The organism is Candidatus Blochmannia sp. SNP (assembly GCF_036549215.1).
Taxonomy (GTDB): domain Bacteria; phylum Pseudomonadota; class Gammaproteobacteria; order Enterobacterales; family Enterobacteriaceae; genus Blochmanniella.
The window spans coordinates 1-115,343 of record NZ_CP144371.1 but is presented as its reverse complement, the minus strand read 5'-3'; the positions used below and the strand labels follow the sequence as shown (position 1 = coordinate 115,343).

The following is a 115,343-nucleotide window of genomic DNA, read 5'->3' as shown; positions in this document are numbered from 1 at the left end:
AAAAGATTTAATATAATCTAACCGACGATTTTGATATTTTAAATAGTAAGCATGTTCCCAAACATCTAATCCAAGAATTGGGTATCCATCTGATCCAGAAATATCTGTTCCCATTAATGGGTTATCTTGATTAGCGGTAGATACTATAGATAAAGTATCATTTTGTTTTGTTAACCATACCCAACCAGATCCGAAATGACTGATAGCAGTTTTTTCAAAACGGTCTTTAAAAGAAGAGATACTTGAAAAATTGTATTCTATTGCATCTTTCAATGATCCTTTAAGCGTAGTATTCTTTTTAAGAGATTTCCAAAAAAGGCAATGATTGATATGGCCTCCAGCATTATTACGTAATATAGTTTTTTTTTGGTCAGGCAAGTTATTTAATTTTTTTATTAATTCTATAATAGGTAAATTAGAAAATTCAGGTAAATCAATTAGTGCTGCATTAGTATTATCAATATATGCTTGGTGATGTTTTGTATGATGAATCTTCATAGTTTGTTCATCAAAAAATGGTTCTAAAGCATCATATGGATAAGTTAAAGAAGGTAATGTAAAACTCATAATGTAATTCTCCATGATTATGTGAATATTACAATAATAATTTAAAAACCAGTAATATCAAAAATATATAATAAATAGTAATATTGTTTTTTAGATAATTTACTGACAAATATAACTTATACAACATTTTCATATTACTCAGCAATAAAAATATACAATATATTTTTATTTTAGATGTATTATTATCGAAAGAATGCGTTAATATAATTTTATTATTTAAATGATGTTATTTGTTTTTTGTTTATAGTTTAAATATTTGATTAATGCTGTTATTATTTATTCAGATTATATTAATAATACTTAAATTTTATCTGTTATACCATATGCCCATGTTTGGTAAAAGCAAGAAATATTTTATATTATAGAACGGTGAGTGGCGTAGTTTGGTAGCGCAATACGTTCGGGTCGTATAGGTCGGAGGTTCAAATCCTTCCTCACCGAGAAGATATATTTAATATTTTTGTATCTAACAATAGAGTAATTGTGAATGATATTTTTATTAAAATTATTTAACAGATAATGATATATATCATATTAGATATATACGTTATATATCTATATATAGCGTAAGATTTTTAAAATTAGAAAATGTAGTTATAAAATAAAGGTTTTCTGTATGAACAATAATTCATTATTTCATTCTTTTATGTTTCCTTTATTTTCTTCTATTGATCCAAAATATATAAAAGAATCTATAAAACAGGTTTTGACTAATTGCTATAATACGGTAGATCAAGTTGTATCAGAAGAAGATATAACTTGGGATACATTATATTATCCATTAATGATTGCAGAAAATGAATTGCAACGTACTTGGTCTCCGATAGCGCATTTAAATTCTGTAAAACATAATTTAGAATTACGTAAGGTTTATGAAGAAAGCTTATTATTTATATCTGAATATAAAAATTGGATTAATCAGCATGATGGTTTATATAAATCTTATCAGTTATTACAGAATGGAGACTCTTATCAGCAATTAAGTATAGTACAAAAAAAAGTTATAAATAATATTTTGTGTAATTTTAGATTATCGGGAGTTGATCTATCTCTGAAACAGAAAAAAAAATATATCTATATAACTTCTCGGTTGTCACAGTTGAGTTTAAATTATGCTAATAATGTATTTGATGCAACATCAGGTTGGAATAAATTAGTTACTGAAAAGAAGGTACTATCTGGTATACCGGAGGATAGATTGGAAAGTGCTCGCTTGGAAGCGAAAGCTCACGGGAAAAATGGATGGTTATTTACATTGCAATATCCTAGTTATTCTTCAGTTCTTTTATATTGTGACACTCAAGAACTTAGAGAAGAATTATATTGGGCTTTTAATACTCGAGCTTCTGATCAAGGACCTAATAGCGGGAAGTGGGATAATACTGTAATAATGGATGAAATTTTAGCATTACGTCATGAATCAGCACAAATATTAGGATTTAATAATTATCTTGAAAAATCTTTAATGAAAAGAATGATACAAAGTCCAAAACAAGTATTTAATTTTCTTACAAGTTTATCTACTCAAATATCTCATAATGAATATAAGGAATTTTTAGAAACGCAAAATTTTGCTAAAATACAATATTCCTGTACATCTTTAAATCCGTGGGATCTTGCGTATTATAGAGAGAAACGAAAAAAATATCTTTTTTCTATTACGAATGAAGAGTTACGTTACTATTTTCCTGAAAGAACAGTACTGCATGGCATGTTTTCAGTAGTGAATCGTATTTATGGAATTTTTATTAAAGAACGTTATAATATAGAAACATGGCATACTGATGTACGATTTTTTGATATTTTTGATGATGAAAATAAATGGATGGGAGGATTTTATTTAGATCTCTATCTTAGAGAAGATAAACGAGAAGGTGCTTGGATGGATGAATTCGTAGGTATGATGTACCGAAAAGGTGCTATTAGCCAAAAACCTATTGCATACCTAACTTGTAATTTTAGTTGTTCAGAAAATAAAAAATCGTCATGTTTGTTGACACATAATGATGTAATTACTTTATTTCATGAATTTGGACATGTATTGCATCATGTTATGACCCATATTGATGTTCCAGAAATATCCGGAATTAATGGAGTACCTTGGGATTCAGTAGAATTACCTAGTCAACTTATGGAAAAATTTTGTTGGGAACCTGATGTATTACGACTAATTTCTGCGCATCATCAAACAAAGGAACCATTATCTGATTGTATAATAAACAATTTACTAAAAACAAAAACATATCAATCATCATCTTATCTTTTACGTCAGGTAATATACGGATTGTTTGATTTACGAATACACTATGAGTATATTCCAGGAGAACAGGGAAATATATTAAAAGTATTTAATGAAGTAGTAAAACAAATATCGACACATCATTTTCCAAAAAATTGGGAACGGTTCCCTCATTCTTTTATTCATATTTTTTCTGATGGCTATGGGGCAGGATATTATAGTTATTTATGGGCAGATATGCTAGCATCTAACGTTTGGTGTCGTTTTAAAAAATCCGGTATTCTTAATGCAAAAATAGGAAAATTATTTTTTAATAATATTATTGCATTAGGAGGAATTATTGATTTGAGACAATGTCTTATAGAATTTTGTGAACACGCAGTGACATTAGAATCTATGTTACGATACTATGAAGTTCCTGTATCTACAGATAATCATTTGTGGACACAGCTATAATTTATTATTAATGTGCATGGTTTCAATTTACTGTATAGTAAATTAAGTATAATAAATTGTTTATAAATTACATGATTATTAATAATCATAATATATGAGAATCTTTTCAAGACGATGTAGATATTTGTTTTAAATTGTTTGTGATAAAGGTCAGCGAAGTATAAATTATATATATGTTGTATTTACTTTAGTTTTATAAAAAGTTTCTAATGATTAGCTTAATATATCAGGTTAGAATATCGTATATGAATAAGAATATCAATTAAATTTAAAATAATAATATTTTATATAAAACAATTATAAAAATTTTTCTAATTTTAAAAACATATTATTAAAATTAAAAAAATTTTTGTTTTCTAATACAATAGAACTAGATAAAAGATTATTGTTAAAAAATTTTATCATATCTATATGATTTATATTTGAATGTATTTATGTAATAATTTTAATGTAACCCAATAGAAACTTCCACTTAATATAATAGATACAGGTAAGGTTAATGACCAAGTTATTAATATGTTTTTTATTGTTTTCTTTTGTACTCCCCAGCCACGCATTAGCATGCTTCCTGTGATAGACGAAGACAATACATGAGTAGTAGAAACTGGCATTCCAGCATAACTAGCTGTTCCTATAGATATAGCAGTAGTCAGTTGCGCTGATAGACCTTGCGCATAAGTCATTTCCTTTTTTCCTATTTTTTCACCAATAGTGATGGCAACTCGTTTCCAGCCAATTATTGTACCTAAAGATAATGATAGTGCAACAGCTAAAATGATCCAAGTAGGGGCATATTCAACTGTATTTAGTAAATGTTCTTTTAAATGATTAAGAAAATTTTTATTATTATGAGAGGTTTCTGGAAGCGCTACTATTTGATCTAAAATATCTACTATATAGATCAGTAATTGCCTCATTTGAGAACGTTGTTCTATATTTAGTTGTGCATAATTGTCTAAATTTTCAAGTAATAATGCAGCGTTATGAATAATAGTAAGGGTTAATGATAAATCATATAAAAATTTTTTTACTTGCATCTCTGTGTCTGGAGAAGATAGGCATTGATTAAAATATGTTATGTTATTGTTTTTTATAAAAATTTGTGTAGAATTTGTGATGGAAGGAACAATAACTTTTAATTGATTTAATGCTATCGACATGGGTATGGATGTTATTTCTGATGGGATGATAGTTTTAAAATTGTTGTAGTGTTGACTATAATATTCGTAAAAATTGTTGACTGCATTTCGAGTACGTGAAATATCATGACTACTAGCATTCATATTAAGCATAAAACTTGCTGGAGCTACTCCTATTAGAAGTAGCATAATCAGACCAATCCCTTTCTGTCCATCATTTGCTCCATGAGAAAAACTGACTCCAGCTGCAGATAAAATTAGTACAACGCGAGTCCATAATGAGGGTTGAGGTCTTCCATATTCTTGTGTTTGTTGAGTTGGGGTTATATGAATATCTTTGTGTTTTTTTTCATTATTCCAATATCGACATAGTATCAGCATCATTATTCTAGCTAATGTTAAACCTATTATCGGTGATATTATTAATGATAAAAAAATGTTAATTAGTTGCGGAATATTCAATCCTTGCATCATTGGGCAATGTGTAATGATTGCATGAACTACTCCAATTCCGATTAACGTACCAATCAAAGTGTGAGAACTGGAAGTAGGTAATCTGAAGTACCATGTTCCAAGATTCCATAGTATTGCCGCAAATAACATAGAAAAAATCATAGCTAGAATATGGTTGGGATTAGTATTTGTAAAGAAATATGTAGGAAGTAAATGAATAATTGTATATGCAACACTTAAACCACTTAATATTACTCCTAAAAAATTAAATATTCCTGACATTAATACCGCGCTATGAGAACGTAATGCGCAAGTATAAATTACGGTGACTACAGAATTAGCAGTATCATGAAAACCATTAATAGCTTCATAAATAAATACAAGAATTAATGCAAGAATCAACATAATTCTGATATGTATTTCTAAGTTGAAGAGAAAATGTGACATAAGAAAATACGCCATTATTAAAATGATAAAATTCGTATTATCTATGAGAATCTATGTAGAAAAAAAAAATATATTTTTTATAGTGATCATATATTCAATGATATATTGTGTTGTCATATGATCATTCTTTTATAAAAAGTTTCATATCAGTTTCCTATTGTATGTAACATGATATTTATTGGTGTAATAAATTACAATGGATATACATAGTAGTATGTAATTATCCATTAAATATAAGAAAAATGAGTGTCTTTCATATCATTTACGCACACTGTTGTAAAGATACCAGTTCTTGATAGTGTTATAGGTACAGATAATAATTATATTATTTACTAATTTTATGTCAAATAGGCTATTTTTTATTAAAAAGTGCTACAATTTAGCACAGTTGATGCGTATTAATCAACCTATTGGATTTTTTCTATTGCTTTGGCCTACTTTATGGGGGTTATGGTTATCGAATAGAGGTATGCCTGACGACCATGTTATTTTGATAGTATTTGTTACTGGTGTATTATGTATGCGTTCTGCAGGTTGTATAATCAATGATTATGTTGATTATGATATCGACAGGCGTGTCCGACGTACTAGAACGCGTCCTTTGTCATCTGGAGCAATTACAAAAAAGGAAGCATTAACGGTATTATTAATATTACTCATTATTGCATTAGCACTGGTTTTAATCCTTAATTTAATCACTATATTTTTATCTGTAGTAGCGCTCATATTATCTGGAGTATATCCTTATCTTAAGAGATATACTTATTTCCCCCAACTAATGTTAGGATTATTATTTAGTTGGCCTATTTTAATGGCTTTTACTGCAATTAATCATCCTATAAGTAGTACCGCGTGGTTATTATTTGTAATGAATACTATATGGACAATAGTATATGATACGCAATATGCTATGATAGACAGAGAAGATGATAAATATATTGGTGTAAAATCGTCCGCTGTATTATTTGGAAACATGGATAAATTTATCATAGGAATATTTCAGTTTATTGTTGTATTTATATTGAGCATTATCGGGTGGAAGGAACAATTTACTATATTATTTTATTTTTTTTCACTATTTGGAGTCATCATAATATTTGCATGGCAACAAATTTTAATTAATAAAAAAAGACGAACGAAATATTTTAAAGCTTTTTTAAGTAATAATTATATAGGCGCATTAATATTTATGGGAATTGCTTTAAATTTGTACTAATTTAAAGGAATATTCATCATTACTGTTGATAACATATGGAATGTGTTTATTTATTTATAGCCTTTAGTTAACTTTTATAATCTAATCACAAAATGTGATTAGATTATAAATTCAAAGTCAGATCAATTTTTGTTATTGCTTATATTTATATGTATCTCCGTATATTTTATAAAAAAATATTTTATTATATGAATCGTGTGTTAACAATTAGGATCTAAGATATGAATGTAATTGAATATTAATACACTTTGTACATAGTCCATGTGCTTCAATAACGTTGTTAAACATAGTGAATCCTGTAATTTTGGCCATGTTTTGCAAAATTTCTTCAATACCCTTTGTTGTTTGTTCGGTAACTTGTTTACAGCTATTGCAAATAAAAAAAGCAAAATTATGTGATAGCTCAAAAAAATAATGACATAGCATAAAACTGTTAGTAGATTCAATACGATGAATAAATCCTTGTTCTAACAAAAAGTTTAGAGCTCGATAAATAGTGGAAGGTTTTGCATGGGGGAGCGACGATTGTCGCAGTAAATGTAGTAAATTATAAGCACTGATAGCTCCGTTGTATTGAGATATTAATCGTAATACTGCTAATCGTTGCGGTGTTAAACGTACACATCGTTGTTCGCATAATTTTTTAATTTGAGTTAAAGTTTTTTGGACATTAGTATTCATACTGTTCCTTGGTTATTAATTATATGGAGCATATTTCTATTAGAATAGGAGGTACAAATAAGATATATTTAAAAAATAAAATGGTGTTTTGCAGTAATTATATAGCATATTAAATTAAGATTTATCTAATTGATTAGATTCTTGCATAGTAATTATGTATACAATATTTAACAAATGAATATTGAAAATAATTGAAGAATAATCATATATAAACAACTTTATTTTATTTTTCTACCTATAATAGAATGCTCTATATATTTTTAATATTAGTAATCAATTACTGATACTGTACAGTATTTGATAGTTGTGTTAGTAAAAATACTAAAATGGATTAATATGAAAGCATGTTTTTATAATTTTATTTACAATAGCTCAAGTAACTTAATGTATGTGTGTATTATGATATCTTCATATATAGTGTGATTATGATGTCAATTAGTATAATTACTGTGGTCATTTTAAATAATATTATAATAAAAGTATGATGCTTGATATTTAAGTATTTCGAATATTTATTCTTGAGGAAGATGGTAAGTTTATACGGGAAAAAATATTAATACAATGCATATTGCTCATGATCAACAAGTAAATAATATAAAAATACCACCATATTCGTTGGAAGCTGAACAATCAGTATTAGGTGGTCTAATGTTAGACAACACTCAATGGGAGCATATATCAATACAAGTAGATACTGATGATTTTTTTAATTATGCTCATCGAATTATTTTTAACGAAATGAAGCGTTTGTTAGAAACAAATAAACCTATTGATTTAATAACGCTAGCAGAATCTTTGGAAATTCAAGGAAAATTGGAATCAGTAGGAGGATTTGCATATTTAGCAGAATTATCAAAAAATGTTCCTAGTACTTCTAATGTAGTTGCGTATGCTGATATAGTACGTGAGCGTTCAGTAATACGAGCAATGATTGCCATAGCAAATAAAATTGCTGATGCTGGATATAATCCTCAAGGACGAAGCAGTGATGAATTATTAGATTTGGCTGAGTCCCTTGTTTTTCAAATTTCACGCAGTAAAAGTAATCATAATCTTAATCCAAAAGGAATAGATCATGTTTTAGAAAACACAGTGGCTCATATTGAGCAGGTATGTAATAGGCCAAAATATGGTGTTACAGGCATACCCAGTGGGTATAAGGATCTTGATAAAAAAACTGATGGTTTACAAAAATCTGATCTTATTATTATAGCTGCTCGTCCTTCTATGGGAAAAACTGCTTTTGCTATGAATTTATGTGAACATGCAGCAATGACTGAAACAAAACCAGTATTGATATTTAGTTTAGAAATGCCTGGTAATCAAATTATGATACGTATGTTAGCTTCATTGTCTCGAGTGGACCAAGTACGTATTCGTACAGGACGGCTTAATCATGAAGATCGAGAAAGAATTACTAGTGCTATGAAGCTACTTTTAGAGAAACGTAATATATATATTGATGATTCTTCATATCTAACACCTGCTGAGTTACGTGGACGTGCTCGTAGGTTATGTCGTGAACATGATGGTTTAAGTTTGATTATGATTGATTATTTACAATTAATGAGGGTTCCATCTTTATCTAATAATCGAACTTTAGAGATTTCAGAAATTTCTCGATCATTAAAAGCTTTGGCTAAAGAATTAAAAGTACCAGTTATAGCAATATCTCAATTAAATAGAGGTTTAGAACAACGTGTTGACAAACATCCTATTAATTCGGACCTTCGTGAATCTGGAGCGATTGAACAGGATGCTGATCTTATTTTATTTATTTATCGTGATGAAGTGTATCATGAAAATAGTGATATGAAAGGTATTGCTGAAATTATTCTGGGGAAACAACGTAATGGGCCTGTTGGTACCATACGATTGATTTTTAATGGACAATGGTCTCGATTTGATAATTATATTGATCCTGCTCGTTATTGATACGTTATTAGTTATGTCAGTTGTATAATAGATATTATTTTGACAATAATTTATATGTGTATAATGTTACCCTAGTGTTTCTTTTATAAAGGTTATAGTATAATTTACATATGTTATTTTAAAAAGTGTGTTATATCACTAGAAGAATAATGAAATTACAATAAGTTATCACTTCAGAGTTTACTATTATATATAAGTCTGCATTTGGTTTAAATTGTTTATTAAATAAATTAAATAAACAAAAAAATTATTCTTTCAATATATTTTTCTTTTATATAAAGAAAATTAATATAATATTTGAATCATATGCTGGGACATAAATATTTTTATAAACATATTAGTTAATAATATCGATTTTATGGTTGAGTGACTATAATGATCAATTATATAGTTAACTATCCGATAAGATATTTAAACTTTTAAATCATATTGAAATTACCATATGATTTTATCGTATGGTAATTATTGGAGGAACTGTGGCTAATAGAGGGATTAATAAAGTTATTTTGATTGGTTACCTTGGTCAAGATCCAGAAACTCGTTATATGTCTAATGGTAATATAGTGACTAATATTTCTGTGGCTACCACTGAATCTTGGAAAGATAAACAAACTAATGAATTTAAAGAAAGAACTGAATGGCATCGTGTAGTATTATTTGGAAAATTAGCAGAGATTGCATCAGAATATCTTCATAAAGGTTCTCAAGTATATGTCGAAGGATCATTAAAAACTAGAAAATGGCAAAATCAAAATGGACAAGATCGATATATTACTGAAATTGTCGTTAATATTGGAGGCGCAATGCAAATGTTGGGTCATCGTCATGTAGAAGAGAGTAGTGCATCGTCAGATAATCAGGGTCAAATAGATAATGACAGCGTAACTTCATCTAACAACGATGAGGTATCTAATATTAACTTTGATGAATCGGATATTCCTTTTTAGAAAAATTTTAAATATACATTAAGATTTGTTTTGTATCATCATTTTCCATGATAGATGATGTGTATATATTTAATTTTTAATTATTATTGAATTAAATTTATAAATTTATAGACATAATATATATGAATTGCGTTATGTTTATTTTAATGTACTAATTATATTTTCACATCTTTGTTATATCATTTAAATTATAAAATTAAAATTATATATATTCTTAATTCAAAGTTAATTAACATAGCTTATGTTAAGCGTTATTCAGTATCATAAAGATTATTGAAGTAATGCACATTTAAATAATAAAGTATGAAAGTATATACTTGTTAGAGTAGATATAAAAATATATCGTTGTTAATAAATGGCGTATAATCAAAATTAATTATATATCATTGCCTGTTTTATAAATTATAAGTTTGCTATATCCATACAGAATATGAAATAAATGTAAAAGATAATCTAATGTCTATAGGTATAATACTTATTTTTTTTGGATACAGTTGAGATTTAAAGTATGGAGATTTTTTTTACGATTCTTATTCTTACTTTAGCTGTCTCCATTTCAGGGGTGATAACGCGGATTTTGCCATTTCAAATGCCATTGCCCTTAATGCAAATTGTATTAGGCGCTTTATTAGCTTGGCCTAAATTTGGATTACATGTAGATTTTAATCCTGAGTTATTTTTATTGCTTTTTATCCCTCCATTATTATTTTCAGATGGTTGGAAGACTCCTATGCGTGAATTTTTACGGCATGGGGGAGAAATTGTTCTGTTAGCGTTAATTTTGGTTATCATTACTGTAGTTGGTATCGGATATTTAATTCATTGGATGATACCAGAAATGCCCTTGGTAGCAGCATTGGCGTTGGCGGCAGTTTTATCTCCAACTGATGCAGTGGCACTTTCAGGCATTGTAGGAGAAGGACGTATTCCTAAAAAACTTATGGATATTCTTCAAGGAGAGGCTTTGATGAATGATGCATCAGGTTTAGTCTCTCTTAAATTTGCTATTTCAGTAGCTATGGGCACTATGGTTTTTAGTGTGAGCGGGGCTTCTATAGAATTTATCAAAGTATCCATGGGTGGTTTATTAGCAGGTATGACTATTACTTGGGGATACAGCAAATCATTAAGATTTATCACTCGTTGGAGTGGCGGAGATCCTGCTACTCAAACGATATTTCTTTTATTGTTACCTTTTGCTGTATATTTAATTGCTGAGCATATTGGAGTATCTGGAATATTATCGTCAGTTGCTTCAGGCATGACTATTGGTCAATCTGGAATTATTCGAAATGCACCGTTAGCTATGCGTTTACGAGGAAATAGTGTTTGGACAATGTTAGAGTTTGTGTTTAATGGCATGGTGTTTATTATGCTTGGATTACAATTACCAGATATTTTATCAACTTCCATTTCACAAGCAGCAATGGATCCGACTATTAAAACATGGATGTTATTTTTATACGTAATTTTTATTTATGCTGCATTAATGATACTTAGATTTGGATGGCTATGGTTAATGAAACATATAAGTTTATATTGTATGACTAAACGTCCAATGGTGTTTAGTGAATATAGTATACGAGAAATTTTAATTGCTTCTTTTGCTGGAGTGAGAGGCGCTATCACGTTGGCAGGAGTACTTTCAATACCCCTGTTCTTAAGGGATGGTTCAGTTTTTCCGCTTCGTTATCAATTGGTTTTCATTGCTACTGGCGTTATTTTGTTTTCTTTATTATGTGGTGTAATTGTTCTTCCATGGTTATTACGGGGAATTATAGTATCTGATAAATTATTACAACGAAAAGAAGAGCGTATGGCGCGAGCGATAGCAGCAGAAGTGGCTATTGAAAGCTTATATAAATTGGAAGAGCGTTTAATACACAGTCAAGAAGAAAATATTGATAGCCAAATGATTAATGAAGTAAGCGCGCGTGTTATAGGTAATTTACGTCGTCGTATAGATGGCAACAATGATGCACATGCCATGTTAACTGAAGACTTAGAGAGGAGAATGAGATTAAATGCATTACGTGCTGAACGAGGAGAATATTATCATTTACGTGCACAACAAAAAATTAGCAACGAAACATTAACGAAACTATTATGTGATTTAGATTTCTTAGAAGCTTTATTAGCGGAACATGAATAATATTAGGTTATTATGAATTTTTATAGATTTTAAATATCAATTTATTTTTATAGAGTTTAATTTATGAGTTTTATATAAAATTATATATAATTGATACTGAAAAATTTTTAAAGAATTTAGAAAGCATCAATTTATAATAATTTATACCGTAATATTCTATTATATTCTAGAATTAGAATCTAATAGAATAGAACGTGTTTAATTTATATATGTATTATAACTTATATATTATAAGTATAAAATATGTTATGTGTTAGTGTGCAGTATGTTTTAAATTAAATGCAATAAATCTAATATCAATGATATTTAATCATGTAGTTGTTGACTTAATAAGCAATAAATAATATGATCTTTTGTAGGATGACTTATGATTGTCAACTATTTCTTATGTTTTATGAAATTATAAAGTGTTGGTGCTTATAATTGTATTGTAATATATGGTTATTTAGATCAATAAATAGTTAATATGTAATTGTAGGTGTTAAGTTTATATAATTACTCAATGCACATAAAGAGATGTTGCGTTGAGTTTTTATTTTTTCATGGCAATATGTTTGAATAAATAATTTATGCATATGTGTTGTTTTGAATAAAGAGATTCAGAAATTTACTATGTAAAATAATTTATGAGTTTTATTGAAAAAAAGTTTTGGCGTATATTTGTTATTTTAACAAGTATTTTTAAATAATTATTATCTAAATTAATTTAGTGTGATTGTTTCCAAATTGATTGGATGCATAATAAAAATAACTCATTTTAATTAAGGGGTAACTATGATGATAAAAAATTTTAAAATTACCCTTGCTTGGAAAATTTTTTTTGCTTTAAACTTGGGTATTATTTTAGGGATCGTATTACATAATCAAATAGAATTGAAAGATTGGATGATCACTACATTCCTATCTCCAGCTGGAGAAATTTTTATTCGTATGATAAAAATGATTGTAGTTCCTATTGTAATGGCTACATTAGTGGTTGGAATAGCTGGTATTGGAGACGCTAGAAAACTTGGAAGTATTGGATTGAAGACCATTATTTATTTTGAGGTTATTACAACAGTTGCTATAGTACTTGGTGTAGCTTTGGCTAATTTGCTTCATCCTGGTTATGGAATTGATATGTCTGTATTGTCTAAAACAGATATTTCTATGTATGAGCAAACCACATCTGAAATACAGTCAAATTTAGTAAATACTATGTTATCGTTAATTCCTTCGAATATTATTTATTCTATGGCTAGAGGAGATATGTTGCCAGTTATTTTTTTCTCGGTGATTTTCGGGCTTGGGTTAGCTACATTACCAGATAAAACTAAGAATCCATTATTGGATATTTTTAATTCTATAGCGGATACCATGTTTGAAGTAACTCATATAGTTATGCGTTATGCTCCTATTGGGGTTTTTGCTTTGATTTCAGTTACAGTTGCAACTTTTGGCTTTAGTTCTTTGTTACCGCTTACTAAGCTTGTGTTGTTAGTTTATGGTGCTATTGTTTTTTTTGCATTAGTAGTATTGGGTATAGTGGCGCGTATATGTAATCTTAGAATTTGGAAATTAATTTGTATTTTAAAAGAAGAACTTATCTTATCTTTTTCTACTGCTAGCTCAGAAACTGTATTACCACGTATTATAGAAAAAATGGAAGCTTATGGAGCGCCATCAACTATTACTGGTTTTGTAATACCTACTGGTTATTCTTTTAATTTAGATGGATCAACTTTATATCAAAGTATTGCTGCTATTTTTATTGCACAACTTTATGGCATTGAATTATCTTTAAGTCAGGAAATTATTTTAGTATTGACTTTAATGATCACCTCTAAAGGTATTGCTGGTGTTCCTGGAGTGTCTTTTGTAGTGTTATTAGCTACGCTAGGTAGCGTAGGTATTCCTTTAGAAGGATTAGCGTTTATAGCAGGAGTTGATCGAGTGTTAGACATGGGTCGTACAGCGCTTAATGTGATAGGTAACGCTTTAGCAGTTTTGGTAATTGCAAAATGGGAAAATCAGTATGATACAGAACAGGCACGTTTGTATGAATCAGAGATGTTACATAATAACAAATAATATATATTATTTGTTATTATGTAATCTTTATAGATCTTTTTCTATAAAAAGATGTGGTGGTGGTGGTGTGCTGTCTTAAAAAGATTCCAGTGTGTGTAAGATTATCGTAATAGTTCTTGTGTATTTAACTTAATAATACAGTAAATATGTATATGAAAGACATAGAGAAGGGATATATATAATTAAAAGAAAAAATTTATATAATAATATATTATTATATTTTATTTATTTGTTTATTGTGTGTTCTATTTTTTATACGGATATTATGGTTAATTTACAAAAATTCACGCATTGCGATGGCTTCAATTTCTATTTTGGCATCTTTTGGTAACTTGGAAACCTCTACACAGGAGCGTGCTGGTAAAGTTATGTTTTTAGAAAAAGAGTATGTATTAAAAAAATTTTTATAACTAGTATTTATTTTAGGTAAATCATTTATATTAATGATAAATAATGTGGTTTTAACAATATTATTTATTTTTAGTCCAGTGGTTTCTATAATATTTTTGATATTTAGTAAAGCTTGATGGGTTTGGTCGTAAATATTATCAGACATAATATTTGTGTCCGGGCATATGGGAATTTGACCGGACACAAATATTATGTTGTTTATCTCTATAGCTTGTGTATAGGGACCAAGGGGATCAGGAGCATTTTTGGTATTAATTATAATATTATGTTGTTGCATGTAATCTATCCTAATATTGTAGTTTGTGAAAAATAAAATATTTAAATTTAATACTCATCTATTATATCTATAATAAAGCAGTACAAATTGTATTATTTATTATCATATATAAATTATTGTAATTAATAAATTGGATTAAGAAAACAAGAATCAGGAAGTAACGTTGCTAAAATTAGAGCCTTGACAGTATGTAAACGATTTTCAGCTTGATCAAATACTATACTATATGAAGATTCAAATATATCATTTGTTACTTCTAACCCATTTTTTAAATTATATCTTTTTGCTATTTTTTTGCCAATAGTGGTTTCGGTATCATGTAATGCCGGTAAGCAGTGTAAAAATTTTATATTTGGATTATTGGTATTTTGAATCATACGATGGTTTACTTGATATGGAGATAATAAAGAAATACGTTTTTCCCACATTTTTTCATTTTCTCCCATAGATACCCACACATCGGTATATAAAAAATCTACATCTTTTACTCCATTGGAAATGTCTTCAGTAAGAATAATATTTCCATTATTACGTTGTGCAATATTTTGGCAATTTTGAAATAATTCTTGTGTGGGCCAAAATATTTTGGGTGATACTAATCTTAAATTAAAACCCATTATTGCTGCAGCTTCTAATAAAGAATTGCCGATATTATTTTTTGCATCTCCTACATAAGCTAGCTTCATTTGATGAAATGTTTTATGTGGTAATTGTTCTTGCATGGTCATGAGATCGGCAAGTAATTGTGTCGGGTGAAATTTCATAGTTAGACCATTCCATACCGGGACTCCAGAATATTCTGAAAGTATAGTAACTATATCTTGGCTATAACCACGATATTGAATACCATGGTATATTCGTCCCAAAATCTTAGCAGTATCTTTAATGGATTCTTTGTGTCCAATTTGGCTAATATTTGGAGTTAGACAAGTTACGCGTGCGCCCTGATCAAATGCTGCTACTTCAAAGGCACATCTTGTTCTAGTTGAATGATTTTCAAAAATGAGTACAATATTTTTTTTGTTTAATTTTTGAATTTCAGTTTGTGTATTTTTTTGATGTTTTAAATGACTTGATAATTGCAGTAGAAATTTAATTTCATCTGCGGTAAAGTCCATTAACCGTAAAAAAGATCGTTGATATAATTGATTCATGTGATATTTACCTAGAATATTGATCTATATAAAGTGATTATTTATACGTAAATAAAAACAATATTTAATTTAAAAAAAATTCTTAAAGATTTTTAAATTAGTTTTAATGAAAACAAAGTACGAAGGTTATTTATAATTAATTAAAATAATGAAGATAAATTTACTGTTTAATTTTTTACATTTAATTTACGGGTAAAAACTTTATTTTTTTAAGTTATTTTCGATATATATTTTGTTATATAGAGTTAACTACAGCTTTGTTATTGTAGCATGTTGATCGAGTAATTTATGTTTAATTTTAGTATAATAATTTAATAATTCTTGTTTATTTTTTATGACAGATTTTGGTGCATGATTTATGAAATCATTGTTATTTAGTATTTTTTGTATCATTTCAATTTTATGATTTATTGATTCTAATTCTTTATTTATTCGGTTTATTTTAATATCTTTATTGAATTCTTTTGGTGTACGTATTAATAACTCTGTTGAATCTAAAGATATAGTAATAGATTTTGATGGATATGTTTCATGTTTTGAGATGAAATCAATGCTTTTTAAGTGAGCAATATTGCATAAAATATTATAATTATTTAAAATTCGCTTTTTAGCCTCTGGTGAGGTATGCTGAAATGCTACTTGTAAGGGTGTATTATAAGGGAAATTCATATTTGTTCTAGTATTACGTATCGCTGTGATAGTGTGTTTTATCCATTCAAAATCTATAATAGATTTATTGTCAATTATGGATGCATTATATTTTGGAAATGGCTGTAACATAATAGTTTTGCCATTATTTCCAGTAATTACTTTAACTTCTTGCCAAATTTTTTCTGTAATAAAAGGAATAATCGGATGTGCTAAGCGTAATAATGATTCTAGTAATGTAATTAATGTATAGCGCGTGCCTCGTAGTTCCAGTGTATTCCCGTGATAGAGTGTTGATTTAGTTAATTCTATATACCAATCACAAAATTGATGCCAAATAAATTCGTGCAAAATATTTGCTATTTTATCGAAACGATAAATTTCTAAATTTTTATGAAAATTCTGCACTGTTTGATTAAACTTTGTAATAATCCAACGATCTGCTAAGGAAAACAATTTTTCTGTAGCGGAAGATATACTGCAATCTTTATTTTTAGTATGTATTATAACAAATCGACTAGCATGCCATAATTTATTACAAAAATTACGATAACCTGTTAGTCGTTTCATATCCCAGTGTATATCTCGTCCAGATGATGCTAGCGCTACCAAAGTAAATCTTAAAGCATCAGTTCCATGAGATTGAATTCCGTTAGGAAATTGTTTTTTAGTACATTTTATAATTTGATCTGCCAATTGTGGCTGAAGCATGTCTTTCGTACGTTTTTTTAATAAATTCTCTATAGAAATTCCATCTATTATATCTATTGGATCAATGATGTTACCTTTAGATTTAGACATTTTTTGACCGGCCTCGTCACGTATAAGACCAGTAATGTATGCGGTTTTAAATGGAATTTGAGATACTCCACTATTATCTTTTATGAAATGCATGGTTAACATAATCATTCGTGCAATCCAAAAAAATATGATATCAAATCCACTTACTATAATGTTAGTGGGATGAAAAACATTTAATAAATTAGTATCCTTGGGCCAACCCAAACTAGAAAACGTCCATAGACTTGAAGAAAACCATGTATCTAATACATCATTATCTTTACGTAATATTATATCATTATCTAATTGATTTTTTATTCTGATATCTTTTTCACAATGTCCTACATATATTTTATGATGAGCATCATCATACCAAGCAGGAATTCCGTGCCCCCACCATATTTGCCGAGAAATACACCAATCTTGTATATTATTCATCCAACTAAAATACATATTTTTATATTGTTTTGGAACAAAATTAATTATATCTAATTTAACTGCATTTACTGCTTGTTGAGCTAAAATTGTAGCACGTATGTACCATTGATCAGTTAACATAGGTTCAATTATAGTTCCAGTACGATCGCTATATGGAATTATTGAATCATAGGGTTTTATGTCATATAATAAGTTAAGTTTGGTGCATTCGGAAATTATTTTTTTCCGTGCATGATAACTGTTAAGATTATGAAATATTTGAGGGATATTGTAGCATAATTGATCATTAGGTTTCCCATAACTATCAAATATTTCTGGGTGTTTAAGAATTTTCCCATTAAGTGAAAAAATTTTTATCATGGGTAATTTATGCCGTTTCCCTATTATATAGTCATTGAAATCATGAGCAGGGGTTATTTTAACACAACCAGTTCCTTTAAACATATCTACATGTTCATCAAAAATTATAGGAATACGTTTGTTAGTTATTGGTGTGATTACGTATTTTCCAATCAAATTTTTATAACGAGAATCTTCTGGATGTATTGCAACAGCAGCATCTCCTAATATAGTTTCTGGACGTGTTGTTGCGACGATTAAATGGTGTGGGTCGGTGGTAGAATGATCTCTAACAATAGTAGAGTTATCTAACTTATAGCATAGATACCACATGGATCCTTTTATTGATTTATTTATAACTTCTAGATCAGAAATTGCACTTTGTAATGTGCAATCCCAATTTACTAGTCTTTTTCCTCTATAAATTAAATCATCTTGATATAAACGAATAAAAGCTTCTTTTACTGCATAAGACATTTCTGTATCCATAGTGAAACATTTTCGTTTCCAATTTACAGAATTTCCTAATCGTTTCATTTGGTAAGTAATAAATTTTTCAGATTGTTTCTGCCATGTCCAAATTTTTTTTATTAAATCATCGCGTGTGTAGTTATGTCTAGTTTTTCCTGTATCATTATAAATTTTATTTTCTACCAGAATTTGTGTAGCGATACCAGCATGATCTGTACCCGTTTGCCATAAAGTATTTTTCCCTTCCATTCTTTGATAACGTACTAAAACGTCCATAATGATTTGTTGAAATGCGTGACCAAGATGTAATTGCCCTGTAATATTAGGAGGAGGCATCATAATACAATAACTTTTATGGGATGTGTCTCCATGGGGATCAAAGTAACCTCCTTGTTCCCAAAATTTATAAATTGGTTCTTCTATATTTTTAGGATTATATGTTTTTTCCACGATATGTTTACTCATGAAATTGGGGTATTAATAACATTTAGTTCAAATCCATTTTTTTTATAAGATTGGTATCTATATCTTGCCCATTTTTTTAAAATGTCAGTTATGGGTACAAAATCTATTATTTCATTAAAATTAAAAAAGAAATCCATATTTTGTTTCATAAGATTAATTAATAGATCTCTTGGATTGTTATCATAACAGCATCGATCCCAGTATATAATTATTGGAGTATCATGAATAGTTTTTCCAAATAAATTATGTGGTAAAAATGTACTTTGATCAAATGTCCACAACATTTCATCTATTTTTATCGCTTGGTGTTCATTTTCACAGGCTACTAGGATACTTTTTCCAGATCTCCATTGTGTACTGATTAAATTACAAACAAATTTTTCTATATAACTGAGTTCAGTTTTTTGCTTAATTTTTTGAGGTATTAAATAAAAAGTGCCATGCTTCATATATCATAAATTTTCTATTAAGTTTTATAATTAGGATAGTCTTTATTTATTTTTTTATATGGGAATATGATTTATTAATTAAATATTGTGACAAAAGCGCTACGGGGCGCCCCGTAGCGCTTTTGTCATGATAATTAGATATCCATGCTGTTCCAGCGATATCTAAATGTGCCCAATGGTATTTATGCGTAAATTTTTGAAGAAAACAAGCAGCTGTAATAGCGCCTCCAGATTTACCTCCAACATTTGTCATATCTGCGCATGTAGATCTTAATTGTTTTTGGAATATATCATTTAGTGGTAATCTCCAAATGTAATCTTTAGATTGTTTTGAGGCTACAATTAAATCATTGGTTAAATCTTCATTATTAGACATTAAACCGCTAAAATGATGCCCTAATGCAACGACACAAGCTCCAGTTAATGTGGCTACATCGATTACAACATCAGGTTTATACCGCTCTGCGTATGTTAATGCATCACATAATACTAAACGACCTTCAGCATCGGTATTTAATACTTCTACTGTTTGTCCTGATAAAGTAGTTAAGATATCACCTGGACGGAAAGAAGTATGACTTATCATGTTTTCAGCAATAGCAAGTATCCCAATAATATTTAGTGGTAAATTAAGTTCTACAGCTATACACATAACTGCATATACTGCAGCAGCTCCACACATATCATATTTCATTTCATCCATTTTGTTTGATTCTTTAATAGAAATACCACCAGAATCAAAAGTTAATCCTTTTCCTATAAATACAACAGGAGGAACATTAGATCCTTCAGGATGTCCTTCATATCTAATTATAGGCATTTTAGGAGTATAATTGGAGCCTAGCCCTACTGCTAAATAAGCATTCATACCTAATTTTTTCATTTCTAAAGCATCAATTATATTTATTGTGATATTATCATAACTGGATAATTTATTAACTTGGTCAATGAGATAGTCAGGGGTGCAGAAATTAGGAGGCATATTTCCTAAATCTTTGGCTATTTTTATTCCATGAACAATCGATAATCCATCTTGAATAGATTGTTTACAACATGTAAGTTCGTTTGTATTAGGTATATGTAAAATTATTTCTTGCAGTGATTGATTCAATGTACTCTTATTGTTTTTAAATCTATTAAATACATATAATTCTTCTTCAACAATTTCTATTGTTTGTCTTATTTTCCAATAATTGTCATATCCTTTGATATTTAATTCACTTAAAAAAAACAGTATTTTAATTATGGGGATTTCTTTACATAAAAGTATTATTTTACGAATTAATTTTCTATAACAATATTTATCAAAATTATCTTTTTTACCACAACCAATTAATAAAATTTGTCTATTATATAACTGAGGAATATCATATAACAAGAGTGTTTGCTCCATTTTTCCTTGAAATGCTCCACGATGTAATAATGAGCTGATGTATCCCCTACTTATGGTATCAATCTTTTTTGTTGAAGGAAATAAATGTGATTCTTCAAATATACCAGTAATCATACAACTATCAGGATATGATTCTAGATGACTATCAGTTACCCTAAATTTTATCATAAATTTTCCTATATAAGCATGCTAAATAACATGTTGAAATAAATTAATCACAATATGCGCAATTATATATTATATGTAACAATGAGGTACATTGTTGATATGATCTGAACTTATATTTTATCATTAATAATTTTTTTGCGTTACAAATAAATTAAGTATGCATTATTTTAATATTGTAATTTTATTATTGTTACGATACTGATTTTTGATATGAAAACAAGTTTTTTAGGTAAAGCAATGATATTTACGAAGTATATATTAAAAGAAATATTTAGAAATCAATTAATTATTTTAATAATATTGTTTTTAGTTTGTTTTTGTCAAAAATTGATTAAAATGTTAGGGTTGATAATAGATGGTAATATTTCAATATGTTTAGTTTTCTTGTGTCTTGGTCTGAATATACCAGAAGCAGGAAAATTACTTATTCCTTTTAGTGTGTTTTTAAGCGTACTAGTAACTTTTTATCGCTTACATATTTATAACGAAATTATAGCTATGTATTCTTGTGCTGTAGACAAATACATTCTTATAAGGAGTATATTTTTATTTAGTGGAATTGTTGTGACATTTGCTATGATCAATATAGGATGGTTATCTCCTTATTGTTCGAGTTATCAAAGTAAATTATTGCATGAAATCAAAGAAAACATTAATCTAACCATTTTGTCAGAAAAGAAATTTCAATCATTATCTGATAAATATTTAACTTTATTTGCGGATAGTATTCAGGAAAAAAAATTAAAACATGTTTTTTTAGTAAAAATGAATCAAAATAAAGATAACGGTATGTTTACAATTGTTACGTCAGAACAAGGTAATGTTGATCAAAATCCCGATGGTTCCCGATTAATCATTTTAGAAAAAGGTACGTATTACGAAATTTATAATAAATGTGAATTGTATAAAAATGTATTTATAACTGATTTTTCTAAGTACGAAATGTCGATCAATAATACGTTTAAAACATTGTTAAAAAAAAACCAGACTATTATTGATCATATGTCTATACACCAACTATGGTGTTCTATGGCACCAGAAGCGCGTGTGGAGTTGCACTGGCGTTTAACTTTGTTAATATCTATTTTTATTATGCCAATAATTACAACGTTATTAACTATTACTATTTCGTATAACTATTTATCAAATTTTTTATTAACAATTTTTTTGTATACTATTTTTTTTGTTTTGCATACTTTGTTACGTTCTCATATTATTTTAGAGAAAACAAATCCTATAGTATGGATGTGGGTTATTAATAGCATTTATTTATTAATAGCTTTATTATTGAATGCATGGGATACTTCTTGTATGAAAAAATTAGCTTTAATAGTACTTCATCGTAAGTAAATAACAATATAGTTCATATGTATAATATTTTGAATCATTATATTAGAAAAGTAATTATATCAAGCACAATAGTGGTGTTTTTAGTATTGATATCTTTATCTAGTATAATTAGATTAGTTGATGAACTACGTAAAATAGAAGAAGGAAATTATTCTATTTTTGAAATTATTACTTATATTGTGTTAAGTTTACCAAAAGATTTTGAATTATTTTTTCCTATAGCTACTTTATTAGGTGGTCTTTTGGGTTTAAGTATACTTGAGATCCATAATGAATTTATAGCGATGCAGGTTTCTGGATTTAGTAGATTACAAATTGCCTTGTCAGTTATAAAAGCTTCTGTTCCCGTGCTACTATGTAGTATAATTTCTAATGAATGGGTAGTGCCGAATAGTGAAAAAATAATACACACGTATCGTGATAAATCACAATATGGCGTTTATTTGCTGTCTGAAAAGTTTAAAAATCTGTGGTTTATAGATAACAATGATTTCGTTTATGTTGAACGTGTGGTTTCATGCAGCGAGTTATTAGGGGTAAAATTGTATAATTTCGATGAAAAAAAAAATTAAAAAAGATACTTTATATTAATCGAGCGGTATTTATTAATAAAGTATGGCATTTAATTGATATGAATGAATTGGACGTTTCTAGTGAAATGTGTGTTACTAATAAAAAAATACTACATGCCGAATGGCATGCGGCATTAACTCCATATAAATTATCGATGATGATTACTCATCCAAATGTTTTATCTATCTCTAAATTGTATCATTGTGTTAAATATTTTAATGAGGTTGGTCAAAGCTCTAAGTATTATCAGATGATTTTTTGGAATAAGGTATTATCTCCTATATCTGGATCAGCTATGACCATAATGGCATTGGCATGTACTTTCGGTCCATTGCATAAAAAAAAAATAGGATTTAGATTGTTTATAGGAAGTATAGTGGGATTTTTGTTCTATATTTTAAATCAAATATTTGGAACATTAGGTATAATGTACAGTATTTATCCAATAGTTGGAGTAATATTGCCTAGCATAATATTTTTGGTAATTAGTATAATTATCATATGGATATATTCATAAATATATTATATTAGAAATTTTTAAAAATTTTCATATTTATTTTATTTTAGTTAAAAGCATGGTTTTGGTAAATTCTCGTAACCATTTATGAGCAGGAGAATGATTATGTTTAGAATGCCACGCTTGAATGATGTTTCTTTTTCCTAAGTTAAAATCAGAATGAAAATATGTTATTGGTATGTTTAATTTTTGCGCAACTGTCAATACAAATTCTGGGATTATAGCCAACGCGTCCGAATGAATGACAGCATTTACAGTGGTAATATATTCAGGAGTAATACCAATTAGATTACGTTCTGACCAAAAATATTTGTTATGATCGTCAGATCTGGTTAAGTATTCATTTTTAGTTTGAATAAATTGATATTTTAATAAATTATCCATATTTTTATTTTCGGATAAAATAGGATGGTGATTCCGGCATATTAAACAACATTGGGATACATAGATAGTTCTAATAGTTATTTCAGGATTAAGAGAACGTATTTCTCCTATGTATAAGTCTATGGTGTGATTACGTAAAAAATCATCATCATAATCTGAATCATTTACTAAATTGATAAATATGTTGGGAGCATTATTTTGAATCTCTTGGAATAAGATAGTATTAAGAACAAAAAAAATAGCATAATTTGATGCAATAGTAAATGATAGAGTAGTACTTTTAGGTTCAAATGCTATGTTACTATTGAATACTGATTCAATACGATTAACTAATTCTTTAATATTTTCTTTCAGAGACATTGCTTTAGGTGTTGGAATTAATTTAGTCCCACTACGAACTAAAATTTGATCATTAAATAGAACACGTATTTTATTTAGGGATTTACTAATGGCTGGAGCAGTGACATTTAGTTTTTTTGCTGCTAAGTTTACGCTATTATCTTCTAGTAACGCATTGAGAACTATTAATAAATTAAAATCAAAATTGTTCATATAATAAAATTTCATATAATATTTATTTACCAGGTATTATAATGTATAAATATGCAAGAGTAAAATATATTAATGTAATCAATTATAATATTCTTGTCAGTAATAAGTGTATCAGAGATAAATATGATATTTATAATTTTATATAAAACAAGAGCTATAAGTGATAGGTGTAGTTGAGAGAAATAAAAATGTATGATATATTTATTGCTATGAATGGTGTTAAAATAAGAATATGATTTTATAATTTCAATAATTAAGTTTAGTGAATATGAATAAATCAATTTTTATGTGCTAAGATTAAACTTTATGAATATATATAAAGCTTAATTATTAAATTTTGATTTAGAAAATGTTTTTTAAGTGTATTTGTTTATTTGCCGAAGTGGCGAAATAGGTAGACGCAATTGACTCAAAATCAATCACTTTTATAGTATGCCGGTTCGACCCCGGCCTTCGGCAGTGTCTGCATAAGAGTTATTACAATAGAAAAATATAAAAACATCTACATATTTTAAATTTTTGCTTTGAAATTTATAATTATTACGTTAAAGTGAACTAAATGTATTTTATAATCCTGAATAGATGTAGTTTATTTTTTAAAATTAACATGTTTGTATGTAATAGTTATACTTAGAGGATTTAGGATGGATGCTAATAAGCATTAGAAAGGGTTATAATTGAAAGTTTTGTGAGGCTTAATTAAGCGGATAGGAGGGGCAGTGTAATTGTGATTGAAGGAATTAAGATTAGATTAAAGGTTTTTAATAAATGTTATGTTATAACATAACTCTAATTTCTCAAAGAGAGTTGCATGTCATCGTTTTGTTCTAAACAACGTTTATCTATTGGTATGAAATTGTTTATTGCTTCAGGATTAGCTCGCATGCTTATGGCATTATTGATATTGATATGTTTATGGGCTGCTATTCTTTGGTCTGCCTTGTTACCATAACAATACAATGTAACTACATGATGACATTATATAATGTAATAGCAGGTTACTATGGTCGTAATGTTAGTCCATCTGTGAGCGGCCGTATTAAGTATGGCAGTATGATTGCTATTGTAGGACCTAACGGAATAGGAAAATCTACTTTATTAAAAACATTAGCCGGATTATTACCCCCAATATCTGGTACATTAGAATTTGGAAAAAGAGGTAAACCTCGTATAAGTTATTTACCTCAGGATAAAACTATAGACTATCATTTTCCACTAACTGTTTTTGATGTAGTATCTATGGGTTGTTGGCCTAGAATAAATTTGTTAAAAAGACTAAATCGACGTCAAAAAATTTTAATTTGGCGTTCTTTAGAACAAGTAAAATTATTGGATTTATTAAATCAATATATAGAGAACTTATCAGGTGGACAGGTTCAACGTATGTTATTTGCTAGAATATTAACGCAACAGGCATCATTAATTTTACTTGATGAACCGTTTCAAGGTGTTGATACAAATACTTGTAAAATAATGATACGTTCTGTAAATCTGCTTTGTAGGCAAGGTTGTACTGTGATTGCTGCGTTGCATAATGACGAATTAGTCACTGAATATTTTCCTAATATATTATCACTAACTCATTCTTGTAGTATTTGGAATCCTTCTGCACAAATATGATAGTTTAATTTTGTGTGATGTCATATTATTTTATATGTGAAATTATTAATATATATTATATTTATTTTGGTAAAAAATATGACTATTTATATGTTGTTTGATCCTTTTATTAACTGCGGTTATATGCGTAGAGCTATAGTTGCTTGTTGTGTATTATCTATTAGTATGACGCCAATTGGTAATTTCTTAATGTTAAAACGTATGAGTCTAGTGGGAGATGTATTGTCTCATTCTATATTACCAGGAGTGGCTATAGCATATTTTTTTTCGGGTATGTCATTTGTTATAATGAGTATAGGAGGATTTGTTTCTGGTTTAGTTGTTGCGATATTGTCTAATTGGATTAGTGAAAAAACATTGTTGCAAAAAGATGCTAGTTTTTCTGGATTTTATCTTGGATCTTTAGCGCTTGGAGTGATATTAATGTCATTGCATGGTCCTAATATGGATTTATTAGATTTATTGTTTGGATCTGTTTTATCTGTGAATCTATTGAATTTAAAATGTATTGGAGTAATTGGAACAATAACTCTACTTACTGTTGCATTACTTTATAGGGCTTTGATTATTGAAACGTTTGATCCAGATTTTTTGAGAGAAAATGGCATTAAGGCATCTAAATTTATTCAAATAGTTTTTTTATCAATAGTTATGTTAAATTTAATAGCAAGTTTTCAAGTAACTGGTACTTTAATGTCTGTTGGGTTAATGATGTTACCTGGGTTATCAGCTCGGTATTGGGTTAAGAGTTTAATAAATATGCTCTTGTTATCAGTATTAATCGCTGTGTTGTGTTCATGGATAGGATTGCTTGGAGCATTTTATATGGTTTTTCCAGCAGGTCCTGCTATAGTGCTATGTGGTAGTATAGTATTTTTAATTTCGGTATTTTTTGGAAGAAATAAAGGTATTTTGTTTTATATGTACCATAAAAAATAAAATTTTTGGATTATTTATTTAATTAATTATTTATTATATTAGGAATAATTAAGTGTGTTTATGTAAAAATATAATTTTTTATCAAACATGAATATGTAATGATTGCACATTTATATATAAGTAATTTTAATTTTTTATATAAAATTATATTTAGTAATTTTGTCTGTATCTACTTGTGTATAGAAATATTAAGTTTTTAAATAATATTTAAAAATTTTTGGTGATGATTTTAGTATTACTAATAAAATTAGACATATAATTTTATTTAAATTAGATATTTTTGATTGCAAGTAAAACTAATAAATAATGATTTTAATAATTATTGTTATTCTTTTTGTTTTTAGCAAATGAAAATATGATAGTGTAAGATTAATAGTATATATCAACTAAAATTGATGTGTTTATAACATTTGTAATTATACCAATAACAATAGTATGTTTTAATTAAGCTGATATAATAAAAATAAGGAAATTAAAAATAAAGTTTTTTTAAAAGAGGATATAGAATAGTAGTTAAAAAATTAATGATTTCTGAACGAAAATAAAGTAATTTGAAATAGTAAGATAAATGTTTTGTGTTTTTAGCAATAAAGTATGTGTCATCTCAAATATACATTACTTACGTTTACAAAAGGGGTTATAGGCATATTATACAATATCCCTATAAATAAGCATATTAAACCATGACGTCTATAATTACTATCTGTTGTATCAGAAGGTTTTTTAAAATAATTCTCATTATTTAATGAAATTTTATGTTTTATACAGATACTATATAAAACATGTGTAGTTTTATAATTAGATTATTTTCATAAACTAACATTTATTTTGATTTAAATTATTTATTCCGTTAGTATGGACTAATTTTGATAAATATTGGTATGTGCAATTATTAGAAATGGTTAATGTTTTAATTTGTATATATCAATCATGGTTTATAGCATGATTACAATTTAATCATATTTCCTAAATATACTTGTTGTACATTTTTATTATTCAATATCTCATTGGGAGAACCATGAGCAATTAATTTTCCTTGATTAATGATATACGCTCGTTCACATATACGTAACGTTTCTCTTACATTATGATCGGTTATTAACACTCCAAGTCTTTGGGATTGAAGTTGTTTAATGGTCTTTTGTATATCTGTTATTGCGATTGGATCAACCCCAGAAAAAGGTTCATCAAGTAATATAAATTTAGGATTAGCAGCTAATGCTCGCGCAATTTCTACGCGTTTTCGTTCTCCTCCAGATAATGTTTGACCAATATTGTTTCGTAGATGACTGATATGGAAGTTATGCATTAATTCTATAATAAGTTTATTGCGTTTTGTTGTATTAAGATTACGCTGGGTTTGTAATATAGCCATTAAATTGTCAAATACAGTTAATCGACGAAAAATTGAGCTTTCTTGAGGCAAATAGCCTATACCCAATCGAGCTCTAAGATAGATTGGGTATAGGCTAATATCTTTTTCACCAAGTAAAATGTTGCCGGAATTATGTTGAACAATTCCTAATATCATGTAAAACGTTGTAGTTTTTCCTGAACCATTTGGACCTAATAATCCAACGATCTCTCCAGAAGAGAGATATAAACTTATATCATTAACTACATGCCGTCCTTTGTAGATCTTGGATAAATTTCTTATAGTAAGTGTTGTCACTCTATCAAATTAGAATTAATTATATAGTGTACATTAAATATATTTTTAGATTGGTTTGCTAATAAAGTTGTAATAACTTTATTTCCTTGATTAGAAATAGCTTTTATTTGTTTTTTTTTTATTGAGTATATTATTTTATCACTTTTTATAGAATTTCCTGATTGTTCTATATAAGCATTCCCAATAAAAGTGATAGTATCATCGTTAGTACTATAATATATTATCAATGATTGAGCAAATATTGTATTCTCCGTATTTTCTTGTGTTTGATTTAAAATGGCAGGTTTTCCATGTGCTTCTATTACAGATAAATGATGTATATCTTTTGTGTGAGAGATTAGCATTTTATCTGCATGAAGATTGATGTCTTTATATTTAAGAATAACTTGATCTGTAAAAATTACTGTATTAGTTAGCATATTAATTGATTGGTGTTTAGAACAAATTTGAATTATTTGTGTTTTTTTATGCGTTGTGGCATGGGAGCACGTAAACATAAAAAATATGTTAATACAGATAAGTATTGTTTTGTTTTTACCGCATATATTGAATTTCATAATAAGTTTGTGTACTATCAATTAATTTGATTGTTTGTGTATGTAGATTGGCATGCATTTTCATCCCAACAGAATAAAAATAATGACCATGTATAATTACTTTTTTGTTTGAAATAATATCTTGAGTTATTAGATTAATTATCGCTTGGTTCGTTTCAATGGATCGAAAATATGCACTATCTATTAAACTATTCATATGAACGTGGCCGTATAAATGTAGTGTCTTTTCATGATTTAATCTAGCTTGATTTGCTGTAATTTTCCATATTGGAGTATTTTGTTCATTAAAAGCAGTAATGTCAGGGCATATAAACCAAGTGATTTTTTGATCTGAAAAATGTTGAATACAATATGCTGTTAATTTAAATTTAAGTTGTCCTGTTGTATGATATATGTTAATCACTACATCGTTACCTTGATGAGTATATGTTTCTTTATTGACCAATGAATTTAGTGGCGTATTAAAGGTGATTAATAATTTTTTTATAATAATGGATAAAAAGATTATTGTTAATATTGATAAAATTGAAATAAAAATATATTTTTTATTTTTGTTTAATAATTTAGGTGTATAAAACATTATGCTATCTCTTATGTCATGGCTATGATTGAATATTTATTTATGTCTTAAATAATAAAAATACTATCAGTAGGTGATATAGATTAAATATTATTGTTGTGATTATTAATTTTAATGTTATTTTGGTCTGAAAAACTACGTATAAGATGATATTTTTTCATAAAATGATATGATGAAAATAATTATTCACCACTACATTAAATATAGTGTATAGATAGAAATGACAATATATTCATTAATCTAAGGAGACATATAATGGAATTAATTTCAATATATTAATTTGTAGTTTAGTTATTAATTTTTAAATTTATATTACTAATATATAGTAATATGTGTTTGATTTAAGTGTTATTTATTTCTGATAGACTGGGTATTTTCAATTTTAATTTGTAATAATATTTTGTTATTAACTTGTATTGTATTAAGTGATATAAGTTACACATAACATGTGTAACTTATATATTTACATATGTAATTTTTACGTTTATTTTTATTAGAAATATAATTTTTATTTGAAGATAAATAATTTTTATATTAAGTAATAAAATTATAATTTATATAAAATATATTATTAATAATTAAATTATAAATATGATAATGTTGTTGCATTTATAATAAAATGTATTGTTGTTTAATCTATTTTTAATATTGTTGGAAAATTTATTTTTAATAAATTTAAAATAAAAATTCTAAGTTGTATGAGAATTATTATTATTTTGATAATATTAGTAATTATAAATATGTACATCCCAAAAATAGTTAAAAATAATATTATCGATTATAATAAAGATTGTTTAAAATTATCAACTGCATTTGGTAATTGGATATAGTTAGTGGTGTATTTATTGATATAATTTAAAGTGTTATTTTAATAAAAATTTATAAAAGTATTATTTTTTGTAATGTTTAATATTATTTTTTGATTATAAATATATAAATATGAAACTTATTAGAATGTAGTTAAAATATTATAAATTAATAATAATTAATAATATCTAGATTAGTGAAATAATTGGTGTATAAGTACAATTTTATTTTTTTATATTATTTAATATTTTATAAATTTTATAAATGCTTAAATTTTTATTCTTATAAAATAGGTTAATGACGATTATGATTAATTACCATTGAATCATCATACTTAATCTAATAGCATAAGAATAATGTTTCAATAAAATATGATGTCAATGAGTATATAACAAAATTTTTTGTCAAATCATTCATTTTTATTTTACTTTTAAAAATAAAAATGAACTTGACGTAATTTTATATTTGAACAAGTTAATTTTATTAAAATCAGTTTAATGATAATAAATGTAGCGTATAGAATTTTAAATAATAAAAGATATTGTTATATACAATATATATCTATAGGTATAAAAAAGTTTTGTAGATATATTTAATATATAAATTTATATTTTATTCTCGATATATTTTTATTGAGGGATAAGGATAGTAATGATGATCGTTATATATTAACTAAAAATAAAACTAAATAATTAGTTATTCAAGATTAAAATTAAATAATAAATTTCAGGATATATTAATTTAAAAATAACAACTTAAAATAATTTTTTAATAGAACATAATTAAGATAATTATCTGTTCTACTATTAATTGTATTTATTGAAATGGCTTGAAGCTTATGAATGAGAATGAAGTTAAAAGTATTTTATTAAAAAATTTGTTATTAGATGAAGTGCATGTTTCTTTTTATGAAAATAATTGTCAAATTATCGCTATAGGCCATATATTTTATAATATGAGTGAATTAGAACGGCATAAAATAGTATATGCTCCTCTTATGCAACATATATTAAATAATGAAATTCATTCTGTATCTATTCATGCATTTAATCCTGAAGAATGGAAGAATAAAAAGCATATGTTATATAATATATGAAGCAGATTTCAATTACTATGATATTAGTATGCAATTGACCTTAAACTATGATAATGGATAGATTTTATATTTATGGCCCGACTCCTTTAAATGGTGAAGTGAAAATATCAGGAGCTAAAAATTCTGCATTACCAATTTTATTTGCTACGTTATTAACTGAAGAACCAGTAGAAATTTTTAATGTTCCCAAATTGAAGGATATTGATATTACTGTAAAACTGTTAAAAACACTGGGAGCAAAAGTAGAACATTGTGATGCAGTTTTTGCAGATACTAGCAGTGTTAATACATGTTGTGCTCCTTATGATTTAGTTAAATCTATGCGTGCTTCTATTTGGGCATTAGGACCATTAGTAGCGCGGTTTGGAGAAGGAAAAATTTGGTTACCTGGTGGATGTTCGATTGGTAAAAGGTTAGTAGATTTACATGTTAATGGATTGAAGAAATTAGGAGCAACAATTATTTTAGAGAAGGAATATGTTATAGCTTCTGTGAATGGACGATTACATGGTGCTCATATTATAATGGATAAAGTTAGTGTTGGGGCTACGGTCACTATTATGAGTGCTGCTGCATTAGCAGAAGGAACTACTATAATTGATAATGCTGCTCGTGAACCGGAAGTTGTTGATACCGCTAATTTTCTTATTATGCTAGGAACAAATATTAATGGAGCTGGAAGTAATCGAATTACTATTGAGGGAGTTCGAAAACTAGGCGGTGGAAAGTATTGTATTATACCAGATCGCATTGAAACTGGAACTTTTTTAGTTGCTGCCGCTATTTCACGTGCAAATGTGGTTTGTTTAGGATCACGTCCAGATACTTTACGTTTTGTTTTAAAAAAATTAAGTGAATCTGGAGCTGAGATTAAAACTGGTAAAGATTGGATTAGCTTAAATATGAACGGAAAACGACCAAAAGCTATCACTATATGTACTAAACCATATCCAGGATTTCCTACCGATATGCAAGCGCAATTTACTTTACTAAATGTAGTCTCTGAAGGTACGGGTAAAATTATAGAAACTATATTTGAAAATAGGTTTATGCATGTTCCAGAGCTTATTCGTATGGGAGCTCGTGTTAAAGTATCAAATAATACGATTGTTTGCCATGGAGTTGATGCATTAATTGGAGCACAAGTCATGGCAACAGATTTGCGAGCATCTGCAAGTTTAGTGTTAGCTGGCTGTATTGCTGAAGGATTAACGATAGTTGATTGCGTATATCATATTGATCGGGGATATGATCATATTGAAAAAAAATTAAGGAACATGGGGGCGTGTATTGAACGAGTTACTAATAAATAACTTATCAGATGCATAATGATTTTTATTTAAATGGTTTTGTGATTTTTTTATGTAAAAGTGTTTTTTAATAAATAACATTTGTAAGTATGTATTTAATATATGTTTAAGATATGATGTATTACAGTATTAATTAAAATCAGTTATAATACTTATTTTATTATTTATGATTTATTAAATATTTACTTTTATTTAAGTGTTTAAAAATAGATTAGATCTTGTTTTGCTAGTTATATTGATTTTTAAGTCAATATAAATTAACGTAGCAGCAGAAATATATTTGTATCTCCGCGAACAATATTAAGCGCTATAACGGATGGTTTTTCGTTTAAAATTTTACGTAGTTGAGATAAGTTATGTATTTTTGTTCGATTTAATCCAATGATTATGTCACCTTTTTGTAGACCAATAGAATAAGCTGGAGAATCTTTGGTTACTTCTTCAACTTGCACCCCTTTTGTCCCATCTTTTAAATATCCATTACTTAAAAAAGCTCCTTGTAATGCAGGAGTTAATACCTCTTCACTGGTGCTAACGGAGGCGCTATCATCTAGTAAAACTGATATTGTTTGTATTTTTCCATCTCGTAATAATCCTAGTTTTATAATTTTACCTGGAGTAGTGGTACCGATTTTGACTCTTAATTCTGCAAAATTTTTTATTGGTTTCCCTTCTATAGATACGATAATATCTCCTGCTTTTATATTTGCTTTAGCAGCTGCAGTTCCCGGTAAAACTTCGCTAACAAATGCTCCACGTTGTGCATCTATATTAAGTGCTTTAGCAATATCAGCAGTCAATTCCGTTCCTTTAATTCCTAATTGTCCACGCTTTACTTCTCCAAATTCGATTAGTTGCTGACTTAAATTTTTTACAATATTGCTAGGAATAGCGAAACCGATACCAATATTTCCTCCACCAGGTGTTAAAATAGCAGTGTTAATTCCAATTAATTCTCCATGTAAGTTTACTAAAGCCCCTCCAGAATTTCCTCTATTTATAGAGGCGTCGGTTTGTATAAAATTTTCTAGTCCTTCAAGGTTTAAACCGCTTCTTCCTAATGCTGATACAATACCAGAAGTTGCAGTTTGACCTAATCCAAAAGGATTGCCTATTGCAACAGCAAAATCGCCAACTTTTAAGATATCGGAATCAGCTATTTTTATTTCAGAAAGATTTTTAAATTTTGATAATTGAAGTAATGCTAGATCAGTTTGTTCGTCATGCCCTATTAATTTGGCATCAAATTCTCGACCGTCGTTGAGTTGTACTTTAATTTTATCTGCGCCATTTACAACATGATTATTGGTAATAATATAACCTTTATTAGCGTTAATAATAACTCCTGATCCTAATCCTTCAAATGGTCTAGATCCGAAGTTTCCTCCGGGTATATCTGGTCCAAAAAAATATTTAAATTCTTTAGGTAATGTCAGTTTTCTTGCTGGTTGAATGCCCTCTACGTGTACACTTACTACTGTTGGAAGCACTGTATCTAACATGGGAGCTAAACTTGGTAAGAATCCTGATATTTCCGTAGAAAATGTCGTATGATTTATAGAAGATTCAGAATGCGAAATGCTTAATGCAAATAATATACTCAATATATTAAGTAAGCGTGCTATTTTCATAAATAATTAATTTAGTTAGTTATATTCTTAAGTAAGAATAATTTTTATACTAAAATGTTTATAAAATTTTAGTGACTAAATTACGTATATTTAGACCTATAATTAATTTTAATGGCCCACAAGTTGTGGTGCTGGAGATAGCGTTTTATATATGAAGATATAATATGGTGCATGACGAAATTTGTATAAATGATATCAGTGTTATTTGTTATCATGATTTTTTAGAGTATTTTCCGTGTTATTAGAATAATCCAATGGTGCTTCTATTGGTAGCTGTTCGTTTTGTATATTTGTTTCTTTAGTGTTAAACATATACATTATATCTTGAATATGTGTATTTGGTAAAAAAAAATTGGCGCTTTTTTTTACATTGTGATACAGATGACGATAATCAATTATCATTTTGTTTAATAACTCTATGGTACATAAAAAATGTTTACTTAATTCTTTTTGGTATTCATTTAGTTTAATTTTGTTTTCTTGTAGTTCGTTATATAAAGTTTTTTGATTGTGTAATAAGTAGCGAGTCCTGTAATACATTAAAATTGCTCCTGCAACAATGCCAATTATTAAACTTATAAGTATATACATACATATCATGATATAACACTCCTAAATTTATTTTGTTTGATATATTCTGTTTTGTATGTTAATTGAGTGGTTAGATCTGAGTACTAATCGCTTTGTATTTAAAATATATACTATGAAGTAGGATTCTATTCCACTTAATTTTCTTTATCAATAGTATTTTAAAAATACTATTGATAAAGAAAATTAAGTGGAATTAATATTTTTGGCTAAATATTTAGGTAATTAAAAATAAAAATAATTTTTAAAAACTATTTAGGCGCATTAAATTATTAATTTTATTAGTTGATAATATACTACGAATTTATTTATTATAAAATATAATGTTATTATATTTCTTAATTATTTATTTTAGTTTGTTTGTGATATATAGATATCAGATATTTTATGTGTTAAGTATTAATGTATATCTATTTTAGATTTTAAATAATATTGGAGAAATTTTATTTTTCAATGATGCTGTGATAGTATAAAATTTGTTGTGTTATAATTATGTTTTTATATTAAAAACTTATTTTTTAGTTTTAGCATAGGTGAATTTTTATATTGAGTTGAGTTTTATTTTTATGAAAACTTTTATGGTAAAATCAAATGTAATTAGACGAAAATGGCATGTTATTGATGCTAAAAGTAAAATACTTGGTCGTTTATCTACTGTAATTTCTAGATATTTAATTGGTAAACATAAAGTGGAATATGCTCCCCATATTGATATTGGAGATTATGTTATTGTTTTAAATGCAAAAGAAGTATCTGTAAGCGGTCGTAAATGTGATAATAAAATTTATTATCACCATACTGGGTATGTTGGAGGAATTAAACAATCTAATTTTAAAAGAATGATTGATAAGCATCCTGAGAGGATAGTTGAAATTGCAGTAAAAGGTATGTTACCTAAAGGTCCTTTAGGTCGCATTATGTATTGTAGATTGAAAGTATATTCGGGGAATACACATATGCATTCTGCTCAGGCTCCTCAATTCATAGATTGTTAATGAATAAAATAAAATGGAAAGTAAAAAGTATGACCTATAATCAATATTATGGCACCGGACGAAGAAAAAGCGCTTCTGCTCGGGTATTCATTAAACTGGATGCAATCAGTAATGGAAAAATTATTATAAATAAACGTGAATTAAATCAATATTTTCCTAAAAATAGTATGCAGTTTATTGTTATGAGACCTTTAAAAATTACTAATTTGTTAAATAATACGTTCAATATATATATTACTGTGAAAGGCGGAGGTACATCTGGTCAGGCTGGTGCTATATGTCATGGAATAACACGTGCATTATTACAGTATGATGAGAAATTGCGTGATATACTGCGTTCAGTTGGATTAGTTACTAGGGATTCTAGAGAAGTAGAAAGAAAAAAGGTAGGATTACGTAAAGCACGAAGGAGCCCTCAATTTTCTAAACGTTGATATCTATTTTTATACCTAAATATAAGGATGTAGTGGTTTTCTTTTTTAAATGGGGCTCTCACAATTAAATACAAAATTATTTTTTAATAATAAACATCAAGATAGGTGTTGAGTATACTGTAGGTATATTTGGTTGATGAAGATTTGAAGATAATAATATAATTTCAAATAATATTAATTATAGGGGTTTGATGACGTCATGTAAATATTACATTGATGACATGGTAGATATGTTATGAACTAATAGTTAGGTTCACTTGTATTTTATCATGTAAAGGAAATTAATATATTCGTGCATTTTTATTTTTCATAAAAATTATATATTTTAATATTTACTAAACTATATTTGATTTAATAAATGTGGGAGGTGTTTTCGTTATAAGAGAACTAATATTTACAATAATATGGGTTTTTGTTTATAATAAATATTATTAATTTTTCATTGTAGAATGTTAAAAGTTTAGTAAACGTTCATTATTTATTTGAATTTATAAAATTTTAATTTTAAGTTAAAGTATATTTTTAATGAAAATAAAAATAGAATCTTCGTTGAAAATAGAGCTTATATATGGAATTGTTGATTATTATTATTATTAAGATAGCTCTAGATATATAGAATAAGTTTATTTTATATAAATGCTCGTTCTATGTATTTTCGTTATTCTTTCTTACGTTAGTAAGAATATATGCATATATATTATGATTTATATATAGATGATTTGTATTATTTAATTTTTACTATTTTCATAAATTTTACAAGTGCATGTATTCATAGATAAGATGAATGATAATGTGCTATATCTAAATTTTATTAAAGATTCACAAATTATATTAAATATTGTTTATAAATTTAAATAAAATCATTGATTTTGTCGAATATACAGTATGTGAAATCAAAAATTTAAAATTTAGTGTTAGGGGTAGGGGATGTTATTATTTTAAAATGTTTGTATATATATACATATTAAGGTAATGTTGATTTATAAATATATTATTTTGGTAAATAGATTGATTAATTTTTATATTTAGAGTTGTATCCTAATACAGAAATTGGAGGTTTTATTGTTTTTTAAATCTTCTATTATTTGTAGATAGAATTAATTAAAAAATTTGCTGATTTGGCATATTTGTGAATATAAATAAAAATCATTAACCGATGATAATTATACTTAATATAATATAAAAAATGTTTTTATTACATAACGTATGTACTACTATAATAGTATTACTATAAGTTAGTAAGTAAATTACAATTATAAATAATGTCTATAAGACATAATAAATTTATTGAAGAAAAGATTTATATTTATAATTTGTAGTAACTACCGCATTTTCTTATGTATAAGAAAATGCGGTAGTTACGTTTCTTACCCCATTTGTTGTTTTTGCTATTTGTTCAGCACATTTACCTTCTGAATGAGTAACTTGACCTAAAAGAAATACTTCTTTATTTTCTGTAATTATTTTAATGCTAGAAGTATGTACATCTTTTTTAAGAAACAGACTTAAACGTATTTGATTAGTAATTAAAGTATCTATGAAAATAGATCGTAAACATATTGGAGTGCCTTGGCGAATTGCATTATAAATATTTTTTGTTCCATTAGTTCTAGTTACTATTTTTATAGCTTCTTCAATAAAAAAAATAGAAGGAGCTTGTCCAGTTAATAATACATTACCTTGATATACAGTGTTTTTTATACGTGCGAATTTTTTAATATGTTGATTTTTGTTGAAAGAATAAGCAATATGAGTTTCTAAGATATTATCATCTAGTTGAGTCCCTATAGTACGAGGATCATGCCATGCTGTAGTAATAAATGCGGCAGTGCCGATAGCTAACATGCTTGAACAACAAGCTTGTAATATTAATATAGAAGATAAAATTAATAATAATTGAACTATACGATAGCTAATGTTCATTTATGTGTATTTACAAATCCAGATATTAAAAAATTGGATATTAATATTAGTTTGATTATTATATTATCTATAAGTAAATTACTTGAAAATGAATAATTTTAGTCGTATAAATCTATTCATAATAATTATATATAATATGAAAACGTTCACTTATCACGAGTGATAGTATAATATATTTTTAAAAGATTCACATAAAATTATTATATTTTGTTAAATATTTTTAGTAATTGCATTATTCTTATAGTTTGTTTGTAAAGTAACTATTTTAATAGAAAATGGTTTTTAAATGAATTAAATTTCAACCGGTGAATTTTAATGATTTAATGTTGAAGTATCAATCAAAACATATTTTTTATTAAATACATACTTAAAATGCATTTAAATTTTTAAAGAATAATATACTAATTAATTTTTATATTATTTAGTTATTTATATATCGGTAGTCTTAATATATAAGATACTAATTTAGTGTATTGAATATTAATAATAAAAATGTACTATATTTATAGTTTTTTATTAAAACAATACTTATTAAAATAGATATTAATATATGAAGAAAATATCGTCATCAATAACCAATTGTATATCTGCTTTGTATATAGTTCCAACTCCTATTGGAAATTTAGAAGATATCACATACCGGGCGTTATCAGTTCTGCGCCAGGTAGATTGTATTGCTGTAGAGGATACGCGCCGTACTCGCATATTATTAAATTTTTTTTCTATTCGTACATCTTTGTGTGTATTACATCAATATAATGAATATAAAAAAATACCAACATTAATTTCAAAATTACAAGCAGGATTAAGTGTTGCTGTAGTTTCTGATGCAGGTACTCCATTGATTAATGATCCAGGATATCGCTTAGTACAATGTTGTCAGAAACTAAAAATTAAGGTTATTCCGCTTCCTGGCCCATGTGCTGCTATTACCGCATTATGTGGATCTGGGTTGCCAACTGATCGGTTTTGTTTTGAAGGATTTTTACCACATAAACATAGTTTACGCATAGGTCGTTTACAAGCTTTATTAGAAGAACCCCGAACATTAATTTTTTATGACGTAAAATACCGCATAATAGATACTTTAAAAGATATGGTTAGTATTTTTGGATTAGAACGTTATGTCGTATTAGCTCGGGAATTAACTAAAATATGGGAATCTATTTATGGAGCTCCTGTAGGCCAATTGTTATCTTGGATACAAAAAGATAATTCTCGAATTCAAGGAGAAATAGTTTTAGTCGTAGCAGGAAATTGTATAAAAAATCATGAATTATCACCAAAAATATTTCATGTTATGAATTTATTGGCATCGGAATTACCCGTAAAAAAAGCTGCAACTTTGGTAGAATATATATACGGAGTAAAAAAAAATGTGCTTTATAAAAAATATCTAAGTAAGCAATTAAATAAAATTGAAGATCAAAATATTAATTGATTAATGATATTATTTAAAATAATAGTATAATATTCCGGAGAGCTAGCCAGACAATCGCTGCTTCTTTGTATTTGTAGTGATGAAGATAATAAAATTGATATAATTACAAGTGAAGGAGAGGAAAGTCCGGGCTCCATAGGGCAGAGTGCCAGGTAATTCCTGGGAGATGTGAATCTACGACAAGTGCAACAGAAAGAAAACCGCCAATAATTAATTATTTTTATATAAAAATAATAATAAATAATATAGGTAAGGGTGAAAAGGCGTGGTAAGAGCACACCATATGAGCTGGTAACAGTTCGTATCATGTAAACTCCACTCGGAGCAAGGCTGAATAGAAGTTCTATAGTATGGTCCGTACTGAACTTGGGTAAGCTGCTTAAGCTATCATGAGAATGATAGCGTAGATGAATGATTGTTCAAGACAGAACCCGGCTTAACGGCTAGCTCTTTGTTAAAATAAATATATATAGTAGAGTAAAAGAATAAAATAAGAAGTCATTTTAATGATATTAAGCGTTTAGTTTTTATTTGGTAATGTTTTTTAAGTCTTTAATTATAGAAAAGTTATATTATATACGATAAATAGTAAAAATCTTATTTGGTGTTGTAATATGTAAATTACATATTGTTGTTTATTAGAATAAATCTTTTGTTATTATATCGTTAAATGAATTTTTCATGGTATCAATAAATAAAATAGATAAATAAATATATAAATTAGAATTTAATTAGTATTTATTTGAGATATACCATTATATTATTTAATATAAATAGATATATTGTTGTATTAATACATCTCATATAAAAATTTTAAAAAGAATTTAATATTTTTATAAAAAATTTCAGAATTTTTAATTATAGTTATTAAATGAATAAATGTTAGTCTCTAATTACTTATTAGTAGTATTATGTAGAGATTTAGAAGAAAAGTATATTTGTAATTTTCATTAAAAAGTGATTTAACTAAAATAGAGACATATGAGAATATATTTCTTATTTTAAATTAATTATATATTTTTATACATATGAAATTAAGTGAGTCATGGATATTTTAAAAGAATTACTAAATATAATATGGCAAAATAATCTTACATTATTTCCTAACTTAAGATTAGCGTTAGCTATTTATTCATTAGTGTTTATTATTCTTTTTTTAGAGAATGCTATTCTTCCAGCATTTTTTTTGCCTGGAGATAGTTTATTAATTATATTAGGAGTATTGATTGCGAAAGGTATTTTGAATTTTACTGCGACTTTAGGAATTTTAACAGTAGCTGCAGGTTTAGGTAGTTGGATGAGTTATTTGCAAGGTAAATTTTTAGAAAATAATAAAACTATAAAACGCTGGTTATCTTTTATACCTAATAAATCCTATCAGAAAGCAAATCGTATGATTCATAAACATGGTTTATCTGCTCTTTTTATTGGTCGTTTTATAGTATTTGTGCGAACAGTCTTACCCACTATTGCAGGAGTGTCTGGATTGAGTTCTTTTCGTTTCCAATTATTTAATTGGGTTAGTTCATTTGTATGGGTATTTATACTTATTGTTTTGGGTTTTTTTTTAGAACGATCAGAATTTTTTTATGTGTTATGATAGATAATATAGTAAACATTACTTCTAATAATGGATTAAATATTACTAATTAGTTTGTGGTTTCTATTAAAAAATACTTTGTAAACATCTCATGAGATGAGATAACATAAAAAATTATTGTTTTTTTAGAGGAAAGCGAAAAGATTGTGACCCCTGCTGGATTTGAACCAGCGACCAAGCGATTATGAGTCGCCTGCTCTAACCAATCTGAGCTAAGGGGCCTTGATTGTGATTTTAATTACTTTTTAGCAGTACAGTAAAAGTTATTTAACTTACTTAAAATATGCAAAAACTTAATTTTATATTAAATATACCATTATGATGAAGTCGTCCAATTTTTATTAAGTCTTTTACTTTTTCCTATCATATGATTTTTATTTATCGATATTACAAACGTCGTAGTGTATAGCATACTTTGTATAATTTTGCAAAAAATTGTTATATTTGATATTTTTATATTAAATATACATTTTGTAAATTAATATTCAATGTTATCGATTATATCGAATTGGTAATTATAATTTTATATTCATTTAATCATCTAAAAAGCTGCGTAATATTTCAGAACGGCTAGGATGACGTAATTTTCTTAAAGCTTTTGCTTCTATTTGACGGATACGTTCCCGAGTTACGTCGAATTGTTTTCCCACTTCTTCTAACGTATGATCAGTATTCATATCAATACCAAACCGCATACGTAGTACTTTAGCTTCTCTTGGAGTTAATCCAGCAAGTACATCATGGGTAGCAGTACGTAAATTATCTGAAGTTGCTGAATCTAAAGGTAAATCAAGATTCGTATCTTCAATGAAATCACCAAGATGAGAATCTTCATCGTCTCCTATAGGAGTTTCCATGGAAATAGGTTCTTTTGCAATTTTTAATACTTTTCTAATTTTATCTTCTGACATAAGCATGCGTTCCGCTAATTCTTCTGGTGTCGGTTCATGCCCTATTTCTTGTAGCATTTGCCGAGAAACTCTGTTAAGTTTATTAATGGTTTCTATCATATGAACTGGAATTCTAATAGTACGTGCTTGGTCTGCTATTGATCTAGTAATCGCTTGGCGAATCCACCAAGTAGCATAAGTAGAGAATTTATAACCACGACGATACTCAAATTTATCTACAGCTTTCATCAACCCGATATTACCTTCTTGTATCAAATCTAAAAATTGTAATCCTCTATTTGTATATTTTTTGGCAATAGATATGACTAATCGAAGATTAGCCTCAACCATTTCTTTTTTAGCTCTTCGAGCTTTAGCTTCTCCAATTGACATACGACGATTAATATCTTTTACTTGTTCTATTGTTAGTCCTGTTTCTTTTTCAATTTGATGTAATTTTGATAAACTATGTTGTACATCTTCATCAACTTTATGTAATGTTTCTGCCCATGACGTATTGTGCATAGATAAAGCTGTATTAAACCAAGCTTTATTAGTTTCATTTCCTGAAAATAACTCTATGAAATTTTTCTTAGGCATTTTACTAATTTCAACACATAATTTCATAATCAAGCGCTCTTGTATGCGTACTCGTTCCATCATAGAGCGCATATTATTAACTAAATTATCAAATTGTTTTGGAACCAATCTAAATTGTTTAAATACTTCAGAAAGCTTTAAGATTTCTTTTGATGATTGAGCATGATTTCGTCCATTATATTTTATTGATTTTCGCGTTATTTCATATTGATCACGTAGCGCTATAAATTTTTTACGAGCTATATCTGGATCAATGTTATTTTCATCATTATTTTCTTCTTCATCGTCGTCAGATATTGTTTCAGAAACAATCTCAGAAGTTATATTATGAGTTATATTTGTATATGCTGATATATTTTCATCCGCATTAGGATCTACAAAACCTGTAATTAAATCTGAAAGACGTGTTTCTCCGGTTTCTACGCGTTTATATTGATCTAAAAGATAAGTAATTGCTTCTGGATATTCAGCAACTGAGCATTGCACTTGATTTATTCCATCTTCGATTCTTTTAGCAATATCTATTTCGCCTTCTCGTGTTAATAATTCTACAGTACCCATTTCTCGCATATACATCCGAACTGGATCAGTTGTTCTGCCTAACAACTCTGAGTCAACATTGGCCAATGCTTGCACAGCTGCTTCTGTTGCATCTTCTTCATCATTACTAGAACTAGTGCGCTCAATTAACAAAAACTCATCGGAATTAGGAGCTTCTTCCATGACTTGAATACCCATATCATTCATCATTTGGATTATGTTTTCAATTTGACCTGGATCCACAATATCTTCTGGTAAATGATCGTTGACTTCAGAAAAAGTTAAATATCCTTGTTCCTTCCCAAGTGTGACGAGTAACTTAAATTGTGATTGTGGGTTATGTTCCATAAAAAGACTCCCACGTTTGCAGTAATATTTAAAAGTTTAATAGATGGTGTATGCCCATCTATCGATGATATGTAAATAAAACTATTAATAATAGTTTATTCAGGAGGTATTTGTATAATTATTTTCATTAGTAGTATTGAACCTAAAAAGTTTATAATTTTATATTAACGTTTTGATAATGTTTGAGTTAATAACCACAATTCTTGACGTTCTTGTATTGTTAATCCAGATATTCGATCACGAGCAATAAGCATTTCTTGACGTTGTTCAAGAGTTAAATTATATAATTTAGTTAATGCATCAATAAAAGTGGTTTCTATCATATCATTTGTAATCAAGTGGTTCCAATATGCTAGTGTTTCAAGTTTTGAAAAAAATTTATTCTCACGGTAATACTCTAACAATTGCGCAGGAGTTGATGTTGGATATGTCTTGCATATTTGAACCAAATCAGTAAATATCATAATATCGTCTTTTTTAAATTGTTTTAATTCTTGTATGCTCGGTACTAATTTAGCAAGTTGTGGATTTTGTATTAACAATCCTATTAATAGGTGTTCTACGCTGTAATTTATACAATATTTTTTTGTTTTATTAGTAGATAAAATAGGTTTGTTTATAAGTAATTGGTTTAGTTTATTTTCGTCTAAAATTCCTATTTTATTGCCTAATTGTTGTAGTAAACATAATTTTAGTGTTTTTCCAGGAATTTTATTAAGCATAGGTAATATTAGGTTGCTTAATTTAACCCGACCTGCTAATGTTTGTAAATTTATTTTTTGTGATAGTGTTTTAAATAGAAAATTTGATAGATCTTGTGTTTGTGTTAATATTTTTAAAAAGTCATTTTTTCCTATTTTATGTATTAATGTATCTGGATCTTCTCCATGAGGCAAAAATATAAAATTTATTTGCCGATCATCAGTAAGATATGGTAAAGCGATGTTTAATGTACGCCAAGCAGCTTTTTTACCAGCATGATCACCATCATAACAACAAATAATTTGATTGGTGATATTATATAATAATCGAATATGATTAGCAGTAGTAGTTCCTAAAGAAGCGACTGCATAATTGATTCCAAATTGTGTCAATGTAATGACGTCTATATAACCTTCTACTAAAAGTATATAAGAGGGGTTCTTGTGTTGTATGCGTGCTTCGTATAAACCATACAAATGTTGATTTTTTTTAAAAATTTCGGTATCTGGTGAATTTAAATATTTGGGCATTTTTTTATTTGTGATAACACGTCCTCCAAATGCCACGATTCTTCCTGTTATATCTCGTATAGGGAACATAAGACGATTACGAAATCGATCGTATTTATATTTTTTGTTATTGCTAATTAGCATACCTGATTGATCAAGTAATGCTTGATCACACGATGTAAAACTAAATTTTTGTATTATGTTATTCCATCCGGGAGGAGCAAATCCGATGTTGAAGTCGGCAATAGTTTTAGTGTTTAATCCGCGATTTTGCAAATATTTGTAAGCATATAAATATTTTTTTTGAATCAATATATTTTGATAATACTCACTTAATTTATTCATTAACTGATACAGATTAGTTTTTTTACAATTATTTTTTTTGAAAACGCCTACATTCAGCTCTAATGATATCCCATTTATAACTGATAGTTCTTTGATAGATTCAATAAATGTAAGTCGGTCATAATTCATCAAAAAATCTATCGCGTTCCCATGTGATCCGCAACTGAAACAATAATAGAATTGTTTTTCAATATTAACAGTAAATGATGGGTGTTTTTCGATATGAAATGGACAACGAGCTAGAAAATTTTTTCCTTGTTTTTTTAAAGATATGCGTCGACTAATTAAGTCAACAATGTCAGTACGCGATATCAATTCATGGATTACTGTGTTTGGAATACGGGTAATTATATCTCCTTAGTTGGTGCTATTAAATAACAAATAACACTAACATCATTATAAGTTATGATTCAATGTTGTGCCTATAAATATAGACGACTTAGTTATATTAATCATAAAATAATATTTTTTATTTATTTTTTGTATATTAAAATAATATGAGTGATTATTATTTAATATAATCGAACCCGGCGTAAATTTTCTCGGGCTAATTTTTTTGTATGACGCTTAATTGCTGATGCTTTTGCTCGTTTACGTTCTGTGGTTGGTTTTTCATAAAATTCTCTACGACGTACTTCAGATAAAATTCCTGATTTTTCACAAGATCTTTTAAAACGGCGTAGCGCTACGTCGAATGATTCATTTTCACGCACTTTAATTATTGGCATATATATCTTTCTCTATTATTGTTTATTTTTAATCTTTCTATTGAAGATTATGATTGTAATATGATTAAAATACCTATATTTTTACTATTTTCTAATATAACATTAAATATTATGACATGAAATATAAAACTAATGTGAAGTATTTTATAATTGTTCATTAAATATGGAAATGTGTATGCGAGTTTTAGGTATTGAAACTTCATGTGATGAAACCAGCGTAGCAATTTATGATCAATATCAAGGGTTATTAGTTAATCAAGTATACAGTCAAGATGCGCTACATGCTGATTATGGAGGAGTTGTGCCTGAACTAGCTGCTCGTGATCATGTACGAAAAATAGTTCCTTTAATTTTGTCTACATTAAGGCAAGTTTATTTAAAACTTGAAGATATCAATGGAATAGCATATACGGCTGGGCCTGGTTTGATAGGAGCTTTGTTAGTTGGAGCGACTATCGCTAGAACACTTGCTTATGCTTGTAAAATACCTGCTATCGATATCCATCATATGGAAGCTCACTTATTAGCGCCAATGTTAGAAAAAAAAGCTCCTACATTTCCGTTTGTAGCATTATTAGTATCTGGAGGACATACTCAACTTGTATTTGCAAATAACATAGGAGAATATAAAATATTAGGAGAATCTATTGATGATGCTGTTGGGGAAGTATTTGATAAAATTGCTATATTATTAGGATTAAGATATCCTGGTGGTGCTTTATTGTCAAAAATGGCTCGACGGGGTATTGCAGATCGTTATAAATTTCCTCGTCCCATGATTGATCGGCCGGGCTTAAATCTTAGTTTCTCTGGATTAAAAACTTTTGCGGTAAATACTATTATGTCAAATGCTCATGACGGTCAAACTCATGCTGATATTGCACGTGCATTTGAAGATGCGATTATTGAAACATTAGCAATAAAGTGCCGTCGTGCATTGGATCAAACTGGATTGAAATGTTTAGTAGTATCTGGAGGTGTTAGTGCTAATCATGCGCTGAGATTGTATTTTTCAAAAATGATGCACATCTTAAAAGGAAAATTATTTTATCCTAGTCCAGAATTTTGTACAGATAACGGAGCAATGGTAGCTTATACTGGATTTATTCGACTTAAGGCTGGATTATTTAGTGATTTACCAATTTTAGTAAGACCACGCTGGTCTTTAGAATCTCTTCCAAGGATAAAATAATTACCATAATTATCATTAACAATATTTTGTATTAATTACGCCAAATACGTTTTTCTTGATGATTCCATAGTCGTTTAATATTGACAATATGCTTGATTAAAACTAAAGAAGATATTATTATTGTTGGAAATAAGTATTGTGGTTGAAAGTACCAAGTGTAGCAAGGTACGATTAATGCAGCAACAACAGCACCTAATGAGGAATATCCAAAAGATAATACGGTTAATAACCAGGTACTTATCATGATAATGGAAAGATTAATATTTATTGTAGTCAGAGCTCCAAATGCGGTGGCTACGCCTTTTCCTCCATAAAATTTGAAAAATATTGGGTACATGTGTCCTAGACATGTAAAAATAGCTGCAGCTCCTAAAGAATCAGATGAAATTTCCAGGTAGTAGCCCAACCATATTGGAAACGCACCTTTTAATACGTCGAATAATATTACAAAAATTGCAATTTTATAACCTGCAATCCGAAAAATATTAGTAGCACCGGGATTTTTAGAACCAAAATATCTTGGATCTGGAATATTTAATATTTTACATATTAAAATAGCACTAGATATTGATCCTAACAAATAGGCTAATATTATTATTAAAATAGAAATAAGAGTCATAAGTTATTTTTTTTGATATACAATGAGCGATTATTATACAGATTTAATATATAATGTATTTTTTATATCGTAAGTATTATTTTAATAAATGATTTATTTACGTAAATTAAATATCATAACATATAAATGAATATTCTATTTATAGAGCGACTAACAGTAATGGCATATATAGGTATATATGATTGGGAAAAAAAATATTTACAAAAGTTAATTTTTGATTTGCAATTATCATATAATACTGCAGTTTTTTTAGGTGAAACAAGTATAGTATCTTATTTAGATTACACTCATGTAAGTCAAACAATACTTGATTTAGTGAGTAAAAAACACTTCTATTTAATAGAAGATGTTGCTAATTTAATAGTAAATACGTTAGTAAAAAAATTTTGCGTTTGTTGGATTAGTGTAAAAGTGAGTAAACCTGGAGCAATTCGGGACGCTTCTAATGTTGGTATATATATCGAACGAAAAGTGAATATTTCTTGAATATTTAAAATAAGATTAGTTTCTTAAGAAGAATATGTGTATATATTTCAAATCAAATAAATTTTTTAAATAAATAAAATTGTATTCTATATCCTACAAATAATGTGGTAGTTTATATTGCAATCATTTATTTTAGATTAAATGTTATAACTATGTTGTTTATCTTGGATTATTAATGTTAGATGTACGTAAATTAATTATTTCATTAATTCTGGGGGCAGTGGAAGGATTAACAGAATTTCTTCCTATTTCTTCAACAGGTCATATGATGCTAGTGGAGAGTATTTTTCATTATATGGATGATTCAGCAAAAATTTTTACTGTGATGATTCAGCTAGGTGCGATTTTATCTATAACAATAATGTTTTGGAATAGATTATATAGTATGGGTGTGATTTGTATAAAAAAAATGTTTGTTAAACAACATTATGATAATAACCATTTATGTATTCGACATATATTATTAGGGACGCTTCCTGGAATGATATTGGGGCTGATTTTTTATGAAGAAATTAGATTGATTTTTGGATTAACATATATTATGTATGGATTAATAATTGGTGGAATATTTTTGTTAGTTGGAGAACTATGTTTACTTAAAGGACCGCGTATGTCAGATATTGACAATATAACTTATGCGCAATCTTTTTTAATTGGATGTTTTCAATGTTTAGCGTTTTGGCCAGGATTTTCTCGTGCTGGGGCTACTATTGGAGGGGGTTTATTGGTTGGATTAAATAGGCGTATATCCTCAGAATTTTCATTTTTTTTAGCAGTTCCTATTATATTTGGTTCTGTAATATTAACTTTATATCATTGTGGATCTTCTATTAGCGCAATGGATACTTTATTATTGATTGGCAGTAGCATAGTGGCACTTGTTATAGCTTTACTTACTGTAAGATGTTTCTTAAAAATAGTTCAAAATATTTCTTTAATTCCTTTTGCTATATATCGGTTTTTATTAGCTGGAGGCATTTATTGGGGATTAATAAGATAATTAAAGTTGATTATTTTTAAATAGTTGTTAATGGTTTACATAGGAATTGGGCATGGATTGATATATTTTGTTTTGAATATTGTATTATATAAAAAGATCCTCGCTACACATATAATCTTAGGTCTATATAAAAATTTTTAGACAATTTTAGTGCTGCTAAAAGCAGATAAGGTATTGTGTCTGTTTAATGGTCGCTTTTTAGTCTGGAGTATGTGCTTCAAGTACTTTTATTATTTATAGTTTTTAAAATTTTTCTGTTTAAATATTATTTATTTATTTTCATTTTCCAGATCTTTAAAGCATGCAATTGTCTTGAATATAATTCTTTACTTATATTAATTCCAGTAAATCCGTCTTTAATAATGTCTGCAATGGAAATTTTTTTAGTAATATCAAAAGCTGTATGTAAGAAATTTTTTTGATTATATAAATAATCATTATAATTTACATATCCTAACGTATTAGATTGACTAACTAAAATGATTTGTTCTAGTCTCTTAGGACGTCGCCAACAATCAAAAACATTAAATAATGTCATTAACATTTTGGGTGTTAATATTTCAATATTATATAAATAATCATGATATTCGGAAACAATTTTTGCAAAATTACGAATTTCATTTGGTATTTTTAATCTATTACATAAATTATTAATTAAAGGAATTCCTAATTTTCTGTAATCATGATATTCAATACATTTTTTTTTATTATTAAGAAGAGTTGGTTTTCCTAAGTCACGGCATAAAATAGAAAAGCGCACATTGATATCATCTGTTAGATAAGCTGCTTTAGTAAGCATCGTCATGGTAAGATTATCAGTGTTTATTAGTGTATTTTGTTCTACTGAAGCAGATATATTGAATAATGTATCGAATTCAGGAAACAAGATTTTTAATGCTCCACAATAATGCAAAACCATAAAATATATTTGTGGACTATTTGTAATTAAAGCTTTCTTTGTTTCAATCCATATACGTTCTGGGGATAGAAATAATAATTCATGAATCATTTGTTTCATTAATATTAGCGTTTCTGGAGCTATAGTGAAATTCATATGCGCGAACCGAGCAGCAAACCGAGCAACTCTTAATACTCGTAGAGGGTCTTCATTAAATGCATGAGAAACATGTCGCAACAATCGTAATTGTATATCTCGTTGTCCATGATATGGATCCACAAGATTGCCATGTGTGTCATAGGCCATAGCATTAATAGTTAAATCTCTTCGATATAGATCTTCTTCGATAGTAACCGACGAATCTGCATAACAAGTAAAACCAGTATAGCCTTGACCAGATTTTCGTTCAGTACGTGCTAGTGCATATTCTTCGTGATTTTCTGGATGTAAGAATACTGGAAAATCTTTTCCAACTTGCTCATAACCATTGTTTAACATTTCTTGAGGGCTAGATCCTACTACCACCCAATCTTTTTCTTTAATTGGTAGTTTTAACAATGTATCTCGTACAGCGCCACCTACTAAATATTTTTCCATGGTGCAATTTTTAATTAGATGATTTATTTCCTAATACAGAAGGTATATAAACTATACATATGTTTTATGTGATATTTATTAATTATAAAATAAAATTATTTCATATATTATATAATTTTTTTTTAATACGAAATATAATGGGTTTTGCTGTTATTAATTATCTATATATAATAGATTAGTCAAATAATTATTTTAATAATAAAAATAATAATAATAAAATTAGTCGGAATATATAAAATTGTATATGATGTAAATAATTTTAAATACAAGAGCATTATATATATGCTTTTTAATTTAATATACAATTTTCATTTATAAATTTTTGGGAGATATGCACTTTATTTCAATTTAAACATAATGCTATAAAAAACGCCAAGAATTATTTATATTGTAGATTTTAATTATTTACTAAATAATTTAATATATTACTGTTTTATTAATTTAATATAGAATTAATCATATTTTTATTTATTTAAGTAGGATGTATTTAAGTAAATTATGACTGTTATTTTTCCAAATTTTTCTAAATCTAGTGTATTAATTGTAGGAGATGTTATGTTAGACCGATATTGGTATGGGTCTACTGATAAAATTTCTCCAGAAGCACCTGTTCCGATCGTTAAAATCAATAAAGTTATAGATAGACCGGGTGGAGCTGCCAATGTTGCAATGAACATTGCTGCTTTAGGTGCTCAACCAAGATTGTTAGGATTAACCGGAGTTGATGAAGCAGCCAACATTTTGGAAACACAACTTGATAAGTCCAATGTAAAATGGAATTTTATTTCGATTAACACATGTCCTACTATAATTAAATTGCGAGTAATGTCACGTAATCAACAAATTATTAGATTAGATTTTGAACAATATTTCAATAATGTTGATACCACAAAATTGCTTAAACAAATTGAATTTCATTTACCTAAATATAAGGTATTAGTATTATCTGATTATGCTAAAGGTTCTTTAAATAGTATAGAAGAAATTATTAAGTTAGCTCGTTATATTAATGTACCAATTATAATAGATCCTAAAGGCATTCAGTTTTCTCGTTATAAAGGTGCTACTTTATTAACTCCTAATATATCAGAATTTGAATCTATAGTAGGATTTTGTCGTAATGAAAAGATTTTAATAAATCGTGCTCAGGAAATTATAATTGATTATAATTTGTCAGCTTTATTGATTACACGTTCTGAACAAGGCATGACTTTATGTACACGGAATGCAGCTCCGTTATATTTCCCAACTCAAACAAAGGAAGTGCATGATGTAATTGGTGCTGGAGATACAGTGATTGCTGTGTTATCAGCGGCGCTATCTTCTGGTAAGAGTTTAAAGAAAGCATGTTTTTTAGCTAATTTAGCTGCTAGCGCGGTAATAAAAAAATCTGGTACTTCTACTACTAATTTAAATGAAATAAAAAGTATTATAAATAGTCATGTGTACACCAGTTTGCCTTGTGGTATATTAGACGAAAAGACGTTAAAACAGATAATATCTTTAGCTCGTAATAAAGGTGAAAAAATAGTGATGACTAATGGTGTATTTGATATACTCCATCCTGGTCATGTAAGTTACTTAACTAATGCTAAAAAACTTGGAGATAGGTTAGTTGTAGCTGTGAATAGCGATGCTTCAACAAAACGATTAAAAGGTGAAACAAGGCCAATAAATACTTTAGAGAAACGTATGCTTGTGTTAGCTGCTTTAGCAGTAGTAGATTGGGTAGTGCCTTTTTATGAGGATACACCTACAAGATTGATTGCAAATTTATCTCCAGATTTTTTAGTAAAAGGAGGTGACTATCATATTTGCGATATTGAGGGAAGCCAAGAGGTGTTTAAAAAAGGAGGTAAAGTACATGTATTAAATTTTAAAACTGGTTACTCTAGTAGTAATATTATTAATGCTATTAAACGTAAAAATTAAAAAATAATATACATTAAGTACACATGGTGCATTTAGCATGATTTTAGAACAGAGCACAGTAGTAAGTATTTGGGTATAGTGAAATATGGATATTGAAATAGTGTGTGTAAGATTCAGGTATAATATAAATAAATGTAATTAAGGTAACGAGAGAGGGAAGCATCATAAGTGGGTGTATTTATAGTTATGTAGTTATGACAGAATTTATTTTTTAGTTTTATTTATTATTAGAATTTTTTATTTTAATCTTATTAAAGTTTGTATTTGAATTAATTTTAATTTTTTATAATTTATTTCGTTATATATCTTGCATAGAATTGATAGTTGTACATCAACTTCTTATTAATTAATTCAATATATATGAATGACCTAGGGGTATAATAATTATCGAATTTTACTTTCTAAATTATATGTAAAATGTTAAGTAATTTTATAGTAGATTCACAATAATAACAGTACATTTTTAGGTTTTTCAATATTTATAATAATTAGTGTTTTAGTTGTGTTGTAATCACTGCAATATTAAATTTAGCAATCGGTATTTTAGTATGAATTTTAGTATATTGTAATATAATATATTTTATGGACATAGTGTTTTAGTTTATCTTATAAATCAGATATAATTTTAGGATCAGGGTGATGTATTACATACATAAATTATATTTTCTATCATACAAAATATATAGTACTATTAATATATTTTTTAATAGTATTTAATATAATTTTGATATCTATGACAATAGTATAAATAAGAGTGATGTACGGGATAAATTTTAATTTATAAATATATGGGTTTATTAAATCATGGTTTTAGTTTATGTTTAATTTTTTCCCTTGTTTTATAGATGATGGTATTAATGAGGATTAAATTATCATGCGTCGGGAGAGTTTTTTATCTGAATTTGGTACACCTATAGAGCGCGTCCAAAATGCATTAGAAGCGTTGCGTAATGGTCGTGGTGTTTTAGTAATGGATGATGAAAACCGTGAGAATGAAGGTGATATGATATTTGCTGCAGAAAATATGACAGTTGAACAAATGGCATTAGCCATCCGTTATGGTAGCGGAATAGTTTGTTTATGTCTGACAGAAGATCGATGTAATCAGTTGAATTTACCAATGATGGTAGAAAATAATAGCAATCGTTATGGCACTGCTTTTACTGTTACCATAGAAGCAGCAGTAGGTATAACTACTGGAGTTTCAGCTGCAGATAGATTAACTACGATTAAGGTTTCTATAGAAGATAATGCAAAACCTTCCGATTTGAATCGTCCTGGTCATGTTTTTCCTTTACGTGCTCAAAATGGTGGAGTTTTGGCTCGTATTGGACATACGGAAGCGGCTATAGATTTAACTTCGTTAGCTGGATTGAGACCATTTGGAGTATTGTGTGAAGTAATAAATAAGGATGGAAGTATGGCGCGTATATTAGAAGTTGTCACATTTGCAAATAAATATATGATGCCAGTTCTCACTATTTCAGATTTAATAACTTATCGTGTCAATGTAATATAATATATGTATATCAATTAATTATCTGTTTATAGACTTGGAAGTATTTTACAATATTAATTATTTATAATTAATATTGTAAAATAGAATCTTATATGTTACGGATGAGGTTAGTGCTTTTATTAAACATTTATATTATGATACTTTAAAAGAGAGAATATGCTTGCCATTATACGTATTATTTCAGTTTTGATATTGTCAATTACTATTTGTATCTTTGGTATCATTTATTGTTTATTAAGACTTCATCAGTCATACTACTCTGATTTTTTTGGTCGTTTGTTTGGAAGCATGGCTCCTATTTTTGGTATTACAGTTAAGATACGAAATTTTTCAAATAACCCATTACCAAAGAATTGTATATATATTTCCAACCATCAAAGTAATTATGATATGGTTACAGTAGCTAATGTTGTGCCACCACGTACAATAATAGTCGGAAAAAAAAGTTTACTATGGATTCCGTTATTTGGGCAATTATATTGGTTGTGCGGAAATATATTAATTAATAGGAGTAAAAGCTCTCGGTCTCATAATATTTTAATAAAAATAGCTAAATCTATTAGAACGCGCGATATTTCTATTTGGGTGTTTCCGGAAGGTACACGTAGTTTTGGAAAGGGATTATTACCGTTTAAAATAGGAGCTTTTCATGCCGCAATTTCTGCTAAAGTGCCTATTGTACCTGTTTGTGTTTCTAATACTTCTAACAAAATAAAACTAAACCGTTGGTCTAATGGTTTAGTAATTGTTGAAATTATGCCTCCTATAGAAACTGAACAATACGAACCCAATAAAATACGTAGCATGACTGAATATTGTTATGAAATTATGAAAACAAAAATTGATGCGTTAAATCAAGAAGTAATTATATCTGAAACACAGGTTACTCGATCATTCAAACCACGTTGTACAAAATAACTTTCAAATTTTATTAACAGCAGCAGGCCAGGCAGCAAGCAGGTAACACTTTTTTACAAAGAAGTGGGACAGTAAGTCAGTTGTTGTGTTGTATTGGTTTATTATTTTGGTTAACACTACATAATATATGCAATATGGCTATATAATAACATGAAAATTTACATTTTATACGATTATTATTATCTGTTTATTGTGGTAACGTAAAGCAAAATATTTATATATTCATGTTATTATAAATTAATACGATTAAACCCATCTGATAAATCATGAATCAAATCATCAGGATGCTCTAATCCTATATGTATTCGAATTAATGTTCCTGTGAAATCTAACGTCCCAGCTGGACGTATATAGCGGAGCTCTTCTACTTGATTTATTAAAATCAAAGATTCAAATCCACCCCAGGAGTATGCAAGTTTAAAATGCTTAAGATTATTAATAAAACTAGATAATTGTAAATTATTTAAACGTTTCTTCAGAATAAATGAAAATAATCCACTGGATCCACTAAAATCTCTTATGAAATATTCATGTCCTTTACATGTAGCTAAAGCAGGGTGATTTACCCGTTCTACTGCTGGATGTTTGGCTAACCAATGTGCAACATGCAGTCCATTTTCTTCATGTTGCTTTAATCTAACATATAAAGTACGTAGTCCACGTGACGCCATATAAGCAGTATCAGCATCAACCATTTGACCCATTAAATAAGATTGTTCTTGTAATTGATCCCAACAACGTGCATTAGAAACTGCAGTTCCTATCATGGCGTCAGAATGACCTGTAATATATTTAGTACCAGATTGCAAAGAAATATCAACGCCCATATTTAGCGCCTTGAAAAAAACTCCTGCTGACCAAGTATTGTCTAATAATATGATTATATCTGATTTTTTTTCACGCACCGTTTTAACAATATCAGGGATATTCTGTACTTCCATAGTTATTGATCCTGGCGATTCTAATAAAATTAAACGGGTGTTGTATCGAATGAAATTATAAATATCACTTCCAATTAATGGATCAAACCAAGTGGTATACACGTTTATTTTTTTTAAAACATGTCGACAGAATTTTTGAGTTGGCTCATATGCTGAGCCTGTCATTAATATATGGTCTCCTGGCTTAACAAAAGAAAGTATTGCATGAGTAATTGCTGCTGTACCACATGGATATAGCATACAACCAACGCCATTTTCTAACTCAGTCATAGATTGACGTAAAGAAAAATGGGTAATAGTACCGTATCTACCGTAGAATAATGTATCAGTTGTGTTATAATTTTTAATAGCTCGTTTTTTGTGTTGAATAGAATCGAATACTACTGAAGATGTTCGTTGAATAATAGGATTAACTGCGCCGTATGTATATTGCTTGTCTCTTCCAGAGGTAATTAGTTCAGTTTCAAATTTTATCATAATTACTGTATTAAATTGATGAACCTTAAAACTTGCAATTAGTTTTTATTATATATCACATTTCTAATGTGATTATTTTTTCTATTAAATATAAAACTTAAATTTCATTTACGTTACTTGTTAAATTCATTCAGGTGCAGGTTGTTTCACTAAATTACAACATAATAACTGTATATTTCTATAACTTCAATGGATGTATATATATTATGTTTAATATCATATTTCACAGCATAACATATAGCACGATTTATGTCAAAAAGAAGACTATTTTTTAATTAAATAATTTATATAAAGTAAATAGTCATTCAGTGAAATTGAATACATATTTTATGTATTAATTATTTAGATAATTTTATATAAATTTTATTTTTTAGTTTTAATACACTATGATTTAATATAATCATTACATTAATTTTTTAGGAAATAATATTTATCATAAGTTTATGAGTGTGTATTTTAATTGAATTATTACATTATTTATATGATATATAGAATTAAATAAAACAGATAAGTAAATATTATATCATGGTGATATGACATTATCTAAATGACTAGGACAAGTGTATGATAACTATCAGGGTAGTAGATAATTAATTATTTTTTAAAATGAAAATGCCTTGAGTTATATTTTTATAAAAATAAATAGCATGGAGGAAAAAAATAAAATTTTGAGATTATTGTAATAATTATTGGGTGATTAGTTAGGTTTGGTTGTAGTTGATAAAGTTGGGTAGACTAATTGTAACTGGTTTATTCAATTATCATGAAATATAGTTATAAAGTTTGATTTTTTAATGTAAAAATATCAGTTATTTATTTTGAAAACATATATGTATGAGCACTACTAATTTTTAGTAGCCCTTGATTAATTGATTCAATCGCGATCAGCATGTTGCATATAAGTATAGTAAGCATGAAATTTACTATATTTATGTTTGTGAATGGTTTGTTGTATAGTTAACGTAAAACTATTGGAGTTAAATATTGTTGATTCATTTAATTTTTGGAAGCTATTAATCGTTAGATTAGAAAATGTAGTTTAGGTTTATCAAATACAATATGACTTACATAAGTCTACAAATAATCTAAAAATTATTATATCTATGTGCATAGATCATTATCATTATTATGTTTTTACATTAAGATATAGTAAATGGGTATATTTTTGTTTCTAGTTTTGTTTTAAAAATGATAGGTTTTGTTAAAATCAAACATAAATTTTCGGTTATTTCAATATTTATCAGTTCGACGTAAAGCATGCGTTTCTATTTATACTGGATACTGCTAGATTTTAGTTATTTCTAAAGTGTAAATAAGTTGCAGTGACAAATTTTTAATATTTCAATTTATAAATTAGTTGATTTTTAAAACATGCCCGGACTTGGAATTGAACCAAGGACACGAGGATCTTCAGTCCTCTGCTCTACCGACTGAGCTATCCGGGCTTCTTAGTTTTGATTTATATTTAGTTGGTAAAAGAATTTGATTGTATTATCTTTATTATATTCATTTCGTCAATATATTTTATTTATTAATGAAAAATTATTATTTAAAATATTTTAAAATAACAAATAATTCCAGATTTTGTATTAATTTATATCAGTAATATTATTTGAGTTAAATAGTATAAATGACAATAAACAGATATTGTTTTTTGCTTTTATCAGAATATATATAACGTCTCTATCTAGAGAGATCATTTTTATCTTTGTTAATTTTTAAAATAAAATAGTTTTTACAAAATTTTAGAGTATAAAGTTTGATTCTTAAGACCTATTATTAGAGCAAGCCCGATGGGTTTCGTTGCATGATTAATTATTATGTAGAGTCTGATTTTACTACATAAGTAATTAGCATTATAGCAATGCAGATTGCATCCACGATAGGTAGTTGGATTCTCCATCTATGATGGATAGAGCTAATAATTCTGGGACTTTATAAGGATGTAACTTTTTAATTGTTGTGAATACTGAATTTTTTAAAAAATTTTGTGTTTTAATTAACAATTGTAATTCAGTATGATCTTTCAGGGTAGTTTCCCAATAATAAAATGAGCGGACTTCGTGTAAAGTTATGCATGCTGCCAGTTTATTATTTAATAATGTCTTTGTAATATTTAAAACAATAGACATATCGTTTGGTATAGTACACAAGATTATTATCATGTTTCTCTCTTTGAACAATCAGGTTATATATCTATTAATTTTACGTACATAGTGAAATATTTGTACTCTGTTTTCAACAAAAGTCAATTATTTTAGTGTATATCGATTTTTATTGTATTGTGGTTGTACTGTTTTGTATCTCTATATTAGAAGCGTTTGTCAGTGTAATGCTAATTACAACAAAAATTAACTACTATTAATGATGGGTGGACTGCTTATTTATAAGAATAAAGATATTTCTATATGTAAAAATTTTTCACCCCCCCCTTGAAGCAATCTTGAATGCCCCCATTTTAAATATTGTCTTGAAGTGGTGAATATTAACAAAATTTGCATCTAATGTTTAGTATAAGAAATTGTTAACATGGTATGCAAATAGTTAGATAATATAATTAGGGAGCATTAAATGAAAATTCGTCCATTGCATGATCGTGTAATTGTTAAACGTAAAGAGGTTGAATCAAAATCTGCAGGAGGTATCGTATTAACTGGATCTGCAGCAGGAAAATCTACACGTGGAGAGGTATTGGCTGTTGGTCATGGCCGTGTTTTGGAAAACGGGGAGGTAAAAGCTTTAGATGTTCGTATTGGCGACACCGTGATTTTCAATGACGGGTATGGTGTAAAAGTGGAGAAAATTGATAATGAAGAAGTATTAATTATGTCAGAAAGCGATATCCTTGCTATCGTTGAGAAATAATTCGCGACTAACTTATTAATTGAACTAAAAATTTTTAAGGAAAATGAAATGGCAGCTAAAGATGTAAAATTTGGTAATGATGCTCGTGTCAAAATGCTACGTGGTGTGAATGTGTTAGCCGACGCGGTAAAAGTTACTCTTGGCCCTAAGGGTAGGAATGTGGTGTTAGATAAATCTTTTGGAGCTCCAGTTATAACCAAGGATGGAGTATCTGTAGCGCGGGAAATTGAATTAGAAGATAAATTTGAAAATATGGGCGCTCAGATGGTGAAAGAAGTTGCTTCTAAGGCAAATGATTCTGCAGGTGATGGAACTACTACTGCTACTGTGTTGGCTCAGTCTATAGTTAATGAAGGATTAAAAGCTGTAGCTGCTGGAATGAATCCTATGGATTTAAAACGTGGAATTGATAAGGCAGTGGTTGCTGCAGTGGAAGAGTTGAAAAAATTGTCTGTTCCTTGTTCAGATCCTAAAGCTATAGCTCAAGTAGGTACTATTTCTGCAAATTCTGATGAAACTGTCGGTAAACTTATTGCGCAAGCGATGGATAAAGTAGGAAAAGAAGGTGTGATTACCGTAGAAGAAGGATCTGGTTTGCAGGATGAATTAGATGTAGTTGAAGGTATGCAGTTTGATCGTGGTTACTTATCTCCTTACTTTGTTAATAAACCTGAAAGCGGTACAGTAGAATTAGAGCATCCTTTCATTCTGTTGGCAGATAAAAAGATTTCTAATATTAGAGAAATGTTACCCATATTAGAATCTGTTGCAAAAGCAGGAAAACCATTACTTATTATTGCTGAAGATGTTGAAGGAGAAGCTTTGGCTACTTTAGTAGTAAATAATATGCGTGGTATTGTAAAAGTAACTGCTGTAAAAGCTCCAGGTTTTGGTGATCGACGTAAAGCTATGTTACAAGATATAGCTATCTTGACTGCAGGAACTGTGATTTCTGAAGAAATTGGATTAGATTTAGAAAAAGCAACTCTGGAGGATATGGGACAAGCTAAACGTGTAGTTATTACTAAGGATGCTACTACTATTATTGATGGAGTTGGTAATAAGTCTGCTATAAATAGCCGTGTGGCTCAAATTAATCAACAACGTGATGAAGCTACTTCTGATTACGATCGTGAAAAACTTCAAGAACGCGTTGCTAAATTAGCTGGTGGAGTTGCGGTAATTAAAGTTGGAGCAGCTACTGAAGTAGAAATGAAGGAAAAGAAGGCACGTGTAGAAGATGCATTACATGCAACTCGTGCTGCTGTAGAAGAAGGTGTAGTTGCAGGTGGTGGTGTGGCTTTAATTAGAGTGGCAAATGCTATTAGAAATTTATGCGGTGATAATGAAGATCAAAATGTGGGAATTAAAGTAGCTCGTCGCGCGATGGAAGCTCCTTTGCGTCAGATTATGGCTAATGCTGGAGAAGAACCATCAGTAATAGCTAATAATGTTAGATCTGGTGAAGGCAACACTGGATATAACGCTGCTACTGAAAAATATGGTAATATGATCGAGTTAGGAATTTTAGATCCTACTAAAGTGACTCGTTCTGCTTTGCAATATGCTGCATCTATTGCAGGTTTAATGATTACTACTGAATGTATGGTTACTGAATTACCTAAAGAGGATAAACCAGATTTAGGAAATGCAGGAGCTGGTGCTAACATGGGCGGCATGATGTAATTTTTCATTAAAAAGAATATAATCACCACCGAACTAAATAACCCTAATCTATAAAATAGGAATAAGATTAGGGTTATTTAGTTCGGTGGTGATCGTGGTTCTTTTTAGAACTAATTTTTATGGTACTATATAGCATTAATGAATTCAAAACTGGGCTTAAGATTATTCAAAATAATGAACCATGTGTTATCATTAGTAGTGAGTCTATAAAGCCCGGTAAAGGACAATCTTTTAGTCGTGTGCGATTTAGACAAATCATATCTGGAAAAATTCTAGAAAAGACTTTTAAATCTGGAGATTTGTTAAGATCAGCTGATCTTTATGATGTCAGCTTGATTTATGTATATCATGATAGTGAATTTTGGTATTTTATGGATGAAAAAAATTTTGAAGAAATTGCTGTTGCTTCAAAAATAGTAGGAGATAACTTTAAATGGATTACCACTCAACTACATTATGTGGTGACTTTATGGAATAACGTGCCAATTCTTATAACCCCTCCTAATTGTATAGAACTGAAAGTAATAAATACTACTTCAATAAAAAAGAATAACTCTGGATCATCTGAAACTAAATTAGCTACAGTAAACACTGGAGCTATGATTAAGGTTCCACTGTTTATTCAATCAGGGGAGTTAATTAAAATAAATACTCGTTCAGGAACATATATTTCTCGAGCTAAATAAATTTATACTAGATGCTAATTAGTATCTATTTTGTTGTATAATAATTTGCATTAGGATAATTAGAATCAAAATTATTAACAAATAACTGATTGTTATAAGCATATATAGGTACATATGGTAGTTTTAATCCATTATTTTGGCAATATTCTATGATCAACATATGTATTTGATGACATAAGGGCATACGAAGCTTTATATCTGATATGTGTATTCGTATTTCAAATACAGGTAGCCCCTGTTGTAAATCTACTAAATATACTTCTGGAGGTGGAGTATTTAAAGCAAGAGAAGAATTTTTTACTATTTGTAATAAGATTTGTACTATCTTTTTAGCATCTGTTTTTAATGGAGCTGGCACGCGTAGTACTACGCGTGTTAATGTATCCGATAAAGACCAATTAATGAATTGTTTTGTAATAAATTCTTTGTTTGGAACAATAATTTCTTTATGATTCCAATCAGTAATGATAGTTGCACGAGTATTAATTCGAGTAATATTACCAGTAAGATTACTAATAGTTACAGTATCACCAATACGAATAGGTTTTTCAAATAATATTATTAAGCCAGAGATGAAATTAGCAAAAATTTCTTGTAATCCAAAACCTAATCCTACGCCTAATGCTGCCACTAACCATTGTATTTTAGTCCATTCTATACCTATCAATGAACATCCTATTATTCCTCCAAGAAACATCAATATATATTTAGTTAACGTAGTAATAGCATATCCTGTTCCTGGCGTAAGGTCTAAATGTTGTAAAAAAGTGAGTTCTAGAAATGCTGGTAAATTTCTTACTGTTTTTGTGGTAATAACAATTACTAAGACAGAAATAATAAATGAATTCAATGTGATAGGTTGAATATTATCTACGCCTTTTATAGTAGAAGTCACATCCCATAATGTAATATTTTCTAAAAAAGAGAATGCAGAATACAATTCTGACCATAATAAAGTCGTTAACAACAGGGCAATAAGAGTAATAATAGATCGTATTAGTTGTAATGACTGTGTACTAATAGTATCTAAATCTAAAATCTTTTTATTGATTTTATCATTAGATACTAATTTGTTAGTTTGTGATTGATAAGCATTTGATTCATTATTATATGTTCTTAGATGTAATTGCGTAGCTCGTCTTTGTTTAGCTCGTTCAAAAGCAATGCGACGTCGCTGAATAGATGTCCATCTACGAATAATATGGTATACGATTAATAATATAATCCAAATAAATAATGATGTTTCTAACCGCGCTAATAATGTCTGAGCAGCGAATAAATAGCCTAAAATACAAGAAATCGCCGCTATTATTGGCGCACATATCATAATATTCCACAAAAAACGATTAATGATGTTATCAGAAGAATCATATTTATTTAAATACAAAGGTAATCCAGAACATTTTAGATTATTGGTAATAAATGTTAAACAAATACATAGTAAAATAAAGCATAATCGTCCCAAAGTATTAGAAAACTCTCTATCGTTATAGTTATTAAATATAGTTAGTATCATTATTAAAAAAACAACTGTTATAATAGCCCAGATATAATGATGTGAAAAAACTTGTTGAACTCTTTTTTTTGGCCAACCAAAATGGATAATGAACAATCCTTTTGGGGACGCAAAATAAACGCCTACTATAAATACCCATAGTATAAAAGTTGTAGCATTAATTTCATCACTAATTTCTACAGAAATAGGGTATAACCAAGTGTGATTTAAACTATATCCTATGATTGCCCACAAAATTGGGATTGGTAATGCTATTAACATTGAGTACCATATATTATACAAAGTAAGCAAAAAATTATCTTGATTTACTTTACCTATTTTTTTACTAGATCGTTTTAAAAATTCTTTATAATGACGATATGCAGTAAAATGAAATCCAAATGATGCAATGAAACACAATATTATTAACATTAGGGTTTTTTGATCAGAAAAAATCATTTTTAAAATATGTATTATTTGATGATCAAATTTGTTTGTAATTAATAACCGATATAAATCATGATAAATTTCTAATGGGTAGGATATAGTAATTGGGTGCACATCAGCTACCCAAAATAAATAACGATGTGTAGCTTTTTGTACATCTTGTAATGCTTCTTTAAGTTGTTCATAAGAAATTTTTAACTTTGTTAATTCAAGGATTTGAATATCATAATTATTTAATAATGCAGTAATAAGATTACGTTGTATAGTTATTTTTTTTTCAAGAATATTTTTTTGTGGTAATGTTAATAACGATCCATCGTCTTGTTTACTTTGTGATGATATTAACATTAATTTGTTCAATTGGTTTTCACATTGAAGACGTTTGGCTCTTAGTTGAGCCATATCATGATCTAACTGTTGAGATTTAGGCATTTTTGGTAACTTTGAAACTTGAGAACGTAGTGTTTCTCCAAGAGCTGGAGATTTATCTAACCACTGTGCTTGTTCAAGTAAATTAGCAAAAGTTTGACGTACTTGTAATGTATATGATGTAACTTCTTGTTTTTTAGATGTGATGCTGTTTATATGATGTACTTGTTGTTTTAAAATAGCTGAAAGATCCTGATTGATTTGTATCTGCTTTATAATGGACTTTGGTAATGTTCTATTCTGTTCTGATAGTATTTTTTCATTATATTCAATAGGTTGTTTTATTTCACTTTTACATAAATAGTTTAATTGGTTTTTTAATATTTGTAGTTCATTATTTACACATTCGTATTTTTTTTTCAATAATGTTGCTCGAAGTTGGGATAATTCTTTACGATTATTGGCGCTTAATTGAGCGAGTTCGAGTTCGGCTATTTTTAATTGCCTAGCTGCCTGTTCTGCTTGTAATGCAGTAAATTTGGATTGTTCTATCGGAGTATTTATATTTACAACAGATAATATTTGTTGTTGTGCTAAATTATTTAATATATTCTTAGCCACAGTTTGTTGTTCTGGTAATAATATTAATGATTCGTTAATTGAAGATATATAATCTTCTTCTTGTTTCAATTGTTTTGATAAATTTGTTAATTGATTATTAATTTGGAATGTTTTCTGTTTCAGTTCATGGGCAGAAAGATTTTTATTAATATTAATACTTTGATTAGAGATATCATTATATTCTTTACGTAATTGAAGGGTTATATATGGAAAATCATCTATTATTTTTTGATATTCTTTAATTTTAATATTAGAAGATTTTCTTTCAGAAATAAAATATAAAGTAGATTGTAAATTTTCTATAATGGATTTTTGATGAATATCAATATGTTCTTGTTGTTGTATATGTTGTAAATATTTTTTAATTTCGTGTTCTTCTGAAAAATCATAAGAAAATATTATCAGTGAATACAAACATCCTACAATAAATATTGATAAAGAAAAATATTTAAGAAATATGGCTTTCTTTTGAAAAGAAAGCACATTATATACAATATTATTGCATGATGTGAGATGATGCATAATATATGTGATTATTTCTCTTGATTACATCCTTGTGCTAAAGGCATTCCAATACGAGCAATATCGTATGGTTGTAATAGACTGTTTAAAATAACCTTTTTGTTATCAAATAAATTAATAACAGTAGATCCTAATTTAAATAATCCCATTTCATGTCCTTTTTGTAATATAATTGCATCCTTAATATTTGAAGTATTTGGGTAGCGCCAATGTTTAACGACACCTTCTCGGGGCGGGGTAATTGTTCCTAACCATGTAGTTTCAATGCTTCCTACTATTATAGTTCCAACTAAAATTTGAGCCATATAACCAAAATCTGTTTCAAATAAACAGATGACTCTTTCATTGCGAGAAAATATATTAGGTATATTTTTTGTAATTTTTGGATGTACTGAAAATAAATCGCCAGGTATATACAACACCTCACGCAGTGTGCCTGTACAAGGCATGTAGACACGATGACAATTTTGCGGAGGTATATAAATGATCACGAAGTTCCCATCACTAAAATAGTCAATGATGTTATCATGGCCTGCTAGTAATCCATCTAGATGATAAGGAATTCCTTTTATTTGGAAGGTATTTTTTTGATTTATTTTTCCTATTTGAGTAATAATTCCATCAGCCGGGATAACTAATGTAGATAAATTGGTATCTATAGGCCGAGAATTATTACGCAATTTTCGAGTGAAAAACTCATTAAACGTTGTATAATTGGATGGATTAGGTTTATCGAACTCTTTCATGTCTATTTTATAGATACGAATAAATAATTGAATAGCATAATGCGTTACCCATCCACCTTTCCATGATGCCCCTAATCCTAATAAATAAGTAATCCAATATTTTGGTAATAAGTACTGCAGTAGAACTTGTATTTTTTCTAACATAATGTGTACCTAATTTTTAAATTATTAATTTTTAGTTAATGATTATAGCGATTATATATTTTTCTGTTAATTGTTTATAAATTCACATTATTTTCAGATGTTAATATAACATATAATATGGTTGTATATTGTATAAAAGTGTGCAAAAGTGTGCTAAACTTTTGCTGTGAAAAAAAGTTACGTTTATTGCTAAGAAGAAGTTACAAAATAATAGTGATAAATATAAAAATTTTATTTAAATAGTATGGTAATTTACATTTAATATTCGATATGTATATTACAATAATATGTACGCATATATATAAGATATTTCATATATTTTATTTAACTTAGATTAGTATGATCTTAAAAAGTAAAAGTGCTCATGAGGGTAATATTTATATTGCTTAATTAAGTTATTAAGTAATGTAGTGTACAGGTGGAATTTTAATGCATGATAAGAATTTAATATGGATTGATTTAGAGATGACTGGATTAGATCCGGAGCAAGATCGTATTTTGGAAATAGCTACAGTTATTACTGATAGTGAATTGAATATTTTATCGGAAGGTCCTGTTGTAGTGATACATCAATCTGAATATCAGTTATCTTTAATGAATGATTGGAATGTACGTGTTCATAGTTCTACTGGATTATTAAAAAAAGTTAAATATAGCAAACTAGATGAGATAGACGCATCTAGTTTAACAGTGAAATTTTTAAAAGATTGGGTGCCTTTTAAAAAATCACCGATATGTGGAAGCAGTATAGCTCAGGATCGCCGGTTCTTATTTCGATACATGCCAGAATTAGAATCATATTTTAATCATCATTACTTGGATGTTAGTACTATTAAAGAATTAATGATTCGTTGGAGACCAGATTTGATATCTGGATTGAAATTACATAAAACTCATCGTGCATTGGAAGATATTCGTGAATCCATTATAGAATTGATATATTATCGTAAATATTTTATGAAATTATAAGATAATATATGACTTATAATATAAGTATTATTTAGCCATATTTAAGATGACATATTACTACACAATAATTAATTAGTATTAAAATTTATCTATCGGTGTAGATAGATAAATGTCTATTAATGAATAGAAATTATGTTTTGATTTTTTATTTTAAATAAGCGGGAATAGCTCAGTTGGAAGAGTACAACCTTGCCAAGGTTGGGGTCGCGAGTTCAAGTCTCGTTTCCCGCTTATTTAATTTATTTTAATGCTCTATTTATTGATTCCATTATATATTGATATCAATATTAACAAATTTTGAGGAGGAGTAGATATTTGTATATTTGGTATAGTAAATTATAAATTGTTATTCAATTTGTAAATAATTAAATGATTATTATACTTATGAAAGTAAGGATTTCTTATACTTAGGCATGTGAACGTACTGAATATTACGTGTTAATTCTCATGATAAAATCAGTAGTGTGTATCTTGTTGTTTCAATACATTCAGCGCTTATTATTTTATTAATTCTTTGATAAAAACTCACTTTTATCAAAGAATTAATACCCTTAGCGATGTAGTATGTAATAATATGACTCAATTTTTTGATATATCGTTGTATTTATATATGATATGTTCGAACGATAAAAAATTATATGAAGTTATTTGTATTGTTTTATGTATAAAATATTTTATCGCTTAAGATCTTAAATTATGTTAAAGATGAAAAAATGTGTATTGATGTTGTCTGATGAATCAAAAACCTTGCTATTAGGTGCTATATTGGCTTCTGTTTGTATTCGAAGCTGTGTGATTTATTTAAATGGTTATGTGGGATCAGGAAAATCTGTTTTGTGTAAAGGATTTTTACATGCATTAGGACATGTTGGACATATAAATAGTCCAACTTATACTTTGATTGAATCTTATATTCTAACACATTGGAATGTGTGTCATTTTGATTTTTATCGATTAACTTCTTCAGAAGAACTTGAATATATGGGAATTAGAGACTATTTTGATGGACAGACTGTATGTTTAATAGAATGGCCAAAACAAGGAATGGAAATTTTACCAACAGAAGATATTTCAGTGACAATGAATTATCATGATTGTGAAAAATCCAGAAAAGTAGTTATAAAATCTTTTAGTAATTTAGGCCATAGAATGCTGGATGATTTATTAGCATATTGGAAATTGCATGTATGAAGTTGAAATATGAAATAGTTTTTGTAATAATGATCTTGTCAAAATATTTATGTGTAGAACCTATAATAGCATCAACTCTTAGTGCAATCTCGGTTACAAATAATAAAAATCAATCTACGGTAATGCTAGATTGTGCTATTGTCCCCGTGTATATGATATTTTCTTTGCACAATCCAGAAAGAATTGTGATAGATCTTCTAACAGCATCCAAATTTGAAAAAGATATATTTCCAATAAATTTTAACGGTGCTAATTTAGTTAGATGTATTCGAACAAACGTATCTATTAATCATCAAAATATACGTATAGTATTAGATTTAACTTGTCCTTCAAATATAGGAACAGTAACACAAAAGCAAATAAAAGAAAATTATCGTCTTATATTAACAATTTTGAAAAAGAAAACATTTACTGTAACTGATGATATAAATCTTCATGAGATGCCACCTATTATGGTTCGTAAAACCCCCGCACATGTAAATAACGTAATAAATCACCAAAAAAAAATAATAGATACACAATTTAAAAAAAATCAAAATCCCAAACAAGTATTGTCTCCGATTATTGTAGCAATCGATGCCGGACATGGAGGACAAGATCCAGGAGCTATGGGACGACATGGTGGGATATGTGAAAAAAATATTACGATTAGCATAGCTAAAAAACTAAAAATGTTATTGGATTTGGATCCAAGTTTTAAAGCCGTAATGATCCGAGATGGAGACTATTTTTTATCGGTTATGGAACGTTCTAATTTGGCGCGAAAAAGAGGAGCAAATGTTTTAATTTCTATTCATGCGGATTCTGCTTTAAATACTAATGTTAGAGGAGCGTCAGTTTGGGTGCTATCTGAGCGTCGTGCTAAAAGCGAAATGATACATTTGTTACAATGCAGTGAAAAACATTCAGAGCTATTAGGAGGATTAGGAGATATACTAACTAGTTATTGCAATGATCCATATTTTAGCCATGTAGTTTTGGATTTACAGTTTGGTTATGCTAAACGAGTAGGATACGATATTGCGGTGCATGTATTACATCAATTAAAAAATATTACTACCTTACATAAAAATACACCTGAGTATTCTAGTTTTGCTGTATTGCGATCTCCCGATATTCCATCTATTTTAGTAGAAACTGGATTTATTAGTAATATAAAAGAAGAGTATCTTCTCATTAGTAATCTTTATCAAGAAAAAATAGCTAATGCTTTGTATAAAGGTTTACGTTCTTATTTCATAAAATCACAAAAAAAACCGTTAGATTCCTCACAAGTAAAAAAAACATATGTTGCTGCAAGTTAATAAATAATCAGTATTACTGAATCAGCACTGTTATTATGAAAATTTCATTTTTTTAAAAAAATTATTATTAATATATATTGTATACTCTTATGTATAAAAGTTAATATGTTCGTTGAAATAATTACAATTTATTCATATATCATTTACTTATGTGACTTATAGAAATAATATTTTTATATTGTATAAGTTAAGGGAAAATAGTATTAAACGTCAACCATTAGTTATATTTTTAATGGGTCCTACAGCTTCTGGAAAAACAAGTGTAGCTATAGCTTTAAAAAAAAGAAATTTAAATATAGATATTATTAGTGTTGATTCAGCTTTGGTATATCGTGGTATGAATATCGGTACAGCCAAACCTGTTCCTGAAGAATTAAAGCTTGCTCCTCATAAATTGATAGATATTCGTGATCCAGCTGAATGTTATTCAACGGCAGATTTTTGTCACGATGCAAATAATGAAATAGAAAAAATTATAAAATCCGGACATACACCTTTTCTAGTTGGTGGAACAATGTTATATTTTAAGAATTTACTGGAGGGTTTGTTTTTTTTACCAACAACTAATCAAAAAATTCGTGATGATCTAAAATGTGAAGCACAAAAAATAGGATGGATAAACATGTATAATTTACTTAAACATGTTGATCCTGTTGCTGCCAATAAAATTCATTTAAATGATCATAAAAGAATAATTCGAGCATTAGAAATTTTTTTTATTTCTGGAAAAACATGGACAGAGTTGAAATTAACTACTGGTCTCAAATTGAGATATCAAGCGCACCAATTTGCTATTGTTCCGTCAAGTCGTGAAATTTTAAATAAAAGAATTGAGCAACGGTTTTATAGAATGTTAGAGATTGGATTTGAAGATGAAGTTAGTAAATTATTTAATTGCTCTGATTTACATAGAGAAGAAGTAAGATCATCTATTTCTTGTGTTGGCTATCGTCAGATGTGGGAATATTTATCTGGTGATATTAACTACAATCAGATGATAATTAAAGGGATTTGTGCTACTCGACAACTTGCAAAACGGCAACTAACGTGGTTACGTAAATGGCCAAATTTACATTGGTTATGTAGCGATAATTTATCTGCTGCAATTGACAGTATATCAAAAATATTAACAAAAAATTAATTTTTATATATGAAATTTTAAATAATAAACCTGAAATTATATAATTTTTTGGATTATTTAAAATGATTAAAAATAAATTTTAAGGAAATCAAAAAATGAACAAAGGTCAATCACTACAAGATCCATTTTTGAATGCACTACGTCGAGAACGCATCCCAGTTTTTATTTATTTAATAAATGGTATTAAATTACAAGGAGAAATCGAGTCTTTTGATAAATTTGTGATACTTTTAAGAAATACAGTGAATCAAATGATTTATAAACACGCTATATCTACTATTGTACCTTCCCGTATCGTCCCATACTATATTAGTCGTCATAGTTAAAAATTTCTTTCTAATCGTTGATTTCAGAGAGTTTCATACTTTTTTGCGTATGATTATATATTAAATTCGATTATTACTATCAAATGTTATTAAGTGTAGTATAATACTATGGAATGTTTAATTGATTCTATTATATGTGATTGTGTATGTTAAATTTATTTGGAGTGGTTATTGTTGTATGATTTAAATTTTTTTGATAAACAAGCTATATTGGTTCATACGATTTTTTCTAAACAAAAAGAAGAAGAAAATTTCAATTTAAAAGAATTTTTATCTTTAGCTTCTACAGCAAGAATACAAATTCTAGATGTTCTTACTAGCCATTGTAAAACTTTTAATAGTAAGTATTTTATTGGAACTGGAAAAGTATTAGAGCTTGAACAAATAGTTAAAAATAATCCTGTATCTATTATATTGTTCAATTGTATTTTATCCCCTCATCAAGAACGTAATCTTATGCATTTATTGCAATGCAAAATAATTGATAGAAATCAATTAATTCTTAATATTTTTGCGCAACGTGCACGTACATATGAAGGGAAATTGCAAGTGAAATTAGCTCAATTACGCCATTTAAATTCTCGTTTAGTACATGAATGGAGTCATCTTGAACGTCAAAAAGGTGGGATTGGTTTACGAGGAGGATCAGGGGAAATGCAATTAGAAAGTGATCGTCGTTTGTTGCGTAAAGAGATTACTCAAATATTATTGCGTCTCAAAAAAATAGAAAACCAAAGAGAACAAAATAGAAGACATCGGTTTAAAATTGGAGTGCCTACTGTTTCTTTAGTAGGATACACAAATGCTGGCAAATCTACTTTATTTAATACGATGACCGCATCACATGTTTATACAGCAGAAAAATTGTTTGCCACTCTCGATCCTACATGTAGACGTATTGTGTATAAAGGAGGGTCTAATATTATATTATCAGATACGGTAGGTTTTATTCAAAACTTACCGCAAGGTTTGTTATCTTCTTTTAAAGCAACTTTACAAGAAACAATACAAGCAACATTATTATTACATGTTGTGGATGTTTCTAATGAAAGATTTGAACAAAACATTAATACAGTACATTGTATTTTAAATAGTATGAATATTCATAACACTCCAATACTTTTAGTGATGAATAAAATAGACCAATTAAAAAAATTACTACCACGTATCGATCGGGACCATGATAATCGTCCAATACGAGTATGGATATCTGCTCAAAACAATTTAGGTATTTCTTTATTAATACAAGCCCTTAATGAACTGCTGTTAAATAATATGATTTCTTATGAATTGCGCATGCCTATAAATAATGATTTATGTCAAAAATTATATAGGCTGCAAGTTGTTAAACAGTATTGGGTTGAAGATAATAATTATGTTAGATTGAAAATATATTTGTCTTCTATAGATTGGTGTCGTTTATTAAAAAATAATAAATTATTAATAGATTATATTATTTAATATTTTTAAAATAAAGAAAATAATGTATATACTACTCATATAATATGTGAGGCAAAATATGATTTTTAATTTTTTTAAAAACTGCAAGTATATTCATGATCCATGGGGGGGTCATGATAAAAATGATGTAAATAGTTCTTCTTCCGAAGATAAAAACAAATCTAAATTTAACATATTAGATCCAGATAAATGCTTAAATAAAATAAATGATAAACTGAATATATTTAGTAGTAATAATAAAGACATAAAAAAATTTTCTAAAAATAAAAATTTTTTTATAATTTTAATATTGATTATTATTATTTTTGTATGGATTTTTAGTGGTTTATATACTATTAAAGAAGCAGAGCGTGGAGTAATTTTAAGATTTGGAAAATATCATCATTTAGTACAACCAGGATTAAATTGGAAACCTACTTTTTTTGATGTTGTAATCCCAGTAAATGTAGAATCGGTACGTGAATTAGCAGCATCTGGTATGATGTTGACCTCAGATGAAAATGTAGTTCGAGTAGAGATGAACGTGCAGTATCGTGTAACTGAGCCAAAAAATTATTTGTTTAACGTTACTGACGCTGATGACAGTTTGCGTCAAGCTACTGACAGTGCATTGCGCGGAGTTATTGGTAAATATAATATGGATCGTATTTTAACTGAAGGGCGTACGGTGGTGCGTAGTGATACTCGAAGAGTTTTAGAAAAAACGATATATCCTTATAATATGGGTATTACTTTATTGGATGTAAACTTTCAAACAGCTCGTCCACCGGAAGAAGTAAAAGCAGCATTCGATGACGCTATTGCCGCTAGGGAAAATGAACAACAATATATTCGTGAAGCTGAAGCTTATGCTAATGAAGTGCAACCACGTGCCAATGGACAAGCACAACGTATCTTAGAAGAAGGTCGTGCATATAAAGCTCGCACTGTTTTAGAAGCGCAAGGAGAAGTACAAAGATTTTCAAAAATTTTGCCAGAATATAAAGCAGCTCCTGAAATCACTCGTGAGCGACTATATATAAATTCTATGGAGCGTGTATTGAGTAATACTAGAAAAATATTCATAAACTTAAAAAATACACAGAATGTATTATTATTACCTTCAGGCCAAGTAACGAAAATTAAAAATAATAACGGAAAAGTTGAATATTCTGATAGCATTGATAACACTGATGATACTTTTAATTTAAACAAAATATATGTTACTGATGATTCTAATACCGATCATTCAAAGTTAATATCAAAAAGTAGTCAATTATCTCGTCATACAAATACTATAGCTGAAGAAAAAATTTTAGATAAAAGACAAGCTAATACACAACGTGTTAACGTTATACGTAAAGGGAGAGAGTCATAAATGATACGAAATGTTTTTTCATTCGTTATATGTATAATAGTAGTAGTGTTGTTTTTTTCTTTATTTACGATAGAAGAGGGGCATAAAGGTATTATATTACGTTTTGGTAAAGTATTACGTGATATGGATAACAATCCATTAATTTATAATCCTGGATTACACATAAAACTTCCATTTATTGAGACAGTAAAAGTATTAGATTCACGTATTCAAACTATGGATAATCAAGCAGATCGATTTGTTACTATGGAAAAAAAAGATTTAATTATTGATTCTTATATTAAATGGCGCATTAGTGATTTAAGTCAATATTATTTAGCAACAGGAGGGGGTGATATTTCCCAAGCAGAAGTATTAATAAAACGAAAATTTTCTGATCGATTACGCTCGGAATTGGGAAGATTAAATGTTCAAGGTATTGTGACAGATTCACGAAATAGATTAATGACTGATGTACGCGCATCGTTAAACAATGGTACTTCAGGAGAGGAAGTGATGACATCACGTCTTAACAATACTAAAAATTTTAATTTTAATCCAGAAAAATATAATACCTCAGAACAAAAACAATATCGGGTTTCTAATGTGGTGAATCCAAACAGCATGGCTGCATTGGGTATTGAAATAGTAGATGTTCGGATTAAACAGATTAATTTGCCAACAGAAGTATCTGATGCAATTTATCAGCGTATGCGAGCAGAACGCGATGCTGTTGCTAGACGTCATAGATCTCAAGGACGGGAAGAGGCGGAAAAACTACGTGCTACTGCAGACTATGAGGTGACACGTACTTTATCTGAAGCTAAACGTCAATCTTTAATTATTCGAGGAGAAGCTGATGCAGAAACCGCAAAACTATATGCCACTACCTTTAATGAGGATCCATCATTTTATGCATTAATACGTACTTTACGTGCATATGAAAATAGCTTTAAGAAAAATAATAATGATCTCATGGTATTAAGCACAGAAACTGATTTTTTACGTTTTATGCGATCACCACAGGTTCTGTCGGGTATTAACAATTAAAATTTTATGAATAATAGACACTCCATATTTTATATTATAAATAGGTGTTATTTGTGATATTTTATATACCTAATCTTTATAGGAAATAATTATTTAAATTAATAGGTGACTTTAAGAAATGGTTAGAAGTATTGTTGTGTTGGGAGCTCAATGGGGCGATGAAGGTAAAGGAAAAATAGTTGATTTGTTAACTTCACAAGTTCAATACGTAGTGCGTTATCAAGGAGGACATAATGCTGGTCATACTATTGTAGTAGGTCAGGAAAAAATTATTTTGCATTTAGTTCCTTCTGGTATTTTACATAATCATGTAACTACTATTATTGCTAGTGGGGTTGTAATATCACCAGTATCTTTAATAAAAGAAATAGAAATGCTGAAAAAAGCAGGTATATCAACATGTAAACGTATATTTATTTCTGCATCTTGTCCTTTAATATTGTCTTATCATGTAGCAATGGATTTAGCTAGAGAAAATTATCAAGCTTCTAAAACTATTGGCACAACAGGGTGTGGCATTGGACCAGCTTATGAAGATAAAATAGCGCGACGGGCGTTACGGGTGGGCGATTTATATAACATAGAAAATTTTAAAAATAAACTACAAGATATAATAAATTATTATAATTTTCAATTAGTTCATTATTACAAGATGAAACCTGTTAATTATCAGGTGGTTTTGGATGAAGTGACGTCAACATCTGATATATTAATTGACATGATTGTCGATGTTCCTGAGTTATTAGATGATGCCATAAACAGAGGAAATTCAGTGATATTTGAAGGGGCTCAGGGTAGTTTACTAGATGTTGATCATGGAACATATCCTTATGTTACATCCACTCATACTATTGCTGGCAGTGTAAGTATTGGCGCAGGGATTGGACTTGGTTGTATTGACTATATTTTAGGTGTTGTAAAAGCGTACTCTACTCGTGTTGGGTTCGGTCCTTTTCCTACAGAACTATCCAATGATATAGGTAATTGGTTATGTATAAATGGAAATGAAATTGGTTCTACCACTGGACGTCGTCGTCGTACTGGGTGGTTTGATGCAGTAGCAGTACGATATTCTGTGAAAATTAATTCTTTTTTTTCGTGTTGTTTAACAAAACTTGATGTTTTAGATGGGTTAGAAGAAATAAAAATTTGTATCGCATATCGTAAGAAGAATGGAAAAATAATATACAATTTTCCGTGCTCCTTAGAAGAATTAGAAAATTTAGAGCCGATATATGAAACATTACCTGGATGGAAGAAAAGCACTGTAGGTATTACGGCATTCCATAAACTTCCTGAGGAATCTCAATATTATATTAAACGTATAGAAGAAATTATTGGCATTCCTATTAATATTATTTCTACTGGTTCAGAACGTTCAGCAATAATAGTATTATCCAATCCGTTTGATTCTTAATTAACATAAGGAACTGATACTTTATTTTAAATAAAATAATTATTTGTTTAATATATATTGCATCTATATTAATATGTAGTGATAACAAGTGAAATATTTAGATTTAATGTTTGAAGTTACATATTAGAATAGAGTTGTTTCAGAAAATACTACGATGGTCGTTGAATTAGTGTACGGCATACATGCCGTAAAATCTGTTTTGGATAATCACTCAAAACGGATTTTATCTGTGTATACTACACAGAAATATAAAGACTTGCGTTTAAAATCGTTAATTGATCAGATAAAGCAATGTAAAATTAATATTAAAAAATGTGATCGTCAGCAGTTAGATATTAAAGCACAAGGAGCATTACATCAAGGTATTATTGCTGAAATAGTTCAAAAATATTGCATGAAAGAAAACGATTTGCCCAATTTTTTAATACAATGTAAAACTACACCATTATTGGTAATATTAGATGGCGTTACTGATCCACATAATTTGGGTGCATGTTTACGAACTGCAGATGCAGCTGGAGCTCATATGGTTATTGCGCCTCGTAATCGATCAGCGCGTTTGAATGGGACAGTTAGAAAAGTAGCTAGTGGCTCTGTAGAATATATACCTTTTATACAAGTAACTAATTTGAGTAGGACATTGAAATTACTTCAAAACCATAATATTTGGATTATTGGTACTATAATAAAATCTAAACGTCTTATTTTTAATACTGAATTAATTAAACCATTAGCTTTTGTAATGGGTTCTGAAGGAAAAGGTATTCGTCGTTTAACTCAAAAATATTGCGATGAATTAATTACTATTCCAATGCTAAGAGCTGCTACATCATTGAATGTCTCAGTGGCTACCGGAATATGTTTGTTTGAAGCGTTAAGACAACGTGGGAAATATTAAATAAATAATGATGATTAAATATATATGTATATAATTATAATATGGATTATACATTATTATTTAAGATGTATAATGTTAACCATAAAAGATTAACATGTACATATAATTTTTACTTATGTAAAATTACATAGAAGAAAATATAAATGCCCTATTATTTTTTTAAGAATGTTACTAATTAAATAAAGACAATATTCTAGAATGAAAGGAATAAAGTATGCGTTATTATGAAATAGTTTTTATGGTTAATCCTGACTGCAGTGAACAAATATCTGGTATAATTAATCATTACACAGAAATCATCATAAATTCTAAAGGGAAAATTCACCGTATTGAAAATTGGGGGCGTCGTCAATTAGCATATCCAATTAATAAATTTAATAAAGCTTATTATATATTATTAAATATAGAAGTATCCCAAAATATTATGAAAGAACTAAATAATGCTTTTCGTTTTAATAATCTTATCATACGTAGTATGTTCATGAGAACTAAATGTGCAATATCTGATCCTTCTCCTATGATGAAAAGGAAAGAAGACAATCAAGAGAACCATGTTCCTAACATGTAGTAAAGTATTAAAATATATGTATATTTTAATAATTATATTCATTTAATTAAATGTTCATGAATTTTTAGCAATCAATAACAATTAAAACTGTAGAAATATGTTATAATACACTGTATTGGATAAATATGATATTATCATTATATTAACTTAGTTAAATATAAAAGCTTATATAATAAAATATGGAGTGAATTATGGGACGGTTTGTACGTCATCGTAAGTTTTGTAGATTTACAGCAGAAAAATTTATTAATATTGATTATAAAGATCTTGTTACAATACAACATTCTATTATAGAAAGCGGAAAGATTATTCCAAGCAGAATTACTGGAACGAAAGCAAAATACCAAAGACAATTAGCTCGTGCTATCAAGAGAGCGCGTTATTTATCTTTGTTACCATATACTGATCATCATTAATTAATTCGGAATGAATATAGATTGGTGTGATTTTGTTATCAGAAAAAATTGGAATAACAATGAAAATTATTTTAATTAATAACGTTGATAAACTTGGAAATATAGGATCAGAAATTACTGTGAAATCAGGTTATGCTCGTAATTTTTTGATACCAAAATATAAAGCAATGTCAGCTACAAAAAATAATATCGCAATATTTAAAGCAAAACAGCTTGAGTTGCAAAATAAAGCAATAGAAATGAAGACTAAGGCTGAATTTTGTGCAGAAACAATTAACAAATTAAAGAGTATTACTATTAGAGCTAAAGCAGGGGTTGAAGGAAAATTATTTGGATCTGTAGGTTCTCGCGATATTGCTGATGCAATTACAACGGCTTCTGGTTTTAAAATTTTTAAATCACAGATCAGACTACCCAATCATAATGCGTTGAGAGCTATTGGCACATATAACATAAATATACATATTTATAATGATATTTTTGCTAAAATAAACGTTATTATTAGTCAAATTATAAAAAGTAAGTAATTATAAATTATGCAACAATTTTATTGTACATAATTATTTTAAATATATGTAGACAAGAATTGTGATCTTTCATCTTAATTAAAAATTATAGTATGTGTAATTATTAATAATTAAATGCAGTTCTTTCTGCGCATAGATTATTAATATATGTTTCTAATTTATATCATGACGTGTATAAAAGGTTATCAGGATATGTATTATGATATTCCATTATGGAATGATTGAAAAAATAAGTTATATTGCTCGCGTTGCTGGGACAGAAATCATGAGGATTTACAATGGGAGTTTAAAGTTAGGTTCATACCAAAAGTTAGATCAATCTCCTGTAACTAATGCTGATTTACTCTCTCATAAGATTATTATGTATTCGTTACGAAATTTAACACCTGACGTTCCGGTGTTGTCTGAAGAGGATATTACTGAATGGCAAGAATGCAGAGACGGAAGTTGTTTTTGGTTGATAGATCCTTTGGATGGAACAAAAGAATTTTTATTGAGAAATGGTGCATTTACTGTGAATATAGCATTCATAGAATATGGTCAACCTATTATGGGGGTAGTGTATGTTCCTGCATATAATATATTATATGCAGCAGATAATGGGCAAGCATGGAAGATTAATTATAAAGGAGAACGTATAAATATTGCGGTTCGTGCATCTTGTTATCCGATGATCGTGATGAGCCGTAATGATGTGGATTATGATCAACATCATTTATATAGTTATTTAAAAAGATTTAAAAATTATAAAATTATTAATATTGGCTCATCATTTAAATTTTGTTTAATAGCGGAAGGTAGTGTACATTTTTATCCGAGGTTTTCTTCTACTAAAATTTGGGACACAGCCGCTGGACATGTTATAGCTAGAGCAGCTGGTGCTATGATTAATGATTGGGATGGAAATTCCTTACACTATAGAAATATAAAGCGATCTTTTTTAAATCCAGGTTTTCAAGTTTCGTCATATTAATTTTTTATTATATATCTGTATTTTTACAATCATATAAATTGATCTATATCAATTTATATGATTTCTGTCGGTATTTAAATTTTAATGTTTAATATTGTTTGGCAGAGTTATTACTAAAATATTAATGATTTTCTAAAAAAAACATGGAATATTGAGTTTTATGTATTAATTATCAGATATAATCATATGTTATAAAAAATAAATGAATATATGTATTTATACTTAATAGATATGAAATAAGATATAGTATTTCATAAAGATGTTTCGAAAAACACTATATATTGTTAATATTATACTTTATTATTTTATTTAAAAATTTAATATATCTAAGGACTTAATGCATGTTCAAGGAGCTTAAAAAATATATGATGGTAAGATCATATTTAATAGTTTATTTTTTCATACCGTTAATATGTAATAGTGATGTTAATATAATAATAGAAGGATTAGATAGTGAATTAAATTATAATGTACGCAAGAAATTATCTGATATTAATACTAACTGCAAGTATGTAGATTTAGATTTAAAAAAAAATAGATAGTGCAGTTAGAGCTGGGTTGCGTCCATTAGGTTATTATGATCCAACGCTAATTTTTTCTCCATTTAAATCTTGTAATAAACAATCTGATCTACTAGTTATTAAAATTGAACCTGGATCTCCAATTATGGTTACTGAGGTAAATATTATTATACATGGAGATGGGGAAAAAGATCATGATTATCAGAAAATGATAAAAGATGCGAAATCTTTTGTTGGAACAAGATTAAAACATAGTGATTATGAACAATTTAAAAATAAACTTTATAATTTGGCTTTATTAAAAGGGTATTTTGATGCTACATTTCAAAACAATCAGCTTATTGTTATACCTTCACTTTGTCGAAGTATTTGGAATATAGATTTTTATAGCGGACAACGTTATTTTTTTGAAAAAATTAAATTTCATGGGAGTCAGATTAAAGAAGATTATTTAAAAAATATATCTAATATACATTCAGGAGAATACTACAATGCAGCTTCCGTTATGGAATTAAATCGCCGATTTTCTTCTACTAATTGGTTTGAATCAGTATCAATTTCTTCAGATTATACGCGTTGTCCACAAAAAAAAAAATTAATATTAGATATTTTTTTTTATCCTTGTGCCAAAAATAGTTTTGAAACTGGATCTGGTTATAGTATGGAAACAGGTCCACGCACTAAAATAATTTGGAAAAAACCGTGGATTAATGCATATGGGCATAGTTTAGAAAATAATTTTAGTTTATCTACATCAGAACAAGTTATTGATTTAAGTTATAAAATTCCACTTCTTTGTAACCCATTAGAACAATATTATTTATTACAGGGAGGGTTAATACATGAAGATACATGTAATATTCGGTCTAGTATTATAACTATAAATATGGCTCGTTATTGGAATTGTTCCCACAAGTGGAACCGCGCAATTAATATACATTGGCATCTTAATCATTATGCTAACAATCATATTACTAAAAATATAATATTAATTTATCCAGGAATAAGTATATATCGTGTTCGTAAGCGTGGTGACGTAATCCCGCATTGGGGGGATAGTCAGCGCTATTCGATTAATATATCTAACAATTTTTGGAAATCAGATATTAATTTTGTTGCTGTGCAGGCTCAAAATATTTGGATTCGAACGTTATTAAAAAAACATCGTGTTTTAGTTCGTGGGAATTTAAGCTGGATAAATACTAATAATTTCTCATTTATTAATTCAATGTTGCGTTTTTTTTCTAATACAAATAGTGGGATTCGTGGATATAAATATTTAGATCCTTGTGACAACTCTGAATCTTATACAAGAGTTGCTACTAAATTAATCACTACTACCTTTGAATACCAATATAATATGATTAGTAAATGGTGGGGAGTTATTTTTGTGGACATAGGAGAGATTAGTAATAATATTAAATGGAATAATTTCAGATCTGGTATGGGTATTGGAGTACGCTGGCAATTTCCGGTAGGCCTTATAAAACTAGATCTAGCAACTCCGCTAATACATAGAGGGAAAACAGATCATCAGTTTTTATATTTATATGTTAATTTAGGACCAGATTTATGATTTTTATAAAGAAAATCTATTTGATTTTCTTGTTATGGATATCAATAATATGTGGAGTTTTTATGTTTTTGTTAGGTACTAATACTGGAACATACGTAACTCTTACGGGAATTGCCTATTGTATCCCCGGGTTAACATTTGATTCTGTTTCCGGTACTTGGGGTAATTTTAATATAACTCATATAGTCTATAAAACACCGATAGGTATAATTGATGTTGATCAATGTAATATTTTATTAAATCTAAAATACATATGGAATAAACAGATATATATTGATCATCTTTCTTTGAAAAATGTTTTTATAAAAATAAAAAAAACAGATACGAAAAATCAAGAAAGTAAAAGATATAAAAAAACAAAAATAGAAAAAATTTTTTCTTTTCCGTTTCCTGTAATACTAAAAAAAATGGTATTTCATAATACTCATATTATTTCAAATAATATTATATTTAAATTAAAAACATTAGATACTGGATTAACATTTCAAAATAATTTACTAACAGTTTTACCTATATGTATCACAGGAGTAGTTTTAAATGTTTCTAATGTAAATATGTCAAATATAAAAACTAATATCATAGACATGTATAAATATAGCAACCAATGGAATATAAAGTGTTTACTTAAATCATTGTCTAGTAAATTATTAATGGCATTGTCTTCTTTTAAGGTTCCTGTAAATTTAATTCTAAAGGATATAGAAGGAGAGGATGTTTGTATTTTTGATAATTATCATAATTATTGGACTATTAATCATTTTTATTTTCGGACATATTTACATGATCAGGCCGCAAATTTAAAATTAAATATTAAATTACCATGTGGTTATCTTAATGCAATAGGAAATATAACATTTAGGGAATATTATCCAATAAATATTACAGCTGATTATACTGTGTATAATGTTGCCCGCATCAATAACTCTCCTGAAACAACAAAAAGTCAGAGTACAAGTAAAATAAAATTAATTCTCACTGGAGAATTATACAATGACATATGTCTTCGTTGTGATTTTTTAGGTACTGTTTCTACAATAAATGTATTATTAAAAATTAATATGATGCAATTTGGTATACCTATAGGCATATCTGTAGTTGGCAGAAAAATACCACTTTCTTTTTTAGGAACGGATGATTATTTAATAGAAGATATTAATTTATGTTTAAATGGTGAAATACGAAGTTATTATATTCAAGTAACATTACAATTAAGTAGTATGAAATTTTCAGCAGCACATGTAGTTATGAATGCTCAAGGGGATACTAACGGCTGTACCATTTCTAAATTAAGAGCAATAATGTCAGATGGATGTTTGAATATGCAAGGGGTTATTAATTGGACTAATATGATTAGTTGGAATAGTGTGTTTCTATTAAATAAAGTTAGTTTTTTTCAAAAAAAGTGGTTTAAAAAACCAATTAAATTATCAGGTAATATTGTTACTCAAGGGCGTTTATATTCTAATGTTTGGGATCTTAGAGTGTCTGATTTAAATCTTAATGGAAATATAGAAAATAATAATATTTCATGTACAGGAGCATTATACAGTAATTCATTCGGTGAATGGAAAATACCGGAATTATTAATAAAATGGGGAACTAATGCATTAAAAATACAGGGAGCCTTAGACTTAAAAAAAGGTTCTGTTTTAAATGCTACGCTTGCAGCCCCAGATTGCAACGCAATAGTACCTGGATTAAGTGGTAGTGTATATGGAAAATTTAAATTATATGGACCTGTTAGATATCTTAGATTATTATCGAATATTGATATATCTTCCCTAAATTGGAGAGATAAGAATATTAACATTGATAAGATAGTAATAAATAGTGATATTTATCGTGATGATATCATGCAAAGTAAATTTTTTTTACAAGCAGATAAAATACGGTGTGGATTTTTGTCGTTACGCCAAATAATAGCGAAAGGACAAGGCAATATTCAGAAACATTATTTAAATCTAATATCCTGTGACGACATGTTGTCTGGAGAAATAAAACTTTGCGGTAATCTGGATCTTTTTAATAAAACTTGGCATAGCAGAGTTAGTAAAACGAGTATTATAACTCCAACAGGAACATGGAAATTAATGCAAGATATTATTATTATCTATCAACATTTAACACGAAAAATGATTTTTGATTCACATTATTGGGAAATTATTAATTATACAATTCCTATTTCTAATGTTTTAAAGACAAATATATTAAATAAAATAGACGGTTTACTTAAAAGTTTTAATGTAGTTTCTTTAAAAATATTATTGCCAGAATTAATAAATATACGTACTGTTCATGTATATTGTTCCAATTGCTATTGGATAGTAGGAGAACGATTACCTAAGGGTACAATTTTACTTTCAGGAAAACAATGTAGTATTAAATCTTCTATCGAAGGTATAGAAATAGATTCAATCAGAATAAATAAAGTTACTGTAAAAATTGTATTAATGCAAGTTACTTCATATTGCGAATGGTTTGTAAATATAGGTAATTGTGATCAAAATCATGGATCATTCAAAATAACCGAATTACACAATACATCTAAAATAACAGGAAATATACAGATTAAAAATATCTCATTATTGCCTTTTTGTCATTCATTGATTTCATTGAAAGAACCTGTAAATGGATTATTAAATTTGAATATTCGTTTTCATGGATATACCCATCATCTAAAAATTTATGGTTCTGCTCAATTACACGACTTTAATATTAATAAGCCTGATACACCATTTTTTGTAAGAAATGCTCAAGTGTTCATAAGATTTTTTGGGGATTATGCCACATTAAATGGAACAATGTACACGGATAATGACAGCAAGTTAAATTTAAGTGGCGATATTGTTAATTTTGATTCTATTCGTGATATGCGTGCATTTTTCAGAATATGGGGAAACCAAATTAGTTTTTGTATCTCTCCAAAAATAAAGATGAAAATGTCTCCTAGTGTTACTTGTATGGTCACTGCAGAAAAAGTTCATTTACGAGGTAATGTTGAAATTCCTTGGGCTTATATTGAAGTTAAAGAACGTTCGAAAAATATAGTTAGAGTGTCTTCAGAAGAAATTTTATTGGATGATAATTTTGAACCTATTTTAGATAATTCTAAAAATTTATGTACTGCTATTTATTCTAACGTTACTGTGTCTCTCGGTAATGATGTGAATTTCAATGGATTAGGTTTACGCACGAAATTGAGGGGTAATTTAGAAACTGGATATAATGGAAGTAACTTGCTTTTAACAGGGCACATTGATATGCTTTCCGGTTATTTTCAAGTATATGGACAAAATTTGATGATAAAAAAGGGACACCTACTATTTTCTGGATCAATAAATCAACCGTATCTTGATATTGAAGCAATTTGTAACCCATCTGATATTAGAAATAGAAATATAGTTGGTATACGAATTACTGGTGTTTTTGATCAACCAAAACTAGAAGTTTTCTCCACTACTTCATTATTTTCTCCACAAGAAATCGTATCTTATTTATTAGGTGATAATAGAAATCTTATACTTTTTAATACGGATGCCAGTATAATAACATCTTTTTTAATTGGAGCAAGCGTCAAAAATAGTGAGCAATTTATTAGTAAAATAGGAAAAATATTTGGTGTGCAAGATTTGACATTAAATACTCAAGATATCATTGGAACCACGCCATTAGTTGCAATAAGTGGATACATAGCTCCTGGTTTACAAATTAAATATGGAATAAGTATTTTTGATTTGTTGACGACAATAACTGTACGTTATTGTTTATGTTCACAATTGTATTTAGAAGTTACATCTGGAAGTAATCAAGCGCTTGATTTATTATATAAATTTGATTTTTAATTAATTTTAACCTATATATCGTTAGCATTTAATTAAAAATTATGTGATAAAAACATAAAAATTGAAAAATTATGTGGTTTTTTTAAAACGTTCAAAAGCTTTTGAAATTTCTGTTTTAGCAGCGTTGCGGTTTTCCCAGCTTTTTATTTTAACCCATTTTCCAGGGTCTAAATCTTTGTAATTTTTGAAAAAATGATCTATTTGATTACGCAGTAAATTTGGAAAATCATTTATATCTTGTATTAATGAATATTGTTCTGATATTTTATTGTGAGGCACCGCAATTATTTTAGCGTCTTTACCAGATTCATCTATCATATTGAGCATGCCTATAGGGCGACAATGTATTACGCAACCTAATTGCAAAGGATATGGAGTAGGAACCAACACATCTACTGGATCACCATCCAATGACAAAGTTTTATTGATATAGCCATAATTACAAGGATAAAACATAGGTGTTAATAAAAAACGATCAACAAATATTGCTCCTGTTTTTTTATCAATTTCATATTTAATTGGATCAGAGTTAGCTGGAATTTCAATAATAACGTATATATCTTCTGGAATATTTTCTCCAGCTGAAACTTGGTTTAAATGCATGTATGTTGCCTTATATCTGCATGTGATTAATTCTAATAAATAACAATATATATGTTGTTTATATTTTATTTTTTAATATGTTCATAAATATTGTATTATTTTACTTATTACGATTATAATAATATATTTATATGTTATTGACAAACAGTATTACATATTGCTTTCGGCAAATAATGATAATTAGAGTTATAGTTTAATATTTACATATTTTATTCTTAAATATTAATTATATGTATTATTCTAAAAGTGATAACTAATGAACCCTATGAATTATATAAGTAGCTAAACTTGCTAATGCTTTTCGGTAAGGAGAAATAGGTAAAATATTAAGACAAGAAATAGCTTTATTAATTTCTGTTTCAGCACGTTTTCGAGTGTACTCTAATGAACCATATTGATGCATTGTATCTAGAATTACACCTAATAAATGACGATTATTACCTTGTTTGATGGCATGACATATAAGTGATGCTTGCTTTGGGGTACTATGATGGATAGCATGTAGTAGAGGAAGAGTAGGTTTTCCTTCATTTAAATCATTCCCAATATTTTTCCCAGATATTGTTTCTGAAGCAGAATAATCTAATAAATCATCAATTAATTGAAAAGCGGTGCCCACATATCGTCCGTAATTACGTAATGCTTTTTCTTGATAAGTATCAGCATTAGCTAAAATAGCAGATGATTGAGAAGCTACTTCAAATAAACGAGCAGTTTTACTATAAATAATTTTCATGTAACTATCTATAGTAATAGTTGGATCATTACAATTTGTTAATTGTAAAATTTCTCCTTTTGCAATTATATTAACGGCGTCTGCCATTAATGATAATATTCGTAAGGATTCTAATTCTGTCATCATCTGAAAGGCTCGTGTATATATAAAATCACCTACTAACACACTAGCAGCATTTCCAAAAATTATATTAGTAGCTATTTTACCGCGTCTCATATGTGATTTATCTACTACATCATCATGTAATAAAGTAGCAGTATGAATAAACTCTATTAATGTAGCAATAATGACATGTTGTGTTTTTTTGTAGTGTAATGCTCTTGCGGTTAACAAGGTAATCATTGGTCGAATTCGTTTCCCTCCGCTATTAATAATATATTGAACAAGTTCGTTGATTAAAGTAATTTCAGATGCTAATCGTATACGAATTTCTTCATTCACATCTATCATATCTTGTTCAGTTAATTTAGCGATTTGAGTAATATTCATTGATATTATTATAATTATTAAATGTTAAATAAAATGTATGTATATATGCAATGATTTGTATTATATATAGCTATTCCATAAGTAATACATGTAGTAATTTTTTATTATTATTATTATTACTAATAATAATAATTATTTATTATTATGGTTGAGAAACATTCTTTTTTAATGTATAAGAACATACATAGAAATAATATCAGATTATAAACAAGAGATGGATCATTATTTATGTATGCGGTTTTTAAAATTGGTAGTAAACAGTATCGTGTTACTGAAGGTCAAATGATTAATGTAGAAAGAATTGGTATTAATGTTGGTAATCAAATTGAATTTAATCAAATATTGCTTATTAAACGTAATGATTATCTTCAAATAGGATGTCCTTTCGTAAAAGAGGGAAAAGTTATAGCGGAAATTGTAGAGCAAAATATCAATCGAAAGATAGAGATTATTAAATTTCGTCGTCGTAAACATTTTCGTAAATTTCAAGGACATCGTCAGTGTTTTACAAAAATAAAAATAACAAGCATAAACGGTTATAATCTAAATGATCAATAAATAAATAAGGGATAAAAATGGCACATAAAAAAGCCGGAGGTTCTACTCGTAATGGTCGAGATTCACATAGTAAGAGTTTAGGAGTTAAATGTTTTGGAGGAGAATTTGTATCTTCAGGTACCATTATTGTGCGTCAACGTGGTAATACGTTTCATCCAGGAAAATATGTAGGCTGTGGCAGAGATTATACTCTTTTTGCTTTAAAATCCGGGAAAGTTTTATTTGAAAAAAAGGGAGTGTCTCGTCGTAGATTTATTAGTATTGTTACTAACGGATAGAGGGATATTATTTTAGTAATATTATTTAATAATCAAATTTTAATTTGATATAAATAAATTGGTTAGGGCGAAATTTTTGGTTCTATTTTATAATTGAAGTGATAGTTATATTAGCGTTGATGGATCTTGAATACATATTTTTAAAAAGATTAAAAATTAAAAATAATTCCAAATGTGGGTATAAATTTTTATAGAAAATAATAATTCACCATACCATAGATATGGTATGGTGAATATAAAATCTATGACGCTGGGTTATTTATAATTTATATAAGATTAATTAAATATATATCTACGTTAATATTTTTGATTTGTTTGCGCGTATATTATATCGATTATGTTTTATTAGGATTATAGTAATTTTTGCTATTTTTAGATTGTTTGTAGTTATGGTTTTATTAAATTGTAAAAATAGTGCATATACAGCATATACAGCATATACAGCATATACAGCATATACAGAGTATAGCAGCAGAAAATATTAGAAATGTAATTTAAAAATATAAAATAAAATTAATTATTGTATAGATTTATATTAAACTTATCAAATGAGAGGTTATATCTATATGCTATAAGATTTAGGTGATATGTATAGAGGTATATTATGAGATTTATTGATATGACTAATATTACGGTTGTTGCTGGAAATGGAGGACACGGTTGTATTAGTTTTCAAAAAATAAGAAGAAGGGGCTCTTTTTTAAGGAAACCTAATGGCAGTAATGGAGGAAATGGAGGTAATGTTTGGTTATTAGCAGATCCTAATGTAAATACTTTAAATTACTTTCATTTTCATCATGTTTTTAAAGCTGGGCATGGAGAAAGTGGTCGTAGCCGGGGTTGTACTGGTAAAAAAGGAAAAGATGTTGTTATAAAAGTTCCGTATGGAACTAGAGTGAGTGATAAAAAAACAAATAAATTATTAGGAGAAATAGACAGTCACAAAAAATGGTTAATGGTAGCTAAGGGAGGACACCATGGTTTTGGGAATGGACATTTTAAATATTCTTTACGACACAAAAAAATTTTTAATACACATGGCAAAACAGGGGAATTTCAACACTTGAATTTGGAATTACTTCTGATGGCAGATGTCGGAATATTTGGATTACCTAATTCTGGAAAATCTAGTTTTATTCGTGTAATTTCATCAGCGAAACCAAAAGTAGCAGATTATCCATTTACTACATTAGTACCATGTTTAGGTGTAGTACAGATTAATAATTATGATAGATTTGTTATTGCAGATATTCCTGGTATTATTAAAGGTGCTTCTAATGGCTCAGGATTAGGAATGAGGTTTTTAAAGCATCTGGAACATTGCCAGATATTGTTGCATTTTATTGATATCGCGCCTTTAGATAATTCTGATCCGTTAGAAAATATTATTACTATTAGACATGAGTTAGATAACTACAGTAAAAAATTGGTTTGTAAACCTTGTTGGTTAATATTTAATAAAATAGATTTATTAGAGAAATATATAGTAGAAAAAAAGATTGAGTATATTATTAATTCTTTACAGTGGAAAGACCGTTACTATTCTATATCTTCGACACATAATATGAATATATCATTGCTGTGCAACAGCATTATGAAGTTTATTATCTATCATGATCAAAATTAAGAATAGATTCTTACATATATGTAAGTAAGATAACGAAATAAAGTAGTCAAATTAATGTGATTCGATTTATATTATTAAAATAATAAACCGAGCATATTATTAGATTTAAAATTTTTGTACTATGGGATTTCGTCCGTATGATGTCGCACTACAGAGAGTGACATTTTTTATAAGATTATACATCTGTACTAGAGAATATGTTTTAATTACATTATTTATTAAATAATGTAAACATTATATACGAATAAGAATTTATTTTTTTTAAACATATGTAATATGATGAAGGTAAATCATGAAGTACGTGCCAATGACTTTACGTGGAGCTGAAAAGTTGAGAAAAGAATTAGATTATTTAAAAAACGTGCGTCGTCCAGAAATTATAAAAAATATTTCTGAAGCACGTGAGCATGGTGATTTAAAAGAAAATGCTGAATATAATGCTGCTCGTGAGCAACAAGGTTTTTGTGAAGGACGTATTCAAGAAATAGAGTCTAAGCTTTCTCATGCACATATTATAGATGTCACTAAATTAATCACTAATAATAGAATAGTTTTTGGAGCTACAGTTAATATTGAAAATTTAGATACAGCACATAGACAAACATATAGTATTGTAGGAGATGATGAAGCAAACCTTAAAGAAAATACGGTTTCTATCAATTCTCCTATTGCTAGAGGTTTGATTGGTCATAGAGCAGGAGATGTTATTGAGATTGATACTCCAAAAGGGAAGACAAGATATAAAATCATTCAGATTAAATATTATTGAAATAATATGTTTTAAAAATTACATTTTTTGAAAAAATTTTTAAAAATAGTTTTTTATAAGCAAAGAGTTTAAATTTTATTTATTATATAATTTAATATTAATATATTTTATAGTGGAAGTATACGATGTAGTAACTTTATTAATAAAGTTTATGTTTTTAGTTGTTATATATTTGGGGTATTTATTAATTTATATTACAAGAGATATTTTGATCTATATATTTTTTGTAATGCTTAGAATGATATTTAAACTATATATGAAAAAATTAACTAATTTTATATAAAAATTATGATCTTTATTTAACTAATATTAAAAAATACTAGTTATTATTATTTTTATCAATGTTGTTTATAAAAAATGTTTAAGAAATAATCTGATATGGCAGATAAAAAACGTTCTATATATTCTTCAAAGTGGTTACAAAAATATTGCAAAGACCAATATGTGATAAAAGCACGAAAACAGGAATTGAGATCACGATCTTGGTTTAAATTAGATTCAATAAATCATACGGATATGTTAATTTCGTCTGGCATGACAGTAATAGATTTAGGATCAGCGCCTGGCGGGTGGACGATTTATGTCAAAAATAGAATAGGCAATACAGGGCGCATTATAGCGTGCGATATATTACCCATGCGTAGAATTTCTGGAGTAAATTTTTTGCAAGGAGATTGCTCTGATCCTAATGTTTTTAAAATATTGCGTACATGGATAGGACAACAAAAGGCTCATGTTGTTCTATCTGATATGTCTCCTAATATGACTGGCATATCAATAATTGATGTTAATCGGTCTATATGTCTTGGACATGTAGCATTAAATATATGTCGTGATGTCTTAATGTGTGGGGGAGCTTTTTTAGTAAAAGTTTTCCAGGGTAAGGGGTTGGATAAATACATGTATGATGTACGTTCTTTATTTCACATAGTGAAAATCCGTAAACCAGATGCCTCTAGGTCTCATTCTCGTGAAGTCTATATTGTAGCGAAAAAACGTAAATATAATTGATATGTCATGTAACATGTTAAAACTATTAAAATTTTGTTGTAATGCAATTGCGAGGTTAATCTTTTGAGTGATATGGCTAAAAACCTAGGTCTCTGGTTGGTTATTGCGGTGGTTTTTATATCTTTGTTCCAGAGTTTCGGGCCTAGCGACTCGGGTAGTCGTAAATTGGATTATTCTACTTTTATGTATGATTTAAACCAAGATCAAGTTAAAGAAGCTCGTATTAACGGTCGTGAAATTGTTGTTATAAAAAAAGATAGTAATCGTTATACTACTTATATCCCAGTAAATGATCCAAAATTACTTGATATTCTTTTAACCAAAAAAGTAAAAGTTGTTGGAGAGCCTCCAGAAGAACCTAGTTTAATTACATCTATTTTTATTTCTTGGTTTCCAATGTTATTATTAATTGGGGTGTGGGTTTTCTTTATGCGTCAAATGCAAGGAGGCGGAAAGGGCGCTATGTCTTTTGGGAAAAGTAAAGCACGTATGTTAACTGAAGATCAAATTAAAACTACTTTTGCAGATGTAGCAGGATGTGATGAAGCAAAAGAAGAGGTAAAGGAATTAGTAGATTATTTGCGTGAACCTAGTAGATTTCAAAAATTAGGCGGAAAAATTCCAAAAGGAGTATTAATGGTAGGACCTCCTGGTACTGGAAAAACACTTTTAGCAAAAGCAATTGCTGGAGAAGCAAAAGTTCCATTTTTTACTATTTCAGGTTCTGATTTTGTAGAAATGTTCGTAGGTGTTGGAGCATCTCGTGTGCGGGATATGTTTGAACAAGCTAAGAAAGCTGCGCCATGTATTATTTTTATAGATGAAATTGATGCAGTTGGTCGTCAAAGAGGCGCAGGGTTAGGAGGAGGACATGATGAACGTGAACAAACTTTAAATCAGATGTTAGTAGAGATGGATGGATTTGAAGGAAATGAAGGCATTATTGTTATAGCAGCCACTAATCGTCCAGATGTATTGGACCCAGCTTTATTGAGGCCAGGTCGATTTGATCGTCAAGTAGTTGTGGGATTACCAGATATTAGAGGTAGGGAACAAATATTAAAAGTACATGTTAGTCATGTACCATTATCATCGGATGTAGATATATTAGTAATTGCTAGGGGGACACCGGGATTTTCAGGAGCTGATTTAGCTAATCTTGTAAATGAAGCAGCATTATTTGCCGCTCGTAATAATAAGAATATGGTATCAATGGTAGAATTTGAAAAAGCTAAAGATAAGATTGTAATGGGTGCTGAGCGTCGTTCTATGGTAATGACAGAAGCTCAAAAAGAATCTACAGCCTATCATGAGGCTGGTCATGCTATAATCGGTAGATTGGTTCCAGAGCATGACCCAGTGCATAAAGTTACTATAATCCCTAGGGGGCGTGCTCTAGGTGTAACATTTTTTTTACCAGAGGGTGATGCAATTAGTACAAGTCGACAAAAATTAGAGAGCCAAATTTCTACGTTATATGGAGGTAGACTTGCTGAAGAAATAATTTATGGTCCAAATAAAGTATCCACTGGCGCATCTAATGATATTAAGGTCGCTACTTCTATTGCTCGGAATATGGTAACTCAATGGGGATTTTCCGAAAAACTTGGGCCATTGTTGTATGCAGAGGAAGAGGGAGAGATATTTCTTGGACGTTCAGTAGCTAAAGCAAAACATATGTCTGATGAAACTGCTCGTATTATTGATCAGGAAATTAAATTTTTGATTGAAAGAAATTATGTTCGTGCTCAAAATCTTTTAATAGAAAATGTAGACATCCTTCATTCTATGAAGGATGCATTAATAAAATATGAAACAATTAATGCATCTCAGATAAATGATTTAATGGATAGAAAATCAATTGAGCCTCCGTCTGGATGGGAAAATAGTCCATTTGATACAAGTAACGATAAGAATGCTGATTCTTGTATTTCTTCTGTAAAAGAGCCAAAATCAGTAAACAGAGAATCTTATAATGATAACCCTGATACTGCGTCACAATAATATTGTGATAATTTACATGAAAGAATAAAAATCAATATTAGTTATTTTTATCAAAAATTTTGTCTTTTTTATAAAAAAACAATGTATATTTTAATTTAAAAACAATATATTAGAGATGTATGTAAATTTATGAGTTCGGTTGTAAACAAACGTAATTTAAATTTTTCTGCAGTTCAAATTATGGGTATTTTAAATGTTACTCCTGATTCTTTTTTTGATGGAGGAAAGTATTATACTTTTTATAAAGCGATTGATCATGCATTTCGTATGATTTCTGATGGCGCTACTTTGATTGATGTTGGCGGTGAATCGACACGACCTGGAGCCGATATTATAAGTGATGAAGAAGAAGCTGAACGTGTTATACCTGTAGTACGTGCTATAGCACAACGTTTTGATACTTGTATCTCAATAAATACATCATCAGCATTAGTAATACGTGAAAGCGCGGCTATTGGTGCTCATTTAATTAATGATGTACGCTCTCTTACTACTAAAGGATCTATGCAAGCTGCAGTAGATTGTAAGCTACCGATATGTTTAATGCATATGAAAGGACAGCCTAAAACAATGCAAAATTTTCCGATATATTCTAATGTCGTAGCTGAAGTAAATGAATATTTTTCTAAACAAATATCCCGTTTTGAGTTGGCTGGTATTACCAGAGATAAAATATTACTTGATCCTGGTTTTGGTTTTGGAAAGAATTTAGTACATAATTATCAGCTTTTAGCTAATTTAAAATATTTTCATCATTTTGGTTTACCTTTATTAGTTGGTATATCACGTAAATCGATGCTTAGTTTTAGTAATAATCAATATGATCCTAAAAACAGATTAATAGGTAGTATTACTTGTGCAGTAATTGCAGCTGTACAAGGCGTACGAATTATTCGTGTACATGATGTCAAGGAAACGGCAGAAGCATTACAAGTAGTTAAAACTATGTTTCAACATAAAAAAAGTAAGGAAACCTAATATGAAGCACCTCAAATACTTTGGTACTGATGGTATTAGAGGTAGAGTTGGAAGTACTCCAATCACTCCAGATTTTGTTCTGAAGCTTGGTTGGGCTGCAGGCAAGGTATTAAGTTGTTATAGTAAAGGTCGATCTAATCAAATTATTATTGGAAAAGATACTCGTATTTCTGGGTATATGTTAGAATCAGCATTAGAGTCAGGGTTAGCTGCTGCTGGTTTGTCAGCAGCATTAACTGGTCCCATGCCTACTCCAGCTATTGCATATTTAACTCGCGCTTTTAGAGCTGAGGCTGGTATTGTAATTTCTGCTTCTCATAATCCTTTCTATGATAATGGTATTAAATTTTTTTCTGTTAAGGGCACTAAATTAGATAGCGAAGTAGAGCATTCTATAGAAATAGAGTTAAATAAGTGTTTAACATGTGTTGATCCAAAAGAACTAGGAAAAGCTAGTCGCATTGTTGACGCAGCTGGTCGTTATATAGAATTTTGTAAAGGAACTTTTCCAACTCATCTTAGTTTAAGAAAATTAAAAATAGTTGTAGATTGTGCTAATGGAGCTACTTACCATATAGCTCCGAGTGTATTTCGTGAGTTAGGTGCTAACGTGGTTACTATTGCATGTCGTCCGAATGGGGTAAACATTAATAAGGAATGTGGCGCTACAAATATTCGGCAACTACGTGCTCAGGTATTGGCAAAAAAGGCAGATTTAGGTATTGCTTATGATGGAGATGGCGATAGAGTAATTATGGTTGATCATTTTGGAAATAAAGTAGATGGTGATCAAATGTTATATATTATTGCTCGAGAAAAATTGTATCATAGCAACAAGCAGCTAACAGGAGGTGTAGTAGGCACTCTTATGAGCAATATGGGACTTGTATCAGCATTAAAACAGTTAAATATCCCTTTTATACGTGCTGCTGGCATCGGTGATCGTTGTGTACTTTCAATGTTAAAAAAAAGGGGTTGGCATATTGGCGGAGAGAATTCAGGACATATTGTACTTTTAGACAAAACTACTACAGGAGATGGTATTATTGTTGCTCTCCAAATATTGTCTGCAATGGTAAATAATTGTGCAAGTTTATATGAATTATGCAATGACATGTGTTTATTACCCCAAATTTTAGTTAATGTATATTATTCTGGTATTAATAGTCCTCTAGAATCTGATTTAGTTAAAAAAGAAGCCAAAGCAGTAGCAGAGGAATTATCTGAACAAGGACGTGTGTTATTACGTAAGTCCGGTACTGAGCCATATATCCGTATTATGGTAGAAGGAAAACGTTACGATAAAATATTGTATTTAGCAAATAAAATTGCTTCTGTAGTAAGATCTCAAATAAAATAAATACGATGGTAATTGAGTTTAGCATTTGCTATATATTATGTACTACTAATTTTAGTAAGTTAAATAACTTATAATTATATGAATGAAGTTCATTTAATTATAAAATTAAGTACATAGCTATTATTTAATTGCAATAATTTATACTTATGTAAGGATAATATAATGTTATGTATCAAACTTTTTTAGTTATATTTGTAATAATAGCAGTAACTTTGATTGTATTGATTATGTTGCAACAAAATAAAGATAACGATTCTGGAGGAATGTTTAGTAATCGATCTTTAAGTGATATGCTAAGTTCAGGAGGTTTCAATGATGGCATAACTCGTTTGATAGTAATTTTAGCTATATTGTTTTTTTTACTTAGTTTGTTATTAGGAAATATGAATAGTAAACAAAATCAGAAATATATTCAAAGTAGTGTACAAAATGGTCAATTTTAATATTAAATTAAATTTATTTAAGCTTTTTATTGGAAAACATAATATATAACAATATATCAGACAGATGTATTTATTCATGTACGATAAACAATATATACGGATATATGTAATTAGTAATCAATATAAATAATAGCGATCGATGTATATGTATTATTTTGATGATATTTGCATCAATATACCGAGGTGGTGGAACAGGTAGACACGCTACTTTGAGGTGGTAGTTTCTCTTGTTTGAGATTGCGGGTTCGAATCCCGTCCTCGGTATTACTTTATGATATAAATAATTTGATTTTCTAGAGTCGTATAGTGTATAATTTCACTGTTTTAATATTAACGCGGGGTGGAGCAGTATGGTAGCTCGTCGGGCTCATAACCCGAAGGTCGTTGGTTCAAATCCGACCCCCGCAACCCTGTTAATGTAGTACGCGCTTGATAAGTCTTGTATTATAAAATAAAAATAATAAGAATATGTTAGTATTTTTAGTTAAGAGCCATCAGTCATTTAATTGGTTTGTCGTTTGTTGGTCACCAATTAATCTCTAGAGAGTCTTGATGGATTAATTTTGATACATATAATATTGTATATTATCGAATAAGTGGATTGTGCCGATTATTTTATATGAAAATTTATCAAGATTCACTATTAGCTTCACAATATCAAATAGAATTCTGTTATACGTGCTATGAGGTTTTGTCTGATATAATGCAGGATGCTGGATTAGCGCTTGTCTATTTAATCATAATTTTTATAATTTGAATCGATAATTGTGGTAATTTTATATTTTAAATGAAAATGACTAAAAGATTGTTATGTTTGAAAAACAAACCTAAATTCAGTAATACTTGTTGGTAGTTATTAAAAATAGATTTTTGAGATAACTAAGATGAATAAAGAGATTTTGGCTGTAGTAGAAGCAGTTTCTAATGAAAAAGCTGTACCTCAGGAAAAAATTTTTGAAGCATTAGAGATTGCATTAGCCGCTGCTACAAGAAAAAAATATGAACAGGATGTTGAAGTGCGTGTTGCAATTGATCGTAAATCAGGTCAGATTAACACGTTTAGGAGATGGATTGTAGTAGAGCAAGTTACTCAACCTACTAAGGAAATTACATTAGACGCTGCTCGGTTTGAAAATCCAAAAATTAAAATTTATGATTACATTGAAGATGTTATTGAATCTGTTAGTTTCAATCGTATTACAACACAAACTGCAAAACAGGTTATTGTTCAGAAAGTACGTGAAGCTGAACGAGCAATTATTATAGAACAGTTTTTAAGTCGACAAGGCGACATTGTAACCGGTATAGTAAAAAAAATTAATAGAGATAGTATTAATATAGATTTGGGAAATAATGCTGAAGGGATCATTAATAAAGAAGAGATGCTGCCACGTGAAAATTTTAGATTAGGAGATAGAATTCGTGGTATTCTGTACTTAGTTCGACCAGATTTTAAAGGTCCTCAATTGTTTATAAGTCGCACTAGAACTGAAATGTTGGTTGAATTATTTCGCATTGAAGTGCCTGAAATTGGAGAAGAATTAATTACGATTAAGACTGCCGCTCGAGATCCTGGTTCACGAGCAAAAATTGCTGTTAAAACAAATGACAAGCGTATTGATCCAATAGGTGCTTGTGTGGGTATGCGAGGAGCACGTGTTCAGGCTATTTCTAGTGAATTAGGAGGAGAACGCGTAGATGTTGTGTTGTGGGATGATAATCCCGTACAGTTTGTTATTAATGCTATGTCTCCTGCTGATGTCGCATCCATTGTTATAGATGAAGATAAGCATACAATGGATATTTCGGTAGAAGAATCTAATTTGGCTCAAGCTATCGGACGAAACGGACAAAATATTCGTCTAGTATCTCAATTAAGTGGTTGGGAATTAAATATTATGACTGTAGACGAGTTAGAAAAAAAACGTCAGGTTGAAATATGTGCTGTCACTAATATTTTTGTTAATACTTTAAATATTAGCGAACAATCAGCTCAAATTTTAATTGATTCAGGATTTTCTTCACTTGAAGAATTAGCGTATGTACCCATAACAGAACTGTTATCGATAAAGAAAATTGATACTAAAACAGTGGAAGCAATTAGGAATCGTGCAAGAGATGCTTTAAAAAATTTTTCTATTACACATAATCAAGATGTCAAAGATAACAATCATCCTGCTATTATTAATCCTATTATAGAGTTGTTGAGATTATCTAATATTGAATATGAATTGGCATTAAAATTAATTGACCGTGGTATTTCTACATTAGAAGATTTAGCTGAACAAGATATTTCGATTCTATCTGATATCAAAGGAGTAACCAAAGAAAAAATTGGAGAATTAATTATGGAAGCTCGCAATATTTGTTGGTTTAATAATGATAATAAACATTAATATTATTGTAGTAATAATTAAGGAACGCCATGATAGATAGTACCATACAATCATTTGCTATGGAAATGAAAACGTCGGTAGATCAATTAATACAATGGTTTTCATATCTTGGCATTTTTAAAACAGAAAAGGATGTTATAACTCAAATAGAAAAAGAAATTTTATTTAAACATATGAGTGGTAATAAAAAAGGATTATCTAATAAATTAACATTGCAACGAAAAACACGTAGTACCGTGAATGTATCCGGTATTGGCGGTAAAAGTAAACAAGTACAGATAGAAATACGAAAGAAACTTACATACATACAATATGCTGCTTTACAAGAATCAGAGTGTGTTGACTTAAAAAATAAAATGGTATCTAATGTTAATAATGATGTAGCTGATTTAACTGAAAAAAATAATTTAATAAATAAAAAAGTAGATGACACTATAAATCCGTTTTTTTTAACACAGCATTCTAAAAAAAATCGGCATTATTCTGAATCAGTAAGATGTAAAGAAAAAGTGACAGAAAAAGTGTATCATCGTAAAGTTGAAGATAAATATTTACAAGAAAAAAATGAAATACAATCAATTAAAAATAAATCTGAAGATAATTGGAATATTGAAAATTCAAAAGTAATTCGTCCTAATTTAGAAAATAATCGTAATAGTAATAAATTATATCGTATGTCTTCACCAATAGAAAAAAATAATAATCAAAAATTAGAGAACGAACGACGTAATCGCTCTCGTACGCGTACACGGAATCGCAGTGGAGGAAAACTAACGAAACAACAGCAACACAAAAGAAGCAATAATCATCGTCTATACGCAATTATGCCTGATGAATTTGGTAAAGAAGAAGAGTTATATGTTTCGAATCGAATAGGTAAAAATAAGCGCAAACAAAGCGCATTACTACAAAGTTTCAATAAGCCTGTTCAAATCATTACTCGCGATATTATTATTGGAGAAACTATAAGTGTAGCTGATTTAGCTAACAAAATGTCAATAAAAAGCTCATATGTTATTAAAGTGATGATGCAATTAGGAATCATGGCAACTGTTAACAAAATTATTGATCAAGAAACAGCTCAATTAGTAGCGGAAGAAATGGGACATAAAGTTATTTTACGCCATGATAACGAACTAGAAGAGTTAATTATGAATGATCGTATTAATAGTTGTGCTACGATTGAAAATCGAGCACCGATAGTTACTGTCATGGGCCATGTAGATCATGGAAAAACTTCTCTTCTTGATCGTATTCGCTCGACTAAAATAGCATCTTCTGAAATAGGAGGTATTACTCAGAGTATAGGTGCATATAATGTAAGTACTGATCATGGAATGATTACTTTTCTAGATACTCCTGGACATTCGGCATTTACAGCTATGCGTGCTCGTGGAATTCAGTTAACGGATATTGTAGTTTTAGTGGTAGCTGCTGATGATGGGGTGATGCCTCAAACTATTGAAGCAATACAGCATATCAAAGCTGCTAATGTTCCTGTGGTAGTAGCAATAAATAAAATTGATAAATCAGAAGCAAATCCTGAACGAATAAAAAATGATCTAAATCATCATGGTCTTATTCCAGAAGATTGGGGTGGCGATACGCAGTTTATAAATGTTTCTGCTATTTCAGGAGATGGGATAGATAATTTATTAGATGCTATTTTGTTACAGTCAGAAATATTAGAATTAAAAGCAATGCGTCATGGTATGGCAAGCGCTACGGTTATTGAGTCTTTTTTAGATAAAGGGCGTGGGCCTGTAGTTTCTGTTTTAGTTCGTGAAGGCACATTAAAATGTGGTGATATCATTCTGTGTGGAACAGAATATGGACGGGTACGTGCTATGCGAAATGAATTTGGTCATGATGTTATTTCAGCAGGTCCATCAATCCCGGTTGAATTATTAGGTTTATCAGGAATACCTGATTCTGGAGAAATGGTTATTGTGGTGCGTGATGAAAAAAAAGCGCGAGAAGTAGCTTTATATCGTCAAGGAAAATTTAGAGAAATGAAATTAGCTCGTCAAAAAGAACCTAATATAGAAAATATTTTTGCTAATATTAAGAATACTACCAGTGGCACTATTACTGAATTGAATTTAATTATTAAATCTGATACACAAGGTTCTTCTGAGGCTATTCGTGAAACTGTAGAAAATTTATCAACTAGTAATATAATAGTAAAGATTTTATCTTCGTCTATTGGTGGTATTACTGAAACTGATATCGCATTAGCAGCAGCTTATAATGCGGTTATTTTAGGATTTAATGTTAGAGCGGATCTTGCTACACGACGTATAATTGAATTAGATCAAATAGATGTGCGTTATTATTCAGTAATTTATGATTTAATAAATGAAGTAAAACAAATGATGCATGGTATGTTAGTTCCACGATATAAACATGAGAGTATTGGTTTAGCAGAGGTACGGAGTGTGTTTCGGTCACCAAAGCATGGAAATATTGCTGGTTGTATAGTTATTGAAGGGATGATAAAATGCCATAAAAAGATTAGGATTATACGAGATAATATAGTTACTTATGAAGGCGAATTAGAGTCGTTACGTCGTTTTAAAGATGATGTCAACGAAGTAAGAAGTGGGGTTGAATGTGGTATCGGTATAAAAAATTATAATGATATTCATTCTGGAGATATGATTGAAGTATTTGATATCATCAAAATGTCTCATGTATAACCTTTAAATAAGATATGCTTGATTGTTAGATCTTTATTTAATTGAGGGTATAGTCGTGTTTGTATATGAACGGAACGTAGGGTGTGATTATTTTATAAAAGGTAAGGGGGGAAATGTACATTCAGCACCAAAATAGCCATTATCGCACTCAGCGTATTTCTCAAGAAATACATAAAAATATTTCGATTATTTTGCAGCATAAAATCGATGATATCCGTATAGGTAAACCTACCGTTTCAGGAGTTAAAGTATCTAAAGATTTAAAAAACGCTAATATTTTCGTTACTTTTATTGATAAAGACAGTCCAGAAGAAATAAATTCTGCTATTGTAATATTACAACGTGCTTCGCGTTTCATTCGTTTTTTATTGGCTAATACCATGTGCTTACGTATTATTCCTATTTTGTTATTTAAGTATGATTCTTCATTACGTGAAGGAACAAAAGTATGTGATTTGATCACTACTATTACAACAAAGATTGCGATAGAGAAACTAAGTTAAATATATTAGAGTTATTAGTGAAGAGATATAAGAACAAATTAATTAGAGATATTAGTGGTATTTTATTATTAGACAAACCTAAGGGTATATCTTCTGGTTCATTATTGAATAAAATCAATAAATTATTTTGTGCAAATAAAATAGGACATGCTGGCACTTTAGACCCTTTGGCTACAGGAATGCTTCCTATTTGTTTTGGAAAGGCGACTAAATTTGCAAAATATTTGTTGAATTATGACAAAAGATATAAAGTAATCGCTCAATTGGGAATAAGTACTGATACTTTTGATTCAGATGGGATAATTGTTCGTGTTTCATCTGTACAACTAAATAATAGTAAATTAGAACAATGTTTAGAATCTTTTAGAGGAGTAAAAAATCAGATTCCTCCTATGTTTTCGTCATTAAAATATCGTGGGTTGCCTTTATATAAATATGCTAGAAAAGGAATAATCATTCCTAGAAAACCTAGGATAGTTCATATATATAATCTAAATCTTCTTAAAAAGACAGAAAATATTATTGAATTAGATGTTCGTTGTTCTAAAGGCACTTACATTCGGAGTATGATAAATGACATTGGGGAAAACTTAGGTTGTGGAGCGCATGTCATAGCATTGCGTCGTTTATCAGTTGGGAAATATGTATCCTCATCTATGATAAATATAAAAACCCTAGAAACTATTTTTTATAATGACTCTTTTGATGATTTAGAAGCTTTTTGTAAATTAGATGAATTATTGATACCAATGAACTCGATTATGCTTGAACACATTAAATATAGTTAATAAATATAAATGAAATTATAGCGCATACATTCTTACTAATTAAATTAAAAATACAAAATAGTAGAATATATTTTGATTATTTTATTCTATTACATGGTACGTGTATAAATATTACTGTATTATTTATTGTGTTGTATGCATTTTTTAAAAGAAAAGTGAATTAGAACGGTAATTCAAACCTGTGAGAATCATGTATGAGGTACAAGAACTATGTTTCGCTATTATTTAATTTATTTATTTTTTACATAATGGGATGATAGTTAAAATAGAACATTGGATATTAATTAAAGTTTTATTTAACTTCAGTTTAAAATATAATTTATCTTTAAACATAGGTTTCTAAAATAAAAGGTATTTTGCATGTCTTGGAATGCTAAAAGGAAAGCAGAAATAATTTCTACGTTTGGTTACGGTCCTAAAGATACCGGTTCTACTGAGGTACAAGTTGCCTTATTAACTGAACGTATTGATTATTTGAAGCATCATTTTTTAAAACATAAAAAAGATCACCATAGTCGCCGTGGATTACTTAAAATGGTTTCTCATCGACGGAGATTATTAAAATATTTAAAAGAAAATCAAGTATTACGTTATACTAATTTAATAAAAAATTTAGGATTACGTCATTAGGAAGGATGAATTTTTAATTCAATTAAAATCACAATGTGTTTATGGCTTACTATTTTAAAGTTAAAAAGTAAAATAAAAAAGCATTTGTTAATAAATCATAGATGATTAATTCGATACATAAAAATTATATTTTAAATATAGAAGGATATTGTTTTGTTAAATCCGATTATTCATAAATTTAAATATGGGAAACATATTATAACTTTAGACATTGGAACTATAGCTCGTCAGGCAAATGCTGCAGTCATGGTTAGTATGAATGATACTACAGTACTTGTTACTGTAGTTAGTTCTAATCAATCAAAACTAGAACAAGATTTTTTTCCTCTTGTTGTAAATTATCAAGAACGTACGTATGCTGCCGGAAAATTTCCAGGAGGTTTCTTTCGTAGAGAAGGTCGTCCGAGTGAAAACGAAACGTTAATATCTCGTTTAATTGATCGCCCTATTCGACCATTATTTCCCAAAGGATTTACTAATGATGTACAAGTAGTTGCTACAGTGATGTCAGTAAATCCTCAGGTGGATCCGGATATCGTGGCAATAATAGGAGTTTCTGCTGCATTAAGTTTATCCGATATTCCGTTTTCAGGACCAATTGGAGCAGCTAGAGTTGGTTACATTAAAAATAAATATGTATTAAACCCAACAAGAACGGAGTTATCTAATAGTAAATTAAATTTGGTTATTTCAGGAACTGAATCTAATATTTTAATGGTGGAATCAGAATCATGCTTGCTAAGCGAAAAAGAAATGTTAGATGCTATTACATTTGGACACGAACAACAACAGACAGTAATTTGCAATATTAATAAATTAGTCAAAAAATCTGGAAAATCTAAATGTTTTTGGAAAGAAAAAGAAATTAACATGCCTTTAAAAACATATTTATCTGAATTATATGAGTCTCGTTCTAAAGATATATATTGTTTTTTTGATAAACAGGAACGTCATGCTCAAGTTGACAACATTAAGAAAGACATAATAAAAACTGTGCTTAATAGTAGCTATAATAGTAATGGCCTTGTCGAAGAAAAGGAAATCATGTGTCTTTTAAATTGTTTAGAAAGACAATCAATTCGTTATCGTATCCTAGCAAATAAATTACGTGTTGACGGACGTTCAAAAGATGTAATTCGCGAAATAGATATAAAAACAGGTATATTACCTCGTACTCATGGATCAGCATTATTCACTCGAGGCGACACTCAGGCATTAGTCACTGTCACACTTGGTACAGAACGTGATGCACAGAATGTTGATGGACTAATTGGAACGCGTATTGATAGATTTTTATTGCATTATAATTTTCCACCATATTGTGTCGGGGAAATAGGCATTATGGGTGCTCCAAAAAGAAGAGAGATTGGACACGGGCGATTAGCAAAGCGCGGAATGTTGGCGGTTATGCCTGATTCTAATGAATTTCCTTATACAATACGTGTAGTATCAGAAATTACTGAATCCAATGGATCATCTTCCATGGCATCTATCTGTGGAACATCTTTGGCGTTAATGGATGCCGGAGTACCAATTAAAGCATCAGTTGCTGGTGTTGCTATGGGATTAATTAAAGAAGGAAATGATTTTGTGATATTATCTGATATTATAAGCGATGAGGATCATATTGGAGATATGGATTTTAAAATATCTGGTAGTCGTCAAGGTATAACGGCACTGCAAATGGATATTAAAACAGATGGAATTACTTATGATATTATAAATATTGCATTAGAAAAATCAAAACATGCTAGATTTCAAATATTAGATTTGATGGATAAAATTATTAAGGTTCCTAAGAAAGAAATTTCAATATTTGCACCAAGAATATACAGTATTAAAATTAATCCAAGTAAAATTAAAGATGTTATAGGAAAAGGAGGATCTGTCATTCGTTCATTGACTGAAGAAACTAACACTATTATTGATATCGAAGACGATGGTACCATAAGAATAGTTTCTTTAGATTATGATAAAGCAAAACAAGCTATTCGCAGAATTAACGATATTACTGCAAATGTTGAGATAGGAGCTATTTACACTGGAAAAGTTACGCATATTGTTGAATTTGGAGCATTCGTAACTATTTTATCTGGAAAAGAAGGATTAGTACATATTTCTCAGATTTCTGAAAGAAGAATAAATAAAGTTACTGATTATTTAAAATTAGGACAAGAAGTATTAGTAAAAGTATTAGAAATAGACCGTCAAGGACGAATTCGTTTGAGTATGAAGGGAATAACAGCCGTATAAAATATTATATACTATAATGATAATAGTTATTTGGTTGTTATATGTGTGCATATACATATAATATATGGTTTGTAGTTATTTATATAGATTGATAATTATTTATTTATTTATTACCTATCTGAAACGTATTATATTACGACTTACAGTAATTTAATTATATTTGAAATTATTTAATATAAATAGAAAATACATAGTTTAATAATATATTTGTAGGAAGAAATTTAGGAATAAATTTATAATTATTATTTCATAAATAGAGATTCAAATGAATAGATACGCAATGGCATATTTGTGCATTACAAAATAAGTATAGATATTCAGGAAGTAAATAAAAATTGGAATCTTATTTGTTGTGCATGTTATTATACAACAAACAGTATACAAATTATTATTGTATGCGGGTGATCCTTTAGTAGCATTTTGAGAATCAATATTCTTGTTTTTCGTAAAGACAATATTTATGTTTTTAATGTAGTTTTCACAAATATTATACAATTTTTAATCATAAACTGCTGAAATTCATATATATAAAACAGTAGTATTATTCTTTGAATAATCTTAATACATATACACACGTATTTCTACATTATGGAATATTGTTTTTATAAAAATTTTTCTATTACACTTATATAGTTAATTGGTTTATTAAATATGGAGTAATTACAGATGTCAAAAACCGCAGATTCTTTTATGGATTTAGGGTTAAATCATCATATAATTAATGTCTTACATGATATCGGATATGAAAAACCTTTACCTATCCAAACTCAGTGTATTCCATATTTGTTGGCCGGATATGATGTGTTGGGAATGGCGCATACAGGTAGTGGAAAAACTGCGGCATTTGTATTACCCCTACTGCATAATGTCGATATTAATGATTCTTTTTCTCAAGGCTTAATTGTGACACCTACTCGAGAATTAGCGATCCAAATTGGAAGAGTATGTTCTGATTTTACAAGATATATGAATAAAATAAATATTGTGACTTTATGTGGAGGACAAAGCTATGACATTCAATTGAGTGCTTTAAATAAGAGGCCTCATATTATTGTCAGCACTCCAGGTAGATTAATAGATCATTTAAATCGTGGTACTGCTGATTTATCTAAATTAAAAACTTTAGTGATAGATGAAGCTGATGAGATGTTACGTATGGGATTTATTGAAGACATTGAACATATCATTAAAAATATTCCAATTAAACACCAAACAGCATTATTTTCTGCTACTTTACCTATGGGTATTCGCCGCATAAGTTATAGATTTATGAATAATCCAAAAGAAGTGTATATCCATACTGATACGAATATGTGTGCTGATATTAAACAAAGTTATTGGTTAGTGCGCGGAATAGCTAAACATGAAGCATTAATGCGGTTTTTAGAAACAGAAGATTTTGAAGCAGCCATTGTTTTTGTTCGTACTAAATGTGCAACGTTGGAAATCTCTAACATATTAGAGAAATTTGGTTATAACAGTGCGGCTTTAAACGGAGATATGAATCAAGCAATACGGCATCAAACGCTAAATCGATTAAGACATGGAAGTTTACAAATTCTTATAGCTACTGATGTTGCTGCTCGTGGATTAGATGTTCATCGTATTAGTTTAGTAATAAATTATGATATACCAATAAATTCTGATGCCTATATACATCGTATAGGAAGAACTGGTAGAGCAGGACGCGTCGGAAAATCTTTATTATTTGTAGAATATAAAGAATTTCGTATATTACGTAATATTGAACGTAAAATAAATTTAAATATTACAGAAGTTAGACATCCTACTGTTAAAACTTTACTTGCTTGCCGTTTGGCTAAATTTGCCAATAAAATAGAATGTCAATTAAATACTAATAATGATTTAGATATATATCGATCATTATTACCGCAAATAAAACCTAAAAAAGGTTTGACAATAGAAAATTTAGCAGCCGTTTTATTAAAAATAGCACAAGGAAATCGTCCATTAGTATTGCCTCCAGATCCAGTTATTAAAAATAAATCAGATTATAAAATACGTATGAAAAATAATTATAAAAATAACTGTCGCATTGATAATAGAACTTTGAAAGTTAGGTGTAAATTTAAGAAAATTTCTTCTGACAATATGGATATTTATCATATATCAGTAGGACGTAACGATGGAGTTAAAATCCGTCATATTATTGGGATGCTTTCAAATAAAATTGATAATATTCGTTGTTATGGAATAGGTAATATTAGATTATTTTCTTTTCATTCTATTATTGAACTAAATAAAGGACTATCTAATAATAAAATATTAACTCAGTTGTCTCATGCACGAATTTTAAATAAACCAATAAATATGAAATTATTAGGCAGCACGTCTTTACGTAGTAGTACGTATCATAATAAAAAAAATTTTTCTGAAAATATATATATCCGATAAGATTATATAAAAATTAAATTAGTTAAACATATCATTACTGTTTAGTATTAATTATTTATATTGGTTATATGTAATGCTATATACATTGAATATGAGTAAGTATGTGTCTTAATAACAAAGATAAACAAAAAAAAAATAATTCTGTTCTATGGAAATTAGGTATTGTACCGTGGAAATTACGATATCCCATAGTTTTAAATAATAATAATCAGATTAAATTATGGGTATGTCTTCGTTTATTATTAATATCGTCAGATTTTCCAATATCTTTAAATGACCCTTTTATTAAGGATGTTATACGCGCTATTCAGCTGAGCTCTAGAGAAGTATGCGCATTAACTAATAGTCAAATTAACCACTTAATTATTCCATCAGGATTTTCTTGTCACTGTTGGTGGATTGGCACTGAAGTATCAAAAAATTTTCATGGCATGTGTTTGAATACTCCATCATTATCAATATTAAAATGTAATATTAAAGCTAAACGTGACTTATGGCGACAAATTAGTTGTATTAAATTTAATATTTAAATTTTTTAGAAATACTCTATCAAAAATAAAAAAGGAATTAATCATATTTATTATAATAATAAATATTGCTTTATATTTTGAGTTTTAAAAATGTATTTATGAATACTCTATATATTATTTTTTGAAACTATTAATATAGAAATTAGCATATGACATATGAGTCATATGTTATTTATATAGATATATAAAAGTTTGTTGTACGATTGAAATTAATGTTGTAAGAAATACTAAATTGTTTTAGTATCATATCAATAATAATTGTTTAATTAATTAAATTAATATTCAATAATATTGATTGTATGATTTTAATACTCCACTTATGTGGAGTACATATAAGATTATTTACAAATATATTAATACTTAATAAATCTTCAATTTTACTAATTCTATTTTTTATTTTATTGATATTCATATTATTATATGAAAATCTCGTAAAATTATTTCTTATATTAGCAATATATTTTATGTTAATGAACAATACTATTTTCTTATTGTTTTATTAGAAGATATTATTTTGTTTCATATTTAATATAATAAATATTCAAGTATATGAATATGTAAACATTACTTAATTTAATTCTATTTTATAGATAATACATCTTTGATAAATACATGTTGTATATTTATGATAGTGAGACACTTATACATACATATATATATATATATATATATATATATATATATATATAAATTTATAATATATATTTTAATTTTTAATTAAAACAAATACTTTGATTTAGCAACGTTTTACTATACCTAAATAATAATCGGTTATCTCATCACAAAGTTTTATTATAGATAGTATTTATATTAAGTGATATAATGATATAATTGATTATAATGTGTGCTTGTTCTAATTTTTAACTATTTATTATAATGATTATCCATGAAAATATGGTAAATAATATGGATAAATATTAAAAGATTTTTACGTGTCTATTTTTATTAATAAAGGTTCGAGATATTAGAAATCATATTTAGGAGATAAAACATGCGAGTATTGAAATTTGGTGGAACTTCACTTTCTAATGCAAATCAGTTTATTCATGTCGCCAATATTATTGAAAAAAATGCTCAAAAAGAACAAATAGCAGCAGTGTTATCAGCACCTGCAATGATTACTAATCATCTAGTATCCATCATCGATCACACATTGAATGGTAATTCAATTTTAGAACATATCCATAATATAGAAATTATGTTTAATACTTTATTAAAAGATATAGCTCAGATTCAACCGGGGTTTAATCATATAGCTTTGCATTCTATTTTAGAAAAAGAGTTCATTCATTTAAAAAATTTACTCCATGGAATTTCATTATTAAAATTTTGTCCAGACAGTGTCAATGCTAACATTATTTGTTTAGGGGAAAAATTATCTATTATTTTAATGGAAGGTCTATTAATCGCAAGAAATCTTCAAATAACTATTATTAATCCAGTAGATAATCTTGTGGCACAAGGAGGAGGATATCTTGCTTCTATGGTAAATATTGAAGAATCTGCGCGACGTATTCAAAATATACCTATTTCTCATTCAAATATTATATTAATGGCTGGATTTACTGCAGGCAATGAACAAGGAGAATTAGTTGCCTTAGGTCGAAATGGTTCCGATTATTCAGCTGCAATTTTGGCGGCTTGCTTAGGAGCTAATCGTTGTGAAATTTGGACAGATGTAGATGGTATTTATACATGTGATCCGCATCAAGTACCTAATGCAAAATTATTACATTCGTTATCTTATCAAGAGGCCATGGAGCTTTCTTATTTTGGAGCTAAAATTTTACATCCACGCACTATCGTTCCAATTGCTCAATTCCATATACCTTGTTTAATAAAAAATGTTTTTAAACCTAATGCTCCTGGAACATTAATTGGGCCAATTAATAACGATTCAACTAATATAGTTAAAGGGATCACATATCTGAATAATATGGTAATGTTAAATATTTCTGGGCCAGGAATGAAAGGTATGATTGGTATGGCTGCTCGCGTATTTTCAGCAATGTCTAAGGCTATATGCTCAGTAGTATTAATTACTCAATCATCTTCCGAGTATAGTATAAGTTTTTGTGTGCCTTATCAAGAATTATCAAAAGCTTGTACGTCATTGAATGACGAGTTTAATTTAGAGTTAAAAAATGGCCTTTTGGAGCCAATAGATGTGATACAAGATCTTGCAATTATTTCAGTTGTTGGCGATGGTATGCGTACTCAACTCGGCTTATCTAACAAATTATTTGGTGCGCTAGCTCGGGCTAATATTAATATTATTGCGATTGCTCAAGGATCTTCAGAGCGTTCTATTTCGGTAGTTGTGAAAAATAATGTTACTGCTATTGGAATTAGAGTGGCTCATCAAATGTTATTCAGTGTTGATCAGCTAATAGAAGTATTTATTATTGGATCTGGAGGTGTTGGTACTGCTTTAATCGAACAAATTAGACGTCAGAAATATTGGTTAAAAAATAAACACATTGATTTACGAGTATGTGGAATTACTAATTCACGAGTGATGTATATCAATATAAATGGAATTGATTTAAATGATTGGAAATCATCACTTAAAAAATCACATGAATCTTGTGATTTGAAGAAATTAATAGATGCTGTAAAAGAAAATCATTTTTTAAATCCAGTTATTGTTGATTGTACTAGTAGTATTGATGTTGCTGATTATTATATAAATTTTTTATTAAATGGTTGTCATGTAATTGCTCCAAATAAAAAAGCTAATACAGGGTCTATGAAACGTTATCGGACGCTGAGAGAAGCTGTGATAACATCACGAAGAAAATTTTTGTATGATACTAATGTAGGGGCTGGATTGCCAGTTATAGAAAATTTGCAAAAATTGTTGAATGCTGGGGATGAATTAATAAGTTTTTCAGGTATTCTATCCGGATCTTTATCTTTTATTTTTGGAAAATTAGATGAGGGATTATCATTATCTGCTGCAACTTTATTAGCTAAGAAGAAAGGCTACACTGAACCAGATCCTAGAGATGATCTTTCTGGTATAGATGTCGCTAGGAAATTATTGATTTTAGCACGAGAAGTTGGATATGAATTGGAATTAGAGGATATTCAAATCGATCCAGTAATACCTCATAATTTCATGAGTGAATGTAATACGGATAGTTTTTTTGAAAAGTTATATTTGTTAGATGACATTATTTTGAGTAAAGTTAAGAAAGCATATGAATCAGGACATGTCTTGCGTTACATTGGAAATATACAAAAAGGACAATGTCGTGTACAAGTTGAATCTATAGATAATGATCATCCATTGTTTAAAGTAAAAGATGGAGAGAACGCTCTTGCATTCTTTACACGGTATTATCAGCCGTTACCATTAGTATTACGTGGTTATGGCGCAGGAAATGATGTTACAGCAGCAGGAGTATTTGCAGATTTATTACGTACTTTATCATAAAAATAGTAAGGATATGTAGATATGGTCAGAGTTTATGCTCCAGCATCTATTGGTAATATTGGGGTAGGATTCGATACATTAGGTATGGCAATTACTCCGATAAATGGTAGTTTACTGGGAGATTGTGTAAGTATTGAAGATTCTAATATATTTAGTTTAAAAAATATAGGATGTTTTCATAATCAATTACCAACACGATTAGAAGAAAACATTGTGTTTCAGTGTTGGGAAAAGTTTTGTAAAACTTTAGGGCAAACGTATCCTTTAAGTATTAAGTTAGAAAAAAACATTCCGGTTTCTTCTGGTTTGGGTTCTAGCGCTTGTTCTATAGTAGCTGTATTAGTAGCAATGAATTATCATTATGGATCTCCACTTAATCAAGATCAATTGCTTGCATTAATGGGGGAAATGGAAGGAAAAATTTCTGGATCAATCCATTTTGATAATGTATCGCCTTGTTTTTTGGGAGGTATGCGTTTAATTTTAAAAAATTGTAATATTGTTAACCAAGTAATTCCTAATTTTAATAATTGGGTATGGGTTTTAGCATATCCGGGCGTGAAAATATCCACTGCGATGTCGCGATCAATATTACCAAATCAATATGACCGCGAGGATTGCGTTAATCACAGCCAGTATTTATCCGGATTCATTCATGCTTGTCATACTCAACAAGAATCTTTAGCAATTGAATGCATGAAAGATATCATTGCAGAACCTTATCGCTCGAGATTATTTCCAGTAAAGTTATCTTATATACGTCATAATATTATGAAAAAAGGTGCTGTATCTTGTGGTATTTCAGGGTCTGGACCAACAATTTTTGTATTATGTAATACTTATGATGTAATAGAAGATATTTCTGATTGGTTATCACGTTTTTATTTGCAAAATGATTCAGGTTTTATTCGAATTTGTTCCCTCGATCAGCGCGGAGCACGTATTATGGTAGAATAGTTAATGAAATTATATAACATTAAACAACATGATGAACAAGTGACGTTTTGTCAAGCTCTTATACAAGGACTAGGGAAGGATCAAGGGTTATTTTTTCCGGCAGATCTTCCAAAGTTCTCCGTACTTGAAATTAATTCTATGTTAGAAATGAATTTTATAGAACGTAGTGCGCATATTTTATCTACATATATTGGCTCTGAGTTATCAAAAAATAGTATATTAAGTTGTGTTCAGAATGCTTTTAATTTTCCAGTACCATTAGTATTTATAAAAAACAATATTGCTATTTTAGAACTTTTCCATGGACCAACTTTAGCTTTTAAAGATTTTGGAAGCCGATTGATGGCACAAATGTTAAATAAAGTTAATTATCAATCTGATAAGCCTATGGTTATTCTTACAGCTACATCTGGTGATACAGGAGCAGCTGTAGCCCATGCTTTTGTTGATTTTAGCAACATACACGTTATTATTTTATATCCTAAAGGGAAAATTAGCGGATTGCAAGAAAAATTATTTTGTACTTTAGGAGGTAATATTTCTACTATATCAGTAGATGGAGATTTTGACTCATGTCAATTTTTAGTGAAAAAAGCTTTTGAAGATGGTGTATTACGACAGGTTTTAGATTTAAATTCTGCCAATTCTATTAATATTAGTCGTATATTAGCGCAAGTTTGTTATTATTTTGAAGGAGTATCACAACTACCACATCAGATGCGTAATAAATTAGTTATTGCAGTTCCCAGCGGAAACTTTGGGAATTTAACTGCAGGATTATTAGCCCAATCTTGTGGGTTGCCAGTGAGAAAGTTTATTGCTGCTACTAATATTAATAATACTGTACCTAGATTCTTACGAAATGGTTATTGGAAACCTCATCCTACTGTTTCAACGTTTTCTAATGCAATGGATGTAAGTTGCCCAAATAATTGGCCTAGAATAGAAGAATTGTTTCATCGAGAAAATAGATCTATTAAAGAATTAAAATATGGTTGTGTCAATGATATACTTACCGAAAAAACAGTTCAAGAAATTTCAAATTTAGGATATCTTTCTGAACCTCATACTGCTGTAGCGTATCGATTGTTATCTGATCAATTGGATTCTGATGAATTTGGAATGTGCCTTGGTACCGCTCATCCTGTTAAATTTAAAGAACTAGTAGAGTGTTTTTTTAAAAAAAAGATACGAGTAGTATTACCGGATACTTTAAAAAAACGTATGAAATTACCTATTTTATCATATAAAACATCTAAATGTTTTTCTTCATTACGTAATTTAATTTTAAAAATAGTATCTTAAATTTTATGTATAAATGATATTTAATCGTTATTAAAAAATTTTTAATATATTTATATTTGTATACATTCAATTGATGTGTTCAATAACAAATATTTAATAAATTTATAATGCAATTAGTGTAAAAACACGAAATTTTATAGAAATAATGATGAAAATTAAATATTACATAACAGTTCATACTCTATTATTAGGAGAGGTATTTTTTATAGTTTTATTAGTAATATGTGTATAAAATAATAATTAAATTAGAATTTGTATGATGTTTTTGAAAAGTTTTGAAAACAAACTTATTTTAAGGTTGAAAAGTACAGTTTTGACCGCATATCAGGTGCATAGTGTGATTGAATTGATTTTCAGTGGAGGCGTTTAG

Annotated in this window: 88 protein-coding genes, 7 tRNA genes, 1 other RNA gene and 1 pseudogene (1 of these 97 running past the window's edge); 69 read left to right on the top strand and 28 right to left on the bottom strand. The window is 28.5% G+C overall.

What is annotated here, in order from left to right; all coding sequences use genetic code 11:
- Positions 1-567 carry the 5' portion of a Fe-Mn family superoxide dismutase gene (locus VOI34_RS00490; RefSeq protein WP_331828512.1) on the bottom strand. The gene continues 51 nt to the left of window position 1, outside the view, so 567 of the gene's 618 nt are visible here — the first part of the coding sequence; it begins with the start codon at positions 565-567; the stop codon falls past the left edge of the window.
- Between the two features lie 367 nt (positions 568-934).
- Here VOI34_RS00490 and VOI34_RS00485 point away from each other — a divergent pair.
- Together VOI34_RS00485 and VOI34_RS00480 are read left to right on the top strand one after the other, a co-directional pair.
- Positions 935-1,008, top strand: a tRNA-Pro gene (locus VOI34_RS00485).
- Between the two features lie 175 nt (positions 1,009-1,183).
- Positions 1,184-3,262, top strand: a complete 2,079-nt coding sequence (locus tag VOI34_RS00480; RefSeq protein ID WP_331828511.1) for a M3 family metallopeptidase — start codon at positions 1,184-1,186, stop codon at positions 3,260-3,262.
- 416 nt (positions 3,263-3,678) lie between these two features.
- On the opposite strand, the gene VOI34_RS00475 is transcribed toward VOI34_RS00480, so the two are convergent.
- The gene (locus VOI34_RS00475) at positions 3,679-5,301 is read right to left on the bottom strand and encodes an inorganic phosphate transporter (RefSeq protein WP_331828510.1); all 1,623 of its coding nucleotides are present in this window, start codon (positions 5,299-5,301) and stop codon (positions 3,679-3,681) included.
- Between the two features lie 340 nt (positions 5,302-5,641).
- Here VOI34_RS00475 and ubiA point away from each other — a divergent pair, with 340 nt between their 5' ends.
- Positions 5,642-6,517 (top strand): 4-hydroxybenzoate octaprenyltransferase, encoded by an 876-nt coding sequence (gene ubiA, locus VOI34_RS00470; protein ID WP_331828509.1) that lies wholly within the window; start codon positions 5,642-5,644, stop codon positions 6,515-6,517.
- A 207-nt stretch (positions 6,518-6,724) separates the two neighbouring features.
- Here the strand turns inward: ubiA and zur are convergent, their stop codons facing one another.
- Positions 6,725-7,198 carry a zinc uptake transcriptional repressor Zur gene (gene zur / locus VOI34_RS00465; protein ID WP_331828508.1) on the bottom strand — a complete coding sequence of 158 codons (474 nt, stop codon included), beginning with the start codon at positions 7,196-7,198 and terminating at the stop codon, positions 6,725-6,727.
- A 561-nt stretch (positions 7,199-7,759) separates the two neighbouring features.
- Here zur and dnaB point away from each other — a divergent pair.
- The 4 genes from dnaB (at position 7,760) to gltP (ending at position 14,302) form a co-directional block, all read left to right on the top strand.
- Complete coding sequence (dnaB, locus tag VOI34_RS00460) at positions 7,760-9,133, top strand: replicative DNA helicase (RefSeq protein WP_331828507.1); 1,374 nt, start codon at positions 7,760-7,762, stop codon at positions 9,131-9,133.
- A 476-nt stretch (positions 9,134-9,609) separates the two neighbouring features.
- Positions 9,610-10,080 carry a single-stranded DNA-binding protein gene (ssb, locus tag VOI34_RS00455; RefSeq protein WP_331828704.1) on the top strand — a complete coding sequence of 157 codons (471 nt, stop codon included), beginning with the start codon at positions 9,610-9,612 and terminating at the stop codon, positions 10,078-10,080.
- A 508-nt stretch (positions 10,081-10,588) separates the two neighbouring features.
- Complete coding sequence (locus VOI34_RS00450) at positions 10,589-12,232, top strand: Na+/H+ antiporter (RefSeq protein WP_331828506.1); 1,644 nt, start codon at positions 10,589-10,591, stop codon at positions 12,230-12,232.
- A 780-nt stretch (positions 12,233-13,012) separates the two neighbouring features.
- Positions 13,013-14,302: a glutamate/aspartate:proton symporter GltP gene (gltP, locus tag VOI34_RS00445; protein WP_331828703.1), complete on the top strand. Its 1,290-nt coding sequence runs from the start codon at positions 13,013-13,015 to the stop codon at positions 14,300-14,302.
- Positions 14,303-14,576: 274 nt separating this feature from the next.
- Here gltP and VOI34_RS00440 read toward each other — a convergent pair whose 3' ends face one another.
- The 5 genes from VOI34_RS00440 to VOI34_RS00420 all read right to left on the bottom strand — a co-directional run bounded on the left by VOI34_RS00440 (position 14,577) and on the right by VOI34_RS00420 (position 21,295).
- On the bottom strand, positions 14,577-14,990 hold the full coding sequence (locus tag VOI34_RS00440; protein WP_331828505.1) for a Rid family detoxifying hydrolase: 414 nt from the start codon (positions 14,988-14,990) through the stop codon (positions 14,577-14,579).
- A gap of 122 nt (positions 14,991-15,112) precedes the next feature.
- A complete protein-coding gene (argF, locus tag VOI34_RS00435) occupies positions 15,113-16,144 on the bottom strand; it encodes an ornithine carbamoyltransferase (protein WP_331828504.1) in 1,032 nt (343 codons plus the stop codon).
- 249 nt (positions 16,145-16,393) lie between these two features.
- Positions 16,394-19,270: a valine--tRNA ligase gene (locus tag VOI34_RS00430; RefSeq protein WP_331828503.1), complete on the bottom strand. Its 2,877-nt coding sequence runs from the start codon at positions 19,268-19,270 to the stop codon at positions 16,394-16,396.
- 11 nt (positions 19,271-19,281) lie between these two features.
- The gene (locus tag VOI34_RS00425) at positions 19,282-19,734 is read right to left on the bottom strand and encodes a DNA polymerase III subunit chi (protein WP_331828502.1); all 453 of its coding nucleotides are present in this window, start codon (positions 19,732-19,734) and stop codon (positions 19,282-19,284) included.
- 46 nt (positions 19,735-19,780) lie between these two features.
- A complete protein-coding gene (locus VOI34_RS00420) occupies positions 19,781-21,295 on the bottom strand; it encodes a leucyl aminopeptidase (RefSeq protein ID WP_331828501.1) in 1,515 nt (504 codons plus the stop codon).
- Positions 21,296-21,505: 210 nt separating this feature from the next.
- On the opposite strand from VOI34_RS00420, the gene lptF reads away from it, so the two are divergent.
- Complete coding sequence (gene lptF, locus VOI34_RS00415; RefSeq protein WP_331828500.1) at positions 21,506-22,645, top strand: LPS export ABC transporter permease LptF; 1,140 nt, start codon at positions 21,506-21,508, stop codon at positions 22,643-22,645.
- A 17-nt stretch (positions 22,646-22,662) separates the two neighbouring features.
- Positions 22,663-23,735 (top strand): annotated as a pseudogene (lptG, locus tag VOI34_RS03310) (LPS export ABC transporter permease LptG).
- A gap of 36 nt (positions 23,736-23,771) precedes the next feature.
- Here lptG and VOI34_RS00400 read toward each other — a convergent pair.
- Complete coding sequence (locus tag VOI34_RS00400) at positions 23,772-24,671, bottom strand: LysR family transcriptional regulator (protein WP_331828498.1); 900 nt, start codon at positions 24,669-24,671, stop codon at positions 23,772-23,774.
- Between the two features lie 376 nt (positions 24,672-25,047).
- Here VOI34_RS00400 and VOI34_RS00395 point away from each other — a divergent pair.
- From VOI34_RS00395 to VOI34_RS00380, 4 genes are all read left to right on the top strand, one after another.
- Positions 25,048-25,130, top strand: a tRNA-Leu gene (locus tag VOI34_RS00395).
- Between the two features lie 352 nt (positions 25,131-25,482).
- Positions 25,483-25,623, top strand: coding sequence for a hypothetical protein (locus tag VOI34_RS00390; protein ID WP_331828497.1), 141 nt, complete (start codon positions 25,483-25,485; stop codon positions 25,621-25,623).
- A 17-nt stretch (positions 25,624-25,640) separates the two neighbouring features.
- Positions 25,641-26,291: a metal ABC transporter ATP-binding protein gene (locus tag VOI34_RS00385; protein WP_331828496.1), complete on the top strand. Its 651-nt coding sequence runs from the start codon at positions 25,641-25,643 to the stop codon at positions 26,289-26,291.
- Between the two features lie 78 nt (positions 26,292-26,369).
- Positions 26,370-27,230, top strand: a complete 861-nt coding sequence (locus VOI34_RS00380) for a metal ABC transporter permease (protein WP_331828495.1) — start codon at positions 26,370-26,372, stop codon at positions 27,228-27,230.
- Positions 27,231-28,176: 946 nt separating this feature from the next.
- On the opposite strand, the gene lptB is transcribed toward VOI34_RS00380, so the two are convergent.
- The 3 genes from lptB to lptC are packed head-to-tail and all read right to left on the bottom strand — an operon-like array spanning position 28,177 to position 30,039.
- Complete coding sequence (lptB, locus tag VOI34_RS00375; RefSeq protein ID WP_331828494.1) at positions 28,177-28,902, bottom strand: LPS export ABC transporter ATP-binding protein; 726 nt, start codon at positions 28,900-28,902, stop codon at positions 28,177-28,179.
- On the bottom strand, positions 28,899-29,399 hold the full coding sequence (lptA, locus tag VOI34_RS00370; protein WP_331828493.1) for a lipopolysaccharide transport periplasmic protein LptA: 501 nt from the start codon (positions 29,397-29,399) through the stop codon (positions 28,899-28,901). The genes lptB and lptA overlap by 4 nt, the downstream gene beginning before the upstream one ends.
- 37 nt (positions 29,400-29,436) lie before the next feature.
- Entirely contained in the window at positions 29,437-30,039 is a 603-nt protein-coding gene (lptC, locus tag VOI34_RS00365) for an LPS export ABC transporter periplasmic protein LptC (RefSeq protein WP_331828492.1), read from the bottom strand.
- Between the two features lie 1,645 nt (positions 30,040-31,684).
- On the opposite strand from lptC, the gene VOI34_RS00360 reads away from it, so the two are divergent.
- Positions 31,685-31,942 (top strand): BolA family protein, encoded by a 258-nt coding sequence (locus VOI34_RS00360; RefSeq protein ID WP_331828491.1) that lies wholly within the window; start codon positions 31,685-31,687, stop codon positions 31,940-31,942.
- Positions 31,943-31,995: 53 nt separating this feature from the next.
- Positions 31,996-33,255 (top strand): UDP-N-acetylglucosamine 1-carboxyvinyltransferase, encoded by a 1,260-nt coding sequence (gene murA / locus VOI34_RS00355; RefSeq protein ID WP_331828701.1) that lies wholly within the window; start codon positions 31,996-31,998, stop codon positions 33,253-33,255.
- Positions 33,256-33,509: 254 nt separating this feature from the next.
- Here the strand turns inward: murA and VOI34_RS00350 are convergent, their stop codons facing one another.
- Positions 33,510-34,883: a Do family serine endopeptidase gene (locus tag VOI34_RS00350; protein WP_331828490.1), complete on the bottom strand. Its 1,374-nt coding sequence runs from the start codon at positions 34,881-34,883 to the stop codon at positions 33,510-33,512.
- 201 nt (positions 34,884-35,084) lie between these two features.
- Positions 35,085-35,474 carry a YhcB family protein gene (locus VOI34_RS00345; protein ID WP_331828700.1) on the bottom strand — a complete coding sequence of 130 codons (390 nt, stop codon included), beginning with the start codon at positions 35,472-35,474 and terminating at the stop codon, positions 35,085-35,087.
- 563 nt (positions 35,475-36,037) lie between these two features.
- Between VOI34_RS00345 and rplM the strand changes: the two genes are divergently transcribed.
- Positions 36,038-36,466 carry a 50S ribosomal protein L13 gene (rplM, locus tag VOI34_RS00340; RefSeq protein ID WP_331828489.1) on the top strand — a complete coding sequence of 143 codons (429 nt, stop codon included), beginning with the start codon at positions 36,038-36,040 and terminating at the stop codon, positions 36,464-36,466.
- 29 nt (positions 36,467-36,495) lie between these two features.
- Positions 36,496-36,900 carry a 30S ribosomal protein S9 gene (rpsI, locus tag VOI34_RS00335; RefSeq protein ID WP_331828699.1) on the top strand — a complete coding sequence of 135 codons (405 nt, stop codon included), beginning with the start codon at positions 36,496-36,498 and terminating at the stop codon, positions 36,898-36,900.
- A gap of 1,335 nt (positions 36,901-38,235) precedes the next feature.
- Here the strand turns inward: rpsI and dolP are convergent.
- Entirely contained in the window at positions 38,236-38,823 is a 588-nt protein-coding gene (gene dolP / locus VOI34_RS00330) for a division/outer membrane stress-associated lipid-binding lipoprotein (protein ID WP_331828488.1), read from the bottom strand.
- A 550-nt stretch (positions 38,824-39,373) separates the two neighbouring features.
- On the opposite strand from dolP, the gene rsmI reads away from it, so the two are divergent.
- The 3 genes from rsmI to VOI34_RS00315 all read left to right on the top strand — a co-directional run bounded on the left by rsmI (position 39,374) and on the right by VOI34_RS00315 (position 41,864).
- The gene (rsmI, locus tag VOI34_RS00325; RefSeq protein ID WP_331828487.1) at positions 39,374-40,264 is read left to right on the top strand and encodes a 16S rRNA (cytidine(1402)-2'-O)-methyltransferase; all 891 of its coding nucleotides are present in this window, start codon (positions 39,374-39,376) and stop codon (positions 40,262-40,264) included.
- A gap of 38 nt (positions 40,265-40,302) precedes the next feature.
- Positions 40,303-40,719: RNase P RNA component class A (gene rnpB / locus VOI34_RS00320), an RNA gene on the top strand.
- Between the two features lie 590 nt (positions 40,720-41,309).
- The gene (locus VOI34_RS00315; protein ID WP_331828486.1) at positions 41,310-41,864 is read left to right on the top strand and encodes a DedA family protein; all 555 of its coding nucleotides are present in this window, start codon (positions 41,310-41,312) and stop codon (positions 41,862-41,864) included.
- Positions 41,865-42,011: 147 nt separating this feature from the next.
- Here VOI34_RS00315 and VOI34_RS00310 read toward each other — a convergent pair.
- From VOI34_RS00310 to rpsU, 4 genes are all read right to left on the bottom strand, one after another.
- Positions 42,012-42,086, bottom strand: a tRNA-Ile gene (locus VOI34_RS00310).
- Positions 42,087-42,397: 311 nt separating this feature from the next.
- The gene (rpoD, locus tag VOI34_RS00305) at positions 42,398-44,242 is read right to left on the bottom strand and encodes an RNA polymerase sigma factor RpoD (RefSeq protein WP_331828485.1); all 1,845 of its coding nucleotides are present in this window, start codon (positions 44,240-44,242) and stop codon (positions 42,398-42,400) included.
- Between the two features lie 164 nt (positions 44,243-44,406).
- Positions 44,407-46,149 (bottom strand): DNA primase, encoded by a 1,743-nt coding sequence (gene dnaG, locus VOI34_RS00300; protein WP_331828747.1) that lies wholly within the window; start codon positions 46,147-46,149, stop codon positions 44,407-44,409.
- 161 nt (positions 46,150-46,310) lie between these two features.
- Positions 46,311-46,526, bottom strand: a complete 216-nt coding sequence (gene rpsU / locus VOI34_RS00295; RefSeq protein WP_250236286.1) for a 30S ribosomal protein S21 — start codon at positions 46,524-46,526, stop codon at positions 46,311-46,313.
- A gap of 175 nt (positions 46,527-46,701) precedes the next feature.
- On the opposite strand from rpsU, the gene tsaD reads away from it, so the two are divergent.
- A complete protein-coding gene (tsaD, locus tag VOI34_RS00290) occupies positions 46,702-47,718 on the top strand; it encodes a tRNA (adenosine(37)-N6)-threonylcarbamoyltransferase complex transferase subunit TsaD (protein ID WP_331828484.1) in 1,017 nt (338 codons plus the stop codon).
- Positions 47,719-47,749: 31 nt separating this feature from the next.
- On the opposite strand, the gene plsY is transcribed toward tsaD, so the two are convergent.
- Positions 47,750-48,337, bottom strand: a complete 588-nt coding sequence (gene plsY / locus VOI34_RS00285; RefSeq protein ID WP_331828483.1) for a glycerol-3-phosphate 1-O-acyltransferase PlsY — start codon at positions 48,335-48,337, stop codon at positions 47,750-47,752.
- Positions 48,338-48,463: 126 nt separating this feature from the next.
- Between plsY and folB the strand changes: the two genes are divergently transcribed.
- Both folB and VOI34_RS00275 read left to right on the top strand, forming a co-directional pair.
- On the top strand, positions 48,464-48,823 hold the full coding sequence (gene folB / locus VOI34_RS00280) for a dihydroneopterin aldolase (RefSeq protein WP_331828482.1): 360 nt from the start codon (positions 48,464-48,466) through the stop codon (positions 48,821-48,823).
- Between the two features lie 175 nt (positions 48,824-48,998).
- A complete protein-coding gene (locus VOI34_RS00275) occupies positions 48,999-49,823 on the top strand; it encodes an undecaprenyl-diphosphate phosphatase (protein WP_331828481.1) in 825 nt (274 codons plus the stop codon).
- Positions 49,824-50,088: 265 nt separating this feature from the next.
- Here the strand turns inward: VOI34_RS00275 and VOI34_RS00270 are convergent, their stop codons facing one another.
- The gene (locus VOI34_RS00270; protein ID WP_331828480.1) at positions 50,089-51,318 is read right to left on the bottom strand and encodes a tRNA CCA-pyrophosphorylase; all 1,230 of its coding nucleotides are present in this window, start codon (positions 51,316-51,318) and stop codon (positions 50,089-50,091) included.
- A 498-nt stretch (positions 51,319-51,816) separates the two neighbouring features.
- Between VOI34_RS00270 and hldE the strand changes: the two genes are divergently transcribed.
- The 3 genes from hldE to VOI34_RS00255 all read left to right on the top strand — a co-directional run bounded on the left by hldE (position 51,817) and on the right by VOI34_RS00255 (position 55,687).
- Positions 51,817-53,250 (top strand): bifunctional D-glycero-beta-D-manno-heptose-7-phosphate kinase/D-glycero-beta-D-manno-heptose 1-phosphate adenylyltransferase HldE, encoded by a 1,434-nt coding sequence (gene hldE / locus VOI34_RS00265; RefSeq protein ID WP_331828479.1) that lies wholly within the window; start codon positions 51,817-51,819, stop codon positions 53,248-53,250.
- Between the two features lie 874 nt (positions 53,251-54,124).
- Positions 54,125-54,769: a 3,4-dihydroxy-2-butanone-4-phosphate synthase gene (gene ribB / locus VOI34_RS00260; RefSeq protein ID WP_331828478.1), complete on the top strand. Its 645-nt coding sequence runs from the start codon at positions 54,125-54,127 to the stop codon at positions 54,767-54,769.
- Positions 54,770-54,925: 156 nt separating this feature from the next.
- Positions 54,926-55,687 (top strand): 1-acylglycerol-3-phosphate O-acyltransferase, encoded by a 762-nt coding sequence (locus tag VOI34_RS00255; protein ID WP_331828477.1) that lies wholly within the window; start codon positions 54,926-54,928, stop codon positions 55,685-55,687.
- A 230-nt stretch (positions 55,688-55,917) separates the two neighbouring features.
- Here VOI34_RS00255 and metC read toward each other — a convergent pair whose 3' ends face one another.
- The 3 genes from metC to cutA all read right to left on the bottom strand — a co-directional run bounded on the left by metC (position 55,918) and on the right by cutA (position 59,270).
- Positions 55,918-57,105: a cystathionine beta-lyase gene (metC, locus tag VOI34_RS00250; protein WP_331828476.1), complete on the bottom strand. Its 1,188-nt coding sequence runs from the start codon at positions 57,103-57,105 to the stop codon at positions 55,918-55,920.
- A gap of 1,372 nt (positions 57,106-58,477) precedes the next feature.
- A tRNA-Phe gene (locus VOI34_RS00245) sits at positions 58,478-58,550 on the bottom strand.
- 411 nt (positions 58,551-58,961) lie between these two features.
- Positions 58,962-59,270, bottom strand: a complete 309-nt coding sequence (gene cutA, locus VOI34_RS00240) for a divalent-cation tolerance protein CutA (protein WP_331828475.1) — start codon at positions 59,268-59,270, stop codon at positions 58,962-58,964.
- 406 nt (positions 59,271-59,676) lie between these two features.
- Between cutA and VOI34_RS00235 the strand changes: the two genes are divergently transcribed.
- The 3 genes from VOI34_RS00235 (at position 59,677) to efp (ending at position 62,342) form a co-directional block, all read left to right on the top strand.
- Entirely contained in the window at positions 59,677-59,970 is a 294-nt protein-coding gene (locus VOI34_RS00235) for a co-chaperone GroES (RefSeq protein WP_250232595.1), read from the top strand.
- Between the two features lie 48 nt (positions 59,971-60,018).
- Positions 60,019-61,656: a chaperonin GroEL gene (groL, locus tag VOI34_RS00230; RefSeq protein WP_331828474.1), complete on the top strand. Its 1,638-nt coding sequence runs from the start codon at positions 60,019-60,021 to the stop codon at positions 61,654-61,656.
- A 119-nt stretch (positions 61,657-61,775) separates the two neighbouring features.
- On the top strand, positions 61,776-62,342 hold the full coding sequence (gene efp, locus VOI34_RS00225; protein WP_331828473.1) for an elongation factor P: 567 nt from the start codon (positions 61,776-61,778) through the stop codon (positions 62,340-62,342).
- Positions 62,343-62,367: 25 nt separating this feature from the next.
- On the opposite strand, the gene mscM is transcribed toward efp, so the two are convergent.
- Together mscM and asd are read right to left on the bottom strand one after the other, a co-directional pair.
- Positions 62,368-65,796 (bottom strand): miniconductance mechanosensitive channel MscM, encoded by a 3,429-nt coding sequence (mscM, locus tag VOI34_RS00220; RefSeq protein WP_331828472.1) that lies wholly within the window; start codon positions 65,794-65,796, stop codon positions 62,368-62,370.
- Between the two features lie 11 nt (positions 65,797-65,807).
- The gene (asd, locus tag VOI34_RS00215) at positions 65,808-66,686 is read right to left on the bottom strand and encodes an archaetidylserine decarboxylase (protein ID WP_331828471.1); all 879 of its coding nucleotides are present in this window, start codon (positions 66,684-66,686) and stop codon (positions 65,808-65,810) included.
- Between the two features lie 429 nt (positions 66,687-67,115).
- On the opposite strand from asd, the gene orn reads away from it, so the two are divergent.
- The 18 genes from orn to tamB all read left to right on the top strand — a co-directional run bounded on the left by orn (position 67,116) and on the right by tamB (position 86,202).
- Positions 67,116-67,655, top strand: coding sequence for an oligoribonuclease (orn, locus tag VOI34_RS00210; protein WP_331828470.1), 540 nt, complete (start codon positions 67,116-67,118; stop codon positions 67,653-67,655).
- 158 nt (positions 67,656-67,813) lie between these two features.
- Positions 67,814-67,886, top strand: a tRNA-Gly gene (locus tag VOI34_RS00205).
- A gap of 474 nt (positions 67,887-68,360) precedes the next feature.
- On the top strand, positions 68,361-68,846 hold the full coding sequence (gene tsaE / locus VOI34_RS00200; protein WP_331828469.1) for a tRNA (adenosine(37)-N6)-threonylcarbamoyltransferase complex ATPase subunit type 1 TsaE: 486 nt from the start codon (positions 68,361-68,363) through the stop codon (positions 68,844-68,846).
- Positions 68,843-70,150 (top strand): N-acetylmuramoyl-L-alanine amidase, encoded by a 1,308-nt coding sequence (locus tag VOI34_RS00195; protein WP_331828468.1) that lies wholly within the window; start codon positions 68,843-68,845, stop codon positions 70,148-70,150. The genes tsaE and VOI34_RS00195 overlap by 4 nt, the downstream gene beginning before the upstream one ends.
- Before the next feature lie 232 nt (positions 70,151-70,382).
- A complete protein-coding gene (gene miaA / locus VOI34_RS00190; protein WP_331828746.1) occupies positions 70,383-71,291 on the top strand; it encodes a tRNA (adenosine(37)-N6)-dimethylallyltransferase MiaA in 909 nt (302 codons plus the stop codon).
- A 95-nt stretch (positions 71,292-71,386) separates the two neighbouring features.
- Complete coding sequence (gene hfq, locus VOI34_RS00185; RefSeq protein ID WP_331828467.1) at positions 71,387-71,617, top strand: RNA chaperone Hfq; 231 nt, start codon at positions 71,387-71,389, stop codon at positions 71,615-71,617.
- A 174-nt stretch (positions 71,618-71,791) separates the two neighbouring features.
- Positions 71,792-73,078 carry a ribosome rescue GTPase HflX gene (gene hflX, locus VOI34_RS00180; RefSeq protein ID WP_331828466.1) on the top strand — a complete coding sequence of 429 codons (1,287 nt, stop codon included), beginning with the start codon at positions 71,792-71,794 and terminating at the stop codon, positions 73,076-73,078.
- A 58-nt stretch (positions 73,079-73,136) separates the two neighbouring features.
- Complete coding sequence (hflK, locus tag VOI34_RS00175) at positions 73,137-74,435, top strand: FtsH protease activity modulator HflK (protein WP_331828465.1); 1,299 nt, start codon at positions 73,137-73,139, stop codon at positions 74,433-74,435.
- Positions 74,436-75,464 carry a protease modulator HflC gene (gene hflC, locus VOI34_RS00170; RefSeq protein ID WP_331828464.1) on the top strand — a complete coding sequence of 343 codons (1,029 nt, stop codon included), beginning with the start codon at positions 74,436-74,438 and terminating at the stop codon, positions 75,462-75,464.
- A gap of 118 nt (positions 75,465-75,582) precedes the next feature.
- The gene (locus VOI34_RS00165; protein WP_331828463.1) at positions 75,583-76,881 is read left to right on the top strand and encodes an adenylosuccinate synthase; all 1,299 of its coding nucleotides are present in this window, start codon (positions 75,583-75,585) and stop codon (positions 76,879-76,881) included.
- A gap of 154 nt (positions 76,882-77,035) precedes the next feature.
- Positions 77,036-77,779: a 23S rRNA (guanosine(2251)-2'-O)-methyltransferase RlmB gene (gene rlmB, locus VOI34_RS00160; RefSeq protein ID WP_331828462.1), complete on the top strand. Its 744-nt coding sequence runs from the start codon at positions 77,036-77,038 to the stop codon at positions 77,777-77,779.
- A gap of 214 nt (positions 77,780-77,993) precedes the next feature.
- A complete protein-coding gene (gene rpsF, locus VOI34_RS00155; protein WP_331828461.1) occupies positions 77,994-78,347 on the top strand; it encodes a 30S ribosomal protein S6 in 354 nt (117 codons plus the stop codon).
- A 191-nt stretch (positions 78,348-78,538) separates the two neighbouring features.
- A complete protein-coding gene (rpsR, locus tag VOI34_RS00150; RefSeq protein WP_331828460.1) occupies positions 78,539-78,763 on the top strand; it encodes a 30S ribosomal protein S18 in 225 nt (74 codons plus the stop codon).
- A 59-nt stretch (positions 78,764-78,822) separates the two neighbouring features.
- Positions 78,823-79,290, top strand: a complete 468-nt coding sequence (rplI, locus tag VOI34_RS00145; protein WP_331828745.1) for a 50S ribosomal protein L9 — start codon at positions 78,823-78,825, stop codon at positions 79,288-79,290.
- A gap of 217 nt (positions 79,291-79,507) precedes the next feature.
- On the top strand, positions 79,508-80,263 hold the full coding sequence (gene cysQ, locus VOI34_RS00140; protein ID WP_331828744.1) for a 3'(2'),5'-bisphosphate nucleotidase CysQ: 756 nt from the start codon (positions 79,508-79,510) through the stop codon (positions 80,261-80,263).
- Between the two features lie 341 nt (positions 80,264-80,604).
- On the top strand, positions 80,605-80,805 hold the full coding sequence (locus VOI34_RS00135) for a hypothetical protein (RefSeq protein ID WP_331828459.1): 201 nt from the start codon (positions 80,605-80,607) through the stop codon (positions 80,803-80,805).
- Between the two features lie 16 nt (positions 80,806-80,821).
- On the top strand, positions 80,822-82,360 hold the full coding sequence (locus VOI34_RS00130; RefSeq protein WP_331828458.1) for an autotransporter assembly complex protein TamA: 1,539 nt from the start codon (positions 80,822-80,824) through the stop codon (positions 82,358-82,360).
- On the top strand, positions 82,357-86,202 hold the full coding sequence (gene tamB, locus VOI34_RS00125) for an autotransporter assembly complex protein TamB (RefSeq protein WP_443092745.1): 3,846 nt from the start codon (positions 82,357-82,359) through the stop codon (positions 86,200-86,202). The genes VOI34_RS00130 and tamB overlap by 4 nt, the downstream gene beginning before the upstream one ends.
- Before the next feature lie 69 nt (positions 86,203-86,271).
- Here the strand turns inward: tamB and ppa are convergent, their stop codons facing one another.
- Both ppa and ispB read right to left on the bottom strand, forming a co-directional pair.
- Entirely contained in the window at positions 86,272-86,805 is a 534-nt protein-coding gene (gene ppa / locus VOI34_RS00120) for an inorganic diphosphatase (protein ID WP_331828456.1), read from the bottom strand.
- Positions 86,806-87,058: 253 nt separating this feature from the next.
- Positions 87,059-88,030, bottom strand: a complete 972-nt coding sequence (ispB, locus tag VOI34_RS00115) for an octaprenyl diphosphate synthase (RefSeq protein WP_331828455.1) — start codon at positions 88,028-88,030, stop codon at positions 87,059-87,061.
- Positions 88,031-88,258: 228 nt separating this feature from the next.
- On the opposite strand from ispB, the gene rplU reads away from it, so the two are divergent.
- The 22 genes from rplU (at position 88,259) to thrC (ending at position 114,973) form a co-directional block, all read left to right on the top strand.
- Positions 88,259-88,588: a 50S ribosomal protein L21 gene (rplU, locus tag VOI34_RS00110; RefSeq protein WP_331828454.1), complete on the top strand. Its 330-nt coding sequence runs from the start codon at positions 88,259-88,261 to the stop codon at positions 88,586-88,588.
- Positions 88,589-88,605: 17 nt separating this feature from the next.
- Positions 88,606-88,866, top strand: a complete 261-nt coding sequence (gene rpmA / locus VOI34_RS00105) for a 50S ribosomal protein L27 (RefSeq protein WP_331828453.1) — start codon at positions 88,606-88,608, stop codon at positions 88,864-88,866.
- Positions 88,867-89,485: 619 nt separating this feature from the next.
- Positions 89,486-90,493: an Obg family GTPase CgtA gene (cgtA, locus tag VOI34_RS00100; protein ID WP_443092744.1), complete on the top strand. Its 1,008-nt coding sequence runs from the start codon at positions 89,486-89,488 to the stop codon at positions 90,491-90,493.
- Between the two features lie 292 nt (positions 90,494-90,785).
- A complete protein-coding gene (greA, locus tag VOI34_RS00095; RefSeq protein ID WP_331828451.1) occupies positions 90,786-91,262 on the top strand; it encodes a transcription elongation factor GreA in 477 nt (158 codons plus the stop codon).
- A 378-nt stretch (positions 91,263-91,640) separates the two neighbouring features.
- The gene (rlmE, locus tag VOI34_RS00090; RefSeq protein WP_331828450.1) at positions 91,641-92,273 is read left to right on the top strand and encodes a 23S rRNA (uridine(2552)-2'-O)-methyltransferase RlmE; all 633 of its coding nucleotides are present in this window, start codon (positions 91,641-91,643) and stop codon (positions 92,271-92,273) included.
- A gap of 63 nt (positions 92,274-92,336) precedes the next feature.
- A complete protein-coding gene (gene ftsH / locus VOI34_RS00085) occupies positions 92,337-94,277 on the top strand; it encodes an ATP-dependent zinc metalloprotease FtsH (protein ID WP_331828449.1) in 1,941 nt (646 codons plus the stop codon).
- 129 nt (positions 94,278-94,406) lie between these two features.
- The gene (gene folP / locus VOI34_RS00080; protein ID WP_331828448.1) at positions 94,407-95,255 is read left to right on the top strand and encodes a dihydropteroate synthase; all 849 of its coding nucleotides are present in this window, start codon (positions 94,407-94,409) and stop codon (positions 95,253-95,255) included.
- Between the two features lies 1 nt (position 95,256).
- Positions 95,257-96,615 carry a phosphoglucosamine mutase gene (gene glmM, locus VOI34_RS00075; protein WP_331828447.1) on the top strand — a complete coding sequence of 453 codons (1,359 nt, stop codon included), beginning with the start codon at positions 95,257-95,259 and terminating at the stop codon, positions 96,613-96,615.
- A gap of 167 nt (positions 96,616-96,782) precedes the next feature.
- Positions 96,783-97,058, top strand: coding sequence for a preprotein translocase subunit SecG (gene secG, locus VOI34_RS00070; RefSeq protein WP_331828446.1), 276 nt, complete (start codon positions 96,783-96,785; stop codon positions 97,056-97,058).
- A 177-nt stretch (positions 97,059-97,235) separates the two neighbouring features.
- Positions 97,236-97,322 (top strand) — tRNA-Leu (locus VOI34_RS00065).
- Positions 97,323-97,392: 70 nt separating this feature from the next.
- Positions 97,393-97,466, top strand: a tRNA-Met gene (locus tag VOI34_RS00060).
- A gap of 476 nt (positions 97,467-97,942) precedes the next feature.
- On the top strand, positions 97,943-99,454 hold the full coding sequence (gene nusA / locus VOI34_RS00055) for a transcription termination factor NusA (RefSeq protein WP_331828445.1): 1,512 nt from the start codon (positions 97,943-97,945) through the stop codon (positions 99,452-99,454).
- Positions 99,455-99,483: 29 nt separating this feature from the next.
- Positions 99,484-102,153, top strand: a complete 2,670-nt coding sequence (infB, locus tag VOI34_RS00050; RefSeq protein ID WP_331828444.1) for a translation initiation factor IF-2 — start codon at positions 99,484-99,486, stop codon at positions 102,151-102,153.
- A 113-nt stretch (positions 102,154-102,266) separates the two neighbouring features.
- Positions 102,267-102,656 (top strand): 30S ribosome-binding factor RbfA, encoded by a 390-nt coding sequence (gene rbfA / locus VOI34_RS00045; protein WP_331828443.1) that lies wholly within the window; start codon positions 102,267-102,269, stop codon positions 102,654-102,656.
- A gap of 17 nt (positions 102,657-102,673) precedes the next feature.
- The gene (gene truB / locus VOI34_RS00040; RefSeq protein WP_331828442.1) at positions 102,674-103,444 is read left to right on the top strand and encodes a tRNA pseudouridine(55) synthase TruB; all 771 of its coding nucleotides are present in this window, start codon (positions 102,674-102,676) and stop codon (positions 103,442-103,444) included.
- Positions 103,445-103,804: 360 nt separating this feature from the next.
- Positions 103,805-104,074 (top strand): 30S ribosomal protein S15, encoded by a 270-nt coding sequence (rpsO, locus tag VOI34_RS00035; RefSeq protein WP_331828441.1) that lies wholly within the window; start codon positions 103,805-103,807, stop codon positions 104,072-104,074.
- A gap of 153 nt (positions 104,075-104,227) precedes the next feature.
- A complete protein-coding gene (gene pnp / locus VOI34_RS00030) occupies positions 104,228-106,327 on the top strand; it encodes a polyribonucleotide nucleotidyltransferase (RefSeq protein ID WP_331828440.1) in 2,100 nt (699 codons plus the stop codon).
- Between the two features lie 666 nt (positions 106,328-106,993).
- Positions 106,994-108,742, top strand: a complete 1,749-nt coding sequence (locus tag VOI34_RS00025) for a DEAD/DEAH box helicase (protein ID WP_331828439.1) — start codon at positions 106,994-106,996, stop codon at positions 108,740-108,742.
- Between the two features lie 101 nt (positions 108,743-108,843).
- Entirely contained in the window at positions 108,844-109,272 is a 429-nt protein-coding gene (locus VOI34_RS00020; protein WP_331828438.1) for a DNA polymerase III subunit psi, read from the top strand.
- Positions 109,273-110,263: 991 nt separating this feature from the next.
- Complete coding sequence (gene thrA, locus VOI34_RS00015) at positions 110,264-112,711, top strand: bifunctional aspartate kinase/homoserine dehydrogenase I (protein WP_331828437.1); 2,448 nt, start codon at positions 110,264-110,266, stop codon at positions 112,709-112,711.
- A 21-nt stretch (positions 112,712-112,732) separates the two neighbouring features.
- Complete coding sequence (gene thrB / locus VOI34_RS00010) at positions 112,733-113,668, top strand: homoserine kinase (protein ID WP_331828436.1); 936 nt, start codon at positions 112,733-112,735, stop codon at positions 113,666-113,668.
- A 3-nt stretch (positions 113,669-113,671) separates the two neighbouring features.
- On the top strand, positions 113,672-114,973 hold the full coding sequence (thrC, locus tag VOI34_RS00005) for a threonine synthase (protein WP_331828435.1): 1,302 nt from the start codon (positions 113,672-113,674) through the stop codon (positions 114,971-114,973).
- The last annotated feature ends 370 nt before the right edge of the window (positions 114,974-115,343 follow it).

Excerpts from the sequence above, each read along its gene's own strand:
- VOI34_RS00480 (WP_331828511.1), top strand. The coding sequence starts at position 1,184 with ATGAACAATAATTCATTATTTCATTCTTTTATGTTTCCTTTATTTTCT.
- VOI34_RS00475 (WP_331828510.1), bottom strand. The coding sequence starts at position 5,301 with ATGTCACATTTTCTCTTCAACTTAGAAATACATATCAGAATTATGTTG.
- ubiA (WP_331828509.1), top strand. The coding sequence starts at position 5,642 with ATGTCAAATAGGCTATTTTTTATTAAAAAGTGCTACAATTTAGCACAG.
- zur (WP_331828508.1), bottom strand. The coding sequence starts at position 7,198 with ATGAATACTAATGTCCAAAAAACTTTAACTCAAATTAAAAAATTATGC.
- dnaB (WP_331828507.1), top strand. The coding sequence starts at position 7,760 with ATGCATATTGCTCATGATCAACAAGTAAATAATATAAAAATACCACCA.
- VOI34_RS00450 (WP_331828506.1), top strand. The coding sequence starts at position 10,589 with ATGGAGATTTTTTTTACGATTCTTATTCTTACTTTAGCTGTCTCCATT.
- VOI34_RS00440 (WP_331828505.1), bottom strand. The coding sequence starts at position 14,990 with ATGCAACAACATAATATTATAATTAATACCAAAAATGCTCCTGATCCC.
- argF (WP_331828504.1), bottom strand. The coding sequence starts at position 16,144 with ATGAATCAATTATATCAACGATCTTTTTTACGGTTAATGGACTTTACC.
- VOI34_RS00425 (WP_331828502.1), bottom strand. The coding sequence starts at position 19,734 with ATGAAGCATGGCACTTTTTATTTAATACCTCAAAAAATTAAGCAAAAA.
- VOI34_RS00420 (WP_331828501.1), bottom strand. The coding sequence starts at position 21,295 with ATGATAAAATTTAGGGTAACTGATAGTCATCTAGAATCATATCCTGAT.
- lptF (WP_331828500.1), top strand. The coding sequence starts at position 21,506 with ATGAAAACAAGTTTTTTAGGTAAAGCAATGATATTTACGAAGTATATA.
- VOI34_RS00400 (WP_331828498.1), bottom strand. The coding sequence starts at position 24,671 with ATGAACAATTTTGATTTTAATTTATTAATAGTTCTCAATGCGTTACTA.
- VOI34_RS00390 (WP_331828497.1), top strand. The coding sequence starts at position 25,483 with ATGTCATCGTTTTGTTCTAAACAACGTTTATCTATTGGTATGAAATTG.
- VOI34_RS00385 (WP_331828496.1), top strand. The coding sequence starts at position 25,641 with ATGATGACATTATATAATGTAATAGCAGGTTACTATGGTCGTAATGTT.
- VOI34_RS00380 (WP_331828495.1), top strand. The coding sequence starts at position 26,370 with ATGACTATTTATATGTTGTTTGATCCTTTTATTAACTGCGGTTATATG.
- lptA (WP_331828493.1), bottom strand. The coding sequence starts at position 29,399 with ATGTTTACGTGCTCCCATGCCACAACGCATAAAAAAACACAAATAATT.
- lptC (WP_331828492.1), bottom strand. The coding sequence starts at position 30,039 with ATGTTTTATACACCTAAATTATTAAACAAAAATAAAAAATATATTTTT.
- VOI34_RS00360 (WP_331828491.1), top strand. The coding sequence starts at position 31,685 with ATGAATGAGAATGAAGTTAAAAGTATTTTATTAAAAAATTTGTTATTA.
- murA (WP_331828701.1), top strand. The coding sequence starts at position 31,996 with ATGGATAGATTTTATATTTATGGCCCGACTCCTTTAAATGGTGAAGTG.
- VOI34_RS00350 (WP_331828490.1), bottom strand. The coding sequence starts at position 34,883 with ATGAAAATAGCACGCTTACTTAATATATTGAGTATATTATTTGCATTA.
- VOI34_RS00345 (WP_331828700.1), bottom strand. The coding sequence starts at position 35,474 with ATGTATATACTTATAAGTTTAATAATTGGCATTGTTGCAGGAGCAATT.
- rplM (WP_331828489.1), top strand. The coding sequence starts at position 36,038 with ATGAAAACTTTTATGGTAAAATCAAATGTAATTAGACGAAAATGGCAT.
- rpsI (WP_331828699.1), top strand. The coding sequence starts at position 36,496 with ATGACCTATAATCAATATTATGGCACCGGACGAAGAAAAAGCGCTTCT.
- dolP (WP_331828488.1), bottom strand. The coding sequence starts at position 38,823 with ATGAACATTAGCTATCGTATAGTTCAATTATTATTAATTTTATCTTCT.
- rsmI (WP_331828487.1), top strand. The coding sequence starts at position 39,374 with ATGAAGAAAATATCGTCATCAATAACCAATTGTATATCTGCTTTGTAT.
- VOI34_RS00315 (WP_331828486.1), top strand. The coding sequence starts at position 41,310 with ATGGATATTTTAAAAGAATTACTAAATATAATATGGCAAAATAATCTT.
- rpoD (WP_331828485.1), bottom strand. The coding sequence starts at position 44,242 with ATGGAACATAACCCACAATCACAATTTAAGTTACTCGTCACACTTGGG.
- rpsU (WP_250236286.1), bottom strand. The coding sequence starts at position 46,526 with ATGCCAATAATTAAAGTGCGTGAAAATGAATCATTCGACGTAGCGCTA.
- tsaD (WP_331828484.1), top strand. The coding sequence starts at position 46,702 with ATGCGAGTTTTAGGTATTGAAACTTCATGTGATGAAACCAGCGTAGCA.
- plsY (WP_331828483.1), bottom strand. The coding sequence starts at position 48,337 with ATGACTCTTATTTCTATTTTAATAATAATATTAGCCTATTTGTTAGGA.
- folB (WP_331828482.1), top strand. The coding sequence starts at position 48,464 with ATGAATATTCTATTTATAGAGCGACTAACAGTAATGGCATATATAGGT.
- VOI34_RS00275 (WP_331828481.1), top strand. The coding sequence starts at position 48,999 with ATGTTAGATGTACGTAAATTAATTATTTCATTAATTCTGGGGGCAGTG.
- VOI34_RS00270 (WP_331828480.1), bottom strand. The coding sequence starts at position 51,318 with ATGGAAAAATATTTAGTAGGTGGCGCTGTACGAGATACATTGTTAAAA.
- hldE (WP_331828479.1), top strand. The coding sequence starts at position 51,817 with ATGACTGTTATTTTTCCAAATTTTTCTAAATCTAGTGTATTAATTGTA.
- ribB (WP_331828478.1), top strand. The coding sequence starts at position 54,125 with ATGCGTCGGGAGAGTTTTTTATCTGAATTTGGTACACCTATAGAGCGC.
- VOI34_RS00255 (WP_331828477.1), top strand. The coding sequence starts at position 54,926 with ATGCTTGCCATTATACGTATTATTTCAGTTTTGATATTGTCAATTACT.
- metC (WP_331828476.1), bottom strand. The coding sequence starts at position 57,105 with ATGATAAAATTTGAAACTGAACTAATTACCTCTGGAAGAGACAAGCAA.
- cutA (WP_331828475.1), bottom strand. The coding sequence starts at position 59,270 with ATGATAATAATCTTGTGTACTATACCAAACGATATGTCTATTGTTTTA.
- VOI34_RS00235 (WP_250232595.1), top strand. The coding sequence starts at position 59,677 with ATGAAAATTCGTCCATTGCATGATCGTGTAATTGTTAAACGTAAAGAG.
- groL (WP_331828474.1), top strand. The coding sequence starts at position 60,019 with ATGGCAGCTAAAGATGTAAAATTTGGTAATGATGCTCGTGTCAAAATG.
- efp (WP_331828473.1), top strand. The coding sequence starts at position 61,776 with ATGGTACTATATAGCATTAATGAATTCAAAACTGGGCTTAAGATTATT.
- mscM (WP_331828472.1), bottom strand. The coding sequence starts at position 65,796 with ATGCATCATCTCACATCATGCAATAATATTGTATATAATGTGCTTTCT.
- asd (WP_331828471.1), bottom strand. The coding sequence starts at position 66,686 with ATGTTAGAAAAAATACAAGTTCTACTGCAGTACTTATTACCAAAATAT.
- orn (WP_331828470.1), top strand. The coding sequence starts at position 67,116 with ATGCATGATAAGAATTTAATATGGATTGATTTAGAGATGACTGGATTA.
- tsaE (WP_331828469.1), top strand. The coding sequence starts at position 68,361 with ATGAAAAAATGTGTATTGATGTTGTCTGATGAATCAAAAACCTTGCTA.
- VOI34_RS00195 (WP_331828468.1), top strand. The coding sequence starts at position 68,843 with ATGAAGTTGAAATATGAAATAGTTTTTGTAATAATGATCTTGTCAAAA.
- miaA (WP_331828746.1), top strand. The coding sequence starts at position 70,383 with ATGGGTCCTACAGCTTCTGGAAAAACAAGTGTAGCTATAGCTTTAAAA.
- hfq (WP_331828467.1), top strand. The coding sequence starts at position 71,387 with ATGAACAAAGGTCAATCACTACAAGATCCATTTTTGAATGCACTACGT.
- hflK (WP_331828465.1), top strand. The coding sequence starts at position 73,137 with ATGATTTTTAATTTTTTTAAAAACTGCAAGTATATTCATGATCCATGG.
- hflC (WP_331828464.1), top strand. The coding sequence starts at position 74,436 with ATGATACGAAATGTTTTTTCATTCGTTATATGTATAATAGTAGTAGTG.
- VOI34_RS00165 (WP_331828463.1), top strand. The coding sequence starts at position 75,583 with ATGGTTAGAAGTATTGTTGTGTTGGGAGCTCAATGGGGCGATGAAGGT.
- rlmB (WP_331828462.1), top strand. The coding sequence starts at position 77,036 with ATGGTCGTTGAATTAGTGTACGGCATACATGCCGTAAAATCTGTTTTG.
- rpsF (WP_331828461.1), top strand. The coding sequence starts at position 77,994 with ATGCGTTATTATGAAATAGTTTTTATGGTTAATCCTGACTGCAGTGAA.
- rpsR (WP_331828460.1), top strand. The coding sequence starts at position 78,539 with ATGGGACGGTTTGTACGTCATCGTAAGTTTTGTAGATTTACAGCAGAA.
- rplI (WP_331828745.1), top strand. The coding sequence starts at position 78,823 with ATGAAAATTATTTTAATTAATAACGTTGATAAACTTGGAAATATAGGA.
- cysQ (WP_331828744.1), top strand. The coding sequence starts at position 79,508 with ATGATTGAAAAAATAAGTTATATTGCTCGCGTTGCTGGGACAGAAATC.
- VOI34_RS00135 (WP_331828459.1), top strand. The coding sequence starts at position 80,605 with ATGTTCAAGGAGCTTAAAAAATATATGATGGTAAGATCATATTTAATA.
- tamB (WP_443092745.1), top strand. The coding sequence starts at position 82,357 with ATGATTTTTATAAAGAAAATCTATTTGATTTTCTTGTTATGGATATCA.
- ppa (WP_331828456.1), bottom strand. The coding sequence starts at position 86,805 with ATGCATTTAAACCAAGTTTCAGCTGGAGAAAATATTCCAGAAGATATA.
- ispB (WP_331828455.1), bottom strand. The coding sequence starts at position 88,030 with ATGAATATTACTCAAATCGCTAAATTAACTGAACAAGATATGATAGAT.
- rplU (WP_331828454.1), top strand. The coding sequence starts at position 88,259 with ATGTATGCGGTTTTTAAAATTGGTAGTAAACAGTATCGTGTTACTGAA.
- rpmA (WP_331828453.1), top strand. The coding sequence starts at position 88,606 with ATGGCACATAAAAAAGCCGGAGGTTCTACTCGTAATGGTCGAGATTCA.
- cgtA (WP_443092744.1), top strand. The coding sequence starts at position 89,486 with ATGACTAATATTACGGTTGTTGCTGGAAATGGAGGACACGGTTGTATT.
- greA (WP_331828451.1), top strand. The coding sequence starts at position 90,786 with ATGAAGTACGTGCCAATGACTTTACGTGGAGCTGAAAAGTTGAGAAAA.
- rlmE (WP_331828450.1), top strand. The coding sequence starts at position 91,641 with ATGGCAGATAAAAAACGTTCTATATATTCTTCAAAGTGGTTACAAAAA.
- folP (WP_331828448.1), top strand. The coding sequence starts at position 94,407 with ATGAGTTCGGTTGTAAACAAACGTAATTTAAATTTTTCTGCAGTTCAA.
- glmM (WP_331828447.1), top strand. The coding sequence starts at position 95,257 with ATGAAGCACCTCAAATACTTTGGTACTGATGGTATTAGAGGTAGAGTT.
- secG (WP_331828446.1), top strand. The coding sequence starts at position 96,783 with ATGTATCAAACTTTTTTAGTTATATTTGTAATAATAGCAGTAACTTTG.
- nusA (WP_331828445.1), top strand. The coding sequence starts at position 97,943 with ATGAATAAAGAGATTTTGGCTGTAGTAGAAGCAGTTTCTAATGAAAAA.
- infB (WP_331828444.1), top strand. The coding sequence starts at position 99,484 with ATGATAGATAGTACCATACAATCATTTGCTATGGAAATGAAAACGTCG.
- rbfA (WP_331828443.1), top strand. The coding sequence starts at position 102,267 with ATGTACATTCAGCACCAAAATAGCCATTATCGCACTCAGCGTATTTCT.
- rpsO (WP_331828441.1), top strand. The coding sequence starts at position 103,805 with ATGTCTTGGAATGCTAAAAGGAAAGCAGAAATAATTTCTACGTTTGGT.
- VOI34_RS00025 (WP_331828439.1), top strand. The coding sequence starts at position 106,994 with ATGTCAAAAACCGCAGATTCTTTTATGGATTTAGGGTTAAATCATCAT.
- VOI34_RS00020 (WP_331828438.1), top strand. The coding sequence starts at position 108,844 with ATGTGTCTTAATAACAAAGATAAACAAAAAAAAAATAATTCTGTTCTA.
- thrA (WP_331828437.1), top strand. The coding sequence starts at position 110,264 with ATGCGAGTATTGAAATTTGGTGGAACTTCACTTTCTAATGCAAATCAG.
- thrB (WP_331828436.1), top strand. The coding sequence starts at position 112,733 with ATGGTCAGAGTTTATGCTCCAGCATCTATTGGTAATATTGGGGTAGGA.
- thrC (WP_331828435.1), top strand. The coding sequence starts at position 113,672 with ATGAAATTATATAACATTAAACAACATGATGAACAAGTGACGTTTTGT.